Source organism: Acetobacter estunensis (assembly GCF_019083805.1).
Classification (GTDB): domain Bacteria; phylum Pseudomonadota; class Alphaproteobacteria; order Acetobacterales; family Acetobacteraceae; genus Acetobacter; species Acetobacter estunensis_A.
Genome location: NZ_JAHRDV010000001.1, coordinates 341532 through 456874, shown reverse-complemented (window position 1 = coordinate 456874; position 115343 = coordinate 341532). Strand labels below are relative to the sequence as shown.

Sequence of the window (115343 nt, the reverse complement as noted above, 5' to 3'; positions counted from 1 at the left end):
CCCATGCTCATGCCCGAAACGGTCCCTTCGGCCGAACTGACGGACCGGGTGCTTCCGTCACGGACTGCCTCCTCCAAATGAGAAAAATCGCCTTATAGTTTTCATATCCCGGATGCAGGACAGAGGTGGCGAAGCGCCTTCGGTCGTGTAATTGTGTCGCGGCTTGAACCGGACCAGACAGACCAGTGCGCTTCGCTCGGGGCACGGGAGCATGGTTGGGGATCGGCTTAGCGTGCAGTCCCAGGCACGCATCACGTGTTGAGAAAAAAGGGATCGAGAAGAATGTCCAACGACCGGATGAAAAGCCAGATGTCCACGAAAGCGGGGTTCATCGCCGCCCTCGACCAGAGCGGTGGATCCACTCCCGGCGCGCTCAAGGCCTATGGTATTCCCGAGACGGCCTATTCCAACGATGAGGAAATGTTCCGCCTCATCCATGAGATGCGCGTGCGCATTATTACGGCCCCCAGCTTTACGGGCGAGAAGGTCATCGGCGCGATTCTGTTCGAACGCACGATGGATGGAGAGGCCAACGGCAAACCCGTCCCCACCTATCTGTGGGAAGAGCGTGGCGTGGTGCCCTTCCTCAAGATCGACAAGGGCCTTGAGGACGAGGCGAAAGGCGTGCGCCTGATGAAGCCGATTCCGGGACTGGACACGCTGCTGGCCCGTGCGGTGAAGCTGGGCGTCTATGGTACGAAGGAACGCTCCGTCATCAACCTGCCGGATCGCGAGGGCATCGCCGCCGTTGTGAAACAGCAGTATGAACTCGCCCATCAGGTCGCTTCCCACGGACTTGTGCCCATCATCGAACCGGAAGTGCTGGTAAAAAGCCCGGACAAAAAGGGCGCCGAAGCCATCCTGCATGACGAACTCGTCAAGGCGACCAACGCCATGCCGGGCGATTACAAGATCATGCTCAAGGTCACGATTCCTGAGCAGGCCGATCTTTACGCCGATCTCGTGAAACACCCGCGTGTCGAGCGTGTTGTGGCTCTCTCAGGCGGTTATCCACTGGATGAGGCGTGTGAGCGCCTGAAGAAGAACCATGGCATGATCGCCAGCTTCTCACGTGCGCTGCTTGGCGGCCTTCAGCACGGCATGTCGGACGCGGAGTTCGATGCGACCCTCTCCAAGACCATCGACAAGATCTACGACGCTTCCGTCAACAAAATCTGAACGCAACGACAGCACACCGATCCATATCGACAAGATATGGATCGGTGTGTTTCCATATAGTGGTTATCGCAACGGGCAGGCGTCACACTCCCTCCACGCACAGAGTCGGCTGATCGTGTCGGCCCTACTCTCTGGAGGAACTGCATATGCTCAAGACATTCGATTACAAAATGCCCAAGACCTACACTGTCGGTCATTACCTGTCCGAACGTCTGGGTCAGATTGGTTTGAAAGATCATTTCGCTGTCGCGGGCGACTTTAACCTCGTCCTGCTTGACCAGCTTCTTGAAGAAGGCTCCACCAAGCAGCTTTATAGCTGCAACGAACTGAACTGCGGCTACACGGCTGAAGGCTATGCCCGTGCCAATGGCGCTGCGGCCATGATCGTGACGTTCAACGTCGGTGCGCTGTCGGCCATCAACGCCATCGGCTCCGCCTATGCCGAGAGCCTGCCGGTGATTTTCGTCTCCGGCGGTCCCAACACCAACGATCAGGGCTCCGGCCACATCCTGCACCACACGATCGGCAACTCGAACTACGGCTATCAGGCCGAGATGTTCCGCCACGTCACGTGCGCCACGGAAGTGATCCTGTCCGCAGAGAACGCTCCGGCCCAGATCGACAACGCCATCCGCACGGCGCTGCGCACCCGCAAGCCCTGCTACATCGAGATCCCCTGCAACCTTGCCGGCGCCGAGTGTGTGCGTCCCGGTCCTGTGGGCAGCCTTCTGGCTGAGACGACCCCCGACAAGGTCAGCCTCGATGCCGCTGTCAAAGCTGCATGCGACTTCATTGAGACCCGCAAAAACCTTGTCATTCTCGTTGGTAGCCGCGTGCGCACACTGGGTTCGCTGGAGCCGATCGTGGCTCTTGCTGATCGCATCGGTTGCGCCGTGACCGTGATGGGTGCCGCCAAGAGCTTCTTCCCCGAGACGCACAAGGCATTCCGCGGCGTTTACTGGGGCGAAGTCAGCTCTCCGGGCGCACAGGAACTGGTCGAGAAGGCCGATGGCGTGATCTGTCTTGCCCCGATCTTCAATGACTACGCAACGGTCGGCTGGCAGTCCAAGCCGCCTGCGTCACAGGCCCTGATCGCCGATCTGGCCGAGGTCACGGTCGATGGCAAAAGCTTCGCCGGGTTCCATCTTGGTGCGTTCCTCGCCGCGCTGTCCGAGAAGGCTCCGAGCCGTCCGGCCACGGTCGAAAACACGAAATACACGCCGGTTGCCATTCCCTCCTCCGCACCGGGCGTGCCGCTGACCAACGATGAAATGGCACGTCAGATCAATGCGCTGGTCGATGGCAAGACCACAATCACGGCCGAGACGGGCGACAGCTGGTTCAACGCCATCCGCATGCATCTGCCCGAAGGCGCGCGCGTCGAGACGGAAATGCAGTGGGGTTCCATCGGCTGGTCCGTGCCGGCGGCCTTGGGCAATGCCATTGGCTCACCGGATCGCCAGCACATCCTCATGGTGGGTGATGGCTCCTTCCAGCTGACGGCTCAGGAAGTCGGCCAGATGATCCGCTACGAAGTGCCGGTCATCGTGTTCCTTGTGAACAACCGTGGTTATGTCATCGAGATCAAGATTCACGACGGCAATTACAACTACATCAAGAACTGGGACTACGCTGGTCTCATCAAGGCGTTCAACGCCGAGGACGGTCAGGGTCTGGGCCTCCATGCTCGCACGGGTGCGGAACTGGCCGATGCCATCGAGAAGGCCAAGGCCAACAAGAAAGGCCCGACCTTCATCGAGTGTCATATCGCCACCGAGGACTGCACCGACACGCTCGTCCAGTGGGGCAAGAAAGTGGCCGCGGCCAACAGCCGCCCGCCGCAGAAGAACTGAGATTTCTCAGACTTCGTGTTTGCGCCCGCCCCGGCCATTGCCGGGGCGGTGTCGTATGAAATGATGTGTTTCACCCACATGTGTCCTTCAGGTCACATGAACATGATTCGTTCTATGATCAGGGACATGGCGGCCGATGCCAGCCGCGCCCATACTCGACAAGATATCGAGACGCGGGCAATTCCGGCGTCAGACGACGGCGATGGGTCCCTCCGAGGTCGACTCGCGCCCACAATGAGGAAATGTTCATGCGCGTAGGGTTGTTTGTTCCGTGTTACGTCGATGCGTTCCACCCCGAGGTCGGACAGGCGACGCTTGAGTTGCTGGAACGTTTCGGCTGCGACGTGGACTACCCGTTCGATCAGACCTGCTGCGGTCAGCCCATGACCAACACGGGCTGCCACAAGGAGTCGAAAGCGACGGAAGAGCTTTTCGTCCGCAACTTCAAGGATTTTGACTACATCGTCGGACCATCGGGAAGCTGCGTGAATCATGTCCGCAACAACTTCGATGCCGTGGAGCAGACGGACGAAGTCAAGCATGTGCGCGAACACACCTACGAACTGGTGGAGTTCCTGCATGACGTGCTGAAAGTGGACGCCTTTCCGTGGGCCGAGTTCCCGCACAAGGTCACACTGCACAACAACTGCAACGCCCTGCGCGGCCTCAATATCGCCAGCATGACCGAACTGCGTGAGAAGAAATTCTCCAAGCCGCGCGACCTGCTGTCCAAGGTAAAAGGACTGGAACTGGTGGACATTACGCGCCCAGATGAATGTTGCGGCTTCGGCGGCACATTCTCGGTGTTCGAGGAAGCCACCTCCGCCCGCATGGGGCAGGACAAGGCCCGCGATCAGGCCAAGTCGGGCGCGGAATACGTCACGTCTTCCGACAGTTCATGCATGATGCATCAGGAAGGCTGCGCACGGCGTCTCGGACTTCCGACAAAATACATCCACATTGCACAGATCCTGAATGGGGCACGGGCATGAGCATCGAGAATCAGGCGCCGCCCACGACGCCCGCCGGTCGCACCAGCGACGGCGCTCCGGCCAATCTCACCCACGGCGCGGGCGCATCCGTTACCATGCCACCGCGCGGTCCCGAGCCGCAGCCGCGTGGCGCGATCATTCGTGGCAATCACCCGATCGACCAGCAGGAAGCCGCCCGCCGCTTCATGGCAGCGCCCCAGCATCTGGCCATGCATGACCAGCGCTTGTGGGATCTGCGCCAGAAGCGCGACAAGCAGAAAGACACGATCGAGGAATGGGAAGACCTGCGTCAGCTCGCGTCCGATATAAAGACGCACACGCTCACGCATCTCGACACCTATCTCGAGCAGTTCGAGCGCAATGCAAAAGCCAATGGCGTGATCGTCCATTGGGCCAAGGATGCTGATGAGCATAACCGCATTGCCGTCGATATTCTGAAGTCCAAGAACGCCAAGCGCCTTATCAAGAGCAAATCCATGCTTACGGAGGAATGTGGCTTCCGTGAATATGCGGGCGATCAGGGTATCGAGGTCGTGGAAACCGACCTTGGTGAGCGCATCCAGCAGTTGGATGACGAAGCACCAAGCCACGTCGTCGTGCCAGCCGTTCACAAGCTGCGCACGGACGTCGCGGAAGTCTTCGCCCGCACTCTTGGCTCCGACCCCAACGATTCCGATGTCAGCTACCTGACGGAGCAGCAGCGTGAGCACACGCGCCCGCTCATCCTGACGGCGGATGCGGGCATGACCGGCTGCAACTTCGCCGTGGCTGAGACCGGCTCGGTTGTAGTCTGCACCAATGAGGGCAACGCGGATCTGTCGGCCAACACGACGGGACTGCACATCGTCTCGATGGGTATCGAGAAGATCATCCCCAATCTGAACTCGCTGGCCGTGTTCGTGCGGATGCTTTCGCGCAGTGCGCTCGGCTCACCCATTACACAGTACACCTCGCATTTCCGTGGTCCTCGTCGCGGGGCGGAAATGCACATCATCATCGTGGATAACGGACGCACTGACCGTCTGGGGCTAGAAAAGTTCTGGACCTCGCTCAAATGCATTCGTTGCGGCGCATGTATGAACACCTGCCCGGTGTTCCGCCGCTCGGGCGGTCTGAGCTACGGCGCGACCTATGCCGGGCCGATCGGACTGATTATCGATCCGACCTTCAATCGTCACAAATATTCGACACTTCCGTTCTCCTCCACGATGAATGGAAGCTGCACGAATGTTTGTCCGGTGAAGATCAACATCCATGAGCAGATTGCGGACTGGCGTCAGGTTCTGGCCGAAAATCACGAGATCCCGGCCTTCAAGAAATCCATGATGAAGGCGGCCGGTGCGCTGCTGGCGTCCCCGCGCCTCTATCGGGCGAGCCTGCCCATGGCCGACAGCGCGCTGCGTCATATTCCGCGCTTCATGCTCTACAACCGCATGAACACGTGGACGCGCGGACGCGAGATGCCGTCGGTGCCAAAAGAAACCTTCCACCAATGGTTCAAGCGAACCCGTGGCAAGGACGGAAAGAAGAAGTCATGAGCAGCACAGACAGCCGCGCGGCCATCTTCGCCGCCATCCGCGCCAACCGGCCCAATATTCAGCCGCCCCTGCCGGACGTACCGCTTTTTGACGCCAAGGCTCCCGCCGATCTGGCGGCAGCCTTCTCCGACATGCTGGGCAAGATGGGCGGCTCCGTGCTGGATCCGCAGGGGCAGGATCCGATCAACGCTCTGCGCGCCGCCGTTGCCAATAAGGGCATCATCGCTACAGCGGTGCCGGAACTACACGGCGATCCTTCGCTCCAGATCCGGCAGGTTTTGCCCGACATGGATCCACATTCTCTGGCGGATGTGGAGATTGGCGTTGTCCGCGCGGCGTTCGGCGTGGCGGAAACCGGCTCCGTCTGCCTGACGGACACGGAACTTCAGGTGAATACGCTGGGCTATCTGCCACAGCACCTGATCGTTCTGCTCGATCCCGCCCGCATCGTGCCGAATCTCCATCACGCGTATCGTCAACCGGAGTTCCGCGAACACAACTACGCTGTGTTCCAGACCGGCCCGTCTGCCACGGCGGATATTGAAGGTGTGCTGATTCACGGCGCACAGGGCGTGCGTTCATTGCGTGTGCTATTCTGCGCACCACAAGCAGGCTGAACGCCCTTTACCTTGCGCAAAAAAGGAGGCTTCGGCCTCCTTTTTTATGGCTCCACGCTCTTTGCAAACACGAAGTTTATGGCACAGACCTGATGCGGGATGGGATAAGAGAAAACGACATCAATACCCATCGCCACCAATAAACCCGGACCGTATCGCGGACCAGAACCCCGCGCGACACCGAGGCCTTCACGCTCCATAAACCCCCACATGGCATCCACTCAGCACGATGGATTATTGCCAACTGTGGAGAAATGCGACTGATGACAGGACGCCATGCACCATTCTGTTATGGGATGGCTCAGGACAACAGTTTTTATTCCTTCGATGCCCAAGCGGGACGCAATGCGGTCGTCCTCCTTGCAGGCCACCTCTCGGCCAGCACGATCACTCCGTTCTGCGAAGCATTCTCCGATGCCTCTTCCCTGTTTGCTCGGCATGACACCGACATCGTGCTGCTCGTTGGGAGCACAAGTCCGCATGTTCCGGAATTTCTTGCTCTAAGCTTCCTTGGTGTCACGACTGTTTTCTGTATGGAAGAGTTCTTCGCGCATTATGGTTTCTCCAATGATATGCCCGAATCTTTCGTGATGGACCGTGCAGGGAGAATCATCACCGCACTCGATATGACGTCCCCAGCAACATGCGTCACCCATGCTGAGAATGTATTGGCCGCGCTTATCAGTGAAGAGCGACGTGAAGTCGGACTCCCTGCCCCTCTTCTTCTGGTCCCGCATGTATTCGATACGGCTTTCTGCCGTGATCTGATCGATATTTTCGAACGCTCACCGCACACACAAGGCGGAATGGCCAGTACCGGAATGGATGGCAAACCGGTACATCGTATCGATGAGAACAAGAAGAAACGCACCGATTTCCTCGTGCCACCCGATAGCGATCTGGCGGGGCAAATCCTTGAACGTCTCGATGCCTCCTGTGTGCCGGAAATCAAAAAGGCCTTTCAGTTCGAGGCACAGCATGTCGATCGTCTCGTGTTGGCGCGTTATGACGCTCCCGGCGGCCATTTCCTCCGCCATCGTGACAATCTGGCGCCAGCGGTCATGTTCAGGAAGTTTGCCCTCTCATTGAATCTCAATACATCTGAATACGATGGAGGATCCCTGACATTCCCTGAATATAACGATCATTATTATAAACCACAGACCGGAGCAGCCATTATATTCTCGGCATCCCTTCTGCATGAAGCAACGCCGGTTACACGGGGGAGCCGTTACTGCCTTCTGACGTTCTTCCATTGAGTCATTCCATGGACAACGACAAGACGACAGTCATCGTGGCCACAAAAGACTCAAGATGTTTGTCCCATCGTATTTATGGGCTCAACTCCAGACCACCTTCCTCAAACGAAACCATTTCCTGAGCCGGCCCGCAGAGCGTATGCCCATCAAACCCCACACGCAGGCGGCTCTGCCCCCAGCCCACAACCGCCCGCGACGGTGAGACGCATCGACCGCGCCCGTAAACATCACCGGAAACCCAGTAAAGCGAAGCTCGCCATGTGGAATGCGGAGCCATCACGACAGTCTGGGAAAGATCGACGCGGGCCTTACGCTCTCCCTTGGCAAGCAAGCGCCCTTGCGCGTCCTCAAGACGGATGACGGGATAACGGAGCAAGGAACACGGTGCGTCTCCATGATTGGTAAAAACAAGCCATGTTCCACTGTGTGACATGCCGTCGAATTCCCCTTGTCCCCCATTGAGGTGCAGGGAAAGATCGGCCGGGCGGCAAGTCTTGTCCTGTGTTGCGGCCCAGACCGGCCGAACAAAAGCCACAGCCAGAAGTAAGCCTGTCAGGAGCTTTCCTCCCCGCATGTTGGCTGTCTCCTTGCTGTGCCTGTGCAGGAAACGGTTGAGCCGGCAGAGCAGTTGCATCGTGAGAAGCTTCCTGGCTCATGGCACGATCCAGCGATGCGTGAGACCGATGGCGTGCATGATGTCGCTGCTTTTCGTATGCGGCGCTGCGTCACATCCTTCGAAAAATTCATCGATGATCGGGTAATGGTCGTACTGGATATGAAACGGAGGAATATCTCCCGCCGCCATTAGCCCATTCCACCAGCGTTGGTTGGCAAGTGCCGCTTCAAAAGTGCTCGGAGGATAATCCTTAAGGGCACGAGCGACGTTTTCACATGGTCCATCGAAAGGAACATGCAGCCTTTCCAGATTAACCGCAGACTGAGCCTGACCAGGAGAGGGCGCCAGCCAGACCAGCGTGACCGTCAGCGCCATAAGACCCAATATTTTCGTTCGTCTCATCTTCTCCAAACAGATTGCACAATCCGGTAAATCCTTCGCGAAGATGAGAGCGCTGCCAACCCACCGTCCCACTTGGAAAAAAAACGGACCCGTCCTACGACGAAAGACCATCGGATGCGTTCTTTCTTCATGGAACGATGTTCCACCTCTTTTGCCCTTTCGTCCGGACCCCCGCATGTCGTCAGAACGCGTTCCCCGTGTAATCCTCCCTGCAACAGCGGAGACCACCGACTCCTCCATCGGCAGTATTGCCCGCCTTCTTCGCCTTACGCTTCTCGTTGCCATCACCATGCTGTCGATCTGGCTGATCGGCGATGTCATCATGGTCGTGTTTGCCGCCGCCCTGTTCGCCGTCATCCTGCATGGCATGGCACGGGCGGTTCACCGTCGCACCGGCATTTCCAACGGCATCGCGCTGGTCATCGTCTGCGTGCTTCTGGTCGCCATCGTGGTGGGCATCAGTTGGACGAGTGGATCGGACATCGTAGCGCAGGCCGCCCGCCTGAAGGATGCGCTGACGACACAGGTCATAGCCCTGCGCAACCAGCTCGAAGCATGGCCACAGGGGAAAATCCTGCTGGACTACCTGCCCGCTTCCCTCGGTGGAAATGGCGGCGGTTCGAGCAACAGCGGCGGGCTGATGTCACTGGGTTCACGCATTGCGGGGTCCATGACCGGATTCCTTGGTTCGGCCTTCGGCGTGCTGGGCACCATGGCCGTGGTACTGATCGCGGGGCTGTATTTTGCGGCTTCCCCGGCGCTTTACGCCAACGGCATGCTTCGCCTCGTCCCGCACAAATGGCGGGGCAAAGGGCGTGAAGTGATGCTGGTGGCCGCCGATACGCTCTGGGCATGGGTCGTGGGACAGGCTTTGGATATGGCCGTGGTCGGCATCCTCTCGGGCGTGGGCCTGTGGATCATCGGTGTGCCGCTCGCGCTTTCGCTCGGCTTCCTTGCCGCGCTCTGCAATTTCATTCCCTATATCGGCGCCATTCTCGGAGCCATTCCCGCATGTCTTCTGGCACTCTCACTAGGATTGCGCGAAACCGCGATGGTGGCGGCCCTCTACACAGTGGTGCAGTTCTTCGAGGGCAACGTCATGGCTCCCCTCATCCAGCGCAAGGCCGTGTCCATGCCGCCGGGTGTGACCGTCCTCTCCCAGACGTTCTTCGGCGGCATCTTCGGTGCGCCGGGGCTGATCCTTGCATCTCCGCTCACAGCCATGCTGCTTGCCGTGGGAGACCGCCTGACCCCGAAACTGGATGATGATGAACGTATCTAAATCGCGCACCCGCAAGCGGTGGGCCTGCCTGCTCGCTGCTCTGTCCGTTCTTTCCGGCTGTTCTTTTTACAATAAGGCCGAGAAGCGAATGTGTGCGCGCAGAACGCCAGATCCATATCTTTTGCGCCAGTCGGACATGGCCGATTTCATGGCGCAATGTGGCCTGACAAACTACGCTGACGCCAGTGGAAAGGTGCATCTGCACTATCTGCCGCCCCGAGGAGACGGCACAATTCCCGTCGAAGCCAATGCGGCCTTCGCCGTGAGCGAACCGGGCGGCGCGCATGGCCGCGTGTGGTATCTCTGCATGCCAGTGCCCAAACTTGTGTCAGCCTCCTCCCCAACCGGCACACCCACCATCACCACGACAGAAGCGGTCTGCCGCTATGCCGGATCGGGCATGAACCGCACGAGTCTTGTGCAGGATGCCGACGATGCGCGGACCCATGATCCGCGCAACTGGTGAAATGTGTCATCACCGAGCCCTCGCAACACTGGCAAAACCCGATCGTGAACGCTAAATGCTCCCCTATGAACGACCTCGACTATTCCCGCGCCTCGGCTGAGGCCGCCCCCACTCCGATCGTGATCGCTCCGCAGCCGGTGCTTCGCCAGACGGCACGGCTCGTAAAGCCCGAGGACATGAAGGCGCTTCAGGCCACCCTGCCCGGCATGTTCGCGGCCATGTATCAGGCGCCCGGCATCGGTCTGGCCGCGCCGCAGGTGGGCATCAGCCAGCGCTATGTTCTGGTCGATCTGGGTGAGGAAGAGGAGCGCCAGCCCATGGTGCTCATCAACCCCGAAATCCTCACGGAAAGCGAAGTGCTGACCCCGCGTGAGGAAGGTTGCCTGTCGCTGCCCAACCAGTATGCGGAAGTGGTGCGCCCCGAAGCCGTGCGCGTGCGCTACACCAGTGTAACGGGTGAAACCTGTGAACGGGAGGTCGATGGGCTACTCGCCACCTGCATCCAGCACGAGATCGACCATCTGGACGGCATTCTGTTCGTGGATCATCTCTCCACATTGCGGCGCAATATGATCATGCGCCGTCTTGCGAAAGAGCAGAAACTGAAACGGCATTAAGCCCGGTCTTTTCTGCCTGTCCGTATTCTGATCTGCCGGAGAGCCGGACCTATGCGCCTAGCCTTCATGGGGACGCCCGATTTCGCCGTGCCGGCCCTCTTCGCCCTGCACGAAGCGGGCCACGAGATTGTGGCTGTCTATACGCAACCGCCTCGTCCCGCCGGACGCGGCAAGGCCGTGCGCCCTTCCGCCGTCCAGCAGGCGGCCGAATCTCTGGGAATCGAGGTCCGCTGTCCCATCAAACTGCGCAACAACGCGCAAGAACAGGCGGCCTTCCGCGCACTCGATCTCGATGCGGCCGTAGTCGCGGCTTATGGGCTGATCCTGCCCGCCCCCATGCTGGAAGCCCCGCGCATGGGATGCCTGAACATTCACGCCAGCCTTCTTCCCCGCTGGCGTGGCGCGTCTCCTATCCAGAGCGCCATTCTGGCCGGTGATACGGAAAGCGGCGTAACCATCATGCAGATGGATGTGGGGCTGGACACCGGTGCGATGCTGGCATCCGTCAACATTCCCATCACGCCCGTCACCACGGCCAGCACCCTTCATGACGAACTTGCAGCTTTGGGTGCAAAAATGATCGTGGACGTGCTGGAACAGCGGCCGCCTGCGGTGCCGCAACCGGAAACCGGGGTCACCTATGCCGAACGCCTGACGAAAGAGGATGGCCACATCGACTGGAGCCAGCCAGCGAACCACATAGACCGGCAGGTCCGCGCGCTCACACCGTGGCCCGGCACCTTCACGACACTGGATGGCGTGACACTCAAGATTGGCGGCGTCGAGATCGTGGCCAGTGAACTCTCCGGCACGCCCGGACAGGTGCTGGACGATGCTTTGACCATTGCCTGTGGAAGCGGCTCAGCGCTGCGGATCACCCGACTCCAGCGTCCCGGACGCGGCATGATGGACACGAACGCTTTCCTGCGCGGTCAGCCCATTGCGCCGGGCACTCGTCTGGGATCATGAGCGAGGCTTATCCGTGGCATGCCGACAGCCACGCGGCCGAGGACCGGCAGCGTTGGGCGGTAAAGATCGAATATGACGGGCGCGGCCTGGTCGGCTGGCAACGCCAGAAAAACGGTCTCTCGGTTCAGGAACTGCTCGAAGACGCGGCCCAACGCCTTGCAGGTGGGCGGAAAGTGCCCAGTATCACGGCGGGACGCACGGATGCCCGCGTGCATGCTACCGGACAGGTCGCTCATCTCGATTTTCCGGCGGACATGCCGCTGAACGGGCGTTCTGTCCGCGACGGTCTAGGCTATCACCTCAAACCGCATCCCGTGGTGGTGCTTTCGGCCGCGCCCGTCGCCCCCACATGGAGCGCGCGTTTCTCCGCCGTGCGTCGCCGTTACCGCTATCGCATTCTGAATCGCGCCAGCCGCCCAGGTCTGGAGGCCGATCGGGTCTGGCATGTCCGGTATCCGCTGGATATCGCAGCCATGAACGAAGCGGCCCGCCTGCTGCTGGGACAGCACGATTTTTCAACCTTCCGCGCGGCCGCATGTCAGGCAAACAGCCCCATTCGCACACTGGACCGGCTGGAACTGGTGCGCGAGGGAGAACTGATCCATGTCGAGGTGGAAGCCCGCTCCTTCCTGCACCATCAGGTGCGCAACCTCGTGGGAACGCTTCAACTCGTGGGATGCGGCCGATGGACACCCGAACAGGTGCAAGCGGCCCTTGAAGCGCGAGACCGGCGCGCGGGAGGTCCCACGGCACCCGCCGAAGGGCTGTATCTTGTGGGAGTGGATTATGACCCCGATCCCTTCGAACGCCTCTGATCTGGAGGATCTCAACCCGTTCGCGCTCTTGCGCCAAAAGGCGGCTTGCGCCAAACCGAGCCTTTCCTTCCGAGCGACGGGAAATGCCCGCACTGACGGACCCGTCGCTCCTGATGCCGCCAACGGCAGGGGTCTGAAGATTCTCTCATGATTTCCACGATCATCGGTCGGTTCATCGTCCTGTGCGCCAAGCGCGCGTGGCTGGTTGTTGCCATTTTCATGACTCTGGCCGCCGCCGCCGTATGGGTAAGTTCGACGCATCTTGGCGTGACCACGGACACAGACAAGATGCTGTCCGACAAGCTGGCCTGGAAGCAGCGCTCCGACATGATGGGGCGGCTTTTTCCGCAGAAGGACAACCTTCTCGTGGCCGTGATCGAGGCGGACCTGCCTGAGGAAGGCCGCGCGACCGCCCGTGCTCTGGCGGCCAAGCTCTCAGCCGATCACGAACATTTCAACTACGTCCGCCTCCCCGATGATGACCCTTATCTCAACCGCAATGGATTGATGTTCCTCGATCCGAAGCTGCTGGCCAAGGTGCTCGATGACACGGTGGCCGCCCAGCCTTTCCTCGGCGCACTGGCGGCGGACCCATCCGCGCGCGGACTGTTCGATTCACTGGGATTGATTGCTCAGGGGATCCAGCACGGTCAGGCCAATCTGAGCGGTTTTCAGACAGCCCTGAACGGTTTTGCCGATAATCTGGAAGCAGCGGCCAACGGGCACCCGACACCTCTTTCATGGCAGCGGCTTCTGGCCGGCAGCCTGACGGACCTCGCCGGGCGCTACCAGTATGTCATGACGCAGCCCAAGCTGGATTACGGCTCTTTCCAGCCGGGTGGCGCGGCCACGAGCGCGATGCAGGCCGCGTCAAAAGATCTGGAATTCGTGAAATCCGGCAACGCGCACGTCTACCTGACGGGTGAAGTCAAGATCGCTGACGAAGAGTTCGCCACCGTTGCCGATGGCATGGTGACGGGCCTTCTGGGCTCTCTGGTTCTTGTGACGGTCTGGCTGACGCTGGCCGTCCACACGTGGCGCGTTATTATTCCCATCGTGATCACGCTCGTCACCGGCCTGCTGTTCACCACGGGCTTCGCCGCCATTGCGGTGGGTACGCTCAACCTCATCTCGGTTGCGTTTGCCATTCTGTTCGTTGGCATTGCCGTGGATTTCGCCATCCAGTTCTCGGTCCGCTTTCTCGGCCAGCATCCCACGCAAATCGGTGAGGCCGGACTGGAAGAGGCTCTCTTCCAGACGGGAGAAGAGACGGGCCATCAGATTCTGGTCGCGGCTCTCGCCACAGCCGCGGGCTTTCTGGCCTTCACGCCAACGGCCTTCCTCGGCGTGGCCGAACTGGGTGAAATCGCGGGCATTGGCATGATGGTGGCGTTCGTCTGCACCATTGCCCTGCTCCCTGCCCTGCTTCGGATTTTCCGCCCTGCGGTCGATCACCCTCGCACGGGCTATCTGTTCATGAAGCCAGTGGATCAGACCATTCGCCGTTGGCGCAAGCCGCTGCTCGGCCTGTTCGCACTGATCGCCATCGCAGGCATGGCTCTCATTCCCAGTCTGAAATTCGATGGAGATCCGCTGCACACCAAGGATCCCAAATCCGAAGGCATGCGGACGCTGCATCTGCTGATGGCTAATCCGGTCTCCTCGCCTTACAGCGCGGAATATCTGGCCCCCAATCTCGATGCGGCGAAAGTCATGGCGGACAAGGCCGCCAAGCTTCCGGGCGTGCATGACGCAATGTGGCTTGGCTCCTACGTGCCGACCGATCAGGACACCAAGCTCGCCCTGATTCAGGACGCCGCCCAGATCCTGCTGCCCACTCTCATCGTCCCGTCCGTAAAGCCCGCGCCTGACGCCGCTGCCATCAAGGCCTCGGCTTCGGCCACGGCGACGGCTCTGGGCAGTGTGCTCACAGGCCTGGATGCGAAAGATCCTCTGCGCCGTATTCAGGCGGCCCTGAGCCGTCTGGCCACCGCATCCGATGATGTGGTTCTGAATACGAATACGGCACTGGTCCGCTTCCTGCCGATGCAGCTCGACACCCTCAAGACAGTTCTTTCGGCCACACCTGTCTCCATCAAGGAAGTGCCCGACATCATCCGGCGCGACTATCTGCTTCCCGATGGGCGGGCGCTCGTGGAGATCCATCCCTCCGGACTGATGTCGAACAATGATGCGCTGCATCGGTTCGTAAAGACGGTCCAGCCGCTATCGCCCGATATGGCGGGTTCTGCGGTGGACATCGTGGAGAGCGGCCGGACCATCGTGCATGCTTTCACTACGGCGGCACTGTCAGCCATCGTGATGATCGCCATCATTCTCCTTGTGGCCCTGCGCAAGGTGCTGGACATGGGGCTGGTCCTCGCGCCGTTGCTGATGTCAGCGCTGATGACCGTGATCCTGATCGTGTGCGTGCCCGAGACATTGAACTTCGCCAACATCATTGCCCTGCCGCTGCTTCTGGGTGTGGGCGTCTCGTTCAACATCTATTTCGTGATGAACTGGCGGGCCGGTGTGAAATTCCCACTCGCTTCCCCCACCGCGCGGGCGGTTCTGTTCTCGGCCCTGACAACCGGCACGGCTTTTGGTTCGCTGGCTCTGTCGCACCACCCCGGAACCGCCAGCATGGGACGGCTGCTGCTGCTCTCGCTGGGCTGTACGCTGGTGGCTACACTGGTGTTCGTGCCCGCACTTTTGCCGAAACGTCCCATCGACGAGGCGTAGTTTCCCCCTTTTGGGCGAGCGATAGAAAACGCGGAAGCCAGATGGCTCCCGCGTTTTTCGTGTGTAGTTACGTTTCCGTGATACTCAACGTAACAGAAAGCGCTATGGAGTAACGAAACGTATCGTTTCGGAGACCTTCATGACGCCTCGAGCTTCCTTGGGCCTTTCTCTGACCTTGAAGGGAGTTCTGTTTATCGGCTTGTGTCTTGCTGCCACACCATTGGCCGAGGCGGCGACACAGACCTCGCTCTCCTCATTCGAACAGCAAGACAAGACGATCCCTGCCGTTGTGTAGGTCTATCGGGAGATCGGTCTCTCTGTCACCTGCTCATGGAGCCACTATAAGGCAAAACCTCTCGATAGTACGATGTGGAAAGACAAGGAAATGGGCTGGACTCCGCGCTTCCAGATGGATGCCTCGACCATGTTCCATATCCAGAACATCCGTCATCTCCTCGTCGCCCTGCACTTTTCCTTTGGCGATGGAAACGTCGAGGACCATGCCCATTTCTACGGTCCATAGTTTCCCGGTGGAGCCGCATCTTACACCACACAGTCAAAAAGACTAACCACCGATACACGGATCGAATTCGGCAAAGGCTTTCTTTTGACCGATCGATTCATGGTCACGCCCGCTATTCAGGGTGGCTATCACACATGGACCCGCGAAAAATTTGAGGCCTATCATCAGTTCATGGTCGGCGTGAAACTGCATTTGGATTACGCCGTGACAGATGATCTTGTGCTGAGAGGTCGTCTGGGGTGGGCGGAACTGCTTGGTTCGGAAATGCAAGCGCCCTACGCCACCTTTCATCAGGCTGATCGTCCTTTATGGGAAGGTGGTCTCGATCTGGATTACCGCCTGACACGCCAGATCCATTTGATCGGAGGCGCTCTCTATACCCACTCCTCTTTGGGCCGCAGTCGATTTAGTCCAAGAGATGGCGGTCGGAATTCGATGTACATAGCGAGCAGTTGGACAAACGGCCTCACGCTGCATCTTGGAGCGGTCTACGCGTTCTGATCCATGGGCAGGCCGTCTTCATTCCGGCGGCTGACCGTCTCGCCACCCGGGCATGACTTGAAGGCAGGCCACCTTGTTTGCCCGAAGCGGACCACGCGAAAGAATGAGAACCTGATCGCCTTTCATGCTCCCGGCCCGACTGTCCTGCGCAAGAGAACCTGCAGAATAACGCATGGGACAGATACCGACGAAGTTCAGTGAGGTGTGCGCGCATATCCTATGGAGAAACTCCCACTCCGCTTTTTTGAGCGAATTGAAAAACAACACCATAGCGCCGCCCGGTTTCAGGCGGCCTGCCGCCGTCTCCAGAACGGCACTCATATCCGTCACATAGGCCGCCGTGGTCTTGCCGCGTGTTCTGGCATTGGACACCACGATTTCTCGCTCCATCTCGGCTTCCAGCCCGAGCGTTGCGTTCCACAATTCCGAAAGCTCGAAATAGGGGATGCGATCCCCATGCGGTGGATCGGTGATCAAAAGATCGATACTGCTGTGCGGCAGAGCTTTCATCAGATCAAGCGCATCGGTCTGCCGGATGAGAGGCGCTTCCACGACCGGTTCCACCTTGTGCGGAAGCACCCGCAGCAACCGCGCGGCGCGGGAAGCAAAACAGTTCCAGACATTGATCTCGAAATGCCGCCGTGGCCGCCAGTAGCCCACAGTCCAGCTTCCCACCTCCAGCCGATCAGGGGTTTTGCCAGTCGTGCCCTTCCGCCCACTGATGGCGAACACCATACGCGACATCTGACCGATGGCGGCCGTCAGTGTCAGTTCGAACGCTTCGCGCAGCGGCGGAGCTATGTCAGCGACGGCTTCACGCAGCAGACGGATATTGTGAAGAGCACGTCCCGTGAACAGATCGGACCATTGCAGAGAAGAATGGGCGTTGATGCGGGCATTATCGAACATACGGAGCGTGCGCGCACCGGGATCGGTCACACCCTCATAGCGAACTGCCAGCAGAACATCCTCCGCCACGAGCACACGCTCAACCCGACGGACCGTGCTAGCGGGGCGCATCCATATGCGGGAAAGCATCCCGTCTTCCCACAACAGATGACTCACCGCGCCTTTCGGTGTCACGCCATAAGACGCCTCGATGACCGGGCGCAGACGCGCCTCCATCTGCGCCAGTTCCGCACGATAAGCCTCCCGCGCACAGGGGCTTACAAGAAACGATGAGAGTTTTACGGAAAACGGATTGAGATCACCGCCAACGAACCGTCGCCCCAGGGAGGTCGCCTCCCGCGCGGTCACACCCGAGCCGAGGAAGGGATCGCACACCACATCTCCCGGTTCGCTCAACAGTTCAATCAGGAAACGCACCGGTTCGGCGGGCTTTTTCCCCCAGTAACGATGGAAGCTGTAAAGGCCGCCATGCGGCTTCGGAGAAGTCAGTGCCGCGATACCCTGACGGACCATTTCGTCCTGTGCGGAGGTGTTCATGACGTCACATTCACAAAACAGAAACCTGTCATCGCGTTTTGTGTGCGGAACCGTGAGGGGCGGCCTCCCGTTTCATGTCCAATCGTGTCACAGTCATCGCTTATTCGGATCGTCGAGTCAGTCAGGAAGTCCATGCTGTTCAGATCACTCCCCGGCGCGTCCGTTGCGGGCCTGTGCGCCCTGTTTGCCTCGACCTTCATTGCCGTCACGACTGAAGTGGCGCCCGTTGGCCTTCTGATCGATGTAGCCCACACCTTTGGAATCAGTGAAGGCCATGCCGGTCTTGCCGTCAGCGCCTATGCCTTGCTGGTGGCGCTGGGAGCGGTGCCGCTGACCATCATCACCGCGCGTATGGACCGCAAGCTGCTGATGCTGCTGTCGCTTGCGGCCTATGTGCTGTCCAATCTCATCTCCGCCATGGCGCCAACCTTTGCCCTCGTGTGCTTCGGTCGCGCCATCGGCGGCGCGGCGCACGCGCTGCTCATGTCCATCGCCGCAGCGTATGCCGCCTATCTCGTCCCTGAAAAAATGACAGGCCGCGCCATCTCCTTTGTGTGGGGCGGCACATCGCTCGGCTCCGTGCTGGGTGTTCCGGGCGCCGCAGCCATCGGGCTGAGTCTGGGCTGGCGCGCGGCACTTTACGTGATGGCAGGGCTGGCGCTTCTGCTCACCCTCTTTATCGCACTCTATCTGCCTCGCGTGCAGGCTCCCGTCGGTGGCACACCTACCCTGCCCTCGCTCCGCTCCCGGCGTGCATTGCATATCCTCGGCGTGGTCGTGGCGGTCAACATCGTGCTCTTTTTCGCGCACAACCTGCTCTACACCTATGTCTCTCCGCTCCTGCTGCATCATGGTCTGCCAGAGAAATATCTGAGCATCGCTCTAGTCATCACCGGAGGCATGAGCATTGTAGGGCTATGGTGTGCCGGCCAGGTCGTCGATCACAAACCTTCTGCGGGACTGGTCGGGGGTGGACTGGCCATGCTGCTGGGCATGGGACTGCTGTATGGGCAGTTTCTCCCCGGCTGGCCCAGCGTTGGAGCGGTCGGTCTCTGGTGCGCGGGCTATGCCGGGATCATCCCCTTCCTGATGTCGGGTGCCATTCGTGCCCGCGCCACGAGCGCCGATGTGGCGGGAGCGGCCATCAATGGCGGCAGCAATGTGGGCATCCTGCTCGGTTCCGCCGTCGGGGGACAACTGCTCACGTCCTGCGGATTCAACGTGCTTGTGCCAGCAGCCGTATGCATCACACTTACAGGCGTTGTGCTGGCCATGTGCAGTCCGGCCGCATTTCCACGGACGCTCCACAAGGAAGACACCGCACATTCAGGCTGAACACCGCGCCTTGAAAACGCCCTGCTATTTCTTGTCTTCCAGCCCGGCCGGAGCAAGGCTGGCAAGCCCACGATCCACCCAGGACGTCGGACGGTTGGCAATTTCGCTCCGATCCTTGCGCATCATGGCAGCCCGCACGAGTGAGCCACCCAAATAACGCAAGGGCTCAGGTGGGAAGCGTCGGGCATGACGGTTTACGAGACCGTTCTCCGTCCATCGCTCACGCCGCCCAAGCGCAAGTCCGGCGAGAATACGCCCGCCAATCCGACTGGGACTGACACCGTTTCCACTCCAGCCGATGCCGTAAATGATATGCGGCGCATCCGGCATCGTCCCCAGCAACGGCAGGCTGTCATAAGTACGATCGATCGGACCGGACCACGTTCTGGCCAACGGCACATCTGCCAGCATGGGGTAGACCCTGCGGAAATCCGCCGTCGCCTCCCGAATGCCCACAGGATCGTGGAACACAGATTCAGACGGCTCTCCCGTGTAATAAAGCCGACCTCCGCCCTTCCCGAAGATGATGCGTCCGTCTCGCGTCGTACGGTAATACGTAACGGTCGCCTGTGAATCCGTGATGCTTTCCCCTCCGGTCCAGCCGATGTCCGCAAGACGATCAGGAATAGGCGGCGTCGCCACAATCGCGCTGCCAACGCAGACAAATTCACGCCGCAACTCCGGCACGCTGGCGGCCCATGCGTTTGTGGCAATCACCACACGATCCGCCGTGACGCTGCCGCGCTTTGTCCTGAGCACCGCCGGACGGGTTCGTTCCAGCGCCATGACCCGGGTGTGCTCATAAATCTCCACACCGAGCTTTTTAGCGATTCGAGTGAGGGCCACGCCCAGACGTCCCGGATGGACAGTTCCGTTGATCGTCTCGCACACCCCTGCGATGTGAGAGGAGGAACCGGTACGCTTAGCCAGTTCTTCGCGGGTAACAGCGCAAAAAATATCGCTTCGTCCAAGCCTTTCGGCCGCTTCCACCACAGGCAGCCAGCTTCCAACATGCGCTGGAGCAGTGGCGGTCCAGAGCCAGCCGGCACCGCGATATTCAGCATCAACCCCATGCGCGGCGAGATAGTCGCCCAATTCCCCCGCTGCCCGCGTCGTCTCGTCGGCAAGCCAGACGGCGTCGTCCGTGCCACAGACCCGCATGAGACTGGCGATCTTGGGCCACCATGACATCACGAAGCCACCGTTAAGGCCCGATGCCCCGCCCCCACATTCCTCGGCTTCGAGCAGCGTCACCCGTCGGGCCGATTCGAGCGTTTTCAGGGCAATGGCAGTCCAAAGCCCGACAAATCCGCCTCCGATGATGGCGATATCCGTCGAAACATCATGGTCGAGAGAACCGAACTGCGGCCGTTCGCCGTTAATATCAGTGAGCCATTGTGAGCGGTCAGACATGCACTACGGTCCTCGACAAGCAAAGCATGGACCAGCCAATGCTACGAACCGCTCTCTCCAGATCGGTAATAAATTTTCCTTATGGACATGTGCATCGGCATCTGGCGTTCATCCGCCGGAATGTTTTCCTGTCGGCTGCACTCTGGCCGCAAAGATACGGCCCTGCCGGTAAAACACCCAGACGCGGTGCGTCGCAAACCAGTCCGATCCCAGAAGCATATCCACGGGTTCGGCAATGGGTGCCACGGTCAGAACGGGATTGGTCTCGGTCTCACCGCCGATGGTCAGCGTATGGAAGCGGTGCCAGCGATAGACAGACTCGCGCCCGTCCACACCGGTTGAGGTGCCTCCCGGGTCCGTGGCGAGGTCCGATTCCGTCACACCGATTGCCTCGGCCGCCCGACGCGAGATGATGCGCGAGCGTGCCCCACTATCCAGCAACGCTACAAGTTCATGACCGTCCAGTTGCACATGAAGCAGGATACGATGCGCCTGCATTTCGCCACGTATTTCCTGCCAGCGCAGTCCTTTGACAGCCGGCGGCGCCAGATCGCAGGCGGCGCTTTCACGCGCCGAGGACATCCAGAAACCCAGCCGTCCATCCGGGGCATCGAACTCCAGGACGTCCTGCCCCACAACATCTCCCCCCAGAAGCCCCTCAATGGGCGGATGAATGTTTGGGCGGCTGGGCAAAATACCCAAGGGCATGGACAACGGGCCGAAACTCAGATCGCCCAGACGAAGCTGGGGGACGATCACATTGGGCACGATTCCGCCCGATCCCCCGGTGCCGCTGACATGCGTCTGGGCACCGGAATCGGCGGACAGTTGCAGAAACCGCGCGAACCACGGCGACAGCAGACTCCCTTGCGAACCTGTGTCCACAATGAAGCTGGCCGTGTGTCCATGAATGGTGCCGGGAGTGGACAGGAACCCCATATCGTTCCGAAGAGGCACGTCCGCGAGATGGGTCATGGCGCAGGACGGACGCGGCGCCGCCTGTGCAATGGATGCACCCAGCAGGACAGCGACACACGCTGCGCCCAACTTTGCCATAGAGAAAAAGGCGTGGCTGTGCCTGTCCCCTTTTTCAGCCAAGGTCACGGGCAAACCGATCCGTGGCCTCGATGAGAGCGGAGAGAATGCCCGGCTCCGACATGGCGTGTCCGGCATCGTCGATCAGCCGAAACTCGGCCTCCGGCCATGCCCGGTGCAGATCCCATGCCGTGCGAACAGGCGTGGCGATGTCGTAGCGTCCCTGCACGATGAATGCCGGAATATGGCGGATACGATCCACGTCGCGGATAAGCTGACCTTCCGCCAGCCAGCCGCCATGTACAAAATAGTGGTTTTCGATGCGCGAGAACGCCAGTGCATAGGTCGGGTCTTCATGCTGCTTTACCATTCCCGGCGAAGGAAGCAGCGTGAGCGTGGACCCTTCCCACACGGACCACGCAATGGCCGCGCGCTCACGTTCCGCCGCATCGTCGCCTGTCAGGCGACGATTATAGGCCGCCATGAGGTCACCGCGCTCTGCCTCGGGAATGGGAGCAAGAAATGCCTCCCACTTGTCGGGAAACAGCCACGCTCCACCGCCCTGATAGTACCACAGCAGCTCCTCGCGTCTCAGCGTGAAAATGCCGCGCAGAACCAGTCCCGCCGTCCGCTCGGGATGCGTCTCGGCATAAGCCAGCGCCAACGTGGATCCCCATGAGCCACCGAACACGACCCATCGGTCCACACCCACCATTTCACGCAACCGTTCGATGTCCGCCACGAGATGCCATGTCGTGTTGTTCTCAAGCGAAGCGTGGGGCAACGAGCGCCCGCAGCCACGCTGATCGAACAGCAGGATGTCATAGCGTGCCGGATCGAACATGCGGCGCTGCATGGGCGAGCAGCCGCCCCCCGGTCCTCCGTGCAGGAACACTACGGGCAGGCCGCCGGGTGTGCCGCATCGCTCCCAATAGACAAGGTGCCCGTCGTCCGTGTCGAGATGACCGTGGGCATAGGGTTCGATGGGTGGATAGAGCGTGCGGGCTGTCTCGGTCATGGTTTGTCTCCTGCTCCCTTTGTGGCCCGAGGATGCGCCTTTTGCCAGACTTCCAGAAGTCGGGCTTCGTCCGCCAGCGTATAGCGCTGGGTTGTGGAGAGGCTGGCATGGCCCAGAAGTTCCTGAATGGCCCGAAGATCCGCGCCACCTTCCATCATGTGGGTCGCGAAGGAATGACGCAGGGCATGCGGTGTCGCATGATCCGGCAACCCCTCTCCCTTGCGCCATGTCCGCATAGCGCGTTGGGCGATGGCCGCGTTCAACCGCCCACCCCGGATTCCCACAAAAAGCGGCTCGTCTTTTGCCGGTGATGGGTGAAAGCCACGCCAGCGCCGCAGCGCTTCCTCCACCCGCGGCACAAGAGGAGTCAGACGCTCCTTGCCGCCTTTGCCGCGAATAAGCAGTGCGCCACTCCCTAGTGCGATGTCCAGATCGCCCACGTCGAGTGAAAGCGCCTCGGAAATACGCAGGCCACAGCCATACAAAAGCAGGAACAGTGCCCGGTCACGTTCCTGCGCCATGGCGTCGCTCTCATGCGCGGCGACTTCCTCTCCCACCTCCATCGCCGCTTCCACGGGCAGCGGGCGGGGCAGCGGGCGTTTGGTGCGGGGCGTAGTCAGCAGGCTTGGAGCCGGGTTTTCGACGCCAAGATGACGGGCAAGAAAGCGGTAGAACGAGCGCAACGCCGAGACACGCCGCGCTCGCGTGCGAGCGGCCTTGTCGCGTGTGGTGGGACGGCCGCCGATCCGTGGTGCGAGAGCCTCGGTCTGCTCGTGAGCGAGCCATGCGCGCAAATCCGCAAGAGCGGTCGTGCGCAATGTGTCGAGGGATGGCTCGCCTCCATGATGGCGGGTGAGAAAAGCGAGGAAACGCGTCAGATCGCCTCGATAGGCGTCGATGGTGTGCAGCGACGCCCCTTTCTCGGCCACCATCCACGCCAGAAACTGACGCAACGCGTCCTCGGCCGTCACGTCGCGCGTCTCCCCGATGAAGCGAGACAGAACCGGACGATGGGGGTAGAGAGAGCCGTCATGGTGCAGAGCAGCTTACTGGAACCGATCGCCCCGCGAAAGCGCGTCTCCGTGCTGCTGCCTCTGCCTTTTCCCGGCCCGCTCGATTACGCCGTGCCAGAGGCTCTGGCCGAGCATCTTTCACCCGGAGACGTGGTGGCCGTGCCGCTGGGAGGGCGCCGGGAAACCGGCGTGGTGTGGGAGCCAACCCCTCTGCCCACCGACCTTGCCTTTCCAGTGTCACCGGAAGTGGCGGCGTCCCGCCTGCGCCCCATTCGTGAACGGCTGGACCTGCCGCCGCTGTCACGCGAATTGCGCCGCTTCATCGACTGGGTGGCGGCCTATACACTGGCACCTCCCGGCATGGTTCTGGCCATGTGCCTGCGCTCTCACCTTCGCAGCATACAAGGAAGCGCCCCCGCTGCAGGCTGGGTACGACAGGGCGATCTCCCCACAGGCCTGCGCCTGACCCCCGCGCGAAAAGCCGTGCTGGAAGCCCTACCCGCGGGTGCAGAGCCTCTCACCACGACAGAACTTGCAGAAAAGGCCGATGTCGGCGCGTCCGTGGTGCGCGGACTGGCAGATGCAGGTGTGCTGCGAAGTGTGGTGATGCCGCCGCCACCGCCTTTTGCGCTGCCCGATCCTCTGCACAGGCTTCCGGTTCTCGAAGACGCACAGGCGATTGCTGCAAGCGAATTGCGTAATCGCGTGCAGGAACGCGCCTTTTCCGTAACATTGCTCGAAGGTGTCACGGGTTCCGGCAAAACCGAGATCTATCTCGAAGCCGTGGCGGAATGTGTACAGATGGGCCGACAGGCGTTGGTCCTGCTTCCCGAAATCTCGTTATCCGCTCAATGGATGGACCGTTTCACCCGGCGCTTCGGTGTGCGACCGGCCGTGTGGCATTCCGAGATCGGACAAAAAGCGCGCCGCTTGACATGGGCCGCCTGCGAAGACGGCACGGCGAAGGTCGTGGTTGGCGCAAGATCGGCTCTGTTCCTGCCTTTTTCCGATCTGGGCCTCGTGATCGTGGACGAAGAGCACGAAGGCACGTTCAAGCAGGAAGACGGCGTCACCTACAACGCCCGCGACATGGCCATCGTACGGGCGCGTCTCGCGGGCAGTCCCGTCATTCTGGCCTCCGCCACGCCCAGTCTGGAAACGCTCAACAATGTAGAAACCGGGCGTTATCGCCATCTGGTGCTCGTAGCACGGCACGGGGGCGCCTCCATGCCGGACACGCGCGTGATCGACATGCGCGAAACACCGCCGCCCCGTGGACTGTTTCTCTCGCCCGTTCTCGTGGACGGCATCAAGGCGCGGCTGGAGCGTGGCGAACAGGCCATGCTGTTTCTCAACCGCCGTGGTTACGCGCCTCTGACCCTGTGCCGCACATGCGGACACCGAATGGAATGCCCGCACTGCACGTCATGGCTGGTGGAACATCGCCGCAAACATGTACTGGCCTGTCATTATTGCGAACATGTGGAACCCGTTCCACAGGCCTGCCCGAGTTGCGGTGAAACCGACAGCCTGACCGCCATCGGTCCCGGCATCGAACGGATCACCGAAGAAGCTCGCAGCGAATTTCCCGACGCCCGTATCCTCGTCATGGCCAGTGACACAATCAGTGGTCCGAGCGCCACGGCCGAAGCAGTGGAGAAAATCAGTCGTCGCGAGGTGGATCTCATCATCGGCACGCAGATTGTCGCCAAAGGCTGGCATTTCCCTCACCTCACATTGGTGGGGGTGGTCGATGCGGATCTTGGCCTTGGCGGCGCCGATCTGCGGGCGGGCGAACGGACGATGCAACTCCTGCATCAGGTGGCCGGACGCGCGGGACGCGCCGAAGCTCCGGGCGAGGTTTTGTTGCAGAGTTTCTCGCCACTGCATCCGGTCATGCAGGCGCTGGTATCAGGCGATTTCGCCGCGTTCATGACAGAGGAAGCCGAGCAGCGACGACCCGGATTCTGGCCGCCTTTTGGCCGACTGGCCGCACTGATCGTCAGTTCGGAATACGCGGACGCCGCCGATCACGCCGCCCGCGATCTTGGAGCCGCCGCCCCTCATGGAGAAGGCGTTGAAGTGCTTGGCCCCGTTCCTGCGCCACTGGCCGTTCTACGGGGACGACATCGACGCAGATTGCTGCTTCGCACGCATCGCAACATTGCCGTGCAACCGATCCTGCGCCGCTGGCTGGCTCAGGTGCCCCTGACAAGCAGCGTACGTGTGGATGTGGACGTGGACCCGGTTTCGTTCATGTGAGAGCATCAGCACCCGCAAGAATGAAATGTCCTTTTTCTTCGCCCAGCCGCTGCCGCAACCATCGCGCAGCCGGACCATGCGGCCGGGTCTTGCTCCACACAACGGCCAGAGGTGCTTGTCTGGGAGATGGGTCAAACAACAATTCCGGCGTGACAATACGGGGTGAAACCGTGGACGACGCCAACACATGGTCACAAACAAAGGCCCATCCCACTCCCGCCCCGACCAGTTCAAGAATGACCCAGTTGCTCTCCACCCACCAGACATCGGACGCCACACGTAATTGCTTGCGTTCACGCGTTCGGTCCCGGGTAGCCACGAGAATCTGACGGTAGCGTTTGAGGTCTTCCCACGCCACCGGCTTATCGGCGAGCGGATGGTCACGACCGCAGACCAGACGCAACAGCACATGCCCGATGCTGTGAAACGCAAGGGAGGTCGGCGGCACATCCTGCTGATACATCACCCCGATATCGGCAGCACCGCTCTGCACCAGCGTCCCCACGTCTTCCATCAGTGGCAACAGGATCTCCAGTTCCACATGTGGGAACCGCGCAGCAAATTCCGCGAAGACATGCGCCATCGCGCGCTCTGGATAAAGCTCGTCAATCGCCACGACGAGACGGTTTTCCACCCCTTCCTCGAGAGAACGCGCGACACCGATCATGTGGTCACGGCGCTCGAGCACCACGCGCGCTTCTTCCAGCAGGCGCTGCCCCTCCGCTGTCAGGACCGCTTCGCGTCCATCCCGTGAGAACAGTGTCAGTCCCAGATCGGCTTCAAGATTGCCGATCTGCGTACTGATTGCTGATTGAGCGCGACCAAGCTGCCGCCCGGCAGCCGAAAACGATCCTGCCTCCACGGCGGCCACGAAGGCCTGAAGCTGATCGAAAGACACCTCCACAGACCCATCTCCTTTTTAGATGGATGCCAACTTTATATTCGACAAAAGGGAGATAGGTTGCCGCGCATGTCAACCGAAACCCAATCCTCCCCCGCCATGCGGAACGGCCTCGACCGACTGCGTCAGGCACTTCTTTTCGAGTGCCTCGCGCTGGCTCTCGTCATCCCTTCCGGCAGCGTGCTGTTTGGCGTGCCTACCTCCCACATGGGAGCGATTGGCGTCGGAAGTGCCATCACCGCGACTATCTGGAATTATGTCTACAACGTGCTGTTCGATCGGTTCATGGGACGCCTGACCGGCTCTACCCACAAGACCATCGCCGTGCGCGTGCTCCACACAGTGCTGTTCGAGGCCGGACTTCAGGTCGTGCTTCTGCCCGCCATTGCGCTGTATCTCGGTGTCTCGCTCATGCAGGCTTTTTCCATGAGCATGAGCATCGCGCTGTTCTATCTGGTGTATGCGTTTTTCTTCAACATGGCGTACGACACGCTGTTTCCGGTCGGGGCAAACACGTCAAAGCGCACCCTCAAAACAGCCTCTCATCAGGAAGCCTGAATCACCTGCGGCTTTTACTGTTTTTCCCGATGTGCGATGTGTGGAGCCGAAACATTGTCCGACCACCCCGATCGGGCGCAATTGCAGTGAGCCCCACCCGATGAACACGCGCCTTCCGGCTCTTCTTGTCCTCCTTGCCGCTACCGGTTGTTCCTACACGATCGATCCGCTCAAGAACTACTGCGCGGAGCCGGACATCGCCGCCGCTATCGTGAAGACGGCCAATGCGCCCTCACCACTGCCAGACATCACCAATCCGCCCGCCTCAAGCGCTGCCACGACATTCACGAACGGGATCATACGGGACTCGCTGTTCGGCTCGCATTATCAGGTTCTCGCCTGTCAGGGCACACTGACCCGTGCCGATGGCACGCAGGAAAAAGGCATCGCCGTTGCCAGCCGCAAGGACGGCAATACGGGCTGGCGCGATCTGTGGCTTGACCCTGCCTCACCCGACTACATGCGCGCATGGCTGTCGGATGAACGCATGAGCGCCTTCAAAGAGCGACAGATCAGCGAAAAGATTGCCCGCACACCGACGCAGTGCAAACCCTACGCCGAAGACCTCTTTCACCAGACGCACACCACGGGACTGGAAGACGGCGCGCTGCGTTCCACCCTCTATAGCTGCCTCTCGGCACATCACTTCAAGCCCATGCTCACCCCGTCAGGTGTGGCGCGCGGCCAAGGTGCCCAGCCACTTCCCACTTTCTACATTCCCTATTACCTCAATCCCGAGATCGAACTGAGCGGCCTGCAATATTACTGATCGCTCTCATCTGAACTTCATGAAATTACGACGGCACGCATCCATCTGACATGAACGACGGATGCTTGCATCCCGTCGCCGTTCGGTCTCTGCTGCGGGCCTTCTCCTTCGTCCCTCCTTGCAGAAACGGAGACAGGCCATGCGCGCCGTCGGCTATCAGAAGTCGCTTCCCATCACGGACGAGAATGCGCTCGTCGATATCGATCTTCCCACGCCTCAGGCTACGGGGCGCGATCTGCTGGTCGAGATCAAAGCCGTGTCGGTCAATCCGATTGACACCAAGGTCCGCAAGCGGGCCGAACCTCCTCCGGGTGAATGGAAAATACTGGGCTGGGACGCCGCCGGCATCGTGCGACAGACCGGTCCCGGCGTGACACGGTTTCGCCCCGGTGACGAGGTCTGGTATTCCGGAGCCGTAACCCGTCCCGGCACCAACAGTCAGTTTCATCTGGTCGATGAACGCATCGTCGGCCACAAGCCGAAATCGCTGAACTGGGCACAAGCCGCCGCCATGCCGCTGACAACCATCACCGCATGGGAGATGTTGTTCGACCGGCTCGACATCAGCCGCCCCATTCCGGGCGTAGCCTCTGCCCTGCTCATCATCGGAGCAGGCGGAGGTGTCGGTTCGATGGCGGTCCAGCTTGCCAAACGACCCGGAAACGTCCTCGTCATCGGCACGGCATCACGTCCCGAAACGACGGAGTGGGCGCGCGCTCTTGGCGCGAATCATGTCATCGATCACGCAAGCCCGCTCGCCCCTCAGATTGAAGCTTTGGGACTTGGCGCTCCGGGCTTCGTATTTTCCACCACACGCACCGACCAGCATTTCCCCGATGTCGTGAAGCTGATCGCACCGCAAGGTCGTTTCGGGCTTATCGACGATCCGCCATCGCTCGATGTCATGACTTTCAAGGCCAAGAGCGTGTCCACCCATTGGGAGTTGATGTTCACCCGCACCACCTTCGGGACGAGCGACATGATCCGTCAGGCAGAGATATTGGAAGAGGCGTCAAATCTCGTGGATGCGGGCGTACTGCGCACCACCCTGACCGACGTGCTCGGCCCGATCAACGCCGCTAACCTGCGGCGTGCCCATGCCCTGCTGGAAAGCGGCACGGTCAAGGGCAAAATCGCTCTTGAAGGCTTCGGAATCTGAAACGGTAGGCCGGGATTGAAGCTCGGCCTTCAGGATTTAGGGCGTGGAAGACGACGGCTCAGGCGGCAAAGAACGCAACGCCGCGGCAATCTGATCGGACGCCTGCCCGAGCAATGTGCTCAGCGCCCCCACCAGCGCTTCCGTCCCCGTCGCCGCTGGAGCCGTCAGATGCAGCGACTGCGCGACCCGCGCCGTATCGCTGTCGGCGCGATGCACCACCACCTGCATATCCAGCACGGCTGGGCCACCAGCACCCTCACGCGAGAAACGGGTCACGACCAGTTCGACAAAAGCCTGGGGATCGCTGGCCGTCGCATCGTCCTGCACAAAGAATGTCGTGCCCGGCAGGCGCTGGCGCAGATCCGCCACCACTACATGCGGAATCTGGGCGGAAAGTGGCGCGCTCCATGCGTCCGTTGTCGCAACATCGAGCTTGTAACCGCTGTCATCCAGCACGATCCGATCGCGATCCAGCGTCTCGGGAATGGTCGGCTTGCGGACTTCCACCAAAGTCGGAACGGTCGTCGAAGTAAGACCATATCCCGTTGCGCCGCCAGCACGCGCAACTGATGGCTGCAACGAATACAGGCTTGGCGTTGAAGAACTGCACGCCGCCAGTGTCACACCTGTCACGCCCAGCAGGAGGGTTCCGAGAACGGCACGGCGCACGCGAACGGCAGAGGAAATCGGAAGAAAGTGAGCCATGGCTTAGCGTCCCGTAACGATCGACGAGGGATGATTGGTCAGGAAATCGGTCATGAAACGCAGCGAACGCGCCGTCTCTCCCAGTTGCACGACCATGGCTTGCAGGCTTCTGTGGAAGTCCGTGTCACCGCCATAGCTTCCCAGCAGCTTATTGGCGTTCTTCAGCGTCTGGTCGAGCTGATCGCTCATTTCCGGCAGACGCTTCATGAGTGGCTGCATGCCCTTGTCGGCGTTGTCGGCCAGACGATGCAGACTGCGCAGCGAATCACGCAACTGGACAAGAGCCTCCTTCACTTCCGAGCTGTTCACGCGCTGATCCGCGTGAGCGAGAAGGTTGTTGGCGTTGTCACCAATCTGCTCGAACGGCATGGCCGCCAGCTTATCGGACACGGTGGAGAGCGACTGCATGATGCCACTCATGCCACCCGCCTGACTCGGGATGACCAGCGCATCGCCTTCCATCCATGTCTTGGCAGGGGTCGCTTTCTTCACGAAGTCGAAGGAAATGTTGGTCTCGCCCGTCAGCATACTCAGGCTGCTGGCGGAAGCGCGCATTCCGTTGTCCACAAGCGCCTGCATGGTCTGCAACATGCCATCGTGACGGATCTGGGAGGGCGGCAGAATGCGCTCGGGCTGCACATCCATGGCAACGCGAACCCGTGCATGACCGGTTTTCTGATCAAGCTGCAATTTCACATCCGTCACCGAGCCGATCTGGATGCCAAACATGGTGACAGAACTTCCCGAGGTCAGACCGGCAACAGAAGACGAAAGATAGGTCACGACGGGCAGACGCTCATGATATCCGGCGTCATCCGCCGTATCCTTGTCATCGTAGAGCTGGAAAATCGTATTGGCGGGCGCTTCTTCTGCCTCTTCGACAGAGTTGGCGGAGCGATTGAGGGAGAACGCCACACCACCCGAGAACAGCGCCTGAATGGACTGCATCTGCACCTTCAGGCCGCCCGCTCCGAACCCGACTTTCACACCGGAGACATTCCAAAAGCGCGTGTTGGTGCGCAGATAATGATCGTATGGCTCGCGCACAAAGAACTGGATCAGCACGGGCCCCACGCCGCCGGGCGGCAGCGTATAACCAAGCACTTCTCCCACATCCACGTCACGGAAGAACACGGGCGCGCCCGGTCCGATGGAACCGATGGCCGGTGCCACGAGAGTATAGGTCCGGCCCGGCTGATCGGACTGGATGCCGGGGGGCGATTCAAGTCCCGTGAACACCGTAGTGCGCTGTCCACCCGGCGGCCCGGGATCGAAGGCGATATACGCACCTGAGAGCAGCGTCTCCAAACCTGTCACGCTCGCGCCATTGATGCGCGGACGCACCACCCAGAAGCGTGACTTGTCCGTCAGCAATCCGGACGCGCTGGCGGTCATCTGCACCCGCACATCAACGTGGTGCTTGTCCTTGGACAGCGTGATGGAGTCGACGGTGCCCAGTGTCACAGCCTTGTTCTTCACCTGTGTCTGACCGCTGGTCAGACCATCGGCGGTGTCGAAACTGATGAGAATCTCGGGGCCACGATCATACAGGCTGCGCCACAACAAAAAGACGGCAATCAGCACCGAGAGGATCGGGATGATCCAGATGATGGAGAAGCGGGTCTTGTTGACAGTCGCCACCGGCAGCGCGTCGTCATCGTCGTCCTGACCACGCGGGGGAGAAGAATTCTGATCCGAAGTCACGCTTGCACCGGCTCCATGTCGCCCCGTTCGAGGGCCTCGTCCTCGTGCGCAAGGCACGACTGACCCATTGTGTTGTCACTGCGCGGAGGGGCATCCGCCCGCAGTTTCCCATTACGCCCCGCCGCATCCCACATCAGACGGGGATCGAAGCAATGGGCAGCGAAAATGGTCAGCACCACAACCGCAGCAAACGACACCACGCCCGCATTGGCACGAATATTGGCAAGGGAACTGAACCGCACGACGGCCACGAGAATGGAAATCATGAACACGTCGATCATGGACCAACGACCGATAATATCGATCATCCGGAAAAGCTTGGAACGAAAGAGCAGTTTCTTTGCTGAGCGGCGTTTCGTTGTCCAGATCATGTAAGTCAGCCCCACGATCTTGGCGACCGGCACCGTCACACTTGCGAACAGAACCAGCAGGGACAGCGGGATCATCCCATCTTCCCACAACTCGATTGCGCCTTCGATAATGGTGTGGCCCGTTCCGTTTCCCACCTTGATGACGGTCATGACCGGAAAGAGATTGGCGGGAAAATAGAAAATAAAGGCTGAAAGAAGAAGGGCGACGGTCCGCGAGATACTGTTCACCTTGCGACGTCGCAGATCGTGGCCGCAACGTGGACACACCCCGACCGAATCCGTCTGGGGAACCGGCTGCGGGAAAACGCCGACAAGACCGCAGGAATGACACGACAACATGTTTTCATGGGGCGGCAGACCGTCGAGATCATGCACAGAAACCCGATCGACCTTCATCCGCCGTCCATCGGGAAGCTGCAATGTCCCCTCAACCCGGCGTCGCTGCCAGATCCACTCCTGATCCAACGTCTGGTCGGTTGCCGCCATGCTGATCATCAGCGCCGCGATGAGATAGCACGCCGTCCCAACCTCCACATGCGCCAGATCCACGAGCTTCGTGTAAGCCACGAAAATCCCGAGGATGTACACCTCCATCATCGACCATGGACGCAGCTTGTCGTACCAGGCCATCAGATTGGGCGCCCAGTCCGGCAGTTCTTCGAAGAACCCGGCGGTGAGGATCAATCCCATGATGGCGATGACGATGCCGGGTGCGAGAACGGTCACAATGCCCACAAGCATCCCGACCTCTCCCCATCCCTCGTGCAAAAGCTCCATCGGTCCGGTCAGCAGATTGACCGTACGCTCCCGACCATAGAGATCGAGCGTCATCAAGGATGAAGCCAGCGTGGCGAGATAGAGAGCGGCCGAGGTGATGCAAAACGCTAGCGGAGCGGCCAACGGGGCCGTTTTATTACGGCGCTCAAGCACTTGCCCGCACCTTACGCAGCGGGCGGCTGTTCCGGGCTGTACCCTGTCAAGTTCTTGAAACTCCCCACAACAGGGACACTCGACCAGACCGTCAACGACCGTCACATGCGATGCCTGACGCCTCGGCCTGCGGGCCAGTTGGATGGCGCCACGATACAGACGCAAAGGAAGAGACGACGGCATGATGTCATCTTACCGCGAAGCTCACATTCCCGAAAGGCGATGGAGATATTTCAGCCATGCCAAAGAGTGTCGGCTTGTGTCGACCTTTTGAAGGAGATTTGATTTTACAGGAAAACCGCGAGGTTAATGGTGCCGGTTAGAGGATTCGAACCCCTGGCCCCATCATTACGAAACTCGTGCTCTAAATACACACTGAAACGCACCGAACCGCATACAGTCGCAATATCAAATGGTTACGGTGGACAGTGAATGTCGCGGTTACGAACCCAGCCGCACAGAAACGCCCCGATTGCACTTTCAGATGAGTCCGGATTGAGTCCGGAAAATCCAATGACATGCTCCAAGATAAGCCCGGAGCATGGGAAAATTCAGGGAGTTACACTAATGTAGGTGTAACTGTGTAACTTGTGTAACACACATATATATTATATTGATTTTATTGTGTTTTTTGTCACCCACAGCGTTACACCTTGCGTTTTCGAAGGTGTAACAGGTGTAACGACGGCTTGCCGATGAAGCTCACAAAACGGGAAATAGACGCTCTCGCCTGCCCGCCAGGGAAGCGGGACGCCATGTTCATGGATGAGGAACTTCGAGGCTTCGGGATCCGAGTGACCGAGGCAGGGAGCAAGGTGTTCCTGTTTCAATATCGCTTTGCCGGTCGCGTGCGACGACTGGTTCTGGGGCCTTATGGCGACCTGACACCTGCTCAAGCTCGTAGACTGGCCGAGGAGGCTCGTGGACGAGTGCTGGCTGGCGGTGATCCGCTCGGGGAAAGAAAAGCCCGCGCGCTGGCCGCCCAGGCCGAAATGGTGCGACGTACGGCGGAAGCTGCTGCCGACGCCCTGACGCTGGATGTGCTGATCGATCGGTGGCAGACCGGCCCTCTGTCTGATCGAAGCCCCTCCTATCGTAAGGAAGCTCCTGCTCGCCTGCGCTCCGGCCTGTCTGTCCTATTGGAGCGTCCAGCCCGCTCCATCTCTACGACCGAGCTACAGGTGCAACTCGATGATCTGACTTCCCGCCATCCCGTGGCAGCACGACGGCTTCATGCGCTCGGACGCGCCATGTTCGGCTGGGCTGAAAAGCGCAATCTCGTTCCGACCAACCCCTTCACCTCGGTTACCATGGAGGGTCGCGATACCTCGCGAGATCGCGTGCTGACAGATGTCGAGCTTCGCGAGCTTTGGACCGCAGCCGGTCGGCTTGCTTATCCGTTCGGCCCCTTCATCCAGTTGCTTACCCTGACGCTACAACGGCGGGACGAGGTGGCCGGCATGAAATGGGCGGAGTTGGATGCGGAGATGACTCACTGGACGATTCCAGCTGAGAGAGCAAAAAATGGACGCGCGCATATCGTCCACCTTTCCGAGCCGACCCGACAGATCCTCACCAATCTGCCCAGGCAGCTGGATCCGGAGAGCAACGGCCCCTCGCCTTTCGTCTTCACCAGCAATGGTCGCACGCCCATCTCGGGGTTTTCCAAGACCAAAACCAAGCTGGAAGAGCTGATGACGGAAGCCGCTCGTTCACTCAGAAAAAATGCTTCGTCCTTGGCCACCACAGACTGGCGGCTCCATGATCTTCGGCGCACCGGCGTAACAGTCATGGCACGGCTCGGGATCGGGCATCATGTCGCCGATCGGGTGCTAAACCATGTCCAGGGAGCCATCAAAGGCGTCGCTGCCGTTTATCAGCGTCACGAGTTTCTGACGGAACGGGCAGTGGCGCTGGATACATGGGCTCGGCACGTGCTGAATGTGGCGGAAAAACATGGGAATGAGCCTTCGGATGGCAAAGTCGTTCCGCTGCGGCGCTGATTCGATTGATTACAAAAACTTAATCTAAAGCGGCAATGCGGCACCATGCGGCTTGATTCGTCGCCATGCGTTTCGGTGCATTTCTAACCAGAAACGCCCCGTTTCGCCCTCTCTTGTCATCATTCTGCGCCCATCGAATATCGCTTTCACCACCACACAAGGGAGCGATTTCGGTGAAGAACCCAAGCCTGCTTTCGGTCGATGAAACGGCGCGTCTTGCACGGGTTCATCCCCGCACAATGCGTCGTTACCTGGCGGACAATATCGGACCGGACATGACGCGCATTGGGGGCCGCGTGTTCATCCGCGAAGATCACTTCCGTGCTTGGCTTCGCCGTAGCGTCGTTCCGCAGACCGGAACCATCCACGCATGAACAGTCCATTTTCCTACTTGCGGAAGCGTAAGGCGACTGCGGCCCGAAAGCATCAAGCTGCTGCCGACAATAAAGGCTTCAGCAGTCGCTTCCTGCACCTGAACGAAAGACAGCCGTCCGCCGGTGCGCGGCTTGTCGCTGCCCATGAAGCCGCAAGACCGATCCGGGATCAGGCACGAGAAGCGCCAGCAATATCTACGGTCGTGACGAAAAATGATCATTCGCCAGGCCACCGGCTTGTCGCTGCTCATGTGCGCCAAGCTGAGGCAAAGGAATGCTCTGGACGCTCCCAGTTAGCCGCTGCCTCACCTGGCGAACGAATGCTCGCCTTGGCCAAGCGCCGCCACGGATCCTGAAATTCAGCACTTCGCCACTCTCACCGATGGGGTTTGTCCCTGCGCGGCAAAAACCCTCCTCATGGAGCCTCAATATGATCAAGATTTCCGGTCTTCCATCCCTGCTACGCGGGAAGCAAGATGAGTCGCAAACCGCTGAGCCGCGTCAGTTTGGCGAGGAGTTGCCCTCTATCGTCCCCATGAAGTCCGAGTTGCAGACTGGGACGGCTTCCGATCCGCTTACGGAAAAGCGGATCGCACTGAAGCACCTTCAGGACGCGCGTGCAGGGCTACTGGCGGACTACCATGCCAAGCAGGAAACTGCGGACAAGGCTGAGCGTATTGCCGCCGATCTCAAGGAACGTCGGGGAGCCCTCTCTGGCGTGAACGATGAGATCGATGCGTTCTACCAGCAGGAGATTGAAGCCAGCCTTACCACTGACGGGCATACGGCACTCTCTGAACTCCCGGAACATCTAGCAACTCGCAAGCGTGAATTGGATGGGCTAGAGCGCCAGATTATCGTGGCAGAAAGCTGTGCTGAGCGACGACGCGAAGAGGCTCGTGCTGTGCGTCATGAGTTGGAAGGATTGGCGCAAAGCCGAGAGGATGCACTTCAACGAGTGATGTCCTATGTCGCGGAAATTGAAGCTTCCCGCATCCGAAATATATTTGCACAGTACGTCGAAGCCGCGGTGTCTTTATTGGCTCTGACACGCCAGCAGTTCCACCAATGTGATTACGCTGCTTCCTCTATTTCAGAGAAGCCAGTCTACGCTGAGAAAAATCTAACCGTCTCGAATCACGTCTTGGCGGCTTCGCAGGGCTTCCAGCTCGATATGGGAATAATTGCGAGTCAGCATCTTGGCCGTTTGGCCGCCGATCAAGAGAAATGGCATCAGGTTATCAAGCGCCTGAGGGATGATGCTTGTGCGGATTGCAGCGATCTATGTCGGGATCTGCCGGACATCTCTTCTGCTGCCTGAACTCTCCCTACGAAGTCTTGGGAAATTCCCCCAGACCCGCATCTCGCCTATTTGTCCAATAGATTACGGCGTCATGAGTGTCTGGAACTGTTAAGTCAGATTGAGCGGATCTTGGGTGTGCGAGCAAAAACAGTTCAGCACCCAAGAGTTTCTGGACGCTTTGAACAGCTGACGCAGCAATCCTGATGCGCCTCAAATCTTTGATAGCGGAAAATGATGTGCAGATGGTGGCAGCGTTACCGCCAGAACACTTCACTGCGCGAGAGAAAATGGTTGATCCAACTCGACTTTGACCGCCCTTGTGAAAATCACGGAAGGGACGGCATGCAATGCCGCTCTGCCGGAAATCCTCACGTGATCGCGTTTAACGAACATCGAAATAAGCGATAACCAACATCGGTAAACGGACTGTGAGACGCACACACAATTAACCCTTCATTCACCATCACTCCGCACGATTGGTTTTGGAGGTGAAGATGAAAGACTCGAAAAAGGAAAATCTCTCGCCAGAAGATGAAGCCGGCCGTCTCGTCGGACTACATGGCTTGTCTGCCCGAAGTGTGGCTGCTGACCGGCTGGAGCGAGCACACCAGCTTGGCCTCACTGATGTCGTGGACCATTGGTACCGAGTGTATCGCCTATTGTCCGAGAGTGCGGGACGCCCTGCTAAAGCTCCCCCCCTCAGGAATTGGCCGTCGAAGCAAAATGCTGCCACGTCTACCTACAGGCAGCACCAAAGCGTCCAAGGTGACGTCGCACAACTGAGGCGTCTTTCGCGGATGAGCATCCAGTCTTGACGCGGCCGCACCGTTCTTCGCCTGGGCACATATCGGACAAGGTCTACCCAATGCGGCCGTTTGTTCGCTCTCGGTCGGAGTGCTCTCCGTATTTCTGCCTCGCGACCCCCGAGCATCAGGGGTGACACGGTTTTCGGGGTCACCCCTCACACTAGAGGAGCCTGCAGCAGGCGACCTCAATTGCGTGCTTGGAGCACTCCCCCCATAACTTCCGACAAAATGTTACGCTTGGCGCAAGTGGGTGTTACGGATCTAGCTGGCTCTGAAACAGCCATAAATGCGAGCTTGTGCGCGATATTCTCCCGTCATTGATACTGTTCGCAAGCGTTGCACTTTTTCGGAAATGGCGCCCTCTACTGTCTCCACCTAACTGGCTGACATTTCACAGAAATATCGCAAAGTGGTTACGCTTGACGACAGCAAGACAAATGTCTCTCGCGAGAAATTACATATAAAAATCAATGTCCTGGCTTGACCCGACATTTTGAGGCGTAATCGCTCCCTGAATCACCGCCTCTTCTCCAGCTTTCTGGCGTGGCTAAAGAGCCGACAGATCTATGTCTCAAGTGGATGGCGCAATTTGGCGCAACGTCGAAAACGACCCGTCCAGACCATGTCTCAAGTGGATGGCGCAAAATGGCGCAACGTCGAAAACGACCCGTCCAGATCATGTCTCAAGTGGATGGCGCAAAATGGCGCATCGGTTGAAACAGCCCCTCTCGGAGCATGTCTCAAGTGAATGGCGCACAGTGGTGCAAGTCTCCTCTGACGTCTCTCTCGGGACAGGTCTCAAGTGGGTTTTGACACGTCCCTCTCGTTCCACAATGTGAGCGATTTATTCGCCATCGTCCGGACCGAAAACGGTACGATTTTTGGAGACGATATTGCGACGTGAATAACCTCAGTCACCATCGTTGGATGACGTTTTTGTTCTATCTCCAGCAGCGGCAATGAGCCCAGCCTGTCCTGGTAAAATAGAACCGGTATGGAGCCACCGTCATGCGTCGCAGTCTTGCTCTCTTCAGTGCGGTCTCGGCCATGGTTTCAACGATACTGGCGATGCCAACTAGTGCGGCCGAAACCCCATTCAGTCGGCTCTATGTTTTCGGTGACAGCTATAGCGACAGTGGCGCCTCACGCACCGTTTCCAATGAAGCCGTTAATGCCAAGATTCCCCAGGCGGTGATGCTCCCTGCGGATGATAAAACGGGGCTCTATTGGAGAGGACGGTGGAGCAATGGCCCGACTGCGGTTGAGGACTTGGCCAACAAGATGGGGACTCCCATCGAGAATGTAGCGGTCGGTGGTGCACGATGTGGTAGCGGGAATTATTACACATGGCTGGACGGCTGGCGGGACACCGGTCTACGGGGGCAGGTGTTGTCATTCATTTACGCCAGACCCCGTCTTGATCCAGCCGCCCTGTACGTTCTCGGCGCCTCCGCCAACGATATCTTTCTCCACGAAGATATGGCTACGCCGCAGCCGCTCCCGGCAATCGCTGAGCAATGCGCCCAGGAGATGAAGGGAGCTATCGAACTTCTCCAGCAGCACGGGGCGCGGCATTTCCTGATCTTCGGTGCCTACAGTCTCGACCGCGTGCCGGCGGTTGCGAAAGACCCTCATGCTGCGGCGGAAGCGCGCGCTTTTCAGGCCGAATACGATCGGCGTGCGCAGACCGCTATCGAGCCGATCACAGCATCTGCGGGATCACGCATCATCTGGTTCTCATGGAGCAACGCGACCGAGAAGCTTCTCGCAAATACCCAGCCAGAACGTCTGTCAGATGTTGTCCATCCATGTCAGCCCACGCTTCCTGCACCCGGCAAGGTTTGCGGCGATCCAGACGCCCATCTCTGGTGGGACGAATATCATCCGACACGACGTGCTCATGCTCTCGTTGCGCAGCAGATACTGGATGTGGTGCGGGAGAGTGCTTCCGCGCACTGATCCACCTAGAGCCACTGATCTACCCCACCGTGCCGTGAGCATGTGCCGCGGTGATGCTGACTGAAGCTGAACGACCCGTCGCCACACTTGGCGGACGCGCCCGGAGGCGATGCTCCGTTGCGCGTGTGAGCAGGAGAATGAATCACTCGGCCATCGCGCGGTTCGTGTAGTGCCTATGCTCCAGAAGCTGACCTTCGTCCGGCTCGACATAAGGGGTAGTCTCACTTGTCGGCGGGAGAGCGGGAGGTTATGGCCCACGTGCCGTGGCAGGGAGAGGCGCGAGAACCAGTGCCACACAGAGCGCGACCATGACACGGAAAGAGGCGAGCATCGTCATTGCAGCCAGTATCGGAGCCCGTTTCATTCTCGCCTCATTTCGGTTTTCATTCTCAGCAACGAACTCTACGCTCGCGGGACGCACATCGCACCCATGCGTCCCGAACACAATGCTCGTCTGTTCGTAGCTTTGACCTTTGCCGCGTGAAGGCGATGCTCTCCATTGGTTGGTCATGGGGGGATAGCGTGCCGCGACTTGGCAAAGCGCGTCGCCATAATGGGATCCCTATATCGGCCAGCATCATCGCCTTGTTCGGGGAAACATCCGTCGATGTCATATTCGTCGAATACCGTTTCGGCGACGGCATGGAACGGTCCTTGGTGCTTTCATGATACGTGCTGCATTTTGTAATGTGACAAAATCCGATCACACGTTTCTACAAGCTGGGCGTGGTGAATCAGGAACACACCCGTTGTTGCAGAGGCTTCATATGCAGCTTTTGTGAAGGTCGAATTTGTGGCGACGATAGCAGCGGCTGATCCGGTGTGTGTGCGTGCCGTAAAGGCTTGCTGGACAGCGTCATTGCCGACTGATTTTGAATACAGCTTGCACTGTACGACAATCTTGCATCCTTCCTTTGTGGCGATGACATCTGCGCCTTGATCGCCGCTCTTTTGGGTGGCGTGTGCCTCCCATCCATCCGCCCGAAGAAGCAGGGCGCAGTATTGCTCGTAGTCGAATGGATCCATACGGGGATCGTATATGCTTGGATCGCTAACATAAGTGTCCTGCACTGCAGATATGGGCAGCGGCTCTCGTGCTAGCTGATTTATGAGGGTGACTGCACGACTTGCAATCGACTTCCAATATTTTGAAAGGCCTCGGTTATCCAGAATAGGCATAAGTCGCGTTGATGCGAAAAAAGCGACTTCCTTTGACCAAGCATCATAACTGATCGTACCATACCTATCAGGTAGTGTTTTCTGAGCGTATTGTATTTGAAGATTCTTCTTCTGTGAGTTGATTTCACTGGAAACAAAATTCCACGCCATTTTCGTGTTTTTTGTTTTGATCCAGAAGAATAGTCCTCCAATGCAGGCGCAGACAATAATAAAAATAAGCAATATAAAGCCGCCACCACTCGTGTCTGATGCCGATGTAGTAGAATTGTAGGTCGTCGACAAAGGAGAGGCTGCCCCGTCAATGGGCGAAGGCGCTGGGGGAAATGTCGATGCATTATCTGTAGCTGGGACTCCCGTGATCAAAAGAGCAGCGGCAGCGTTCGAAAGAAAGCCATCGGCCGGCGAGATATTGTGATCCTGCTCCCACGCAATGATAGCTTTGCGCGTTGCCTCCCCGTAGACGCCGTCTGCGACGGTTCCCGCAGGAAGATAGTGAAGATCAACAAGGCGTTGTTGGAGGAATATATGTTCGTCGATTGGCCTTTGCGCCTCTTCGAGAGCCCCACCGTGCAAGCGTTTTTGGTATTTTGCCGTAATTGAGTCTATTTTCTCGATATAGCAAGCCGGGTCTGCCGTAGGCTGGCTGACATTTACTTGCCCGACGTTATTCAGACAATCTGCGAATTCTTGGTCAGCAATCGCCTCACGCTTGAGGGATTTCCACCCTGATTTTCCTACAACTTGGCGTAGGGCGTAATAGGTCTGATCGAACATCAGTTCGTGCTTGGCTGCATCACTGTTCTGGCACAGCATGACGGCAATAGTGTCACTTTGACTGACACGCGAGCAGTCAAAATCGGGATGGTAAGAGACGATATGGGGTGCAGCCGTGTTGATGACTGCATTGGATGCGAGAGGCTGGGCCGCTGCTTTTTTAGGACTACTGGTGGAATGGCCAAATATTGCTACCGCAATGCCAAGCATTACCGCTCCGCCGAGAAGTGATCCCGCCTGTTTTTCCGCCTTCTTGCGTCGATAATAACGGCGGTTGTATGCGGCTTTTTTATAATCTCGCATCCAGAATGGTTTCGAACTTCTCTGGCCCACAATGGCCCCCTTTAATAAAAATCCCAAATCGTATCGGCGAGAGTGATCAACCGAGGTCCACCTTTATTGCTCAATTCTTTCCGCTTGCAGTTTCTTCAGCCGTACTCCGGCACCTCCGCCGTTCTCTGCGATGAACTCCACGCCTGCGGCTTCTAGGGCGACGCGGATGGCGTTCACAGTCCGAGGATAAAGCGCTTCGCCTCGCTCAAAGCGGGTGACAGTCGTCGGTGAAACGTCAGCCGCAGCCGCCAGCTCGCGTACTCCAAGCTGCAAGGCTGCACGTGCCATTCGGCATTGAGCGGCGTTCAAAGTGTTACCCTGTGACAAAGTTATTGACTTCTGCCCAAAGAGTGACACATTGAGCCTACCTTGTCACGTGGTGACAAGGCGGCCGGGCGTAGGAGGTGAGAGTCCTTTGCCCGACCTAACCACAACCGAAGCTGAGGTTCGGCAATGGCTGAGAATGCCCATAGCACACCCGCATCCGTGCGGGCAGCGGAGTCACGCGCCAATATCGCGGTGGCCCTCTTTGTCTCCTTCCTGATCGCCCTGTCTGTATTCGGGCTCGGCTCGCCCGATCCAGTCACGTCTGGCCGCGCCTATGCGGTGGAGGCTATCCGATGAATGGTGAAACCGGCACGGTCCCGGCTCACGAAAGCACGGCCGATCTCGCCCAGGCATTCCCTATCCGCACGCACGCGCTGAACGCGGCGGACCACGGGCTGATCCAACAGGCCCGCGACGTCACGGCCAAAGAACTGAGAGCACGGGCAACGGTGGATGACACTGAAGCGGATCCGCTCTTTGCCGAGACAACGGATGGCATACGCGCCATGGCGGATATCAAGCCGGCCACATGGGATGGCTGGTTCGCCCGGCAGGTCGCCTTTTCAGTATGGACCGGAGCGAGCAAGCCATGCGCGGATTCCGCATCTGAATGGGCCGAATTTGCCTCTGGCCGTGATGCCATGACCATGCTGGCCAATCCCCCGCCACTGGCGGATGCCGAGCTGATCGACATCTGCCAGCAGGCAGCGGAACTGCGACAGAAGGAAGACGATCACACCATCCCGGACGATGAAGCTGAGCGCTACGCGGACCGCTTCTGGGATGAGGTGAAGCGTATCCGTGCGCGACGGGCGATGACCATCGACGGCGCACGCGCCCTGGCACGGCTGATTGAAGACACGGACGGTAGTCTGCCGAAGAACCCTCGGCGCCTGTACATGTCCGAACTGGTGGAGACGCTGGTGCGCTCACTGGCTGAGAGCACGGAAGCTGCAGCACCGGATAACCAAGAAGTAAGCGAAGATTATCCACCAAGCCGTCTGGGACCTGCCGGTGCGTTTCACGCTTACGAACTGGCCTGCCGACGCCGCGCTGCTTTTGAGGACGTGGACGCCGCTCAGGGACGCGCACGGACAGCGAGCGGAATGGGCAAGATTGAAGCCAATCGACAAGCCGATGTCGCGGCCGACTTGGCGGCCGCTCTCATCAAGCTGGCTCCGTTTACAAGGTGCGAGACGCTTTCGGATGTAGGCGCCCAGGTTGGTATCGCTCTGGAATTACTCGACGAAGCAATCTCCTTGGAAGAGACGGATCCAGCGAGCATCCGAGCGGCCTATCTGGCGCTTGCAAGCACTCTCCCGACGCTTGTTCGGGTCGCAGGACGTGACCTGACACGGGCGATTGACCCCATTTTCTTCAGTGACGAGCAGGCAATGCGCGCTGGCGCACAGGCCCTGACAGGAGATCCGATGAGTTATCAACCAGAGAAACGATGGAGCGTCCGGCGCGACCAGCCTATACGCGAGATAGGCTCACCCGATGCGGTAACCATATGCGCTTACGCACGAGCTGGAGCGAAAGCCATAGCCGATACCAGCTTTATCGGGCTTTCCCATGCATATCATGAAGTATCCAAGGCCCTCGAACGTCTTCCTGCCTGCTCAGACCGGGAATTTAATGATCTTTTAGATCAGAAATATCTCCTTCTCGGTCGTCTTGGTGAAATATCGGGAAATACATCTGATGATCTCGTGGCAAAATCTCTAATCGTAATGGAGCGTCTACCTGAGTATCTACACGTATTTGAATCTGAAAAGACCAATCCAGATATTCAGATTGCTATCAGTCTAGCTCACGATGTGGTGAAATACCTTGGAGAACGGACAGCATGATCAACAGTATCAAGATGCCGTTTCGGGTCGCAGGACGTGACCTGACACGGGCGATTGACCCCATTTTCTTCAGTGACGAGCAGGCGATGCGCGCTGGCGCACGGGCTCTGACAGGAGAGTTGTCATGATGATCTTCACTTGCCCCATGGTGGGGACAGTACACCAGACGTTGCCTGTTCCCGGTTTGCATCCGATGCTGCTGGACGGCGCGGCTAGGTTTGGCCGCCGAACGCCGGAACCCCACGTCTGGCCGGCCGCGCCATCAACTCTTGCGCGTGGGGATGGCTGGCGTGGGGCTTCTATGGCGGATTCCGACAAAAAGAACTGGCTGGACAGTTTACAACCGGTTGACCGGCGCACTGCGGAACGTCTTTTGCAGGACATCGGCGAGAGTGCGTTTACACGCATAGCGCGGGCCTACGTCTCGGTCGGCGCAAAACGAGGTGCACCACCCAAAAAACTACATGAGGACTGGATCGCCGAAGGGTATCGCCTTTGGCTGCTTTCCGAAAATGCCTCTTTCAAAAAAATAGCTGAACAAGTCATTTCTGCTGACAAGGCAATTCATGAAAACGAACGTCAGGGCCGCATCAGAGCATTAGAAAGCGCTCTTAGGAAGACAGTCAGAAAGCGTGAAGCTGAGGCGGAATTGCTGACAGTTGCCGAACTGAAAGAGCGTCTTTCAATGCCTGATCTCCTGACGAAAATTGAACTTAGTTTGGCAATCCATGAAAACCATATCCGCCGTGATTGCAGCGCAAGAGACTTGTATTCATATATATCGAAGGAATTAAAAATAATTGATTCTCGCTTAAATTTCCAAAAAAGATGCAAAACAAATACATTTGGACTAATTGCCAAAACATTGGAAATATATGAAAACTCAATAGATGAATATCGAAGAAGAAAAGAGGCTAAGCGGAACGCAATACGTGATAATGCCTTTTTCGAAGCCTTCAGTGATATAATCCCGGAAGAGTTACCGGTGTCAGTCGCCTACCAATGGAAAAAAGACTGCACGAATTTTCTGCGTGCCGAAGTGCAGCGCTGGAGAGAGACAACAAAAAACGCCTGATTTTTTGCTGTTGTCTCTTGCATAAAAAACGCACCAATAGAGAGCCGCACATAGAGATGAACTAATTCGCCTCTAATCGCGGAGAAACGAAATGAATCCCGTTGCTTTCGTCCGCCCGAAGGTTGTTCGAGCGGCCCACACTCCCGTCCAGTCCGCGCTTCTGAACGAAAGAAGCGCCGCCAATTATCTCGGCCTGCACACGCGCACTTTGCAAAAGGGCCGACAGGATGGTTCTGGCCCTACATTTATCAAGCTTGGTCGACGTATCGCTTACAGGCAATGCGATCTTGATGCCTGGGTCGAAGCACACGCTGTCCGTTCCACGGCCGATGCCACGATGCGTCTGGGAGCAAAAGCATGAGCGCCGCAGAAACTTATGCATTTTTCGCGGACAAGGATGGTGCGCTCTATCGTTTTGCGGACTGGCGCGGCATGCCCTCACTTCTCGAAACCGTGTTGAGCCTCTTTGGTGAACAGTCCGAAGTGGGCAAACCCCTGACCGAGGAGCGCCAACGTGCGGGAAAGCGGCTGGGAGCCAGCCCACCCGTGCTGATCGGTCTCATGCGCTACACAGCCGGACAGCAAGCGATAGCGGATCTGCAAAAAGCTTTTGCGGCAGGCATTGCCTCTGGGACGTTTGGAGAGATGCCAGAGCTTTATCCGCTTTTTGTGGAATGGTGGTGGCGCGTGTGCGAGCAGGCAAGTTCCAAAGCCCTGCGGAACTGGCTGCACCGTCCCTTGATGGTCGAATTGTTGTGGAACGCTTCGTGGCGCGACATGGCCATCCGATCCATCCAGGAAGAATGTGCGGTCATTGATCGGACGGCTGGATGCATCCGCGTCCACAAGGAGGAATCTGCCTCTGATGCTGTAACAGCAATGCAGATCGAAAGCGCGGGGGCCGTAGCATGAGTGCGATCGAGACGCCGCAGGGCCTGCTGTGGGGTGGTTTCTCGCAGTTCGGCAACCACACGCCGCTCAATCACCTCCTGGACCTGATGCTGCGCTCTCGAGATTACCTCGGATCGGGGCATGATACCGCGGCCTTTGAGGCGATGATGGCTGCGGCACGCGCTTTCACCCCTGCTCCTGGAGTGAGCGAACTTGCAGGTCTCGCGCGGCGCGAAACCGCACTAAGGGAGTTCCTGACCGGTTATGATTCCGTGGTCGATTTCCTGAGCTGTGAAGTGCTGAAAGATCCATTGTGGTCCGTGGAAGGCGGCTTAATCCAGTTCCGCCGTGTGCTCCAGAGCGATGCGGGATCTGAGGCGACACTGGAATGGCTGGACACTCTTCCATGGTCCGAGATCCTGTCGGACGCCCGGCGCATGGATCATGCCGTGCAAGAGTTCTGTGCCGGTCGCGCTTTGCTGGATGAAAGCGGCGTGATCTTTGCCAAGGATACGGACTGTGCGCGGGCCTGACGCCAGAACCCTTTCGCACCTTCTGGCGGAGCGCATCGTCGCGCTCGCCCCCGAGTTGCTGCGTGCCGGCCATCGGGAAGGCTGCGAATGGCGCTGCGGATCCTTGGCAGGCGAGAAAGGTCAGTCTCTGGCCGTACGGCTGACCGGCCCACGCCGGGGAGTGTGGTGCGATTTCAGCGGCGGCCAAAAAGGAGATGCTCTGGATCTGGTGGCGGCCGTTCTGTTTGCAGGCAGCCGCCGTGACGCCATGGCCTGGGCGAAGAATTGGCTCGGCATAGGTGATGGCCCAGTGCCGCAACCGACGCGACAGCAGATTTCCGAAAAAACGAATAACCAGGAACTGGACCGCGATGAGCAAAGGCGGCGCGCCAAAGCCCGCGAGCTGTGGCACCAGACGCCAGCAGGCATCGCGGATACGCCGGTCGAGCTGTATCTGCGCGGTCGTGGCATCGATCTGCGCGAAATGGGACGCGCGCCGGGCTCGCTGCGATTCAATCCCGCCGTCTGGTGCGCTGAGGTCGAACGTCCGTTGCCAGCCATGCTGGCCGCCATCTGCGGTGCCAATGGCAAACAGGTAGCCGTCCACCGGACATGGCTGGTGCAGACAGCGTCGGGCATGTGGACCAAGGCGGATCTGCGGGCAAGCAAGAAAGTTCTGGGAAGTTTTGCAGGTGGTTCGATCCGCCTATGGCGCGGGGCGACCGGCAAGAGTCTGGGCATGGCCGAACCCGGAGAAAGCGTGATTGTGGCGGAAGGGATCGAAACCGGTCTGTCTGTTGCGCTCGCCTGTCCGGAATACCGCACCCTTTGCGCCGTGAGCCTCTCCAACATGGGCCGTCTCGAACTGCCTGAAGCCATCACGGACATCATCATCGCAGCGGACAATGACGCCGGCAACGAAAGTGCCCGGAAAGCCTTGGACGCTGCCTGTCAGAAATTCATCGAGCAGGGCCGCATTGTGCGTGTGGCCATGCCGGAAACGAAAGGCCGGGACTGGAACGATGTCATCCGGGAAGAAAATGGACCAAAAGACGGGGCGCGGACGTAATCGTGTGCGAGCGGCGCTCGAGGACGCCAAGGTCGTGAAACTGCCGGTATCATCGCAGCAAACTGAGTTCAGTAGACCGCCACCAGGCGTGTCACGTCGGTTTGTGATGCAGGCGGAAGGCCTGTTTCGGAATTCCGGCGATCCAGACAAGCCAAATACTTTTATCTGCGGACCAATCGAGTGCCTGGCCGAAACGCGGGATGCGGAAGGAAACGGTTGGGGCCTGCTGCTCGGCTGGACCGACCGTGACGGCGTGCGACATGAAGAGGCGTTTGCTCGCGCCCTGTTTTCCGGCGACTGCGGCGAGTTACGGAGCCGTCTCGCCAGTGGCGGTCTCACATTGGCCAGCGGACCAGCCGCCAAGAATGGCTTTTCCGAATGGCTGGCCACGATTTCAACCGATCAGCGGGCACGAAGCGTGAGCCGGATTGGCTGGCACACTTTCCGCGACGGTCCGGTCTACGTGCTGCCGACCGAAACCTTTGGCCATACGTATGAACGAGTGGTGTTGCAGCAGGAAACAGTCGAGCCGGATCTGTTCAACATGGCTGGCACGGTCGATGAGTGGCGTGAGCGCATCGGTTACCTGTGCCGTGGCAACTCGCGTCTCGTGCTGGCGGCCGCAACGGCATTCGCCTCACCTCTTCTCACTCTGCTCGGCGAGGATGGCGGCGGTTTCAACCTTCTGGGGGCATCGCGCCTGGGCAAATCGACCGCTTTGCGCGTCGCTGCCTCAGTTTGCGGCGGAACGCTGCAACTCGGCGCCGAAGGGTTCGTCCGCAGCTGGCGTGCCACGGGCAACGCTCTGGAAAGCGTGGCCCTCTCCGCGTGCGATGCTCTTTTGGTCTTGGATGAACTCGGGCAACTCGATCCAAAAGAGGCGGGCGACATCTCCTATATGCTGGCCAACGGCACCGGTAAGGCGCGGGCCAGCCGTACAGGCGGTGCCAGAGCCGTGGCGCGCTGGCGCGTGCTGTTCCTCTCCAGCGGCGAGCGCGGCTTAGCAGACATGAATGCGGAAGCTGGACGCGCAACCAAAGCAGGACAGGAAGTGCGCTTTGTGGACGTCCCCGCGGACGCTGGCGGCCCGTTCGGTCTGTTCGAGACTCTTCACCATGTCGATGCGGCCGGAGAACTGGCGGAATACCTGCGGGCAGAAACCGGCCGACTTTATGGCACGCCTTTTCGCGCCTTTCTGGCCGGACTGTCCGACCGGATCTCCGATGAAGGACTGCTCATGTTGCGCGAGGTCCTGCGAGCACGCATCGTCGAACTGACGGACTATTATCTTCAGAACTGGCCTGAAGCGTCCGGACAGGTCCGATCGGTCGCGCGACGGTTTGCCATGGTCGCGCTGGGTGGAGAACTAGCAACGGATTTCAAACTGACGGGCTGGGCCGAGGACACGGCGCGTGAGTTAGTACGCGTCTGCTTTAATGACTGGCTGAAGATGCGTGGCACTTCGGGACGGCGCGAGGATGAGCAGGCTGTCGAGCAGCTGCGCGACTTCATTTCCAAGAACGGCGAAGGCCGGTTTGAGCGATGGATTGAACCCAAGGCAGATGAATTGCCTCAGAGCGGTGAGCAGGCCGAGCCACCCGGCGAGCGATTCCGCACCCAGATGCGTGCCGGCTGGAAGCGCTGGGAAAAACTGGAAGACGGACGTGACGGTTGGATGTTCTACCTGACGCCAGCCGGCATGAAGGAAGCGCTCGTGGGCCTGAACCGGGGCGATGCCCAGCGTGTTCTGATCGAGCGTGGATTTCTAGTGCCAGGCAAGAGTGGCAAGGCCGCAACCGTCATACGACCGCCCGGATTGCCACCAACACGAGCCTACCAGGTAAAGCCATCCATCCTTGGTTCGGATGCTGGGGATGCGGCAGGATGAACCATTTTGCACGGTCACTTTCGCAGTGATGAGGGGCTTCGGTGCGGTTTTACACGTTTATGTGCGTCTTGATGGGTTTAACGATATATAAGTAGGTGTATATATAGAGTCATGGCGTCGACCCGAAAGCCGATTGAATTCGTAGGCACAGCTCTTGCAGATCTGCGGGAATTTCCTCCCGAAATCATGAGAGAAATGGGTTACGAATTAGCCTTGGTGCAAGAAGGATGTGACCCATCCGATTGGAAGCCAATGGCTATTGTCGGCCCAGGAGTGAAAGAGATTCGCGTCAGCGGTGAGGACGGTATCTATCGTTCTCTGTACGTGGCGAACTTCGGGGACAAGGTCTACGTTTTGCACTGTTTCCAGAAGAAAAGCCAAAAAACTCCCCAACGGGATATCGATTTGGCTTCAAAGCGATTGGGGACAGTCTGTAGCGGTCTTCGAAAAGCCACGAAGAAGGCGCCAGTGCAGAAAGGGAAGCAGGGATGACCAAACAAGCAGAGAAGTTCGCGGCTCCGCAGTGCTTCGATAGCGTGTGGGATGCAATCTGCGACACGACCGAAGAAGCTGAGAACATGAAGCTTCGCACTGAGGTCATGGCGGCATTAGAACGATTCGTGAAGGATAACGGCCTTACGCAGGTGCGTGCGGCGGCAGCTTTTGGCGTGACACAGCCGCGGGTGTCCGACCTCATGCGACGTAAGTTCGACCGGTTTTCTCTGGATAGCCTGCTCGCCATGGCGACGCGAGCAGGTTTACGGGCACACATTACCCTGCAGAAAGCGGCGGCCTAAAAATCCTTCGGAAACATGCGAAGACAAAACTGGGGGTCGGAACGATGTTCCGGCCCTTTTTTCGTCGTCAGCAATACTCCATGAGCATCCTTTCTTGTCATCAGGATGAGCGTCGGGGCGCGCGGGCAGCGCGGTGGCTTTCTTCCCGTTTTTTGCTCTGACCGCCTGAATTGCACCTCTATTCATGCGAAAAACGCATGCCTATCGCAGCGCAAAATGATCGGCCTGCCTGTGGATAATATACTTTGCTCATTGGAGCACAACGCGCAAAATGGCGGAAAACAGCCAATCAGTGCCGGGTGGTGTTACACATTTTTTGAAGGTGTAACAGGGCACCCAAAAAGGTGTAACACGTTTTTATACAATGAAATCCGTATCTTATTTGCACTTGTTACACCGTTACACCTGTTACACCGTTTTGAGAACAAGGGAGAGAAAGAGGACGGAAAGTGAGAGGGAGAAAATGCGGAATGTCATGCGATAGACGCATAGCTTGGCAGAATGGAAAACCATGCGTGATACGCATGGATGGAGACCACCCTATGCATTTTCTACGGGTCCTTCCTGGGAGGGTCGTGCTCCGGGGGTTATTCGCGCCCCGGTTAGAGGCACCCTTTGAGCAAAGAAAAAACCACTTGGTGTTGTTGTTGTTGTCGTCCGACTGACGGGTCTGATGAGTGATCCATGATCGATCGCGGCGACGTGCCGGCATGAAGCGATCCGAGAGAGCATCACAGAGGCGTCCAGGAAGAGCAAGCAGCAGGATCCGGGGCATGAAGAGAATCGCCCAGCAACTGGACACCTGCCCGCGCCGACGTGACCTGATGGCGCGATCAGTGGCCAATGAGTCCGGATTGAGTCCGGGGAGAAAGGCCCTCGCCTGCCCGCCTCAACATGAAAACAAATTGTCTTGGAAAACCGCGAGGCTAGTGGTGCCGGTTAGAGGATTCGAACCCCTGGCCCCATCATTACGAATGACGTGCTCTACCAACTGAGCTAAACCGGCCCGCCTTGCGGTGGCAGGCTTCTAGCGCAGGTATAAAACCCGCGCAAGCCTCTTCTTCGTCTCTTTTTCCCAAGCCAACCGAAATCCGCAAGACCGAGGAAATCACCCACAGAAGTTAACAACTCTCACAGAATATTCACAAGAATGTGAGGATAACGCCACGTGCCTGTTTTTCACGCCTCAATGGCGCACACAACATATAAAAAATTCCTTTTCTCAAAATAGCATTTCAAAAAACAACTCGAAGAAATCCTGTGTTTATTCACAGACCATAGATGATGCTCTGCCATGCATCCTCATGCTGGTCGTCCGTTCCATTCATCGGTATCGTGACGGCACTCACCGCTTCAAAGAAGGAGACGAGATATGGCTTGGAATACGCCGAAGATCACTGAGGTGCCCTTGGGTGCCGAGATCAACAGCTACGTCTGCGGTCAGAAGAAATAAGGATCCGCAGATCCGCTGAAAACGCCGCCCGCCTCGCGCTGGCGGCGTTTTGCGTTTATTGGGCTTGAGTCATGATTGATCTTGTCGTTCTGGGCGCCGCCGCTGGTGGAGGCTTCCCACAATGGAACTCCAACGCCCCGGGGTGCCAACGGGCACGCTCCGGCGACCCTCTCGCTCCTTCCCGCACACAGGCGTCCATTGCCCTCAGCGGCGATGGTGAACACTGGTTTGTGATCAATGCGTCTCCCGATCTGCGTCAACAGATCAACCAGACGCCCGTCCTGCATCCCAAGACGGACCTGCGCTCGACTCCCATCACCGGCGTTGTCCTCACGGGCGCGGAAGTGGACACCATCACGGGCCTTCTCACTCTTCGCGAACGGCAACCCTTCGAGATTCTCGCGACCCGGCAAGTGCTGGATCAACTGGATGCCAACCCGATTTTTGAGGCTCTGAATCGTGCGGTCGTCACACGCAGCGAAGTCAAGCTCGACGAGCCCCATACGCTCACCACACTGGAGAGCCGGCCAACCGGTCTGTCGATGAAGCTGTTCGCCGTGCCCGGAAAAGTGCCGCTTTATGCGGAAAAAGGGCCGGACCCCGCAGCGATTGTTGAAAACGGCGAAACGGTCGGTCTTGAGGTTACGGACGGTCGCGCACGGATCGTCTTCATTCCCGGCTGTGCCCGCATGACGGATCGCCTGCGTGACCGTCTGCGCGGCGCGGATCTTGTCCTGTTCGACGGCACGCTCTGGACGGACGATGAAATGCTTCGCGCCGGGCTGGGTGAGAAAACCGGCAAACGGATGGGCCATATGTCCGTCAATGACCCAGATGGCACCATTGCCGCGTTCCGCGATCTTGGCGTGAAGCGCAAGGTCTTTATCCACATCAACAATTCCAACCCCATCCTGCTGGAGGATTCGCCCGAACGGGCTGAAGCCGAAGCCGCTGGATGGGAAGTGTCCCATGACGGCATGAGGATCACATTATGAGTGACAAGCTTCTGACACCCGATGAACTCGAATCCGCATTGCGCGCCATCGGCGCCGAACGCTACCACAATCGTCACCCGTTCCACCGGGCGCTACATGACGGCAAGCTGAGCAAAGCTCAGGTGCAGGCCTGGGCGCTGAACCGCTACTACTATCAGGCCCGCATCCCCGCGAAGGACGCCACTCTTCTCGCCCGTCTGCCCACAGCCGAACTGCGGCGCGAATGGCGGCGGCGTATCGAGGATCATGACGGCGATGCTCCGGGTACAGGTGGCATCGCCCGCTGGCTGCATCTGACGGATGGGCTTGGGCTCGACCGGAATTATGTGGAATCGCTCGAAGGGCTGCTTCCCGGCACGCTTTTTGCCGTGGATGCTTATGTGCATTTCGTGGGTGAGAAATCGATTCTGGAAGCCATTGCCTCCTCGCTGACAGAACTGTTCTCCCCCACCATCATCTCCGAGCGCGTGGCGGGAATGCTCCGCAATTACAGCTTCATCACCGAGGATACGCTGGCCTATTTCACACCGCGTCTGACACAGGCTCCCCGCGATTCCGATTTTGCACTGGCCTATGTGAAAGAACACGCCAGTACAGTCGAGCAGCAGCAGGCCGTGCTCCGGGCACTGAAGTTCAAATGCGGCGTGCTCTGGTCGATGCTCGATGCGCTGGATTATGCCTATGTAACACCGGGCCGCATCCCACCTGGCTGTTTCCGCCCGGCATGACGGACGCTTCTCTCCTCACTGAAGAGCGGATTCCCACCTTTGTCCGCGGCACACGCCTGCAACATGACCGAGTGCGGGATCAGTGGGTGGTGCAGGCTCCAGAAAAAGCCTTTCTGGCCGATCCAATCGCGGCCGAGATATTGCGCCGGGTCGATGGGCACACCACGTTACGGGCCATCATCGACGATCTTGCCACTGCCTTTACCGCCCCACGCGACCTGATTGCGCGCGATGTGCAGGCAATGGTGCAGGATCTGGCCGAGCGGCAGGTGCTGACATGGAAGGCGTGACCCCTCCTCCCCCGATGAGCCTGTTGGCCGAGCTGACACATCGCTGCCCGCTTCAGTGTCCCTATTGCTCCAACCCGCTGGCGCTGGAACCAAAAGCCCACGAACTCTCTACCGAGGACTGGCAGCGCGTGCTGGACGAGGCTGCCGTTCTTGGCGTGCTTCAGGCCCATTTCTCGGGCGGCGAGCCGATGGCGCGCAAGGATCTGCCCGACCTCGTGCGACAGGCGTCACGCGCTGGTCTCTACACCAATCTCATCACCTCAGGTGTATTGCTGGATCGGGATTCCCTTGAAAGGCTGACGGATGCCGGGCTGGATCATGTCCAGCTCTCCTTTCAGGATGTTGATCCACAGCAGGCCGAAATCATAGGTGGGATGAAAGGTGCCCAAAGTCGCAAGATCGCGGCCGCGCGACTGATCGCCGAAGATGGCATGCCGCTGACCCTGAACTTCGTGATCCATCGCCTCAACGCCGAACGTGTGCCCGCCATGTTCGATCTGGCCGAGGAACTGGGAGCGCGCCGCGTGGAAATCGCGCACACGCAATATTATGGATGGGGCCTCAAAAACCGCTCCGCCCTTCTCCCCACACGTCAGCAACTCGAAGACACCGAACGCGCCGTCACGGCCGCTCGGACCCGGTTTGGCAACCGCATGGCTATCGACTTCGTGACACCGGATTATTACGCCGATGAGCCCAAACCCTGCATGGGCGGCTGGGGCCAACGCTTTCTCAACGTGACACCATCCGGCCGGGTATTGCCCTGTCATGCCGCCGAGACGATTCCGGATGTAACGTTTCCCACCGTTCACGACGCCTCACTAGGGGATATCTGGGAAAAATCCGAACTGTTCGGCCTATTCCGCGGCACAGATTGGATGCCTGAACCCTGCCGAGGTTGTGACCGACGCGAGATAGACTGGGGTGGTTGTCGCTGTCAGGCGCTGGCTCTGACCGGCCATGCCGAATCCGCCGATCCGGTCTGCCAGCGTTCCGCAGACCGTAAACTCGTGGATGCCGCCATTACAGAGGCGGCAACTGCGACGGAAACCTTTGTCTATCGGCGCTATGGCGACTGAGTGCTTTTTCCGTCGGAGATAGAACTGGAAAAGAAGAGAAGAAGCCTCTCTATTGGCCGCCAGCTTTGATCTTATGAGACTGGCGGCCTTAGAAAACCGTCACCGCACATTCCATGGCAACTCTACATTACGCTCTGAGCCGCGCTCTGCTTAGAGCGACAAGCGGCTCGGCTGGCTGAAATCAGCCAAGCCAAGCCGAGCCGCCTCCTATCAACCGGCGTTTTTTACCCAATCCGGATGATGCGGCACGTTAATGTCCCGCCCCGTGAGCATCATGTCCCAGTAAACGCGCGGGAAAACTTGCGTCTTGAGGAACCATGCAAAGCGGCTTGGCTTGCGTTGGTCATAGGGAAAGCTGGGGGCCGGCTTGCCACCATAAAGGAACTCCGCCAGCACGACCTTGCCGTAGCTCACCGTCAGCGGACAGGCACCGTAGCCATCGTAGCGCATCTGGAGAGGTTTACCTTCCAGCGAAGCCAGCACGTTCCCCACAACGACCGGCGTCTGAGCCCGGACGGCCGCTGCCGTCTTGGCATTGCTGGTGCCGATCACGTCACCAAGTCCGAACACCGTGTCGAATGTCTTATGCTGCAGAGTGGACGGATCGACATTCACCCACCCATTTTCATCCGCGAACGGGCTGGCCTTGATGAAATTCGGCGCACTCTGTGGAGGCGTCACATGAAGCATGTCGAAAGGATGCGTTTCGCGGGTTTTTGTCCCGTCGCCCGCCGTCACTTCAAATGTCGCCAGACGTGCCGGTCCGTCAACAGCCACGAGATTGTGCTTGTAGTTCAGATTTACGCCGTAATAATCGACGGCATACTGCAAGGACGGTCGGAAATACGCCACACCAAAGAGAGCGTCTCCAGCTAGGAAGAAATTGACTTCCGTGCGGTTGAGCGTGCCTTCTTTGCGCCAGTAATCCGAGGCCAGATAGACAATTTTCTGCGGAGCGCCGGCACACTTAATGGGCATGGGGGGCTGTGTGAACAGTGCTTTCCCGCCGTTAAGTGTCTGGATACAGGTCCATGTGTATTCCACATGCTGCATGGAATAATTGCTGCACACGCCGTTGGAACCAAGCGTCTCGCTCAGCCCCTCAATCTTGTCCCAGTCAAGCTGCAATCCAGGGCAAAGGATGAGACGCCGATACCCGATGCGCTGCCCATCATCGAGCGTCACGACATGTTCATCAGGCTGAAAGGATTGGGCGGAAGCACGAAGCCATGTCACGCCATTGGGGATCAATCCGCCTTCCTGACGCAGCGTCTCCCGTAGAGTCATCACGCCTGCCCCCACCAGCGTCCAGCCGGGTTGATAGGCATGTGTGGTGGACGGATCAATGACACCGACTGAAAGCGAAGGCCGCTCGCGGCGCAGACGGGCAGCTACGGCAATACCGGCCGCACCGCCACCCACGATCAAAATGGTGAATTGCTTGTCCGGCTGTTGCGCTGGCGTTGTTTCACTCATGTCGCGCCACTCCCTACTGTCTGAAAGACGATGTCATTCACATGAATGTCAGCCTGCGCTTCCTGAAAGTGGGGAGCAAGCACTCCATGGCTGTCGTTTGCGCATAACAGGATTCCATTCGTCAGGCTGGAATCCTTTGCTTTCGAAGCAAAGAACACCACTGGCGGACAGAGGTTCACTGGCAAAAAGAAATGGCACGCTCAAGCGAGCAAAGGCGCATGCGCCGCGCTACGCCGTCAGGCCTCGTCCTTGACCCAGACTTCGACCGGCCCCTGAAGCTTCATTGTCATGGGGCGCCCACGCCGATCGAGCGTCTTGCTGACAGCCACCCGCACCCAGCCTTCGCTGACGCAGTATTCTTCGATGTTGGTCTTTTCCACGCCCTTGAAACGCACACCTACACCACGCGCAAGAAGGGCTTCATTGAAAAATGGGCTTTCCGGATCAGCAGAAAGACGGTCGGGAAGGGAATCGCTCATAAGAAACACCTGAAAGCTGGCTTCGGATATAAAAAGGGCCGCCCGAAGGCGGCCCTATGGGCACGATCAGACGCCCCGCACAATCACACTGGCATTGGTTCCGCCAAATCCGAAACTGTTGGACAGCGCGATGTTCACCTTCCGCTCCTGTGCCTGATGCGGCACGCGGTCGATGATGCTCTCGCGGGAAGGATTGTCGAGGTTGAGCGTCGGCGGCACCACACCATCGCGGATCGCCAGCATGGAGAACATGGCTTCAACCGCGCCCGCCGCTCCAAGAAGGTGCCCGATGGCGGATTTGGTGGACGACATGGCAACCTTGCGACCGTCATCGCCGAACAGGCGCTCCACGGCAGAAAGTTCAAGATCGTCTGCCATAGTGGAGGTGCCGTGCGCGTTCACGTAGCCGATATCGCCCGGTGTGATTCCCGCACTGCGGACAGCCGCGAACATGGCCCGATAAGCACCATCATGGCCTTCGGCGGGTGCCGTAATGTGGTAAGCATCGCCCGACATTCCGTAACCGATGACCTCACCATAGATCTTGGCACCACGCTTCTTCGCGTGCTCGTATTCCTCAAGCACCACGATACCGGCCCCCTCGCCCATGACGAATCCATCACGGTCACGGTCCCAGGGACGCGACGCCTGCTTGGGTCGGTCATTGAAACCGGTTGACAGAGCGCGCGCCGAGCAGAATCCGGCAATGCCGAGTTTGCAGACCGTCGCCTCAGCTCCGCCGGCCACCATCACATCGGCATCGCCGAACATGATGGTACGAGCGGCGTCACCGATGGCATGCACACCTGTCGCACACGCCGTCACAGCCGAATGATTCGGCCCCTTGAAGCCGTAGCGAATGGAGACATTCCCCGAGACGAGATTGCCCAGCGCAGAAGGGATGAAGAAAGGAGAAAGACGCTTGGCCCGCCCCTCGTAAACCGTGATCGACGCATCGTAGATGGTCTGAAGACCACCGATCCCCGATCCGATCTGCACACCTGTCGCACACCGGTCTTCTTCAGACTCGGGCTTCCAGCCGGAATCTTCCACGGCTTCGATCGCCGCGATCATCCCAAGCTGGATGAACCGATCCATCTTCTTCTGGTCCTTGACAGGAATCCAGTCGGAGATGGTGAGCTTTCCCTCCGCTGTCGGCCCATCGGGAACCTCTCCACCGATATGGGCGGCAAGTTCGCTCGGATCGAAAGCCTGGATGCGATCAATGCCGCTTTCACCCGCGACAAGACGCTTCCAGACATTCTCGGTGCCGAGCCCGAGCGGGGTTACCATCCCCATGCCGGTGACGACAACGCGTCTCCGACCCAAATCAGATGCGGCCGACTGCAGCAAGCTCGCCTGCTCCTCAGTTCGTCAAAACAAAAAGACGGCGCCGCCCGAAAGCCGCGCTCGCCCGGACGCGAAAAAGACCTCAGGCGGCCTTCTGAGCTTCGATGTAGTCGATCGCGTCCTTGACGGTGGCGATCTTCTCAGCCGCGTCCTCGGGGATTTCGACGTTGAACGCCTCTTCGAACGCCATCACCAGCTCAACCGTGTCGAGGCTGTCAGCGCCCAGATCGTCGATGAACGACGCTTCCGGTGTCACCTTGCTCTCTTCCACACCGAGGTGCTCGACAACGATCTTCTTAACCTTATCAGCGATTTCGCTCATCTGTCTCTGCTTCCTGTCTGCCCAGGCACTACGGGCGAATGAGTTGCTCACGCCCTGTCCGGACATCCGCCAGACCAGGACATTCGTACAGGGCAACCGGGGTATGCCCGACGAGGCTGCCGGGGCGATTAGCACGGAAATCTTCCGCTCGCCAAGCGGATGCGTAAAACACCGATTGTTTCATCTGTGTCCACATCCCCAAAACTCGGCCGCCCCGTCTCTGCACCAATAAAAAACCAAATGGTTTTCCAACATGTTACGAGGAAAATCTCCTCAGATCATCGCCATGCCGCCGTTGACGTGCAAGGTGGCCCCCGTAACCCATGCCGCCTCGTCAGACGCCAGATAGACCACGGCTGATGCGACATCGTCCGGCGTGCCCATGCGACCGAGCGGGATGGACCCGACCAGTTTTTCCTTCTGGGCCTCCGGCAGCACATCGGTCATGGCCGTCGCGATAAAGCCGGGCGCCACGACATTGAGCGTCACGCCACGTGACCCCGCTTCCTGCGCCAGAGACTTGGTCATGCCCACCATACCGGCCTTGGCGGCCGAATAGTTCGCCTGCCCGGCGTTGCCCGTCGCCCCAACCACGGAGGCGATGTTGATGATACGGCCCGCACGCCTGCGAAGCATGCCCTTGAGTGCCGCACGACACAGACGGAAGGGGGAAGCCAAATCGACCTCCAGCACCTTGTTCCAGTCCTCGTCCTTCATGCGGATGGCCAGTGTGTCACGTGTGAGGCCCGCATTGTTGACGAGAATGTCCAACGGTGCACCCGCCATCTCTTCCGCACGCGCGACAAGCTGATCCGCCGCCGCTGGATCGGACAGATCGGCCGTCACGATATGGACACGCTCGCCACCCAGTTCCGCGGCCCTCTCGGCAAGAACGGCCTCCCGTGTGCCCGAGAGCACGACCGTCGCTCCCTGCTTGTGAAGAGTCCGGGCAATGGCCGCGCCGATTCCGCCGGAAGCGCCGGTGACAAGAGCGACCTTGCCGGTAAGATTGAACATGGAAATGTCCTGTGTGCTCATGGTTGAGGAAACTTCAGAAGCTCTGAAGAAAACTGTCGATGTCGGTCACACTGCCGACGGACTGTGTCTTGGCATCCGGGGCAATGCGCCGGATGAGGCCCGACAGCACCTTTCCCGCGCCAAGCTCCACGAAATGATCGATGCCCATGCCGACCATGGCGTCCACGCTCTCACGCCAGCGCACGGTGCCCGTCACCTGCTTCACCAGAAGGTCGCGGATCGTATCCGGCGATGTCACCTTTTCCGCCGTGACGTTGGCGACAATCGGCACGATGGGAGCACGGATATCCGCCTGCGCAAGCGCCTCCGCCATTTCCTCGGCGGCCGGACGCATGAGCGAACTGTGAAACGCCGCAGACACAGGCAACTTCACCGCACGCTTGATGCCTTTTTCCTTGGCAATAACGATAGCGCGGTCAATGGCTCCGATCTGACCCGACACCACGATCTGACCGCCTCCATTGTCATTGGCGATCTCGATGATTTCATGCCGCTCCGGTTCGCCCTCAACCTTCACAATGGCCGCTTCCGCACACACTTCACGGGCCTGCTCCGGCGTCACGCCGATCAGCGCCGCCATGCCACCTTCCCCGGCCGGGACGGCCCGTTGCATGGCCTGTCCACGCAGACGCAGCAGACGCGCTGCCTGGGCGATGCCGAAGGACCGGGCGGCCGCGAGTGCGGAATATTCACCCAGCGAATGCCCTGCCATGAGCGTGGCGCGCTGGCTAAAGTCTATTCCACCTTCACGTTCCAACACGCGCACGACCGCCATGGAAACTGCCATCAACGCCGGCTGGGCATTCTCCGTGCTGGTCAGGGATTCGGCCGGTCCTTCGAAAATGATTTTCGAGAGATGCTCGCCCAGCGCGTCATCGACTTCCTGAAAGACTTCGCGGGCAGAGGAAAAGGCGTCGGCAAGATCCTGTCCCATGCCGGGGGACTGACTTCCCTGTCCGGGGAAAACGAAGGCGTAAACAGGCATGGGCCTCTCCTCGACAGACATGACATCAGCACACGATGCGCGCGCATGAGCGGCCTGATGAAAGGAAATCACGGCAGAAAGTCAATGACAGGGCGACCTGCACGGACTCACACCCCGCGCTGACACAGCCTCCAGCGAGCGACGAGAAACACATCCCACAGCATGGCCGGAAACTCGCGCAACCAGACCCACGCCCGCCATGACCGCGAGCGTCCCAGACAGGCGGGAGCCGGAACGGCCTGCGTCTTCCATCCCAGCGCCCGCATCATTGCGGTGCAACGCATCATGTGGAAATCGCTGGTAACGAGCACCACCGGCCCTGCATAGCCTTTCTTCCAAAGCAGACGAGTGCAGGCGATGGTGGACTCGCAGGTATCGCGTGAACGCGCCTCCAGCAGGAGGGCATCTTTCGGTACACCCTGTTCGCGAAGGATATCTGCCATCACAGCCGCTTCCGTGCGTCCGGCACAGGGAACACCGCCTGTCAGGAGATAAACAGTGTCCGCCCGCTCACGACCGAATCGCAGAGCGGCATCCAGACGCGCACGCAGCACAGGACGGGGCGTGCCGTCCGGCTCGAGTGCCGCACCAAAGACGATGACGGGAAGCATGGGCGCGTTCAGCCGGTGGTCGGAGCCGACAATTCGAGCACTCCAAACGGTGCAAGAGCTGTCACGGTCTTGCGCCATACGTCTTCGAACTGGCGTGCCTCGACTCCGCGCGTGGCAAGTCTGGCGGCCAGATTCGCTACGGTATTGCGCCCATCTATAAGTGGGAAAATACCACGCGCCTGTGGCGGCAGTTGCACCACCACGGCCTGCCTCCCCTCTCCAATGGTGAGTTGATGCGTATCCGTCATGGCCATTGCCAGACGGACGCCGTCAACGCCCCGTAGATGGGGCACGATATCGGGCTGCATCGGATCGGGCGGCACGTTCATTGGGATCAACGAGGCAGAAGTTTGCCGCGCTGCCATTCCTCGGCGGCCTCGTCCGGTGACATATCCAGATGACGCACGGCTTCATCCAATGCACTGACGACCTTGTTGCCCAGCGTCAGCTCATCCAATTCATCGACCAGATCCTGATCTGCAGTCTCCCTGAACGCCTGACTTATGAGCAGTCGCGCTTCCAACTCGTTACCACCCGCCTTTTTCGGATCGTCCAACGGACGCAGGGGCAACGAATGGATCAGATGGCAGGGCGAGAACAGCGGAGCAATGACGGGTTCACCACTCTTTACGGCGGCCGCAATGGCTGAAAACGCCTGCTCGTCCGGCTGGGTCTCAATGGTGAACCCTGCTTCGGTCAGGCCATAAGCCGCCACCATCTGACGCACATGCGAAAGCAGGCTTTCGGGGGTGATGAGATGACGCGCCGCTCCGGACGCCGCCACATCGGCCACAGAGGTCAAACCGTTCAAAGGGCTATCCGCCCGTTCAGCCACAAAAAAAGCGAAGGCAGGGCGATAGAGGCACCCCAGAGGCTCCACGGCAGCCGAGAGAAATTTCTCATCCTCTCCCGGCAGCCAGACCGTGGCAAAAATATCGATCTCGCCCTGCCCCATCATCTGCGCCAGCGAGGGACCGTCACCCGTGAGATAATCCGGTTCAAGATCATAGGCTTCCAGAACGCGTGCAACCGCGGCGGCCACTGCGGCATGCAGGGGAGTGTTACGGTAGGCGAGCGTTGGTGTGGTGGTCATGATGAAACAGTTCTTTCCTTGGGGAATCCGGTCTTACCAGATTTTCACACGGTCATCCGGAGCAAGATAAAGCTTCTGGCCGGGCTGGACATTCCAAGCCCGATACCAGGCATCGATATTATGAGCAGGCAGATTAACCCGCGCGGCAGGCGCTGAATGCGGGTCGATGACGGCAAGCTGGCGCGCCCGTTCGTCGCGCACTTTCATCCGCCAGACCTGCGCCCAGCCGAGAAATACACGCTGCTCTCCGGTCAGGCCATCCAGAACGGGAGCCTCCTTGCCCTCGAGAGACGCCCGATAGGCATCGAGGCCAAGGGTCAGGCCACCCAGATCAGCGATATTCTCGCCCATGGTGAGTTTGCCATTGAGATGGACGCCCGGCAGCACCTGAAACGCATCGTACTGCGCTCCGAGACGCGCGCCACGCTGCTCGAACCGCTCGGCGTCCTCCTTCGTCCACCAGTCGCGCAGCCGGCCCTGCTCATCGAACTTACGTCCCTCATCGTCGAAACCATGCGTCATCTCATGGCCGATGACACCGCCAATGCCACCATAGTTAACGGCGGGATCGGCTTTGGGATCAAAGAACGGCGGCTGAAGGATGGAGGCCGGAAAGACCACCTCGTTGAAGACGGGATTGTTGTATGCGTTGACCGTCTGTGGAGTCATGTCCCACTCATCGCGGTCCACTGGCTTGCCGAGATGCGCGAGCCAGTAACGCCACTCGAACGCGACGGCACGCTCTGCGTTGCCATACGCATCCCCCGCCCGGATGGTGAGGCTCTCGTAATCCCGCCACTTTTTGGGATACCCCACCTGAATGTCGAAGTGATCCAGTTTGACCAGCGCCTGCTTCTTGGTCTCGGCGGCCATCCAGTCATTGTTCTGCAGACGGACGCGAAAAGCCGCTTTCAGACGCGCCGTAAGCTGCTCCATGGCGGCCTTGCTTTCGACTGGGAAAAAGCGCTCCACATAAATCCGGCCAATCGCCCAGCCCATCGCGTCATCTGTCGCGTCGGTCATCCGCTTCCAGCGTTCCGCCAATTGCGGCTGACCGGCAATGGTCTTGCGATTGAAGGCATAAGAGGCGTTCACAAAGGACGAGGACAGAACCGGCGCTGCATTGTTGGCCAGATGAAAAGCCAGCCACGCCTTGAGCACAGGCATTGACGCTGCTCCGAGCGCAGCGGCCTCACCCACAATCGCGGAAGGCTCCCCCACGACGATACGGGCCTTGTCCGCCTGTGGCGGCGTGATGCCCGCCCCTTTCAGCCACGCGATCCAGTCAAAACCCGGCGCTTCCGCGATCAATTCGGCCACGGTCCGAGGATTGTAGGTCTTCTCCGGATCGCGCATGTCGGCGCGCGCCCAATGCGCCTTTGCGATCTGACTTTCCAACGCCACGATATCGGCCGCACGACGGCTTGCCTCCGGCCATCCCACGAGAGAAAGCATTTTCGCGACATAGGCCTGATAGGCGGTTTTCTTCGCGGCAAACTCTGGCTTGAGATAATAATCCCGGTCGGGCATCCCCAACCCACCCTGATCCAGTGTCAGGGTAAATCGCGTCGGATCTTTCGCATCGGGCTGGATAGACAGCGCAAAGGCAGAATACTGGAAGGTGGTCTGCCCGCTGCCAATCACACGGGCCAGATCAGCCGGATTGGCTACGGTGCGAATGGCCGTAAGATCGGCCGTCAACGGCGACGCACTCAGCGTCTCGATGGTCTTTTCGTCCATCAGCGCGGCGTAATATGTTCCCAGCTTTTCCACTGTCGTGACCGGAATGGCGGCAGGACGCTGCGAAAGTTCCACAAGGATGTCGCGCACGCGCTGACGTGAAAGTTCGCGCAGTTGATCGAATGCCCCAAACGAGGTGCGGTCCGGCGGAATGACCAGAGAGCGGACGGCGCGACCGTTGGCATAATCGAAAAAATCATCGCCGGGCATGATGGTCGTCTCGCGACCGGCAAGGTCGAACCCCCATGGAGCGATGCTCGCCGTCGCTTCGGGAGCAGAGGCCGCAACGGCTCCGGAAACCGTGGTGAAGCTACCCGCCAGCATCAGAGCTGCGGCGAAAGACGGACGGACGATCTTGCTGGAACGCGACATACCGGATGCACTACCTGCCTTGCGGAAAGCGCGCACGGTCGGCCTTTCCTTGCGATGAATTGTTCGGCGCCATGGTAGGCCGGACAGCGAACACGGGTAAAGAACCGCGTCCTCAAGTTCCTGTAGAGGCTGCAATCTTTGCAAAACTGCGCTGACGCTGACGGATCAGGGCATAGACCCCACGGGCCGCCCAAGCATGCAGGCGGCTATGAGGCTTGAAGCCTATGGTTTTGAAAACCATGCCGGTCACACGGTCGATATGCTTCTGGCGATAGGACATGAGCGCACGCGACATGTAACCGGCAATGCACCGTTTGCGATCATACGGCACGCTCTCGGGTTCATTGGTCGTGTAGTAGGCGGACGCCAGTTCGTCGTCCTCGCTTTCCGTGATGCGCCCCAGAGCGATACGCGCGCGCGCCCATCCGCTCAATTTTTCCCGATCGAGATAACGCCGCATATGGTCATAGAAGAGCTTGAAATGGCGGTACTCATCCGCTGCGATCAGTTTGCATATCTGGCGCAGAAGCGGTTCGTCCGTGGCATCCGCAAGCGCGGAATAGAAAGACGATGTGCCGGTTTCCACCATGCAGCGAGCGATCAGTTCGCCCGTTCGTGAACCGCGTACGGAGGTCGTGGTGTCCAGATCGATGTGAAAGGTCGAACGATACCGTTCAAAAGCGGCAGGATAGTCCCATGACGGATCGGCCAGCATCGCCCAGCGACCAAGCGCGTCACCGTGCTGAACCTCTTCGATGGCCCAATTGTCCGCAGCGGCCCTGAAATCGGCATCGTCCGAGAAAACATGGTTAAGATAGACTGCGTAATCGACGCCGTTGCGTTCGACAACGGCGGCCGCCTTCACGACGGCAATAATATCGGGATCCACACGCGACGGCTCGAAACTGCCCCAGTCCAGTTGATCGATATGCCAGTGCTTCATGCCATCCCCGTTCCTGAACGCGCGTGGAGCGCCGCGCCTGCTTCGCCCTCGCCTGCCCTCAAAAACACCTGACGTCAAGAAAGGCTGCCTGTCGGCGGCGGCTTTATCCTGCGGCCGGAAACACCACTCCGCCACTCCGCATTGCCGCCACGCGACGGGCAGGAGGAGGCGTTGGAGCCGGACTGACCATACGTGAGGGTGCCGGCTGTCGTGGCGGATGATCGCTAAATGTCGCCATGAGAACGTCGGCGGTGACCGGCTTACCGAACAGCCACCCCTGCCCGCATTCGATGCCCAACTCCCGCGCCAGCGCAGATTCCGCTTCGGTTTCAATCATCTCCGCCACGGTCCGGCATCCCAGTTCGAACGCACAGCGTGCGATGGTGCGCACAAGGATACGATCACGCCCGCTTATCATGGCATTACGGAAAAACGGACCGTCGATCTTCACATAGCTTACAGGAAAACGCCGCAGATACTCGAAGCTCATGGCGCCTGCGCCGAAATCATCGAGGCAGATGCGATGACCGCGTTGGAAAAGATATTGCAACAGAGCACATGGCTGTTCGAATTCGGTGATTCCACGCGTTTCGGTGATTTCGATCAGAAGTCGGGAAGGCGCAACTTGTGTGTCGCTTCCTTCGAGCACCCCCCGCAGACGCTCGGCAAATTCCGCTGACTGCACCGACCGTCCCGAAACATTCAACGCCAGACGGACGCTGGCGGGCAGTTTCTGAAGCAGCTTGATCGTCTTCACGCAGTTCACGAGATCGAATGTGTTGATCATACCAACCTGTTCGGCGATCTGAATGAACTCGGATGTGTTGGAAATACCTCGTGCAACGCCCTGAGCGAACCGCGTAAGCACTTCGTAATGCTGAATGATCCCGGTCTTGAGCGTCAAGATCGGCTGAAGAACCTGAAAGAACGTCGCATCCTCAATGATGCTGCGACAGGACGCCACAAGTTCCCGGTCCTGACGGGCAGATGCCGCCAGACAGTCAGGCAGGTTCGTGACGGGTGCACAATCGGCGGAATGTCTCGCAAAGGTCGCAAGGGCGTGCTCAAGGGCCGCCTCCACTTCTTCCTGTTCCATCAGGGAGGCGTCAAGCGGCAGGGTCTGACTGCGTGGATGGGCCAACAAAACATCCGTGGCCTCGATAATTTTTTGCTCCACAACGGATGGGTCTTCGCCGGCCTTCTGGATGAAGGCAAAACTGTCTTCCCCCAGTCGCGTCACGGCGCCTCCCTCGCTGTTCAGACGAAGGATAGCTTCGGCCTCTGCGGCAAAAGCCATCCCCAACTTACTTGAGCGCAGTTTCGAGTCCTTCATCAGAGGCGGCAGCGCCAGCATGACCACCTCGAATCGGGGTTTTTCCTCTGCTGAAGGCACAAGCCTTCGCGCCAGATCGATGAAAGAGGTGCGGTCGAGAAACCCGTCACTACCAGCATCCGCGACAAATGTGCGATCGAGGATGGTCGCCGTGACCAGACGCTCCCCCTTCACGCCGGGCATCGGACTCATGCCCACAATAGCAGTGACAAGTTCGGGGGTGCCTGCATGCAGGAAACGCATCGCCAGCCGCCCGACCGGCTGCTCACGATCGAAGGCCTCCATGACACGGCGGAGAAAAATGCGATCCTGCGGCGCTATGAGATCGAACAGGGAGAGGCCACGCACTGCCGTCGGTGGGTGTCCGACCAGCTTCGCGATGGCTCCGCCCACATGACGAATGCGGAAAACCCGATCCACCTCGAACAACACGTCAGCCGCCGCAAACGCCAGCGCCGCCAGTTGTTCAAGCCGACGGTCCGCCGAAGCCCCGGCCTTATTCTCTTTGTGGGGGGCCATGGGTCTCCGCACATTTCCACTTTCGACGCCCCAGAGTGCGGGAAAGAGAATAAGGAGAACTTAAAATCGTCGCGAAATCGCAACTGCGTTGTAAAGCGTCGTCGTTCCATGCCAAGGAAAGGCTTCACTCCGCGCTTCGATCAGAGGATGGTTCCGCAACATGGCCGATGGCAGCCAGATTCACTCCGCCACCTCCACGCCCGTCTCGTCAGTGTTGCGCCACGACTGGACGCGCGCAGATGTTCAGGCTCTGCTTGACCTTCCCTTCCCGGAGCTTCTGTACCGGGCGCAGACACTGCACCGCATGTTTTTCGATCCCACCGAGATCCAGATTTCAACCCTGCTCTCGATCAAGACCGGCGGTTGCCCCGAAGACTGCGCCTATTGCCCGCAAAGCTCCCGTCATGAAGAGCGCGTGCAGGCCGAGAAGCTCATGGCCGTGGAGAAGGTTGTGGCGGAAGCCCGCCGTGCGAAAGAGGCGGGCGCCGCACGTTTCTGCATGGGAGCGGCATGGCGCTCACCCAAGGATCATGACCTTGAAACAGTGTGCTCCATGATCAAGGGCGTAAAGACTCTCGGACTGGAAACATGCGTGACTCTGGGAATGCTCGATGACGCGCAGGCGCATCGTCTGAAGGACGCCGGGCTGGATTATTACAACCACAACATCGACACGTCGCCCGAGTTCTACGGTGAGATCATTTCGACGCGCACCTATCAGGAGCGCCTCGATACATTGGCCAATGTCCGTGACGCCGGGATCAATGTCTGCTGCGGCGGTATCGTCGGCATGGGTGAAGGCGAATCGGACCGGGCTGGAATGATTGCGGCCTTGGCTTCCATGCCCAAGCACCCTGAAAGCGTGCCCATCAACCTGTTGGTGAAAGTCGCAGGAACGCCACTTGCCTCGGCTGAAGAGGTCGATCCACTCGATTTCGTGCGCATGATTGCCGTCGCTCGCGTGACAATGCCCGCAAGCCATGTGCGACTGGCGGCTGGCCGCGAAAACATGAGTGACGAGACTCAGGCGCTGTGTTTTCTGGCGGGAGCGAATTCGATTTTCTACGGTGAGCGTTTGCTGACCACGCCCAATCCCGCCGCAACGCGGGACCGGCAATTGCTGGACCGGCTTGGCCTGCGCACCACGGTGGCGACATCTGCTTGAGACGTCGGTTTTCAAGTTGCGAGGCCGTTCTGAGCATATCCACAGCGAGCAGGCCGACTCTTGAACCGGGCCAAAGACAGGGGTCAGCGACCGCTCCCTTTTTACGGGCTCCTGCAACTCTGCTGATGGGCACGAACGTCCGGTTGGGTAGCCAGAGTAACGCAGTCGAAAGATGATGGCGGTCGTCAAATCAGACGGTCTTGGGTTCATTCACAAAGAAGACATTGCACCCGCTCTAATACTTTTTTCAATGCGACATGACAGGAAGCCTCGCCCACAAGCAGGGCAACACCTCTATACACATCATCAAAGCCCATGGAGATCGCGTGATCGAGCCAGAAGGCCGCTTGTTCGAACTGTTTTCTTTCAAGATACAGGCGCCCAAGATTGAGACATCCCCAGCAATCTCCTACCTCAGCCGCCATCTGAAACAATCTGAATGCCATCGCAGTGTCTGGCGTGCCCTCCAGTCCTTCTTCATACAGAAGTCCCAGCATGTTCAAAGCTTTGGTCACACCAAGACGAGCCGCAGAAAAATAAAGTTCGGCCGCCCGATGGATATTTCGTTCAAGTGCTGATTGCTGCATGTACAGATCGGCAAGATTGAACATCGCCCATCCATAGCCCGCCCGAGCCGCCACCTGAAAACATTGCGCTGCCATGACAGGATTTCTGACCGTGCCCCACCCCATGGCAAATGCCCGACCAAGCATGTTGACGGCCCGCACATCTCCGCTGCGAGCCGCCGCCTCAAACATAATAAATGCTTGGCCAAGATTACCTTGATTCAAACTGATCTGTCCCAGAGCGAGAAAACTCTCCACCGAAAGGGACAGGCCAGAAACATCATCCTGAGTTTTCATCTGAAGCATCAAGCAATCAGAAAGTAACACCGATATTGCCCAGGAACGTGCGACCTGACGTCGGAACGGCACGTCCCGTCGAAAATGACGATCCGTAGTTCAGGTGATCAGTGATGTTGTTCGCATTAAAGGACACACGGTAGTGCTTCAGCTCCCACGCCACCATGCCATTAAGCGAAAAATTGTAGGGCATACGGGCTGTGTTGGTAATATCCGGTCCGGCCCAATACCCCGATGAATACTGCGCGCCTCCCGCAACCTTAAGCTGCCCCCAGCCAGGATTGAGAATACGACTGGAGAGATCGTACGATGTCCACACTGAGAAATTGTTGTGCGGCACTTGAGGAGCTTCATTCCCATTGGACGTCGTGCTTTGCGTGACCTTACCGTCCATGTAGGAATAGGATCCGTAAATATCCCAGTTCTTCGTGATCTTTCCCGTAAGGCTTAACTCCACGCCTCGGATGCGACGCCCGCTGCCCTGATCGGCAAATCCCGTAATCAGGTCGCCATTGTCATTGTAATAATGGGAATTGCTTTCATTGATTTGGAAGAATGCCAGTGTAGCACCCAAACGTTTGTCGAAAAAGTCCGCCTTGCTGCCAAATTCGAAGAGATCGCTGCGTTGCGGAGAAAAGTCCTTACCCGTTGCCGGTGTTTCCCCTGTGTTACCACTGAGCGTGACCATTGAAGCCACATCCGTACCAACCGGCTTATACGAACGCGCAAAAGTGAAATAGAACGACACCATTTCGAGCGGCGTATAAACAATACTTCCAGAGGGGCTCCAGCGATCAGATTTCTGGGTCGCGCGGTCTCCGCCTTTCTGGGCGACATAGCTGCTTCGGAACGTATCCCATCGAGCCGCGCCAAAAAGTGCCAACTGCTTGGTCAACTGGATATGATCGGAAAAGAACAGCCCCACATCCGTGGCATCCGCATTACGATATCCAGACCTGGGAAATGTCAGGCTGGTTCCTGAAGTGTGGTAATATGGGTCACGGATTGTCTGTGTGTTGGAGCGGCCGCTCCAGCTTCCGTAATAACGATCGTCATTGACATAATTCACATCCACACCGGCCTTGATGTCATGATGCACAAAGCCGGTCTTGAAACGAAACTGCCCCATCAGGACATTTTGAGCGCCCCATCCATGCTGGTCATAGGCCGCACCACCCCCTGCTCCATACGGCAAGGTGGGATTGCCCCCCGCGAGAAACTGAGACGCGCATGTTCCCGAGCACGGACCAGGGGTTGTGGCGGTGTACTGACGGTCATATTTGGTCCAGCGCGTGTCATTCGTCAGCGTGAACCAGCGTGTGATTTCGGACTTTAGAGCCGATGTCAGGGAATGTACGTCAGACTTGTCGCGGTCGAAATCGCGCACATAGCTGGTGTTTCGCGCAAGACCGTGACTGGTAATGGGACGATAGATGCCATCGCTCATCTGGATCATCGGCACGCCGTAATCCGGTGTGCTGTCACTGTTCAGCCATTGCCACGTCAGATGCCATGAGGTCTTGCTGCGCAGACCCACCCCGAAATCGACTGCCGTGCCATAACGGTTTGATGTCACATGATCCCGGTCCGCCACATCGGACCGATTGTACATGCCGTTGACACGCAAGGCCATGTTGTCATCGATCTGATAATTGATATCGCCCGCTCCCCGGAAAAGGGACGCGCTACCAAAAGCCTGATCGTAATTGTAGCTGTCACCCGCATGAGCATGCTTCATGCTCTGGTTGATCACACCGCCGACATTGCCCGCGCCAAAGTATTCGCCTGTCGCACCCTTGATGACTTGCACGCTGTCCATGTTGAACATGTCGCGTGTATAGGTACCGAAATCTTTCAGGCCATCCGTGTACATATCCTGTCGGGCCTGAAGACCGCGGATACGAAACTGATCGCCATTCAGGCCGCCATTCCCCTCTCCCGTAGAAAGCGTGATCCCGGGCACATTCGCAAGCGCCTGATCCAGCGTATAGGCTCGCTGCTCCTTGAGGATTTCCTTGGGAATGACCGTAATGGCCTGCGGCGTCTCGCGCACCGAGGTTGGCATACGTGAAATGCCCAGAACCTGACTATTGGTATTGCCCGCCGCCACACCGGGGTCTTCCGTACCACGCACTTTTACCGATGGCAGACGAATGGAAGAACTCTCCGTCTCCGAGTTGTTGGGAGCCGCTTCCTGCGCCTCGGCTTCGCCGCCGAGCACCCCCAACCCGGCCGACACACCAAAAATCATGGCCAGTGGCACATGGACGCTCCGCACCACCGACCTGTCAGACCTGCTCATTCCCGTCTCCTACTACGAAATCTTTCGTCTGCTTCGGCCGTTACACATCCGAAGCGAAACATGACGCTGCGCTACATGCTAACGAGAATGATTCGCAACAAATGAGTCGTGAACGCACTGTGTCAAAACATGATTGTGGCTTTTGAGTATCACCTCATAACTCCGCCCACTGGCGAAGAAGATTATGATAGGTCGAGGTCAGGCCAAGCACTCCCGGATGTTCATCCGGCAAGGCTGTGCGGGTGGCAATGATCGAACGGTCAAACTCGTAGAGCAGCGTTCGCTTTGTGTCGTCTCGCACCATCGACTGCGTCCAGAAGAAGGACGCCCAGCGACTGCCTCTCGTCACGGGCGTGACGCTATGCAGACTGCTTGAGGGATAAAGCACCATATCGCCCGCAGGCAGCTTGACGCTGTGTGCTCCATACGTGTCCTGCACAACCAGTTCTCCTCCGTCATAATCTCGCGGATCGGTTAGAAAGAGCGTGCAGGATACATCCGTGCGAATGCGAAATCCCGTGCCCGGCAAGGGACGGATCGCGTTGTCCACATGCGCGTGAAAGTGCATCCCCGCATCGTAACGATTGAAAAGCGGTGGAAACACACGCAGCGGAAGAGCCGCACTGTTAAAAATCGGATTGCGTCCCAATGCGCGCAAAACAAGCTCGGATAATTCCTGACCGGCCGAGGAATCTCCGGGAACCTGGAGGTTTTTTTTGGCTTTGGCTGACTGGTCTCCCGCCGTAACCCGACCGTCCACCCATTGAATGTCTTCCAATACATGAAGGCACCGCGCCAGTTCCTCGGCGTTGAGCACCTCCGGCACATGAATAAGCATGTGACACTCCCGTCCTGTCGATCCACCAACAAAACCAGTCACACTCCCCGCCACATGGCGCGTCAGTCATATTATGCAACCGATTATCAGTTGCACTCATAACCAAGCCCCGTCATAGAACCAACAGGAAGTTTCGCGATGTTACGGATGATGACTCCGAACATACGAACACCCGTAATCCAGTGGCGTTTTCTCCGCTCATCTTCCCCATGCAACGGCGGAAAAGGAGGAAACCCGTTCTCACTGAAAGGCTCCGCTGCGTCATGCCCGTCGATACGCCTGCTTCGGTTCCTCTCACTTTCTCTCCGTGGGACATGTTCCTCGGAGCGGGGCCTGTCGTCCGGGCCGTGATGATCCTTCTGGCTCTTGCCAGCATCGCCACGTGGACGATCTTCATCGCGAAATCCATCGAACTCAGACGGTTGCGCGCCAGACTGATGGCAGCCGACATTCTTCTGGACGATGCGCCCTCCCTTGATGGCGCGGAGGACCTGACACGCAAGTGCCGTGTCGCACACACTCTAGTTCTGGCAGCCGAAGACGAACGCACCCGTTCACACGACATTCCTGAGGACGGCGAAGGGCTGAAGGAGCGCATCGTTCTTCATCTGGAGCGTATCGAAGCCAGTGAAGCCCGGCGCCTCATGCGGGGTACGGGGTTGCTGGCAACCATCGGCGCAACCGCGCCGTTCGTGGGCCTGTTCGGCACGGTATGGGGCATCATGACCTCCTTCACCGGCATCGCGGCCACCAAAGCCACGAGCCTTGCCGTTGTGGCGCCCGGCATCGCCGAGGCCCTTCTGGCCACAGCGCTTGGACTGGTCGCGGCCATTCCTGCCGTGGTGATCTACAATCACCTCGGACGCCAATGCGCCGCCTGCCGTGAAGGCGTGGCCGACCTGACAGCCTCCGTGATGCGCCTCGTGTCCCGTGATCTCGGGCGTCTCCGCCCCACCCTCTCTCGCGCGCAGGTCATTCCTTTCGCCTCGCGCGAGCAGCGCATTCCGGCGGAATGAGAAACACGCCATGGCCATTCGCATCCGTCACAGTTCCGACGACCTGCACGAAGCGCACGAGATCAATGTCACCCCCTTCATCGACGTCATGCTGGTGCTGCTCATCATCTTCATGGTGACCGCGCCATTGACCACGGTGAACGTGCCGGTGGATCTACCCTCTTCCATCGAAAAACCCACACCACGACCCGATGACCCGCTGTTTCTCACCATCAAGGCCGATCATGGTCTGGCGCTGGGCGAAGAGGATATCGCACCCGACGCTCTGGCTGGCGCCATGGAGAAAGCCAGCAAGGGCAACAAGGACGAACGCATCTTTCTGCGGGCTGACAAGACCGTGGATTACGGCACTCTTATGGGCGTGATGGACAAACTGCGCGCAGCCGGTTTTCTCAAGGTCGCGCTGGTCAATCTTCAGGGGCAGGAGGAAGGAGCAGAGCAATGAGCAGCGCTGTTTTCCCGTCTTCCACCTCGTTCCGCGACCGGCGTCATCAGGCGCTGCAACACGAGCGGCAACGGGAACGACGCCTCTGGGGAACAGCGCTAACAGCAGTAGTGATTTTCATAACAGCCAGCGTGGCCCTGAGCACGCTCATTCCGCGCTCCCCACCCGCAGTCTCCCTGCCACCCCCAGCCGCCATTGCCATCGATCTTGCCCCTCTTCCAACAGCTACCCCCACGCCTCCGCAAGACGTGCCGAAAGGCCCAAAACAGACACAGGCCCAGCCGGACCCCACGCCGGAAGAGCCACCTAAAATAGCAGCACCGCCCTCTCCTACGCCGCATCCTCCTGTTCCCGTGCCGAAAACCGAGACGCGCAAGGTCGTGAAAAAGACCGTCGTCAAACCCGTTTCGCATAAGGAAAAACCACTTCCGCTCAAAGAAGCGTCAGCGGAACGCACCACAGCGCCTCCTTCCACCGAAGCTCCTCCTGCCGTTACACAGGCGTCCCCTTCACCGGGAGCGTCCTCTTCGCACGCATCGCGTGCTCCGGCTTCATGGCAGAGCGATCTCGTGGCGAGGCTGGAACGCTTCAAACGCTACCCAACGGAGGCGCAACGCCATCGGGAGGAAGGCACCCCGCTCCTGACCTTCACCATGAATCGCAAGGGACGTGTGCTGTCCGCTCGCCTCACAAAACCATCCGGTTATACCTTGCTCGATCAGGAAACACTGGCTCTTGTTCGGCGCGCCGAACCACTGCCCGAACCACCAGACAGTGTACCGGGAGACACGATCACCCTGACCGTTCCCATTGAATTCTACGTTGAGTAGGAAGGACGAATACACAGCATCCCACAACGAGAGGAATAGTCCGTGTTCTCTGACAATCTCATTTCATAAAAAATACCGCCCCAATGGGGCGGCACGCCATCTCTCACTCTGCAAAGTAAACGAGCAGAACAGGTCATTCCCCGTATTCAGAACTCTTCGTACACCGCCGGATCCTGATTGGCCGTACGACCACCGGGACGCGCCAAGGTGGCAATCGCCTTCATGTCCTCATCCGTAAGCGCAAAATCAAAGATCGACATATTCTCGATCTGATGTTTGCGGCTCGATGCCTTGGGCAACGGCACACACCCAAGCTGGTGATGCCAACGCAGGATCACCTGTGACACCGAACGCTCCACCCGTTTGGCAATTCCTTCCAAGACCGGATTGGTGAGAATATCGTTGCCGCGCCCAAGCGGGCTCCACGATTGCGTGACGATATTATGCTGCTTGTGCCACGCACGCGCCTCGTCCTGCGGAAAATAAGGATGCAGCTCAATCTGATTGATGCAAGGGAGAACGCCCGTTTCGTCCAAAAGACGTTGGAGATGCTCAGGCAGGAAATTGCACACCGCAATCGACTGCACATATCCGCGCTTCTTCGCCTCAATCAGTGCTTTCCAAGCCTCCACATATTTCCCAACCTTCGGATTGGGCCAGTGGATGAAATACACATCGTAATAATCAACGCCGGTCCGGTAGAGAGATTCCTCGATCGTGGCCAGAGCCTCATCATAGGCGTGGTGACGGCCGGGCAGCTTGGACGCGATACGGATGCTCTCTCGCTTGTGGCCGCTCTCACGCAGCGCCTTGCCAAGCGCGCCCTCATTTTCATAGTTGAAGGCGCTGTCGAGACCTGTATAGCCGACGTCGATAGCCCCCTTCATCGCCTCCACGCCCGAAGCGCCGTTGAGCTTGTAGGTGCCGAATACAATGGCTGGAATCTTCGTCCCGTCATTGAGCGTAATCTGCGGCATGGTCATGAAATGATCTCCTTGGTCTCGATGTCAGGGAGCAGTACGTCAGTATTCGGGCTTCTCACCCTTTACCGGCACCGAAGTGGGTTGCCCCACTTCCCCCGCATAGGTCAGCAGCAGCACTGTCTGCGTATCGCCCGACTGGCCCCGATGAATGTCATCCACGGATTCCGCAAACGCCTCTCCCTTGTGGAAAGTGTGCTGCTTACCGCTTTCACGATCCGTGATCGTCAACTGCCCTTCCAGCACATAGCCCGCATTGGGACAGGGATGTGTATGCCACGGCAACGCCGTATGCGCCGGAATGGTCAGACGGATCATCGTCAGCTGCGGCTGCCCTGATGAATACGGTTTGTACGCCACGCCGTTCCATGAATGATCGCTTTGCAGCAGGACGTCCTTATGCGCCGTAGCCACATTCTGGGCATGCAAAGTGCCTGCGGCGATCATCATGCCAACAACGGTGGCTGCAGATAGAAACCTCGCAGCATGCATCTTTTTCGCTCCTCTCCAGCGCTCCTGATCCCGTTCAATCCCGATCAGGAGCCATCACACTTCATTTTCCGGACTGTGTCTTTTCGGACGGCGCCGCAATACCAATCCGCGCAATCAGGTAAGGTGGATGGCGCAGGTCTTTTCCATCATGGAAACGGGGCAGACGCGACCATTGACCGGCCACGACATAAACAGCCCGATCATCGGCAAAGATACCGTCCGGCCAGACAAAGCGTGGGTCGGATGCGATAAGATCGAACGAACCATCCAGATTGCGACGAAAGACCGCGTCATGATCGGCGGCAGTCGTGTAAATCCGCCCCCACGCATCGCTCGCCAGTCCGTCCGCCGCTCCCTTCTCGCCCTCATCGCTCACAGCCGCTGCAAGTTCAGCATCGGATTTCGAAAAATCCGCCAAAAGGGCCGTCGGGAGACTGTAAAGACGACGGCTGGAAAGCGGTGCGTAATAAAGCCGATCCGACGCGCGAGAAAGCGTGATTCCGTCAGCACCTCCGCCGGGAAATGTCGGATGTTCACGGTCAACTTTCAGAACCCGACCGTCCAGAACAGTCTGATAACCAGGGTCCGGCTGCGTGGAGCGGTCATGCTCCAGCACACGACGCTGTCGCCCCGTCGCAATATCCACCACCACGAGTGCGGGATGACCATCGAAGGAACTGTCGGTCACATACACCGTGCCAGCCGCCCCATGAGTCAGATCAATGCGCAGATCGTTCATATGACTGCCGGGCAACAACGCCTCTTTCAGCACGACGGCCGCAATCTGCTTGCCCGAGCGCACATCGAAGCCGACAACTTTGGCTCCGCCCGGTGGGATTGGCTGCCCTTTTATCTTGCCGTCATCAATGCCCCATAGTCGTCCCTGCGTGTCGGTCGTCAGACCATGCACGGAAAGTAGTCGAGAAGAGGGCGGTGCATCTATTGGCGCGGCCGTTGCCGGAAACGGCACGAGGCGCCCATCTTTCCACTCCGCCAGAACTGGCCCCGCATGATCGCCATCGTGCTTGGGGAAGCTGAGAAACATCCGCCCGTCAATTATGGCAATTCCAGAAGGGTCGGGCGCCTGTAACACGCCAACGATCTCGACCTTTCCTTGCGTGCCAAACCCGGGATCATGATTGTCGGTGATTGGAGGAGGGGTGCGCGCCCAAGCTGTCCCGACCCCATGCATCAGCACTCCAAGAAGAATGGCCCCCGCCACCCTCTCCTTCCCGCATAGCCTGAACAGAACCCGCCCTCCCTGTGCCTGCTTGTGAGAGGACCGTCCCCGTCACGTGTGTCGTAATATGTATACGATAGAGCCTTGGCGCAGTTCCAAGGTGTTCACAGGACCGTCATCAGAATGACGGATGGTTCATCCTCGCATAGGCGAGGAACACCGTCCCGGCCTGATTGCAGGCGGAATCATCTGCGGTTCATCCCCGCGTGTGCGGGGAACACTCTTCCCAGAAGTACTGAAAAACAAACAACTATTTTGCTGTCAAAGATTCCACCGAGCAAACCACCGCTCAAGACGCTCTCGATAATCGCCTCAACCCAACCTCAAGGCAACCCATACAAACCGACAGAAACGGCCCGCTCACACGCCCATCGCATGCTTCACGAACGCCTTACGCAGACGCGGCATACGTTGCACGGCGGCAATCCCCACATCACGGGCCAGTCGCAGCACAGGATTGTCATTACTGAACAGCCGATCCAGCGCATCGGTCGCCACGAACATGAGCATGTTGGTGGGGCGGCACCGACGTTGATAGCGCGCCAGAACCGACGGCGCACCGGGATCCTCCCCCTTACGGTGCGTTTCGATCAACAGATCCGCCAGCGCGATCACATCGCGGAAACCCAAGTTGAGTCCTTGCCCGGCAATAGGGTGGATGCCATGCGCGGCATCACCCGCCAGCACCATCCGCGTGGCGGTGTAACGCTGGGCATATTGAGCGGAAAGCGGATAGACCCATCGGCGCCCGACAGGCTTCACGTCACCCAACCGGTCCCCGATGCGCCGCTTGAGTTCCCGCACGAAAAGCTCGTCGGGCAGCGCCGCCAGACGCTGGGCCATGGCGTCCTTTTCACTCCACACAATGGCTGACAGGTTCGGATGCTCCGCCGTGCCGGTCATGGGCAACTGGGCAAACGGACCACCCGGCAGGAAATGCTCCAGCGCACCATTGTCGTGCGGCAGTTCGTGCGCAATCGCACAAACGATTCCGCTCTGACCATAAGGCAGCTTCGTAATGGGGATACCTGCCTGCGAACGTGTCCGGCTGCCTCGACCATCGGCTGCCACAAGCAGGCGCGCCCTGATCTCCCGCCCGTCCTTTGCGCGCACCACCACACCCGCATTGCTTCGCGTGATGACAACTTCCGCAGGCGCCAGCAGTGTGACCGAAGGCGCATCGTGCAATGTCGCGTTCAGAGCCACGCGGAGCGCCCGGGCCTCGGCCATCCAGCCGAACGGCTGGCTCGAGTCCTCACGAGTGAACTCCAGTGAAAGCGGTGACGGCGGCTCGCCGGGACGCCCATCGGTCACAAGAATGTCCTCAATGGGGCATGGAATCTGCGGCAGTCGCTCCCACACACTCGCCTCTTCGAGAAGGTTCTTGGAGCCTGCCGCAATCGCATAGGCCCGCCCGTCAAAATCGGGATCTTCCATGGGCGGAAGTGCCGCGCGATCCACTACGGCCACGGGTACGCCTTCACGCGCCAGACGACAGGCCAGCGTGGCACCGACCGGACCCGCACCGATGATGCAGATATCGACTTCGGTGACAGTGTGTGCGGACATGCTCATGCCGGCGACCTCTTCGCAAAAATTGGCTCTTTTCCGCCATTGAGCACAGAACAGAACCACGCCCGACGGCAAGCGATGAAACTCTTTGCATGCTTTGTGAGTTCATACCATCCCGAAGCGCGTGACAGGGAGCGCCCGATATGCTTTTGTGCGAAAGCCATTACGGTATCGTTGTGAAATTCGGGATGAACAAAGAGGAACTGGGATGAAGCTCGTCACGGCTATTATCAAGCCCTTCAAACTCGACGACGTCCGCGACGCGCTCTCGCCGCTCGGGATTCAGGGGCTGACCGTGTCCGAGGTCAAAGGCTTCGGGCGCCAGAAAGGACAGACCGAGATCTATCGCGGCGCGGAGTATCACGTCAGCTTCCTGCCCAAGATCAAGATCGAGGTCGCCACGTCCGATGCGCTGGTCGATCAGGTGGTGGAGGCCATTCTCCAGTCCGCCCATACCGGCAAGATCGGTGACGGCAAGATCTTCGTAAGTGACCTCAGTCGCGTCATCCGCATCCGCACCCGTGAAAGCGGTGACGAGGCGCTCTGAGCGGCATCACCCCACCCTTCACCTCTCTCTTCCCGCTCTTGTGAAACACGCGCCCTCCTTCCACACACAGGAGGGCGCGTTTCCTCTTTTATTCCGGGCCTCCCGCGCCCATTATCTCCGGTATGACCCAGAGCTTTTCCGTCTCCGACGCCGCCGCACGGCGCATTGCCGAAATCATCGCCTCCAAGGGAGAGGTCAGCCCACCGCCTGCGCTGCGTGTGGCAGTGTCCGCGGGTGGCTGCAATGGCTTCCAGTATGAATTCCGGCTCGACCCCGAAATCGCCCCCGACGATCTCGTAGTGGAAGCCCACGGTATTCGTGTCGCGGTGGATCCCGCCAGCCTCGACCTGATGGACGGCGGGGAACTCGACTATGTGGACAAGCTCATGGGCGCGCATTTCACCGTGAACAACCCCAACGCCGCCTCGGGCTGCGGGTGCGGCACCAGCTTCTCCATATCCGGCTGAACGGCGATGAAAATCGCGACGTGGAACGTCAACTCCATTCGCCAGCGGCAGAATCTCGTGCTGGACTGGCTCAAGCGCAATGAGCCCGATCTCCTGCTTCTTCAGGAGATCAAATGCGAAGCGCATCAGTTCCCGACCGAAGCGTTTGAGGCCATCGGCTACACGACGCATGTGGTCGGCCAGAAGTCGTATAACGGCGTCGCCACCCTCTCGCGCACCCCTGTCGAGGTTCTTGCCCGCAAGCTCCCCGGCCTGAGTGAGGAGGAACCACCCGCACGGTTCATCGAAATCCGTAATGGCTCCCTGACCGTGGGCAACCTCTATTTGCCCAACGGCAACTCCGGCGGCCCCGCAGGCTTTGCGCGCAAGATGGAGTTCTTCGACGCCCTTGCCCGCCACGCCGAAGCCATGCTGGCCGAAGGAACCGACTTCATCCTCGCGGGCGATTACAACGTCTGTCCCACGGACAAGGATCTCGCAACCGGCGCACTGCCCCCCACTGATGCCCTCGTCCACCCGGAAAGCCGCGCGGCCTTCCGGCGCCTTCTCTGGCTGGGTTTGACGGACGCCGTCCGCGCCCTGCATCCGCAAGAGACGATCTACACCTTCTGGGATTATCAGGCGGGCGCCTTCCGCCGCGATATGGGCCTGCGCATCGACCATATGCTGCTCTCACCCCGTATCGCCGAACGGCTTCTCACCGCCGAGGTGGACCGTGATGAGCGCGGCATGGAGCAGCCCTCCGACCATGTGCCGGTCGTCATCACCCTTTCCTGATCCATTTTCCTGACACGGAGCTTCCCCATGCCCATCACCGGCCTTAACGACCCGTCCCTTTTCCGCGAACAGGCACTTGTCGCTGGTGAATGGATCAACTCGTCATCGGGCAAGACGATGAGTGTGACCAACCCGGCCACCGGCGAGACCATCGGCACCATTCCGGCCTGCACCGCTGAAGAGACGCAGCGCGCCATCGAGGCCGCCGATCGCGCCCAGAAAGAGTGGAAGACCCGCGCCCCTGAGGCTCGCGCCGACATCCTCATGAAGTGGCACGACCTCATCATGGCCAACGCGGATGATCTCGCCCGCATCATGACCGTCGAACAGGGCAAGGTGCTGGCTGAGGCCAAGGGCGAAGTGAAATACGGCGCCTCCTTCCTCAAGTGGTTCGCCGAGGAAGCCCGTCGGATCAACGGCGCGGTCATCACGCCCAACCAGCCCGATCGCCGCGTGCTCACCCTCAAGCAGCCCGTTGGCACCACGGCGGCCATCACCCCGTGGAACTTCCCCAACGCCATGATCACCCGCAAATGCGGGCCTGCTTTCGCAGCCGGGTGCAGCATGGTGCTCAAGCCGTCCGAACTGACGCCCTATTCCGCCCTTGCGCTGGCCGTTCTGGCCGAGCGCGCCGGACTGCCTGCGGGCTTGATGTCATTGGTGACAGGTGAAGCCAAGGAAATCGGTCCCGTGCTGACAGGCAGCGACACCGTGCGCAAGCTGTCCTTCACCGGCTCCACGCAGGTCGGAGCACTGCTCATGCGACAGTCTGCCGACACCATCAAGCGTCTGAGCCTTGAACTCGGCGGCAACGCGCCCTTCCTCGTGTTCGATGATGCCGATCTCGACGCCGCCGTGGCGGGCGCCATCGCCGCCAAGTTCCGCAATGCCGGACAGACCTGCGTGTGCGCCAACCGTATCCTTGTGCAGGCGGGCATCCATGATCGCTTCGTAGCGCGCATCCGCGAGGAAGTGGCCAAATTCAAGGTCGGTAACGGCCTGGAAGACGGCAACACCATGGGGCCGCTGATCAACGAGGCTGCCGTGAAAAAGGTGCGCGATCATGTGGAGGACGCGCTCTCCAAAGGCGCGTCCTATGTCAGCGCTCCGCTGGAGACCAATGGCTGCTTTGCCACGCCCGTCGTGCTGGAAGGCGTTACGACCGCCATGCGGATTTTCCGTGAAGAAACATTCGGCCCCGTCATGCCAATCTTCAAGTTCACGGACGAAGCCGAGGCCGTGCGGATGGCTAACGACACTGAGTTCGGTCTGGCCGCTTATTTCTACACCGAGGACATGAGCCGTGCATGGCGCGTGGGCGAGGCGCTGGAATACGGCATGGTCGGCGTGAACACCGGCTCCGTGTCGATGGAGTGCGCGCCGTTTGGTGGCATGAAGCAGTCCGGGCTTGGCCGTGAAGGCGGCGCGGAAGGGATCGAAGAGTTCCTTGAGACCAAGGCGCTGCATATGGCGGGGCTGAAGTTCTGAGGGGACGGCTTGCGTCTCGGGGCTTTGCCCCGAACCCCACGAGGAGGCGCAGCCTCCTCGACCTCGGTTTGTTTTTGATTACCGAAGCGCAGGAAACGCACGTCGGACCACAGACCAGCGTGTATTTCCAAACAGGCTCTTAGCGGCTAGATTTCTTCACATTATAGCTCTAAAATTAACGGTTCGCCGGATGAGAAGAAACTATCCTATTTACTTAAATTTTTTAGCGTGTGTTTTTATATTGTCTTGGACAATTTTTAATTTCATATCATTCATAACGGCAGGTATTTTTATTCAATCTGAACAAATAAGCAATTACTCAAAAACAACAGCAATAATTCTTGGTTTATACACAGGATTATACTGCCTAAATTGCTTCACGCTGGAAAAAGACAACGTAAAAATTAACATCACATCACTTCTCACCATATCAACTTTAATGTTTTCATCAGCGAGTTTTTCTCAAGATATAACAACAAAACAAAGCATTATTGGTTTTATATTTATTGCGATAGGAAATGCAGCTATATTTATTATTTTTATTTATTTAATAAAAATAATCTTCAAAGACTACTAGTTAAACGCTGTCAGTTAGATTCCATCAAATGGCCACCAGAAGCAGACATTCCGCTCTCCCCTCAATCCAGACATAAAAAAAGCGGGGCAAAAGCCCCGCTTTTTCACACCGCAATCTTCGGAAACCAAGGCTCGTCCTTGGCCCGCTTCGCCTCAAACGCCTCAATCGCCCCTTCCCGCTTAAGCGTCTGGCCAATATCGTCCAGCCCCTCCAGCAACAGATGCTTGCGCAGCGGGTCGATCTCGAAGGGAATCTCTTCTCCATCCGGACGCACCACAACCTGACTTTCCAAATTGACAGTAATGCGACTGTTCGCTCCCTGCGTCGCATCCTTCATCAGTTCATCGCAGACCTCACGCGGCAGACGGATCGGCAGGATGCCGTTCTTGAAGCTGTTGTTGAAGAAAATGTCGGCGAATGTCGGCGCAATCACACAGCGAATACCAAAATCCAGCAACGCCCAAGGCGCGTGCTCACGCGATGAACCGCAGCCGAAGTTCTCATGCGTGATGAGGATCTGTGCCTTGCGATACGGCTCCTTGTTCAGCACGAAGTCCAGGTTCTCAGAACCATCCGGACGGTAACGCATCCCGTCAAAGGCATGGACACCCAGTCCCGTGCGCTTCGTCGTCTTGAGAAAACGCGCGGGAATGATCTTGTCCGTGTCGATATTAGCCTCAGGCAGAGGCGCTGCGATGGCCGTGAGGGTCGTAAACTTTTCCATCGTGGTCGGTCCTTCTGCCGGGATCAGGCGTTCAGTTCGCGGGCGTCGGTCAGCACACCCGTCACAGCGGCGGCGGCGGCCATCGCAGGTGAGAGCAGGTGCGTGCGTCCACCCGGTCCTTGCCGTCCCTCAAAATTGCGGTTGGATGTGGACGCACAGCGCTGACCCGGCGTCAGCTTGTCCGGATTCATGCCCAGACACATGGAGCAGCCAGCCTCACGCCATTCAAAGCCTGCATCGAGGAAGATGCGGTCCAGCCCTTCCTCTTCCGCCTGTGCCTTTACCAGCCCTGAACCCGGCACGATCATCGCCCGCACACCGTCTGCCACCTTGCGACCCGCAGCGATGGATGCAGCAGCGCGCAGATCTTCGATGCGGCTGTTGGTGCAGGAACCGATGAACACTACATCGACCGGCGTGCCCGCGATCTTCGCGCCCGCCTTGAGGTCCATATAGTCCAGCATCCGCTGCAACTGCGCGCGCTTGGCCTCATCCGGCTCATCGGCAGGATCGGGGATCGTGGCATTGATCGACAGCACCGTCTCGGGGCTGGTGCCCCATGTCAGACAAGGCTCGATCTCCTCGGCCCGCAGAGTGACTTCGGTGTCGTACACTGCTCCCTCATCGGCCACCAGCGTCTTCCAATACGCCACAGCAGCGTCGAAATCCGCACCTTTGGGCGCGAACCGGCGTCCCCTCACATACTCAAACGTCGTCTCGTCCGGTGCAATCAGGCCCGCGCGCGCACCGGCCTCAATGGCCATGTTACACACGGTCATGCGCCCGGCCATGTCCAGCCCACGAATGGCCGAACCTGTGAACTCGATCACATGCCCCGTGCCACCCGCCGTGCCGATCTTGCCGATGATGGCCAGTACCACATCCTTGGCCGTCACGCCCGGAGCAAGAGTGCCGTCTACGGCGATCTTCATGTTCTTGGCGGGCTTTTGCAGGATGGTCTGCGTCGCCATCACATGCTCGACCTCGGACGTACCGATACCGAATGCCAGAGCACCCATCGCGCCATGGGTGGAGGTGTGGGAGTCACCGCACACAATGGTCATGCCCGGCAGCGAGATGCCCTGCTCGGGGCCGACCACATGCACGATGCCCTGATTGGCCGAAAGCAGCGGAAAATACGGAACACCGAATTCCTTGACGTTGCGCTCCAGCGTCTCGATCTGATTGCGGCTGTCTGCTTCCTCGATCGGCTTAGTCCGATCGGACGTCGGCACGTTATGGTCCACAACCGCAATAGTGTTTTCCGGATGCCGCAGCTTTCGCCCGGCCAGACGTAGCCCCTCGAAAGCCTGAGGGCTCGTCACCTCATGCACAAGATGCCGGTCGATATAGAGGATCGCCGTGCCGTCCTCGAGGGTATCGACAACGTGGTTGGCCCAGATCTTGTCGAAGAGCGTGCGCGGCGACATGGCGGTTCCTGAACTTCCTGTAATCAATGACACGAGCTTTGCCTGCCTGAAGAGCGGGGCGTCAAGTACGCCGAAGCCCTATGTGCAGGCAAAATCCCTGTCCGGTCACGTAGGAATGAACGACCCGCTTCGCCAGTGGCGAGCAGGCTCCCTTCCCCGCAAAAGAAAAAGGCCGGTGCCCCTGCGGAGCACCGGCCTTCCCAAGCGCGAAGCTTACGCGCTGGCCTTGGCGGCCGGTCCCGTGTCACGGGCGCGCTCGGCAATACGCGCGGACTTGCCGCGACGGCCACGCAGATAATACAGCTTCGCACGACGCACCTTGCCGCGACGCACAACCTTGATCTCCGCGATCGTGGGCGCATAGAGCGGGAACACACGCTCCACACCTTCGCCGTTCGAAATCTTGCGCACTGTGAAATTGCTGTTCAGGCCCTTGTTGGAACGGGCGATCACAACGCCTTCATAGGCCTGAAGACGCTCACGCTCGCCTTCCTTCACGCGGACGGACACGCGCACCGTGTCGCCGGCCTGGAACTCGGGAACCGCGCGGGCGGCGGACAGGCGCGCGATCTCGGCGGCCTCATACTGCTGGATGATGTTCATGACGAATGTCCTTCGTGAACGGATGGTCTTGATGCGTGAGACAGATGAGCTGTCCACAGATCGGGCCTGCGCTCGCGCGTAGCCTTCTCGGATTGTTCGCGCCGCCAGCGGGCGATGGCGGCATGGTTGCCGGACAGGAGAATGTCCGGCACGGCCCGGCCCTTCCACTTGGCCGGGCGGGTATAGAGAGGATATTCAAGCAGACCGTCGGAAAAGCTTTCTTCGACACCGCTCTCCGCCGATCCCATGACGCCCGGCAGAAGCCGCACGCAGGCATCGAGCAGCACCAGTGCCGCCGTTTCGCCACCCGAGAGAACGTAATCGCCGATCGAGACCTGCTCGATCGACCGTTCCTCAAGCACCCGCTCATCCACACCTTCATAGCGTCCGCACAGGAGGGCTACCCCCGGTCCGGATACATAACGGCGGATATCCGCCTGTGAGAGCGGACGACCGCGCGGCGTCAGATAGACACACGGCGCACCATCATGGCGAGACACCGACTCAAGCGCCGCCTCCACCACATCCGGCCGCATCACCATGCCCGCCCCGCCTCCAAACGGCGTGTCGTCCACAGCGTTGTGCCGCCCCAACCCGAACGCGCGCAGATCGCGCACGTCGCAGTTCCACGTTCCGTTTTCCAGCGCCCGACCGGCCAGAGACTGACCGAGCGGACCGGGAAACATGTCCGGAAACAGGGTGAGGATGGAAGCCGTCCAGCTCATGCCACATCGTCCGAGGCAACCCGCTCCCGCTTGGGAACCTGCGCCTCCTCACCGATCACTTCCACGGGCCGCACAATGCTTACGCGCCCAGAAGTCAGATCGACCTCCGGCACGCAGGCTTTCGTGAACGGCACGATCAGACCCGTGTCGAGCTCAAGGCTCACACCCGCACCATAATCGTGGACCGTGACAATCCGCCCCAGAGGCTGCCCATCTTCCACAGCCGCCAGACCAAGTAGGTCGCTGTGATAGAACTCTTCATCCTCTGGCTCGGGAAGCTGATCGCGCGTGACATAGAGCTTCCGATTGACCAGTACCTGCGCCGCCGTCCGATCGGCAAGCGGCTGTCCCTGCGCATCACGCAGTTCCGCCACATCGCCCGAACGCCAACTGAGCGTCCACTTGCCGCCCCGATCGTCCGTCAGCACGCCATAGGAGGCGAGAGCCGCTGCATCGGTCGCGAGGCTGTGCACATGCACAAGCCCGCGCACACCGTGCGGCCTCCCCACAACTCCGATCTGGATGCGTCCGTCCGTCATGGTTGGAAAGCGTCTTTCGATCTACTCTGTCCTCAGGCCGCTGCAGCCGCCGCAGCGTCAGCCGCCGCCTTCGCGCGTTCCTGCGCCTTCTTCTTCGGTGCGGACTTCTTGGGCTGCTCGTTCCATGTCGGCTTCGCGATCACACCAGCCTGACCGAGGAAACGGGCCACGCGGTCCGTCGGCAGGGCACCCTGCGACAGCCAATGCTTGATGCGCTCTTCCGTCAGCTTCACGCGGTCAGCATGATCGGACGGCAGCATCGGGTTGTAAGCACCCACGCGCTCAATGAAGCGACCATCGCGCGGCGAACGGCTGTCAGCCACAACAATGTGGTAGTAAGGACGCTTCTTCGCACCGGCGCGGGCGAGACGGATCTTGAGGCTCATTCAGACTACTCCGGATAGTGCCAGAAAAGAAAAGGAACGGGTCGGGGATGGATCAGCCGAAAGGCGGCCGACCTCCGGGACCACCCGGACGGCCACCCGGCCCTCCCGGCATCCCGCCCCCGGACATGAGCGCGGAAGCCTGCCGCATCAGGCCCTTGAGCCCGAGCTTGTTGACCCGCTTCATCATGGTGGACATGTCATCGAACTGCTTGAGCAGCTTGTTGACTTCCTGAACTGTTGTGCCGGACCCAGCAGCGATACGCTTCTTGCGCGACGCCTTGATGATGCCCGGCGTTTTGCGCTCAGCCTTCGTCATGGACGAAATCATGGCCTGATGGCGCTTGAATACGGTGGTGTCGAGGTTCTTCTCCGCCACCATGTCCTTGAGCTTGCCCATACCGGGCAGCATCCCCAGAATACCCGAGATCGAGCCCATCTTCTGGATCTGCTTGAGCTGCGCGACATAGTCGTCCAGATCGAACTTGCCGGCCATCATCTTCTTGGCCAGCCGCTCGCCTTCTTCCTGATCGAGCGTATCGGCGGCTTTCTCGACCAGCCCGGCAATGTCGCCCAGACCGAGAATGCGTCCGGCAACGCGCTCGGGATGGAACTCCTCCAGCGCGTCGAGCTTCTCGCCCGAACCCGTCAGCTTGATCGGCGCGCCCGTGATCGCGCGCATGGACAGCGCCGCACCACCGCGCGCGTCACCGTCCATACGGGTCATGACCACACCGGACACGCCCACAGCCTCATTGAAAGACTTGGCTGTGTTGACCGCGTCCTGACCGGTCATCGCATCGACGACCAGAAGCGTTTCCGCAGGGTGCGTCACGTCACGGATCTGACGCACCTCATTCATCAACGCTTCGTCGATGGAGAGCCGTCCGGCAGTGTCGAGGATGACGACGTCATACCCCTCACGACGCCCCGTCTCCATCGCCCGCTGCGCGATTTCCACCGGCGTCTGGCCAGCAATGATGGGCAGCGATGCGACACCCGCGCGCTCGGCCAACTGCTGCAACTGGAGCTGAGCCGCCGGACGCTGCGTATCGAGCGATGCCAGCAGCACCCTCTTACGCTCGCGCGTCGCCAGACGCAGGGCGATCTTGCCCGATGTCGTCGTCTTGCCCGAACCCTGAAGACCGACCATCAGGATCGGCACAGGCGGCGTTGCGTTCAGGTTGAGGGGAACAGCGCCTGCACCACCGAGCGCGTCGATCAGCGCGTCGTTGACGATCTTGGCAACGGCCTGACCGGGAGAAACGCTTTCCAGCACTTCTGCGCCGACCGAGCGTTCCTTGACCTTATTGACGAAGTCCTTGACGACTGGAAGCGCCACATCCGCTTCCAGCATGGCTAGCCGGACTTCACGCATGGCCTCGGCAACGTCGGCCTCGCTCAGCGTGCCGCGCTTGCCAAGATCACCGATGACCCCGGAGAACCTGTCTGACAGAGACTCGAACAAGAGGCGTTTCCCCAAAACAATACGCGCCACTGCGCGAACACTCGCGATGTGGCGGGACTCATGTATGGCGATCTGTCTACGCCCCGGCCATTCGCCCTGTCAAACGGAATCAAACGGCCTCTTCAGGGAAAGACAGGTGGATGCATCCACCGGCTCGCTTCACACGGACAGCAGCACCCGCCTGCACGCGTCCTTCAGACTTGCGACGAACAGTCCGACAACCCATCCTGCCATGTCATCCCTGAAATATATATGGAGAACACCCAATGGCTGGCACTCCCACCTCATGGCATGCCGCGCCACTCACATGGGGACACGGACCTCGCCTACTGGAAATGTTTCTCGAACCGACCTGCCCGTTCTCCGTGAAGGCGTTCAACAAGCTTGATGCCCTTCTGGAACAGGCCGGAGAGGACCGGATTACCGTGAAACTGCGCATGCAATCACAGCCATGGCACCTTTTCTCCGGCGTTGTCGTGCGCTGCATCCTCGCAGCCTCCACGCTGCCGGAAGGGAAGGATGCGGCACGTCGCGCAATGCAGGCTGTGGCCGATCACCGCGAGGAGTTTGAGTTCGCACATCATTGCGAAGGCCCGAACCGACACGCCACCCCCGATGACATCATCGAACGGCTGGAACGCTATAGCGGTCTCACCCTCAAACCAGCTTTCGCAATCCCGGACCTGGATCGCGAAATCAAGTGGCACTGCAAATACTCGCGTCAGAACGGCATCCACGCCTCTCCCACCTTCATGATCGACGGACTGGTGCAACCCGATATGAACAGCGGCGATCCGGTCGAAACATGGGTGGCGCGCCTTTTGCCTTCCCGAGACTAACCTCAGTTTCTCCGGGGAGGCCGTGACGCCCAGATGGCCGCCAGAGCCGAACCGGAGATGTTGTGCCAGATAGAGAACACTGCGCCCGGCAGGGCCGCGAGTGGGGAAAAATAAAGCCGCCCCAACGTCGCGGCGAGGCCCGAATTCTGCATGCCGACCTCCAGCGCCAGTGTCCGGCACACGGATTCATCGAAGCCCAGTAATCGTCCGCCCCAATAGCCGCCAAGCAGGCCGACAGCGTTGTGAAGGATGACGCCCACCAGCACGAGCGGCCCGACCGCTCCCAAAGCGGGTGCCGCCGCTGCGACAATGCTGGAAATGATGGTCAGGATCGCCACCATGGCCACAAGTGGCAGCACCGGCTCCATCCGACGCACGGCGCGATGACAGAAGGTGTTGACCAGCACGCCTCCCACAACCGGAACGGCCACAAGTGTCAGAATGCTACGGAACAGCCCCCAACTGTCCACGGCCACATCCGCCGCCACATACAACCTCGTAAGCAGAGGTGTAGCCACAATCCCCACCAGCGTGGAGAGAGTGCTGATACTGACCGAGAGCGCCACATCTCCACGCAACAGATAAATCATCACGTTGGAAGCGGTGCCACTGGCGACACATCCCACCAGAACCATGCCGGTCGTCAGATCGTTGGGCATGGCAAGCGCCTTCGCAATTCCCCACGCCGCCAGCGGCATCACAAGATAATGCAGCGCCACACCCGCGAGCACCGGATAGGGCTTGCGGGCGATACGCCTGAAGTCCGCCACAGTGAGCGTCACGCCCATGGTGAACATAATGAACGCCAGCAGCGGCGTAATGACTGGGGTAATGACCAAAAAGGGGCCGGGCCGTAGCACGGCCATCAGTGAAACAAGCACAGCCCACACCGGGAACAGCCGTGTCAGCATGCGCGCACATCTTCCGCCTTTTTACCCATCCGATCCCCCCTTTTCGCGACATCTGCGCGCCTTATGAAAGGAAGAGGCAATACAGATCAATCATGACGGCGTGTGTGGCTGGAGTTTCACCCCACGCCACCCTCCGCTACACTGAATCCATGATCCTTTTTGAAGCAGACCCCTTCTCATGAGCCGTGTCTCCATCGAACTCGTCCCGCGCGATGCGGACACCATCCAACGCGAAGTGGCCGAACTTCGCGCATGTCTCCCTTTTGTGGACACCATCAACATTCCCGACATCCAGCGCTTTTCGCTGCGAAGCTGGGAGGCCGCCACACTCGTGCGCCCGAACTTTCGGTCCGTGATCCCGCATGTCCGCGCCATCGACATCGACCCGAACGGCCCGCTGCCAGGTCTCGATGTGCCGGACCTGACGGAGATCCTCGTGGTAAAAGGCGATCCACCGGCAGATCTGAGCCGTCGCGTGTTTCCCAACACCTCCGACGCCGTCATTCGCCGTTACCGACGTGAAGCGCCGCACCTCAAGGTTTACGCTGCCTTCGACCCTTACCGCCGCGCGCCCTACAAGGAACTGGAAGATGTGGCCCGCAAGCGCGAAGCCGGAGCCTGTGGTTTTTTCACACAACCTCTCTTCGACATGAAAATGCTCGATCTCTGCCGCGATTGGCTGCACGATCAGCAAGTTTTCTGGGGCTTCTCACCTGTGATCGGCCCCAAGTCACGCTCCTATTGGGAGACGACCAACCACATTGTCTTTCCGCGTGATTTTGAGCCCACGATGGAAGCCAATCTCACCTTTGCCGAACAGGCCATTCGTGAAGTGCGCGACGACGGAGATTCGGTCTATCTCATGCCGCTGCGCGTAAAACTCGCAAACTACCTCCGGCCGCTTGAAGGCGTTCTGCAGGGCTGAACCCTTTCCACACGATGGAGCCGACCATGACCGCAGCCTCTCACAAGGTCCGCATCCACTATTGCACCCAGTGCAACTGGCTCCTCCGTTCCGCGTGGATGGCGCAGGAACTGCTCCAGACGTTCGGCACCGAACTGACGGAAGTGGCCCTGTGTCCAGACACGGGTGGCCGGTTTGAGATCAGCGTGGACGATGTCATCGTGTGGGAACGCAAGCGCGACAACGGCTTTCCCGGCCCCAAGGAACTCAAGCAGCGCGTGCGGGACGTCATCGCCCCCGAACGTGATCTGGGGCACGTGGACCGCTAAAGCAGCCCACGGTGTTCCAGTCCGGGCAGCGAACGAGCCGCCCGGTCATTTTTCAGGAAAGCAGCGAGAAATTGCTGGCTGTCAGGGTGTTCGTGTCATGCACGTCCGCCACAGTCAGTGTCGTGTTGCTGTTAAGATGCAGCGCGAGACCGGCTGAAGAGACGGTGGCATGGTCGAGCACATCGGCAAGACCACTCTGCGTCAAACCAAAACCGGTCAGATCGATCGTGTTGTGCTTTGCCGCTGTAAAGTCAGTGATGACATCGCGCGCGCCAGCAGCCGTCTTCATAATGTCAAACGTATTGCCGCCCCCTGTGCCGCCCGTCATATTCATGCTGCTATTGGCAACAAAAAGATCGGAACCAGAACCACCGACGGCCGTAAAGGCGCCATGGACATTGCTGTCCGCGCTAATGAAAGTCATCTTGCCCGCACCTGTTTCGGTTGCGTGCTGATTACCCGTACCTCCCGTAATGCTCGATCCACTGTCGCCCCATGTATTGACTTCAAGGTCGGCATTCCAGTCACGACTGCCCATGGTGATGTCGACCGACTGAGCATGGATCTGATTAGTGCCGATCAGGGAATCCGTAACGACAAACTGTCCATATCCCGCATTCGCGTAAGCGCCGGTCGCATCATCCTGCGCCGTGTTGACGGATGAGTTCTCGAGGATGCCCACGGATACACCCGTGCCATCGGTGATCAGCTTATCGTCAATCATCTTGCCGACAGTGCTGTCGCGCCCGAGTTCCACGGAAGAGGTATCAATCTCACCCGCAACCGTCTTGATACCGGCCGTGATCGTTCCCTGCAGAAACTTGTCGATATGGGAGTCCGAGCCTGTTGTAATGGAACCACCCGTGCATCCATCAAACGTGGACTTCGCACCCGCAATGATGTTGAGGTTACGGCCATCGACGAATGTGGAATACGCCCCCACCTGTATCAGTGAGGTTGCGCCCGGGATATTGGATAGATCAAGAAACGTATTTCCGGCTACGCTGGCGCCATTTATACTGCCGTTCTGCAAGTCCTTGATCGTGTTGTCGCCAGCGTTCAGTGTGACAGAACTTTCGGCAGCAGTATCGGTGAACGCCACTGTAGTGCCGTAACCGTTTACCGTGACATCAGCCTTCCCTGTCATCACGAGATTATTGTCATACCAGGCCGTCACATCACCAGCGGAAGAAGCCGTATTACCCACGACATATGTCTGACCTGATACCAGTGTAGCAGACGTATCAGCATCTGTGAGGTTGATATGTGTGGTCGAAACCATTGTTCTCTCCTGAAATTCATTAGAACTTCAGCAATTCCCGATCAGGGTTTCCTGAAATCCGAAGAGAACCTAAATGTTGACCTGATTTCTCCCTAAGTAAGTTTTCCGTTAATAAAATAAATTAATGAATTAATAACCAAAGAATTATTATTTATATGATTAAAGAATGAAATATATACAACACACAACCAAAAGATGCCATAAAAGTGATCTAATTCTAGAGCAAGCTGAATGCTGACGGCGGGACTTTCCCCGCCGCACGATACATTTTTCTTTACTTCTCCACGTTCTGCAGAACCTCGAACCCTTCAAACACAGGCGGCCCCATGGTCAGCGGCTTTCCCTGCCCGGCATTCGCGTGCGCCTGTCGAAACTGCTCCGACTGCGTCCAACCCACAAAAGCCTCGTGAGACTCCCAAACCGTGTGAGAAGCATAAAGCACATGATCTTCCCGCACCGGACCGCGTAGAAACTGAAAACTCACAAAGCCGGGAACCGTCTTGAGAAAAACCTCCCTGTCGAGCCAACGCTTCTGGAACGCCTCCTCATTTTCAGGGCTGACACGGAAACGATTCATCGCAATGTACATCAAAGCACTCCTTGAAAAGATCGCTGCAAAACCCAGCATGCCACATTGAAAGCCTGCACGCGGCTCTCTGCTGCATTGATCTTTCTTCACTGTGTAGTCTCTGTCGATATTTTCGCGAGAAAAAGGGGAACAGACATGTGTGGACGCTTCGCCAACGATCTGACAGTCGATCTCATGCGGACCGTGTTCGGAATCACAGGCACTGTGCCGAACTGGCCCCCATCATGGAACATCGCCCCATCCCAGCAGGCTCCTGTCGTCCGCCTGAAACCGGAAACCGAAGAACGTCATCTCGATCTACTCCGCTGGGGCTTCATTCCGCACTGGGCCAAGGATGCCGGACGGCAACCCATCAACGCACGCGCTGAAACCGCCGCCACTTCTTCCCTCTTTCGTTCGGCCTTTGAAAATCGCCGGGCACTTGTGCCGGCAACCGCCTATTACGAGTGGCAGAAAGGTTCATCGCCTCGTCAGCCATGGGCGTTCCGACGCAAGAACGGGCAACCACTGGCTATCGCCGGATTGTGGGAGAACTGGCAACACGATGGAGAGTGGGTGCGCACATTCGTCATCCTTACCACACGCGCCAACGCTCTCATGAATCCGATCCATGATCGGATGCCTGTGACAATTGAAGAGGACGACTGGTCAACATGGCTGGGTGGTGCGGCAGACAGCGCCCGCTCTCTCCTCCACCCCACTCCTGACGATGCTCTGGAATGTTATCCTGTCAGTCGGAACGTCAACACACCTGCAAACAACAGCGCCTCTCTGCTCGCCCCCATCTGACTTCGCGACCGCTCGGCCAGAATCACTTTTCCGTGATGCTTGATACTCACTGCCTTCGGATCGTTCCTTTCACAAGAACGACCTTATTCGAAAACAGACTGCCGAAAACGGCATCAAGCAGCACGAGGATGGCAAAACGATGGCACCTGCGGCGCTGACCCTCTCCCGCCCATTACATTTACTGTCCGTAGCCTCGGAAATGTTCCCGTTCGTGAAGACAGGTGGACTTGGAGATGTCACGGCGTCGCTTCCGTCAGCCCTCACGCCTTATGATGTGCAAACCCGCACACTCCTGCCGGGCTATCCTTCCGTTCTAGCGGCGATGGAGAAAGTGGCCTGCCGTTCTGTTGAGTTCGGTCTCATTCTGGGCCACGCCGCACATCTCAAGATCGGACAAGTTGGAGGGCAGGAGTTACTGGTTCTCGATATTCCCGCTCTCTATGATCGTCCCGGAAATCCCTACGTGACATCAGAAGGCTGCGACTGGCCTGACAACGGCCTACGTTTTGCGGCTCTGGCCCGTGCTGCCGCCACTATCGGTCAGGGCGGACTTGAAGGTTACCATCCCGACATCGTGCAACTGCATGACTGGCAGGCCGGCCTCACGGCGGCCTATCTGCACTATGACGGTGAAGCTCCCCTCCACGCCAATGGCATGAGCCGGCGCCCCCGTATCGTCCAGACGATCCATAATCTCGCCTTTCATGGCAGCTTTCCCCTCACCGATCTGCCCATTTTGGAATTGCCAGCCCAAGCGGCTTTCATCGACGGCTGCGAGTTTCACGGCCGCATCAGCTTCCTCAAGGCCGGTCTGTTTTTCAGTGACTGGATCACCACAGTCTCGCCCACCTATGCACAGGAAATCCAAGGTAGCGAATGGGGAATGGGCTTCGACGGTCTGCTGCGTACACGCACCTCCGACCTCACCGGCATTCTCAATGGCGTGGATATCAACGTATGGAATCCCGCCCATGACCCTGCCGTGCGCTTTCCTTACGTCGTAGGCGACACCATCGGGCGACTGTCCAACAAACTCGCCTTCCAGGCGGAATTCGGCCTGCCGCAGGACCGCAATGCCTTTCTCATAGGCATCGTCAGTCGTCTGACACGGCAAAAAGGCGTCGATCTCCTGCCAGAGATCATGGAGCGGCTGCTTGTCTCCAACACCCAAGTAATCGTCGTGGGCGAAGGGGAACGCCCTCTTCACCGCGCTTTTTCCGCTTTGCAAAGAAGATTCCCCCGCAGTTTCGCCTGCCATATCGGCTACAGCGAAGAACTCGGTCACCGCCTGCCCTCCGCTGTCGATGCTCTACTTGTCCCATCACGCTTCGAGCCTTGCGGCCTGACTCAGCTTTGCGCTCTGCGTTACGGAGCCGTTCCTATCGTCTCGCGCGTGGGAGGATTGGCCGACACAGTAGTTGACGCCAACGATGCGGCCATCGGACGCGGCGTTGGCACAGGTTTTCTGTTTTCACTCATCGACGGTGCGACACTCGCAGTCACGGTTGAGCGGGCACGTCGTCTTTTCCGAGAGAACCGCAAAGCATGGTCACAGCTTCAGAAGAACGGGGCCGCCACAGATGTCTCATGGCATGAAAAATCCATCCAATATGTCAGACTCTTTGCGAAACTCGCGGGAGTTGAAATCGTTGAACCGAAAGAACCCAATATCGTGCGGCTTTCCTCCGCGCACGCGTCGGACAATATGCGAGGACATGCTTTCAGCGGCAAACGGCATATCGCTCGAAAACCCCCCATTCCCCCTTCCACACACCGCAACAGCGCCTGAATTTTCAAAGCCATAAATCACACGAGATCATCACACAGCAAAGGAGCCTGAGGGATGCCAACGAGACAGGATCGAAATGGCGCCCTCTATCATGTTCCCGAAAACACCGATGATCTTCTGGCCGGACGTTGTGGCGATCCTTTTTCTATCCTCGGTCGACACAATGCAGGCTCGCTCGATATCGTGCGTGTCTTCTACCCACATGCCGCCAAAGTCCGACTGCTCGTCGAGCGTCCCCGCTCGCCCCCCATCGAGCGCGCCATGCGTCCGGTGGACGATACCGGCATGTTCATCGGCACCATCCGCAAAGGAGCGTCTTATCGTCTGCGCGTAATCTGGGCAGATGCCACAGAGGAGGTCAGCGATCCCTATTCATTCGGCCCTATCCTGCCGGAAGAGGAATTGCATGCCTTTGCCGAAGGCCGTCATTTTCACGTTCATCACCTTTTGGGCGCACATCTCGTGACACTACACGGCGTAACGGGTGTGCGCTTTGCTGTCTGGGCACCTAACGCCCGTCGCGTGTCCGTAATCGGAGACTTCAACATCTGGGACGGTCGCCGTCATCCCATGCGACTGCGTCATAGAGCTGGCGTGTGGGAACTCTTCATCCCCGGTCTTACAGCTGGAGAGCGCTATAAATTCGAGATCATGGCGCAGGACGGCACGCTTCTTCCACAAAAGGCCGATCCCTTTGCACGTCGGACCGAACTGCCTCCCGCCACAGCCTCCGTCGTGGCACGAAATGATCCATTTCCCTGGACAGATGATGCATGGATGGCAACCCGCTCCGCACGCCACGCGCCGCAGGCACCGCTCTCCATCTATGAAGTTCACACTCTTTCATGGCGTCGCCCCAACGGAGATCCGGACCGCATCGCCACATGGCGGGATCTGACACGCGATCTCATTCCCTATGTGGCGGAAAACGGCTTTACGCACATAGAGCTTCTTCCCATCATGGAATATCCCTTCGGTGGATCATGGGGTTATCAAACGCTCGCGTTGTTTGCTCCCACCGCCCGCCACGGCAGTCCGGAAGATTTCGCTGCGTTTGTAAACGCCTGCCACGAGGCCGGGATCGGTATCATTCTGGATTGGGTGCCTGCTCACTTTCCCAATGATCTGCACGGTCTGGCCTGTTTCGATGGAACTGCCCTCTTTGAACACGCAGATCCACGTGAGGGGATGCATCGTGACTGGAACACGCTGATTTACAATTATGGACGGCACGAGGTGCGTGCCTTCCTCATTTCCAGCGCCTTGATGTGGTGTGAGCATTTTCACGTCGACGGTCTTCGCGTGGATGCGGTCGCCTCCATGCTGTATCGCGACTACAGCCGCCAGAGCGGAGACTGGCTTCCCAACATCCACGGAGGACGCGAAAACCTCGAGGCCGTGTCGTTCCTGCGGGAACTGACCGATACGCTGCAACGCCATGCGCCCGATGTTCAGATCGTCGCTGAAGAATCCACGGCATGGCCCGGTGTCACGCACCCGACGGTCGATGGAGGTCTTGGGTTTTCCTTCAAATGGAACATGGGATGGATGCATGATACTCTGCATTTCATGCAGCGCGACCCATTATGGCGCGGCCACCATCTTTCCGAAATTCTTTTCGGCACACATTATGCATTTTCCGAACGCTTCGCTCTCCCTCTCTCTCATGACGAAGTAACGCACGGCAAAGGCTCGCTGCTTGCCCGCATGCCGGGCGATAGCTGGCAGCAACATGCCAATCTGCGAGCCTATTTTGCTTTCATGTGGACCCATCCGGGCAAGAAACTCCTGTTCATGGGAGGAGAAATCGCACAAATACAGGAATGGAACCATGATGGAGAACTTGACTGGCGCTCACTGTCCGAGCCGTCCAAACTCGGCATGCAGAGGCTAGTTCGCGATCTCAATCACATCCTCCAATCCTACCCTGCCCTGCATGAACTCGACATCGATCCGGCGGGTTTTTCTTGGCTGATCAATGATGACGATGCCAACGTGGTGTTTGCATGGGCGCGTTTCGCGCTCTCTGCCCCTCCCGTTGTCGTGGTGTGGAATGCAACACCCGTTATCCGCCATGCTTACCGCGTGGGCGTGCCAAATGCTGGAGACTGGCACGAGATCATCAATACGGATGCCAGTGTTTATGGCGGCAGTAATGTCGGCAATGGCGGCCGTGTAACCGCGCAGGCAGTCGCCGCCCATGGCTGCGACTGGTCGGTCGAACTGATACTGCCGCCGCTGGCCACTCTCATCCTCTCTCCAGCCCTTGAGGAAGCAGGATGAACGCCGCTTCCGACACTCTCGAATCCGGCGCTCCCTACCCTCTGGGCGCCACCTACGATGGTTGCGGCGTCAATTTTGCCGTCTTTTCCGCCAATGCCACCCGCATCGAACTGTGTCTGTTCGATCGCAAAGGTCGTCGTGAAGTCGCGCGACATCGGCTTCCTGAATACACCGATGAAGTTTGGCATGGTTATCTTCCCGGTGCTTCACCCGGCCTCCTCTACGGATATCGCGCTTTCGGACCGCACGATCCGCATGAAGGTCATCGTTTCAATCCCCACAAACTTCTGGTTGATCCCTATGCCCGTGAACTGACAGGCGATCTCCGCTGGACCGATGCCTTGTTCGGCTACAGGCTCAACTCACCACGGGCGGATCTCTCCTTCGATCGGCGGGACAGCGCCAGCGCCATGCCGAAATGCCGTGTGATTGCCCCTCATGTGCATTGGCCTGACGATCATCGGCCCAGCATTCCACCGGAAGACGTGATCGTGATGGAGGCCCATCTCAAGGGTTTGTCCATGCGTCATCCCGATGTGCCCCAAGCGATACGCGGAACCTTTCAAGCGTTAAGTCATCCCCGCATCGTAGAGCATCTGCAAAAACTCGGCACCACAACACTCGAACTTCTGCCGGTGCAGGCATTCGTCACCGATCGTTTCCTGATCGAACGCGGTGTCACCAATTACTGGGGCTACAACACGCTCGCGTTCTTCGCCCCGCACCCCGCTTATATGGGACGTGGCGAAATCGAGGATTTCCGCGCCGCCATCCGCGCTTTGCATGCCGCCGGCATCGAAGTGGTGATGGACGTCGTGTACAACCACACCTGCGAAGGAAACGAGCTTGGTCCCACCTTGTGTTATCGCGGACTCGACAACGCCAGCTATTACCGCCTCGTGCCCGATGATGAGCGTCATTACATCAACGACACCGGCTGCGGAAACACGCTCAATCTTTCTCATTCTCGCGTGCTCCAGATGGTGCTTGATTCCCTGCGTCATTGGGCCAGCGCGTTCAATATCGACGGTTTCCGCTTCGATCTCGCAACCATTCTTGGTCGCGAGAACTACGGTTATGACCAGAACTCGGGATTTCTCGACGCCCTCATGCAGGATCCAATTCTGCGCACGCGCAAACTGATCGCCGAGCCATGGGATCCGGGACCGGGTGGATATCAGGTGGGTAACTTCCCGCCCGGATTTCACGAATGGAACGACCGTTTTCGTGACACCACACGCCGTTTCTGGCGGCAGGATGAATGTCAGCAGGGGGATATGGCAGCCCGTCTCTCCGGCTCAGGCGACATTTTCGACCATCGCGGACGGCGCCCATGGACCAGCGTCAATTTCGTGACGGCTCATGACGGCTTCACCCTGATGGACACCGTCAGTTACGAAACACGGCACAATGACGCCAACAAGGAAAACAATCACGACGGCGCACAGGACAACCACAGCCGCAACTGGGGCGTGGAAGGACCGACCGATGATGCGACCATAGTGGAAAAACGCGATCATATTCGTCGCGCCATGATGGCGACACTTCTTCTGGCCCATGGAACACCCATGATTCTCGCAGGCGACGAATTCGGGCAAACCCAGAACGGAAACAATAATGCTTATTGTCAGGACAATGATTTGTCCTGGCTGGACTGGTCACTGACACAAACGCCTCGCGGTCAGGACATGCAGGATTTTACAGCACGACTGATCCTCCTGCGGCGTGAACATCCTTCCCTGCGCGCACAACGCTACATGCATGGCCGTCATGCTCCCCTACCGGATATCTCCGACATCGCGTGGTTCAATGCCGCGGGACAGCCCATGTCGGTCGATAACTGGAATGAAAGAGGACAACCTCTTCTTGGTCTGCGACGTGCCATTGAAGATGGTGAATCCTTCGACATCACCTACATGATCCTTAATCCTAGCGATGCAGAAGCACCCTGTGCCCTACCGCCCCCTACTGGCACATGGCGTCTGCTTCTCGACAGCGCACGACTGCACCATACGGAACCGGAAAGCCTCACCGCCGGGTTGCATAGTGTGATCGTCGCCGCACATTCGGTCCTCCTTCTGCAACTCGATCCCGCCACCATGGCCACAAAGTCCACAAACGGCTGAAAGGAGGCAGGCCATGTCCCAGAGTGATCGTTACCTCCGCAAGCAAGGTGCGGTGCTCCTTTCACCGCACCGCACGCGCTTTCACCTTTGGGCGCCTTCCTGCTCCTCCGTCCAACTTGAAGCGGAAGATCATCCACCCGTCCCAATGACAGCGGACGACCACGGAGGGTTCGTATGCGAAACACCCACGGGAGCTGGCCTACGTTATCGCTATCGCGTGGCCCCCGATCTGCTGGTCCCCGATCCAGCCTCCACCCGTCAGCCCGAAGACGTGCATGGCCCCAGTGAGGTGACCGATCCCGAAAGCTATCGTTGGCAGAACCCACGTTGGCAAGGGAGACCTTGGGAAAAAGCCGTTATCTACGAAGTGCATATTGGACTTGCGGGCGGCTATACAAAGCTGGCTGCCGATCTTCCACGCATCGCCGCATTTGGCATTACTGCCATCGAACTCATGCCGATTGCGGAATTTCCCGGCGGTCGCAACTGGGGATATGACGGCGTTCTGCCTTTTGCACCCGAAAGCGCTTACGGCACACCAGATGAACTCAAGGCGCTGATCGACCGCGCCCATACACTCGGTCTCATGATTTTTCTCGATGTTGTCTATAATCACTTCGGACCGGATGGAAACTTCATCGAACAGTATGCGCGCCCCTTTTTCCTCCAGGATCGCCGCACCCCATGGGGTCATGCCATCGACTTCACCCAACGAGCAGTACGTGATTTCTTCATCGACAATGCACTCTACTGGCTCATGGAGTTCCGCTTCGACGGTCTGCGGCTGGACGCCGTGCAGGCCATTACAGAACAGGACTGGCTTACGGAGTTACATGAAACTGTCAGACAAACCGTGGAGCCGGACCGCCACGTTCATTTGATCCTTGAGAACGAAAACAACGACGCCCGTCTGCTGCGCGAGGGCTTTACCGCCCAGTGGAACGATGACGGACACAATGCCCTGCACGTCATCCTCACTGGTGAAACAGACGGCTATTATGGGAATTTCGCATCCAACCCCACAATGGACCTTGCGTGCGTTCTCAAAGAGGGATTTCGGTTTCAGGGGGACAAATCGCCTGTCACGGGCAAACCGCGGGGTTCTCCATCTTCGGATCTGGCGGCTGAGAAATTCATCCTTTTTCTGCAAAACCACGACCAGACCGGCAACCGCGCCATGGGAGAACGACTGACAGTTCTTGCGCAGCCGCACATGCTGGAAACAGCCTACGCACTTCTTCTACTCTCCCCTCAGATCCCCATGATCTTTTTTGGAGACGAGTGGGGAACACGCACGCCGTTCTTCTTTTTCACCAGCCACAACCCGGAACTGGCCCGGATCGTGCGCGATGGACGGCGACAGGAATTCGCCTCTTTCAGCCATTTTCATGACCCCCATCGTCGCGAACTTATCCCGGACCCGAACGATCCGCGGACTTTCGAACATTCACGTCCTGACCGTCGAGAAATGGAACAGCCGGAACATAAGGAATGGCTGGACCGCACACGTGAACTCCTGCGTCTGCGGCACCAATATATCGTGCCGCGCCTGAAGAATGCCCGTGGACTGGACGTTACGCATCTCACGAAGCAAGGCTGTGCGCTGTTCGCCCGGTGGTCGATGGAAGACGGTTCCATTCTGAACATCGCGTTCAATCTGAGCACAATGCTCACTCAACTCCCTTCCGCTCCCCACGGAACCTTTCTCTACGGACTGCGCACGACATTCTCATCCCCGGACTTGCCGCCTGCAAGCCTTCTCGCATGGCTGGAGGGAGACAATCATGTCTGACCAGACCTTGACCCGGCAGGCCACGCGTCTGGGGTTGCAAGTGAATTGGATGGACGCTCAAGGACACAGGCGCCGGGTCTCTGTGGATACTCTGCGCCGTCTTGTACCCTTGCTTGAATCCAAAGCGGGTTCCGGAACACCGTCCCTGCTTGTCACCGAAACAGGTGCTTCCACATCGATCCCCATCAATGGCACAAAGAATACGGACGCCGCGCCTGCTTTCGCGGTCGCTCTTGAAGACGGTCGCCGGATCGAGGGGCGGCTCCGTCGTGCCCGTAACGGCAAGTTCCATCTGCCGCGTATAATAGACGCGGGATATCACACACTGACAGTGGCGAACCGGGAGTTCACCCTCGCAGTAGCACCCCGGCAGGCTCCTCCCATCGTAGGACGCGGCTGGGGCCTTGCCGTTCAGGTCTACAGCCTCAGGAGTCAGGGCGATGGCGGTATCGGCCATCTTGGCGCTGTCGCTGACCTCGCGAAACGCACGGGAACAGCGGAGGCCGACGCACTTCTGCTCAGCCCCACCCATGCCATGTTCGCCAGCAATCCCGCGCAGTACAGCCCCTATTCTCCATCCAGCCGGCAATTTTTCAACGTGTTACTGGCCGATCCAAGTTGCACCTTCGACACCGCCACACTACAAGCCGCCCGCAAACACGCACGCCTGAATCTCGAAGAACTGCATCAACTTGAAACAGCCTCCCTCATCGACTGGCCACGCGCTGGACATCTACGCCTGAAGCTTCTCCGTGCACTCTATGATCTTCATATTGCTCCTGCTCCACCCGCCGATTTTACCGAGTTCATCCACACCGGCGGAATTGAACTTCAACGACACGCCATTTTTGAAACGCTGCACACGCAGAGCACCCAACGCGGACCACGGGGTGGAGACTGGCGGCTCTGGCCCCTCTCCGTTCGCAATCCTACCTCCCCCGAAACGGCCCATTTCGCCCATGAGATGATGAGGGAGATCGACTTTCATCGGTTTCTACAATGGATCGCTTCCCGCAGTCTGCTCGCAGCACAGGATAACGCCCACAAGAGCGGAATGCGGATCGGGCTGATCGCCGATCTCGCCGTAGGCGTCGATCCGGCCGGCAGCGAGTGCTGGGCGCATCAGGGCGAACACCTCACCGAAATCTCGATCGGCGCACCTCCCGATGCCCTCAGCCGCGCCGGACAAAACTGGGGACTGACCACCTTCTCCCCCCATGGTCTGCATGCCAATGGCTATCAGGGCTTTATCGCCATGCTGCGCGCCAATCTCGCCCATGTGGGCGGTCTGCGCATCGATCATGTCATGGGGCTACGGCGGCTCTGGATCATCCCCAAGGGGGAAGGTCCGGAAGAAGGCGCCTATCTCACCTATCCCAGTGCCGATCTCATGAGGCTGGCCACACTGGAAGCCTCTCGCGCCAACGCTGTCCTCATCGGGGAAGCTCTGGGCACTGTCGAACCCGCATTCCGCAAGGACATGATCCGCCATGGCCTGACAGGCATGAACGTCCTTCCATTTCAACGTGATTCAGAGGGTGCCTTTCTCCCTTGCAGGCAATGGTCCCGAACGGCCGTGGCGATGACGACAACCCATGACTTACCCCCATTGGCCCGCTGGTGGCAGGGACTTGATCTTGCCACGACTGACGTCTCCTCCCAGATACAACGCGGTGCCGAAAGGACCGCCTTATGGACGGCCGTGGCGGGTCGAACGGTGCCCGAACCTCCTTCCAGTCCGACAGGAGCTGCCACTTTCGTGGATCGTGCCGTCAGTTTCGTAGCGGACACACCCTGCCCACTCGCTATCGTGCCACTGGAAGACCTCGCGGGGTTAAACGAACAACCCAACGTGCCTGGCACCACCACCAGCCACCCCAACTGGCGTCAACGCTATCCAGTCCCGGCTCGCACGCTTCTGGCACGACGCGGCACGAAGAAGCGTCTGACCCTTCTGAAAACATCTCGTCCTCGTTCTTAACTATTGCGAGAAGCGCTATGCCCTGCCTGCGACCAGCTTTGCGCGCCACCATCCGCCTTCAGTTCCGGCAGGGCTTGACGCTGGATCACGCGGTCGAACTGGTGCCTTACTTCGCACGGTTGGGCATCAGCCATATCTATGCTTCACCTCTCCTGACGGCCACACCGGGCTCGCCCCATGGATACGACGTTCTCGACTGCCATCATATTGATCCGACACTAGGTGGTGAGGCCGCCCTGCGACGCCTTGCCCACACGCTGCACGAACACGATATGGGCCTGATCCTCGATATTGTGCCCAACCACATGGCCGTGGGAGGTGCCGGAAACATCTGGTGGGAAAATCTTCTGGCATGGGGTCAGAACAGCCCCTACGCCGAGTTTTTCGATATCGCCTGGGACGATCCCGACCCTCAACTTGCAGGACGTGTGCTCCTTCCCTTTCTCGATCGTCCTTTCGAGGCGGCGCTGGTCTCAGGCGCTCTGAACCTGAAGCATGATCGCGAAAGTGGACTCTTCTTCATCCACCATCACGACCACCGCTTCCCCATTTCTCCTGCTCATTACAGCAGCCTGCTCAAAGGCATGGATCTCCCCCACGCCCTGTCCGCTGCCCTGACGGTCATGGCGGAACGCAGCACGCCGGACAGGGACTGTGCCCAGACACTCAAGGCGCTTTCCCTATGGCTGAACACAGCAATCGGTGCCGATGTACTGTCCGCCCTGACCATGCGCTTCAATCCCGCCCATCAGCCGGGACGCGAGCAATTGCGCCATCTGATCGACCGCCAGAACTGGGTCTGCGCATGGTGGCGCACAGCGTCCGAACTTCTCAACTGGCGACGTTTCTTCGACAACACATCCCTAGGCGCCATCTGCGTCGAACGTGAGAAAGTCTTCACCGACACCCACCATTATGTGCTGTCGCTCCTCGATGAAGGAATCATCGATGGGCTGCGGATCGACCATATTGATGGCCTTGCCGCTCCCGCCGCCTATTGCCGACGGTTACGTCAGAGGATGTTCCCCTCGGAACAGTCTTCGAGTGGACCTGTATCGATCCATGTGGAAAAAATCCTCGCTCCCGGTGAAAACCTGCCCGCCGAGTGGGACGTGGACGGTACGACGGGTTACGATTTCATGGAACAGGTTTCTCTTCTTTTGCACGATGCCAACGGAAAAGACGTGCTGGATGCCCTGTGGCAGGATACGCGCAGTGACGTGCCGAATACCATGGAGGAAACAGAACGACAGGCTCGTGACGAGATTCTGCACGTTTTATTCCCCGCCGAATGTGAGCGGCTCACCCGTCTGTTGCATGCGTCCTTCGCGTCACTTTCCTGCGAAACGACACCCTCCGCCATCAAGACTGTTCTGACAGTCCTCCTGCGTCACTTTCCGCGCTATCGCTGTTATTATGCCGACGATCTCCCCATGGATCACACCGCCGACCGGGCGGCTTTGTCACAGGCTGTAATCGCAGCGCGCAAGGAGATCCCTTCCTTCCACCATCTTCTTCTTCAACGCATGAGCGCGTTGCTCACTACACCTGTTGAAACCGGTCCCTCCCCCGCAGTGCGCCGCATTCAACGCGCCTTCGAGCATCTCACAGCCCCGCTCACCGCAAAATCTCTTGAAGACACAGCATTCTATCGGAATGTGCGTCTGCCCTCACGCAACGAAGTCGGCAGTGCGCCCGACACACTGGCGCTGCCGGTCGCCGCTTTTCATGAAGCCTGCCAAAAGCGACATGCGACCCATCCCCACTCCCTGCTCGCCACCGCGACACATGATCACAAGCGCGGCGAAGACAGTCGGATGCGGATTGCCATTCTTAGCGAAATGCCCGAACAGTGGCACGCACTCGTTACATCCTGGCTGGAGAAGCACACATCAAACCACGCCCCCGATCGTGTCGATGCACTCATGCTCTACCAAAGCCTCCTTGGTGCATGGCCTGTTCAGGATTACCCCAATGAAGAGTTCGGCCCCCGCATGGCGGATTGGTTGACCAAGGCGCTCCGCGAAGGAAAGCGTCATACAAGCTGGCTCGACCCCAATGAGTCGTATGAAAGCGCGTGCCAGGACTACCTTGCTCACTTGTTGGACACATCCAGCTCATTGGATTTCCAACGCGACATGACCCGGTTCGTCCGACAGATCGCGCCAGCGGCCGCCCTGAACAGCCTGTCCCAAACTCTGCTGCGCCTTACTGCTCCCGGCGTGCCGGATCTTTATCAAGGCTGCGAGTTATGGGATTTCAGTCTGGTCGATCCCGACAACCGGCGACCTGTCGATTTCAAAAGCCGGTCGGAACTGCTCCAAGCCGCTTCCGACATCGACCACGCCGCCGCCACATGGCCCGATGGCGCGATCAAACTCCAGCTCATTGCACGGCTGCTCACCTTTCGTGCTCAGCACCCTAACCTGTTTCGGGACGGCTCCTATCACCCTATCTCCCTGAACACGCAGCATATCGTCGCTTTCCTGCGCACTCTCGGAAACCAGCGGCTACTGGTAATGGCACCTCGTCACACTCATACTCTCGCCCCTGACCCGGCCACTCTTGCTCTCACTCAACCGCCCGCCCCCTTCACCCTGCCCGTGAAATGTCACGGACAATGGCGCAGCCTCCTGCGGGAACGCTCGCTCGACATCGGGTCGCATCCCATCTGGCCGTTCGAAACTGGCATGGTGCCACTGGATTGTCTTGTTTGGGAGACATGAACAGACATTCCCTTCAGGGCTGGACCGTCAGCCCCGAAGGTTGTTTGTTACCGTGCGAGCGTTATCGCAAAACTGAGAAACGAGGACCGTTCCACTCATGGCAAAGATCAGCCCATTGGCCGGAAAACGCCTGCCAGCATCCGATCTTCCCGACATTCCGGCCGTGATCGCCGCCTATTACGAACGCAAGCCCAATCCCTCCATCCCCACGCAGCGTGTGTCGTTTGGCACCTCCGGTCATCGTGGCGCACCGCTGAACACCAGCTTCAACGAGAACCATATCCTCGCCATTTGTGAAGGCATTGCCCGCTATCGAAAGGCACAGGGCATCGACGGCCCTCTTTTCATGGGCATCGACACCCACGCCGTCTCCGCCCCCGCCCAGCGCACGGCCATCGAAGTGCTAGCGGCCCACGGCATTGCCGTCCACATCGCTCATGACGATGGCTACACTCCCACGCCTGTCATCTCCCATGCGATCCTGACCTATAATCGCGGACGCAAAAGCGGTCTGGCCGACGGCATCGTGGTCACGCCCTCGCACAACCCGCCCACGGATGGCGGCTTCAAATACAACCCCCCGCATGGTGGTCCGGCCGATTCCGACATCACCAAAGCCATCCAGGACATGGCAAACGGTTTCCTCGCCAATGGCCTCAAAGAGGTGAAGCGCCTGACATTCGAGCGCGCCATCAACGAGCCGTGCATCACACGCCATGACTTCGTGACGCCCTATGTGGAAGATCTGGGCTCTGTCATCGACATGGCCGCCATCCGTGACGCGGGCGTGAAGATCGGCATAGATCCGCTCGGTGGAGCGGCTGTGCGTTACTGGCAGCCAATCATCGCGCGTTACGGCCTCAACGCCACGGTCGTGAGCGAAGAAGTCGATCCACAGTTCGGCTTCATGACCGCCGACTGGGACGGTCAGATCCGCATGGACTGCTCCTCTCCCTACGCCATGGCCCGACTGATCGAAATGGGAAAAACTTTCGACGTCGCTTTCGCCAACGACACGGATGCGGATCGGCATGGCATCGTGGCCCAACCTGACGGGCTGATGAACCCGAACCACTATCTGGCCGTCGCCATTTCCTATCTTTACCGCAACCGCCCACAGTGGAGCGCTGACACCGGCATTGGCAAAACGCTGGTCAGCAGCGGATTGATCGACCGTGTGGCGGCTGAGCTTGGGCGTAAGTTGGTGGAAGTGCCCGTAGGCTTCAAGTGGTTCGTCCCCGGGCTGCTGGACGGAAGCCTCGGCTTCGGGGGAGAAGAAAGTGCCGGAGCCTCCTTCCTCCGCCGTGACGGCACGGTCTGGACGACCGATAAGGATGGAATCATCCTTGGCCTTCTTGCTGCCGAGATCACGGCGAAAACCGGCAAGAACCCAAGCGCGCATTATCACGACATCGCAAAGCGGCTGGGCACGGCATATTACGCACGCATCGATGCTGCCGCCACACCGGAGCAGAAGGCACGGCTGGCCAACCTCTCACCCGAACAATATCCGGGCGACACACTGGCGGGCGAGACCATCACAGCCAAACTGACCAAGGCGCCGGGAAACAACGCCTCCATCGGCGGACTGAAGGTCACGACGAAGGACGGCTGGTTCGCCGCCCGTCCCTCCGGCACAGAAGATGTTTACAAGATTTACGCTGAAAGTTTCAAAAGCCCGGAGCATCTCAAGGAAATCCAGAACGAAGCACAGGATGTCATTTCCAAGGTTCTGTCCGCCGGTTCCTGAAGCAACACTTTACCCGGTGAGGCTATAACACCTCACCGGGAACATCCGATTTCTCAAAATTACGTATTGCCTCTACCTCGCTCCCCTGCATCCATTGTCGAAATATGGGCGAGCTATCCAACATCGCCTGCTGATAACTGATGTTGAAGAAAGCGGACTCTCTTTGCATGTACCAGAACCCTGTCTTCCGCCTGATGGGCGGCCTCGTTCTGGTCAATCTCACATGCTGGGCTGTAGCCCTTCTCGTGAGTGCCACACATCCTGCGATGCTGGCTCCAGCATTTCTCGCATGGACCTTTGGACTGCGTCACGCAATGGACGCGGATCATATCGCTGCCATCGACACCGTCACGCGCAAACTCATGGCACAGGGACGAAAGCCCTATAGCACAGGACTGTTTTTCTCACTCGGTCACTCAAGCGTCGTCATTCTTGCCACCTGTGCGCTCATCCTGTTGCCCGTATCGGACTGGCTGGAACGTTGGCACCTGACCGGAAATCTGATCGGAACCTCCGTCTCCGTTTCCTTCCTTCTCCTCATGGGCATACTCAACGCAGCACTTGTGCGATCCCTGATCCGCGCGCCCAGCACCTCCGCCCAAACCCAGCCTTTCGGGCCTGTTTCATGGCTTCTGCGTCCCCTGATGAAGATTATCGGCAAGGAATGGCAGATGTTCCCACTGGGGTTTCTCTTCGGACTGGGCTTCGACACCGCTACAGAAGTCGGTCTGCTTGGGCTGACGACCACACAGGCGCGAACCGATCTGCCACCCGCAACGATTTTGCTCTTTCCCCTCCTGTTCACAGCCGGAATGATGCTGGTGGACAGTCTCGATACCGTGCTGATGGTGGAAGCGTGGAGATGGAGCGCGCCTTCCTCTCAGCGCCGCAAACACTATCTTCTGGCGATTGCCTCTGTATCCGCTGCAACGGCTTTTGGCGTCGCCATCATTGAGAGCATCCCTCTTGTGAACCGTGTCATGAATCTACCCCTTCCCTTGACCGGCCTGACGGATTTTCTGAGCGATCATTTCCAGATTCTGGGCACAGGTATTCTGGCGACATTCCTGCTGATATGGAGCTACGTTTCTCTGACCGGATGGAAAAAACCATCCAGAAGGCAAGAAAACTCCTAAAGAGACGTCACAGCACCATCAGATAGCAATGTGCGAGCGTACTTCTTCAGCTACCAGTTCCGCCACCTGCCCGCTGAGCACGACTTTGCCACGGTCCAGAACCGCCACCGTATCGGCCAACTCGAACGCAAAATCGAAATACTGCTCCACCAGCACAATCGCCATATCGCCCCGATCGCGCAGCATGCCAATGATCGTGCCTATATCCTTGATGATGCTCGGCTGGATGCCTTCTGTCGGTTCATCCAGAACCAGCAGCCTTGGGCGGATCACGAGAGCGCGAGCAATCGCAAGCTGCTGCTGCTGCCCCCCCGAGAGGTCCCCGCCCCTACGATCGAGCATTTTTGCCAACACGGGAAAAAGGTCGAAAATCTCATCCGGCACCTTGCGCTGCCCCCGCGACAGCAGACCAAAGCCGGTTTCGAGATTTTCGCGCACAGTGAGAAGCGGAAAGATGTCGCGTCCCTGCGGCACTGTCGCAATGCCCCGGCTTGCGCGGTCATACGCCGCCAGTTTTGTAATATCTTCGCCTTCCCACTCGATGCGCCCAGAACTGACAGCGTGCATGCCCGTCACCGCCCGTATCAGGCTGGTCTTGCCCACGCCATTGCGTCCGAGAATGCAGGTCACGGCCCCTTCACGTGCCTCCAGCGAGACACCGCGCAGAGCAATCGCCGCACCATAATGCAGATGAACGTCCTCAACTCTGAGCATGAGAGCCGTCTCCTTTCGTAATCCCGGCACGGCACTTAGCGGCCAAGATAGACCTCGATCACGCGCGGATCGGCGCTCACCTCATCCAGCGGGCCTTCCGCCAGAACGGAACCTTCGTGCAGCACCGTCACTGTGACGCCAAGCGCCCGCACGAAATCCATGTCATGCTCAACCACCACCACGCTTCGCGTGCGGTTGATCTCGCGCAGCAGATCCGCCGTCGCCATCGTCTCGGCATCCGTCATCCCCGCCACCGGCTCATCCACCAGCAACAGATCAGGCTCCTGCCCCATCAGCATGCCGATTTCCAGCCACTGTTTCTGGCCGTGGCTCATGCCGCCAGCCTGACGGTCGGCGTATTTTTCAAGCCGCGTCAGTTTCAAAAGATGCGCGATCCTTTCACGCTCCCTTGCCGTCGGTCGCGCCATGAGAACAGAGAACGGAGAACGGATGCCCTTGAGAGACAGCATCAGGTTTTCCGTCACCGTCAGCGCCTCGAACACGGTCGGTTTCTGGAACTTCCGTCCAATACCCAGACGGGCAATGGTCGGCTCATCCAGCTTTGTCAGATCGCGTCCCTTGAAACGCACGATGCCAGTGTCCGGGCGCGTCTTGCCCGTGATGATGTCCATCATCGTCGTCTTGCCCGCGCCGTTCGGCCCCACAATGGCCCGCATTTCCCCCGGTTTCAGCGCCAGGCTCAGATTGTTGATGGCACGGAACCCATCGAAGGTGACGCTGACATCGCGCACGTCCAGAAGAAGAGAGTCCGTCATGCCTCGTCTCCCTGCGTGTCCGACACTTCCGGCGTCACCTCTTCCGGTGCAGCCTTTTTCATGGGACGCCACAATCCCATCAGCCCGTTCGGGAGGAACAGTGTCGTCACGAGGAACAGCAGCCCAAGGCCATAAAGCCAGAACTCCGGCAGCCATGCCGTGAACAGTGTCTTGCCCAGATTGACCAGCACCGCGCCCAGCACCGCGCCCGCAAGCGTGCCACGACCGCCGACGGCCACCCAGATCACAGATTCAATCGAATTGGCAGGTGCAAATTCACCCGGATTGATGATGCCGACCTGCGTGACATAAAGCGCACCGCCGACCGCCGCGATCATGGCGGAAAACACCCACACCAGAAGTTTCACCTGATCGGGGCGATAGCCCAGAAAGCGCGTGCGGCTTTCAGCATCCCTTACCGCCACCAGCAGATTACCAAAACGCCCTCCCACCACAAAGCGCGAGACCAGAAGCGCCAGCGCCAGCATCACGCCCGTGACGACCAGCAACACCGCACGGGTCGTGGGGGCATGCAAATCGGCACCCAGAATGTCCTTGAAATCCGTCAGACCGTTGTTACCGCCAAAACCGAGCCCGTTCTGAAAAAATCCAAGCATTAGCGCATAAGTCAGCGCCTGCGTGATGATCGAGAGATACACTCCCGACACACGCGAACGGAACGCCAGCCAACCAAACACTCCCGCCAGTGCGGCCGGAATCACCAGAACCAGCAGCATCGCCCATGCGAAATGATCCGTGCCCCACCAGTACCACGGCAGGCTTTTCCATGAGAGGAAGATCATGAAATCTGGCAGGTTCGAATTGCCATACACACCCCGCGCGCCGATCTCACGCATGAGATACATGCCCATCGCGTAACCACCCAGCGCGAAGAAGGCGGCATGACCAAGCGTCAGGATACCTGCAAACCCCCACACCAGATCGACGGAAAGCGCCAGCATGGCATAGGCCAAATATTTCCCCGCCAGCGACACAACAAAGGCCGAGACATGCAGCGGGCTGCTTTCGGGCAGCATACTCGCACCTGCCAGCACTATTGCCACCACCACGACCACAGCCGCCATACGGACCGCGCCCGGAAAAGACCGCGCGCCCGGCTTCGAGAGCAGGCTCATGATTCAACTCCCCGTCCGCGCACGGGAAACATGCCGCGCGGATGACGCTGGATGTAGAGAATGACCAGCACGAGAATGGCGATCTTGGCCGATACGGCCCCAATAGTCGGCTCCAGAATCTTGCCGCCCATACCAAGCGCCATAGCCGCCGCCAGCGTGCCCCACAGGTTACCCACGCCACCGAACACCACCACCATGAAACTGTCGATGATGTAAGACTGTCCAAGATTGGGGCTGACATTGTCGATCTGGCTAACCGCCACGCCGGCAAGTCCAGCTAATCCCGCACCCAATCCGAAAGCCAGCGCATCGACCCGAGGTGTGCGGATGCCCATGAGCGCGGCCATGCGCCGGTTCTGCGTCACCGCCCGCATCTGGAGACCCAGCGGCGTCCGGCGCAGCACCAGCATGAGGCCGCCCAGCACCAATCCGGAAAAAATGAAGATCGCAAGCCGATTGAGCGTGATGTCCATGCCTCCCAGCGCGAACGACCCCGATAGCCATGAGGGTGTCTCGACCGCAAGATTGGTTGGCCCGAAAATGGAGCGCACGGCCTGCTGCAGAATGAGGGAAAGCCCCCAGGTCGCCAGCAAGGTTTCCAGCGGGCGACCATAGAGAAAGCGGATCAGTCCCCGCTCGATCACTACACCAATCGTGCCACACACGAGAAAAGCCACTGGAATGGCGAGAAGAATGGCCACAGGCTCCAACATGGGCGCCGTTGCGCGAATACCCTGCTGAACCATCCACGTCGTATAGGCCCCGATCATCATCATCTCGCCATGGGCCATATTGATCACGCCCATCACACCGAAAGTGATGGCCAGACCCGTGGCTGCCAGCAACAGAACGGAGCCATAACTCAGACCATAGAACGCATTCTGGAACACGCTCCACATACGCAGATGCCAATCAATGGCGGATACCCCTTCGGATGCCGCCTTGCGCACATCCGGCGCTTCCACGGATGATGCTGCGACCGAAGCCAGAATGCTCCGCGCCTCCAATCCGCCCACGCCGGCCAGTGTATGCACCGCCTCCAGACGCTGGCCCTGAGCATCCTCCCCTGCGGGCTGCCCAAGAATTGTCGCCGCACGCGCTTCCTCAAGCTTCACACGCACGCCGGAATCCTTTTCCACCGACAACGCATGATCGATCGCTGGAAGCAGAGCCGGATCGTGCCGTCCATACAACGCGGTGGCGGCCTTCAGGCGCACATCCCGCTGCGGCGCAACCAACTCCATCTCCGCCTGCGCACCGGCCAGTGCCTTACGCACACGATTGTTTAGCCGCACGGGATGCAGGTCAGGTGGTGTCGCGCTGGCAGGCTGGCCTGTGCGGGCCTCCACATAATTCTCGCCCTGACGGATGAACAGACCACCCTGAGAGGACGCAAAAAGCTGGTGTCCTTCCAGCGCATGCAGAACCGCTGCCGCTTGCGGGTTGCCGGAAGCGGCAAGCGTGGCGATGGCCCCGGCCACATCTTCGAAATGCCCGCTGGCAAGCGCATCGAACTCATCTGCGCGCGCAAGAGGCGAGAAAACGATGGCGGCTCCCATTACGAGAGCCGCCATCACACCGGAAAGCCATCCGGCCTTACGCATGCTTCTTGCCAATGCAGGTCTTTGTCACGGTGTTGTAGTTGCCGCACGCAATCGGCTGGCTCCAGTCTCCGATCAGATCCTTGGTTTCCGGCACCCATGGCGACCACGCCTGCCCCGGCACGAGCGAGGGCGTCTTCCACACCACCGAGAACTGTTCATCATCCTGAATCTCACCGATATAGACAGGCTTCGTCAGATGATGGTCGGGCAGCATCTCGGCCACGCCACCCGTCAGATTGGGCTGACGGATGCCGATCATGGTGTCGATCACCTTGTCATGGTCGGTCGTGCCGGCCTTGGTGACAGCCTGAACCCACATGTTGAAGCCGATATAATGCGCTTCCATCGGATCGTTGGTGGTGCGCTTGGGATTTTTCGTGAACTCATGCCACTGTTTGATGAACGCCTTGTTCGCGGGCGTATCGATGCTCTCGAAATAATTCCACGCCGCGAGCTGACCCACCAGCGGTTTGGTGTCCATGCCCGCCAGCTCTTCCTCACCCACGCTGAAGGCCATCACCGGAATGTCGGTGGAGGAAATGCCCTGATTGCCGAGTTCCTTGTAAAACGGCACGTTGGCATCGCCATTGATGGTAGAGACCACCGCCGTCTTCTTGCCCGCCGAGCCAAAAGCTTTGATCTGGGACACGATGGTCTGCCAGTCGGACTGTCCGAACGGCGTGTAGTTGACCATAATGTCCTCGTCCGCGATCCCCTTTGACTTGAGATAATTCGCGAGAATTTGGTTGGTCGTGCGCGGATAGACATAATCCGTACCCACCAACGCGAACCGTTTCGCGCCACCGCCGTCTTCGCTCAGAAGATAGTCCACGGCGGGAATAGCCTGCTGGTTGGGAGCAGCACCGGTATAGAAGATATTGCGACTGCACTCCTGCGCTTCGTACTGCACCGGATAGAACAGAATGCCGTTGAGTTCCTCGAACACCGGCAGCACCGATTTGCGCGACACGCTGGTCCAGCACCCGAACACAGCCGACACCTTGTCCACCGAGAGAAGCTGGCGCGCCTTCTCGGCAAACAGCGGCCAGTTGGACGCTGGATCCACCACGACTGCCTCCAGAGGACGACCGAGCAGTCCGCCCTTGCGGTTCTGCTCGGCAATCAGCATCAGCATGACATCCTTAAGAGTAGTCTCGCTGATGGCCATCGTGCCCGAAAGCGAATGCAGGATGCCCACCTTAATCGGCTCGCCCTTGGGCGCCGCCGCGTAGGACCGCTCACTGCTCCATGCGGCACCCACGGCCGCCACCGAAGAAGCGAGAGCCAGACGTCCGAACGCGCGACGGGAAAGATTCGGCAGGGTGACGGGCATGATGAACGGTCCTTTTGCTGCTGCCCCTATTCTCGGCCGAAGAGAAAACATCTTCCCATACGCAATCCTGCGTATGGGCCGGAGTTCTTTTCGGTTACGATACTGTCTGCAGCCATCCGGACAGCCGAAAACGTGACCTTGCCG

Annotated in this window: 109 protein-coding genes and 1 tRNA gene (2 of these 110 cut by a window edge); 61 read left to right on the top strand and 49 right to left on the bottom strand. The window is 58.9% G+C overall.

Annotation, left to right across the window (positions count from 1 at the left end):
* From KUA11_RS02275 to KUA11_RS02245, 7 genes are all read left to right on the top strand, one after another.
* On the top strand, nt 1-81 hold the end of the coding sequence (locus KUA11_RS02275) for an amino acid permease (protein ID WP_217408738.1). It extends 1374 nt beyond the left edge of the window; only the last 81 of its 1455 coding nucleotides appear in the window; its start codon lies off the left edge, out of view; the stop codon is at nt 79-81.
* A gap of 201 nt (nt 82-282) precedes the next feature.
* On the top strand, nt 283-1179 hold the full coding sequence (locus tag KUA11_RS02270) for a fructose bisphosphate aldolase (RefSeq protein ID WP_217408739.1): 897 nt from the start codon (nt 283-285) through the stop codon (nt 1177-1179).
* A gap of 170 nt (nt 1180-1349) precedes the next feature.
* Entirely contained in the window at nt 1350-3032 is a 1683-nt protein-coding gene (locus KUA11_RS02265; RefSeq protein WP_217408876.1) for an alpha-keto acid decarboxylase family protein, read from the top strand.
* Between the two features lie 248 nt (nt 3033-3280).
* A complete protein-coding gene (locus tag KUA11_RS02260; RefSeq protein ID WP_166317382.1) occupies nt 3281-4024 on the top strand; it encodes a (Fe-S)-binding protein in 744 nt (247 codons plus the stop codon).
* Nucleotides 4025-4119: 95 nt separating this feature from the next.
* The gene (locus KUA11_RS02255; protein ID WP_254454607.1) at nt 4120-5562 is read left to right on the top strand and encodes a lactate utilization protein B; all 1443 of its coding nucleotides are present in this window, start codon (nt 4120-4122) and stop codon (nt 5560-5562) included.
* Complete coding sequence (locus KUA11_RS02250) at nt 5559-6179, top strand: LutC/YkgG family protein (RefSeq protein ID WP_217408740.1); 621 nt, start codon at nt 5559-5561, stop codon at nt 6177-6179. The genes KUA11_RS02255 and KUA11_RS02250 overlap by 4 nt, the downstream gene beginning before the upstream one ends.
* A 263-nt stretch (nt 6180-6442) precedes the next feature.
* Nucleotides 6443-7438 (top strand): 2OG-Fe(II) oxygenase, encoded by a 996-nt coding sequence (locus KUA11_RS02245; protein WP_217408741.1) that lies wholly within the window; start codon nt 6443-6445, stop codon nt 7436-7438.
* 73 nt (nt 7439-7511) lie between these two features.
* Here the strand turns inward: KUA11_RS02245 and KUA11_RS02240 are convergent, their stop codons facing one another.
* Both KUA11_RS02240 and KUA11_RS02235 read right to left on the bottom strand, forming a co-directional pair.
* On the bottom strand, nt 7512-8072 hold the full coding sequence (locus KUA11_RS02240; RefSeq protein ID WP_217408742.1) for a DUF4232 domain-containing protein: 561 nt from the start codon (nt 8070-8072) through the stop codon (nt 7512-7514).
* Between the two features lie 18 nt (nt 8073-8090).
* Entirely contained in the window at nt 8091-8567 is a 477-nt protein-coding gene (locus KUA11_RS02235; RefSeq protein WP_254454584.1) for a hypothetical protein, read from the bottom strand.
* A 64-nt stretch (nt 8568-8631) separates the two neighbouring features.
* On the opposite strand from KUA11_RS02235, the gene KUA11_RS02230 reads away from it, so the two are divergent.
* From KUA11_RS02230 to KUA11_RS02195, 8 genes are all read left to right on the top strand, one after another.
* Complete coding sequence (locus KUA11_RS02230) at nt 8632-9738, top strand: AI-2E family transporter (protein ID WP_217408743.1); 1107 nt, start codon at nt 8632-8634, stop codon at nt 9736-9738.
* 121 nt (nt 9739-9859) lie between these two features.
* The gene (locus tag KUA11_RS02225) at nt 9860-10204 is read left to right on the top strand and encodes a hypothetical protein (protein WP_217408744.1); all 345 of its coding nucleotides are present in this window, start codon (nt 9860-9862) and stop codon (nt 10202-10204) included.
* Between the two features lie 65 nt (nt 10205-10269).
* Nucleotides 10270-10821 carry a peptide deformylase gene (def, locus tag KUA11_RS02220; protein WP_166317362.1) on the top strand — a complete coding sequence of 184 codons (552 nt, stop codon included), beginning with the start codon at nt 10270-10272 and terminating at the stop codon, nt 10819-10821.
* A 51-nt stretch (nt 10822-10872) separates the two neighbouring features.
* On the top strand, nt 10873-11790 hold the full coding sequence (fmt, locus tag KUA11_RS02215) for a methionyl-tRNA formyltransferase (RefSeq protein ID WP_217408745.1): 918 nt from the start codon (nt 10873-10875) through the stop codon (nt 11788-11790).
* Entirely contained in the window at nt 11787-12605 is an 819-nt protein-coding gene (gene truA / locus KUA11_RS02210) for a tRNA pseudouridine(38-40) synthase TruA (RefSeq protein ID WP_217408746.1), read from the top strand. The genes fmt and truA overlap by 4 nt, the downstream gene beginning before the upstream one ends.
* 147 nt (nt 12606-12752) lie before the next feature.
* Entirely contained in the window at nt 12753-15347 is a 2595-nt protein-coding gene (locus KUA11_RS02205; RefSeq protein ID WP_217408747.1) for an MMPL family transporter, read from the top strand.
* 385 nt (nt 15348-15732) lie between these two features.
* The gene (locus KUA11_RS02200) at nt 15733-15870 is read left to right on the top strand and encodes a hypothetical protein (RefSeq protein WP_217408748.1); all 138 of its coding nucleotides are present in this window, start codon (nt 15733-15735) and stop codon (nt 15868-15870) included.
* A gap of 99 nt (nt 15871-15969) precedes the next feature.
* Nucleotides 15970-16371 (top strand): hypothetical protein, encoded by a 402-nt coding sequence (locus tag KUA11_RS02195; protein ID WP_217408749.1) that lies wholly within the window; start codon nt 15970-15972, stop codon nt 16369-16371.
* A gap of 18 nt (nt 16372-16389) precedes the next feature.
* Here KUA11_RS02195 and KUA11_RS02190 read toward each other — a convergent pair whose 3' ends face one another.
* On the bottom strand, nt 16390-17817 hold the full coding sequence (locus KUA11_RS02190; protein WP_217408750.1) for a DNA methyltransferase: 1428 nt from the start codon (nt 17815-17817) through the stop codon (nt 16390-16392).
* Between the two features lie 132 nt (nt 17818-17949).
* On the opposite strand from KUA11_RS02190, the gene KUA11_RS02185 reads away from it, so the two are divergent.
* Complete coding sequence (locus KUA11_RS02185; protein ID WP_217408751.1) at nt 17950-19152, top strand: MFS transporter; 1203 nt, start codon at nt 17950-17952, stop codon at nt 19150-19152.
* A gap of 24 nt (nt 19153-19176) precedes the next feature.
* On the opposite strand, the gene KUA11_RS02180 is transcribed toward KUA11_RS02185, so the two are convergent.
* The 4 genes from KUA11_RS02180 to KUA11_RS02165 form a co-directional block, all read right to left on the bottom strand.
* Nucleotides 19177-20565, bottom strand: a complete 1389-nt coding sequence (locus KUA11_RS02180) for an NAD(P)/FAD-dependent oxidoreductase (RefSeq protein ID WP_217408752.1) — start codon at nt 20563-20565, stop codon at nt 19177-19179.
* A 108-nt stretch (nt 20566-20673) separates the two neighbouring features.
* A complete protein-coding gene (locus tag KUA11_RS02175) occupies nt 20674-21669 on the bottom strand; it encodes a retropepsin-like aspartic protease (RefSeq protein WP_368040897.1) in 996 nt (331 codons plus the stop codon).
* Nucleotides 21656-22618 (bottom strand): prolyl aminopeptidase, encoded by a 963-nt coding sequence (gene pip / locus KUA11_RS02170; RefSeq protein WP_217408753.1) that lies wholly within the window; start codon nt 22616-22618, stop codon nt 21656-21658. The genes KUA11_RS02175 and pip overlap by 14 nt, the downstream gene beginning before the upstream one ends.
* Nucleotides 22615-23589 carry a tyrosine recombinase XerC gene (locus tag KUA11_RS02165; protein WP_217408754.1) on the bottom strand — a complete coding sequence of 325 codons (975 nt, stop codon included), beginning with the start codon at nt 23587-23589 and terminating at the stop codon, nt 22615-22617. Before KUA11_RS02165 ends, pip begins: the two co-directional genes overlap by 4 nt.
* Before the next feature lie 60 nt (nt 23590-23649).
* Here KUA11_RS02165 and KUA11_RS02160 point away from each other — a divergent pair, with 60 nt between their 5' ends.
* Complete coding sequence (locus KUA11_RS02160; RefSeq protein ID WP_217408755.1) at nt 23650-25893, top strand: primosomal protein N'; 2244 nt, start codon at nt 23650-23652, stop codon at nt 25891-25893.
* Here the strand turns inward: KUA11_RS02160 and KUA11_RS02155 are convergent.
* Nucleotides 25886-26797, bottom strand: coding sequence for a LysR family transcriptional regulator (locus tag KUA11_RS02155; RefSeq protein ID WP_217408756.1), 912 nt, complete (start codon nt 26795-26797; stop codon nt 25886-25888). The two genes, KUA11_RS02160 and KUA11_RS02155, sit on opposite strands and share 8 nt — an antisense overlap.
* 66 nt (nt 26798-26863) lie before the next feature.
* Here KUA11_RS02155 and KUA11_RS02150 point away from each other — a divergent pair, with 66 nt between their 5' ends.
* From KUA11_RS02150 to KUA11_RS02140, 3 genes are all read left to right on the top strand, one after another.
* Complete coding sequence (locus tag KUA11_RS02150) at nt 26864-27352, top strand: PACE efflux transporter (protein ID WP_254454585.1); 489 nt, start codon at nt 26864-26866, stop codon at nt 27350-27352.
* A 100-nt stretch (nt 27353-27452) separates the two neighbouring features.
* Nucleotides 27453-28121: a hypothetical protein gene (locus KUA11_RS02145; RefSeq protein ID WP_217408757.1), complete on the top strand. Its 669-nt coding sequence runs from the start codon at nt 27453-27455 to the stop codon at nt 28119-28121.
* 139 nt (nt 28122-28260) lie between these two features.
* On the top strand, nt 28261-29280 hold the full coding sequence (locus tag KUA11_RS02140) for a zinc-binding alcohol dehydrogenase family protein (RefSeq protein ID WP_217408758.1): 1020 nt from the start codon (nt 28261-28263) through the stop codon (nt 29278-29280).
* A gap of 36 nt (nt 29281-29316) precedes the next feature.
* Here the strand turns inward: KUA11_RS02140 and KUA11_RS02135 are convergent, their stop codons facing one another.
* The 3 genes from KUA11_RS02135 to KUA11_RS02125 are packed head-to-tail and all read right to left on the bottom strand — an operon-like array spanning nt 29317 to nt 33173.
* The gene (locus tag KUA11_RS02135; RefSeq protein WP_217408759.1) at nt 29317-29985 is read right to left on the bottom strand and encodes a PqiC family protein; all 669 of its coding nucleotides are present in this window, start codon (nt 29983-29985) and stop codon (nt 29317-29319) included.
* Between the two features lie 3 nt (nt 29986-29988).
* A complete protein-coding gene (locus KUA11_RS02130; protein ID WP_217408760.1) occupies nt 29989-31689 on the bottom strand; it encodes a PqiB family protein in 1701 nt (566 codons plus the stop codon).
* Complete coding sequence (locus KUA11_RS02125; protein WP_217408761.1) at nt 31686-33173, bottom strand: paraquat-inducible protein A; 1488 nt, start codon at nt 33171-33173, stop codon at nt 31686-31688. Before KUA11_RS02125 ends, KUA11_RS02130 begins: the two co-directional genes overlap by 4 nt.
* Before the next feature lie 512 nt (nt 33174-33685).
* On the opposite strand from KUA11_RS02125, the gene KUA11_RS02120 reads away from it, so the two are divergent.
* From KUA11_RS02120 to KUA11_RS02105, 4 genes are all read left to right on the top strand, one after another.
* On the top strand, nt 33686-34993 hold the full coding sequence (locus KUA11_RS02120) for a tyrosine-type recombinase/integrase (protein WP_217408762.1): 1308 nt from the start codon (nt 33686-33688) through the stop codon (nt 34991-34993).
* A 173-nt stretch (nt 34994-35166) separates the two neighbouring features.
* The gene (locus KUA11_RS17700; protein WP_217408763.1) at nt 35167-35367 is read left to right on the top strand and encodes a helix-turn-helix domain-containing protein; all 201 of its coding nucleotides are present in this window, start codon (nt 35167-35169) and stop codon (nt 35365-35367) included.
* Nucleotides 35368-35797: 430 nt separating this feature from the next.
* Nucleotides 35798-36688: a hypothetical protein gene (locus KUA11_RS02110; RefSeq protein WP_217408764.1), complete on the top strand. Its 891-nt coding sequence runs from the start codon at nt 35798-35800 to the stop codon at nt 36686-36688.
* A gap of 1796 nt (nt 36689-38484) precedes the next feature.
* Nucleotides 38485-39435, top strand: a complete 951-nt coding sequence (locus tag KUA11_RS02105; RefSeq protein ID WP_217408765.1) for an SGNH/GDSL hydrolase family protein — start codon at nt 38485-38487, stop codon at nt 39433-39435.
* Between the two features lie 5 nt (nt 39436-39440).
* On the opposite strand, the gene KUA11_RS17810 is transcribed toward KUA11_RS02105, so the two are convergent.
* The 3 genes from KUA11_RS17810 to KUA11_RS02090 all read right to left on the bottom strand — a co-directional run bounded on the left by KUA11_RS17810 (nt 39441) and on the right by KUA11_RS02090 (nt 42009).
* Entirely contained in the window at nt 39441-39581 is a 141-nt protein-coding gene (locus KUA11_RS17810; protein WP_217408766.1) for a DUF3761 domain-containing protein, read from the bottom strand.
* A gap of 517 nt (nt 39582-40098) precedes the next feature.
* A complete protein-coding gene (locus tag KUA11_RS02095; protein ID WP_217408767.1) occupies nt 40099-41691 on the bottom strand; it encodes a restriction endonuclease in 1593 nt (530 codons plus the stop codon).
* Nucleotides 41692-41784: 93 nt separating this feature from the next.
* Nucleotides 41785-42009: a helix-turn-helix domain-containing protein gene (locus KUA11_RS02090; RefSeq protein ID WP_217408768.1), complete on the bottom strand. Its 225-nt coding sequence runs from the start codon at nt 42007-42009 to the stop codon at nt 41785-41787.
* Nucleotides 42010-42174: 165 nt separating this feature from the next.
* On the opposite strand from KUA11_RS02090, the gene KUA11_RS02085 reads away from it, so the two are divergent.
* The 11 genes from KUA11_RS02085 (at nt 42175) to KUA11_RS02040 (ending at nt 50133) form a co-directional block, all read left to right on the top strand.
* On the top strand, nt 42175-42345 hold the full coding sequence (locus KUA11_RS02085) for a hypothetical protein (protein WP_217408769.1): 171 nt from the start codon (nt 42175-42177) through the stop codon (nt 42343-42345).
* Complete coding sequence (locus tag KUA11_RS02080) at nt 42342-43901, top strand: hypothetical protein (protein WP_217408770.1); 1560 nt, start codon at nt 42342-42344, stop codon at nt 43899-43901. Before KUA11_RS02085 ends, KUA11_RS02080 begins: the two co-directional genes overlap by 4 nt.
* Nucleotides 43898-44029: a hypothetical protein gene (locus KUA11_RS17695; protein ID WP_264806307.1), complete on the top strand. Its 132-nt coding sequence runs from the start codon at nt 43898-43900 to the stop codon at nt 44027-44029. Before KUA11_RS02080 ends, KUA11_RS17695 begins: the two co-directional genes overlap by 4 nt.
* Nucleotides 44030-44932: 903 nt before the next feature.
* Nucleotides 44933-45001 carry a hypothetical protein gene (locus KUA11_RS17805; protein WP_368040904.1) on the top strand — a complete coding sequence of 23 codons (69 nt, stop codon included), beginning with the start codon at nt 44933-44935 and terminating at the stop codon, nt 44999-45001.
* A 66-nt stretch (nt 45002-45067) separates the two neighbouring features.
* Nucleotides 45068-45337, top strand: a complete 270-nt coding sequence (locus tag KUA11_RS02070) for a helix-turn-helix transcriptional regulator (RefSeq protein WP_217408771.1) — start codon at nt 45068-45070, stop codon at nt 45335-45337.
* Nucleotides 45334-45888, top strand: coding sequence for a hypothetical protein (locus tag KUA11_RS02065; RefSeq protein ID WP_217408772.1), 555 nt, complete (start codon nt 45334-45336; stop codon nt 45886-45888). Before KUA11_RS02070 ends, KUA11_RS02065 begins: the two co-directional genes overlap by 4 nt.
* Nucleotides 45885-46400, top strand: a complete 516-nt coding sequence (locus KUA11_RS02060; protein WP_217408773.1) for a hypothetical protein — start codon at nt 45885-45887, stop codon at nt 46398-46400. Before KUA11_RS02065 ends, KUA11_RS02060 begins: the two co-directional genes overlap by 4 nt.
* Complete coding sequence (locus KUA11_RS02055; RefSeq protein ID WP_217408774.1) at nt 46387-47448, top strand: DUF7146 domain-containing protein; 1062 nt, start codon at nt 46387-46389, stop codon at nt 47446-47448. The genes KUA11_RS02060 and KUA11_RS02055 overlap by 14 nt, the downstream gene beginning before the upstream one ends.
* On the top strand, nt 47402-49336 hold the full coding sequence (locus tag KUA11_RS02050; RefSeq protein WP_217408775.1) for a DUF927 domain-containing protein: 1935 nt from the start codon (nt 47402-47404) through the stop codon (nt 49334-49336). The genes KUA11_RS02055 and KUA11_RS02050 overlap by 47 nt, the downstream gene beginning before the upstream one ends.
* A 111-nt stretch (nt 49337-49447) precedes the next feature.
* Nucleotides 49448-49828 (top strand): type II toxin-antitoxin system RelE/ParE family toxin, encoded by a 381-nt coding sequence (locus KUA11_RS02045; RefSeq protein ID WP_217408776.1) that lies wholly within the window; start codon nt 49448-49450, stop codon nt 49826-49828.
* Complete coding sequence (locus KUA11_RS02040) at nt 49825-50133, top strand: helix-turn-helix domain-containing protein (RefSeq protein WP_217408777.1); 309 nt, start codon at nt 49825-49827, stop codon at nt 50131-50133. Before KUA11_RS02045 ends, KUA11_RS02040 begins: the two co-directional genes overlap by 4 nt.
* 930 nt (nt 50134-51063) lie before the next feature.
* On the opposite strand, the gene KUA11_RS02035 is transcribed toward KUA11_RS02040, so the two are convergent.
* A tRNA-Thr gene (locus tag KUA11_RS02035) sits at nt 51064-51139 on the bottom strand.
* A 366-nt stretch (nt 51140-51505) separates the two neighbouring features.
* On the opposite strand from KUA11_RS02035, the gene pqqA reads away from it, so the two are divergent.
* From pqqA to pqqE, 5 genes are all read left to right on the top strand, one after another.
* Nucleotides 51506-51586: a pyrroloquinoline quinone precursor peptide PqqA gene (pqqA, locus tag KUA11_RS02030; RefSeq protein ID WP_010666882.1), complete on the top strand. Its 81-nt coding sequence runs from the start codon at nt 51506-51508 to the stop codon at nt 51584-51586.
* Nucleotides 51587-51657: 71 nt separating this feature from the next.
* Complete coding sequence (gene pqqB / locus KUA11_RS02025; protein WP_217408778.1) at nt 51658-52581, top strand: pyrroloquinoline quinone biosynthesis protein PqqB; 924 nt, start codon at nt 51658-51660, stop codon at nt 52579-52581.
* On the top strand, nt 52578-53309 hold the full coding sequence (gene pqqC / locus KUA11_RS02020) for a pyrroloquinoline-quinone synthase PqqC (protein ID WP_217408779.1): 732 nt from the start codon (nt 52578-52580) through the stop codon (nt 53307-53309). Before pqqB ends, pqqC begins: the two co-directional genes overlap by 4 nt.
* Complete coding sequence (pqqD, locus tag KUA11_RS02015; RefSeq protein ID WP_217408780.1) at nt 53306-53599, top strand: pyrroloquinoline quinone biosynthesis peptide chaperone PqqD; 294 nt, start codon at nt 53306-53308, stop codon at nt 53597-53599. The genes pqqC and pqqD overlap by 4 nt, the downstream gene beginning before the upstream one ends.
* Entirely contained in the window at nt 53587-54678 is a 1092-nt protein-coding gene (pqqE, locus tag KUA11_RS02010) for a pyrroloquinoline quinone biosynthesis protein PqqE (protein ID WP_254454589.1), read from the top strand. Before pqqD ends, pqqE begins: the two co-directional genes overlap by 13 nt.
* A 210-nt stretch (nt 54679-54888) precedes the next feature.
* Here the strand turns inward: pqqE and KUA11_RS02005 are convergent, their stop codons facing one another.
* The 12 genes from KUA11_RS02005 to KUA11_RS01950 all read right to left on the bottom strand — a co-directional run bounded on the left by KUA11_RS02005 (nt 54889) and on the right by KUA11_RS01950 (nt 66939).
* Complete coding sequence (locus KUA11_RS02005; RefSeq protein ID WP_166316865.1) at nt 54889-56154, bottom strand: NAD(P)/FAD-dependent oxidoreductase; 1266 nt, start codon at nt 56152-56154, stop codon at nt 54889-54891.
* A 236-nt stretch (nt 56155-56390) separates the two neighbouring features.
* Entirely contained in the window at nt 56391-56633 is a 243-nt protein-coding gene (locus KUA11_RS02000; protein ID WP_217408781.1) for a DUF3297 family protein, read from the bottom strand.
* A gap of 66 nt (nt 56634-56699) precedes the next feature.
* Entirely contained in the window at nt 56700-57986 is a 1287-nt protein-coding gene (fabF, locus tag KUA11_RS01995) for a beta-ketoacyl-ACP synthase II (RefSeq protein WP_217408782.1), read from the bottom strand.
* 79 nt (nt 57987-58065) lie between these two features.
* A complete protein-coding gene (locus tag KUA11_RS01990; RefSeq protein ID WP_166316854.1) occupies nt 58066-58305 on the bottom strand; it encodes an acyl carrier protein in 240 nt (79 codons plus the stop codon).
* 273 nt (nt 58306-58578) lie between these two features.
* Complete coding sequence (fabG, locus tag KUA11_RS01985; protein WP_217408783.1) at nt 58579-59322, bottom strand: 3-oxoacyl-[acyl-carrier-protein] reductase; 744 nt, start codon at nt 59320-59322, stop codon at nt 58579-58581.
* Nucleotides 59323-59356: 34 nt separating this feature from the next.
* A complete protein-coding gene (fabD, locus tag KUA11_RS01980) occupies nt 59357-60328 on the bottom strand; it encodes an ACP S-malonyltransferase (RefSeq protein ID WP_217408784.1) in 972 nt (323 codons plus the stop codon).
* 107 nt (nt 60329-60435) lie between these two features.
* Nucleotides 60436-60939, bottom strand: coding sequence for a YdcF family protein (locus KUA11_RS01975; RefSeq protein WP_217408785.1), 504 nt, complete (start codon nt 60937-60939; stop codon nt 60436-60438).
* An 8-nt stretch (nt 60940-60947) separates the two neighbouring features.
* On the bottom strand, nt 60948-61268 hold the full coding sequence (locus tag KUA11_RS01970) for a hypothetical protein (protein ID WP_254454590.1): 321 nt from the start codon (nt 61266-61268) through the stop codon (nt 60948-60950).
* 5 nt (nt 61269-61273) lie between these two features.
* A complete protein-coding gene (locus KUA11_RS01965; protein ID WP_166316845.1) occupies nt 61274-62032 on the bottom strand; it encodes a glycine betaine ABC transporter substrate-binding protein in 759 nt (252 codons plus the stop codon).
* A 33-nt stretch (nt 62033-62065) separates the two neighbouring features.
* Complete coding sequence (locus tag KUA11_RS01960; protein ID WP_217408883.1) at nt 62066-64144, bottom strand: M13 family metallopeptidase; 2079 nt, start codon at nt 64142-64144, stop codon at nt 62066-62068.
* A gap of 112 nt (nt 64145-64256) precedes the next feature.
* Nucleotides 64257-65087: a ferritin-like domain-containing protein gene (locus tag KUA11_RS01955; protein ID WP_217408786.1), complete on the bottom strand. Its 831-nt coding sequence runs from the start codon at nt 65085-65087 to the stop codon at nt 64257-64259.
* A 103-nt stretch (nt 65088-65190) separates the two neighbouring features.
* On the bottom strand, nt 65191-66939 hold the full coding sequence (locus KUA11_RS01950) for an EAL domain-containing protein (protein WP_217408787.1): 1749 nt from the start codon (nt 66937-66939) through the stop codon (nt 65191-65193).
* A 160-nt stretch (nt 66940-67099) separates the two neighbouring features.
* On the opposite strand from KUA11_RS01950, the gene bioB reads away from it, so the two are divergent.
* Nucleotides 67100-68104 carry a biotin synthase BioB gene (gene bioB, locus KUA11_RS01945; protein WP_217408788.1) on the top strand — a complete coding sequence of 335 codons (1005 nt, stop codon included), beginning with the start codon at nt 67100-67102 and terminating at the stop codon, nt 68102-68104.
* Between the two features lie 206 nt (nt 68105-68310).
* Here the strand turns inward: bioB and KUA11_RS01940 are convergent, their stop codons facing one another.
* The 3 genes from KUA11_RS01940 to KUA11_RS01930 all read right to left on the bottom strand — a co-directional run bounded on the left by KUA11_RS01940 (nt 68311) and on the right by KUA11_RS01930 (nt 72107).
* Entirely contained in the window at nt 68311-68967 is a 657-nt protein-coding gene (locus tag KUA11_RS01940; RefSeq protein WP_254454591.1) for a tetratricopeptide repeat protein, read from the bottom strand.
* Between the two features lie 16 nt (nt 68968-68983).
* On the bottom strand, nt 68984-71269 hold the full coding sequence (locus KUA11_RS01935; protein WP_217408790.1) for a TonB-dependent receptor: 2286 nt from the start codon (nt 71267-71269) through the stop codon (nt 68984-68986).
* Between the two features lie 154 nt (nt 71270-71423).
* Nucleotides 71424-72107 (bottom strand): Fe2+-dependent dioxygenase, encoded by a 684-nt coding sequence (locus tag KUA11_RS01930; protein WP_217408791.1) that lies wholly within the window; start codon nt 72105-72107, stop codon nt 71424-71426.
* Nucleotides 72108-72370: 263 nt separating this feature from the next.
* On the opposite strand from KUA11_RS01930, the gene exbB reads away from it, so the two are divergent.
* From exbB to KUA11_RS01915, 3 genes are read left to right on the top strand one after another with little or no spacing between them, the layout of a single operon-like run.
* A complete protein-coding gene (gene exbB / locus KUA11_RS01925) occupies nt 72371-73123 on the top strand; it encodes a tonB-system energizer ExbB (protein WP_217408792.1) in 753 nt (250 codons plus the stop codon).
* 10 nt (nt 73124-73133) lie between these two features.
* On the top strand, nt 73134-73568 hold the full coding sequence (gene exbD / locus KUA11_RS01920) for a TonB system transport protein ExbD (RefSeq protein WP_217408793.1): 435 nt from the start codon (nt 73134-73136) through the stop codon (nt 73566-73568).
* On the top strand, nt 73565-74398 hold the full coding sequence (locus tag KUA11_RS01915) for an energy transducer TonB (RefSeq protein WP_217408794.1): 834 nt from the start codon (nt 73565-73567) through the stop codon (nt 74396-74398). Before exbD ends, KUA11_RS01915 begins: the two co-directional genes overlap by 4 nt.
* A 146-nt stretch (nt 74399-74544) precedes the next feature.
* Here the strand turns inward: KUA11_RS01915 and KUA11_RS01910 are convergent, their stop codons facing one another.
* The 4 genes from KUA11_RS01910 to KUA11_RS01895 form a co-directional block, all read right to left on the bottom strand.
* Nucleotides 74545-75381, bottom strand: a complete 837-nt coding sequence (locus tag KUA11_RS01910) for an aldo/keto reductase (RefSeq protein WP_217408795.1) — start codon at nt 75379-75381, stop codon at nt 74545-74547.
* 39 nt (nt 75382-75420) lie between these two features.
* A complete protein-coding gene (locus KUA11_RS01905) occupies nt 75421-75828 on the bottom strand; it encodes a cupin domain-containing protein (RefSeq protein ID WP_408744130.1) in 408 nt (135 codons plus the stop codon).
* Between the two features lie 103 nt (nt 75829-75931).
* Nucleotides 75932-77092 (bottom strand): L-dopachrome tautomerase-related protein, encoded by a 1161-nt coding sequence (locus KUA11_RS01900; RefSeq protein ID WP_368040899.1) that lies wholly within the window; start codon nt 77090-77092, stop codon nt 75932-75934.
* 378 nt (nt 77093-77470) lie between these two features.
* Complete coding sequence (locus KUA11_RS01895; protein WP_408744126.1) at nt 77471-78685, bottom strand: UbiH/UbiF/VisC/COQ6 family ubiquinone biosynthesis hydroxylase; 1215 nt, start codon at nt 78683-78685, stop codon at nt 77471-77473.
* 205 nt (nt 78686-78890) lie between these two features.
* Here KUA11_RS01895 and KUA11_RS01890 point away from each other — a divergent pair, with 205 nt between their 5' ends.
* From KUA11_RS01890 to KUA11_RS01875, 4 genes are all read left to right on the top strand, one after another.
* The gene (locus tag KUA11_RS01890) at nt 78891-79229 is read left to right on the top strand and encodes a P-II family nitrogen regulator (protein WP_217408797.1); all 339 of its coding nucleotides are present in this window, start codon (nt 78891-78893) and stop codon (nt 79227-79229) included.
* Between the two features lie 122 nt (nt 79230-79351).
* Nucleotides 79352-79696 (top strand): HesB/IscA family protein, encoded by a 345-nt coding sequence (locus tag KUA11_RS01885; RefSeq protein ID WP_217408798.1) that lies wholly within the window; start codon nt 79352-79354, stop codon nt 79694-79696.
* Nucleotides 79697-79702: 6 nt separating this feature from the next.
* Nucleotides 79703-80473 (top strand): exodeoxyribonuclease III, encoded by a 771-nt coding sequence (locus KUA11_RS01880; protein ID WP_217408799.1) that lies wholly within the window; start codon nt 79703-79705, stop codon nt 80471-80473.
* A 27-nt stretch (nt 80474-80500) separates the two neighbouring features.
* Complete coding sequence (locus KUA11_RS01875) at nt 80501-81961, top strand: NAD-dependent succinate-semialdehyde dehydrogenase (RefSeq protein WP_217408800.1); 1461 nt, start codon at nt 80501-80503, stop codon at nt 81959-81961.
* Nucleotides 81962-82641: 680 nt separating this feature from the next.
* Here the strand turns inward: KUA11_RS01875 and leuD are convergent.
* The 7 genes from leuD to ffh form a co-directional block, all read right to left on the bottom strand.
* Entirely contained in the window at nt 82642-83262 is a 621-nt protein-coding gene (leuD, locus tag KUA11_RS01870) for a 3-isopropylmalate dehydratase small subunit (RefSeq protein ID WP_217408801.1), read from the bottom strand.
* Nucleotides 83263-83285: 23 nt separating this feature from the next.
* On the bottom strand, nt 83286-84692 hold the full coding sequence (gene leuC, locus KUA11_RS01865; protein WP_217408802.1) for a 3-isopropylmalate dehydratase large subunit: 1407 nt from the start codon (nt 84690-84692) through the stop codon (nt 83286-83288).
* 213 nt (nt 84693-84905) lie between these two features.
* A complete protein-coding gene (gene rplS / locus KUA11_RS01860) occupies nt 84906-85295 on the bottom strand; it encodes a 50S ribosomal protein L19 (protein WP_166313426.1) in 390 nt (129 codons plus the stop codon).
* On the bottom strand, nt 85292-86020 hold the full coding sequence (gene trmD / locus KUA11_RS01855) for a tRNA (guanosine(37)-N1)-methyltransferase TrmD (RefSeq protein WP_217408803.1): 729 nt from the start codon (nt 86018-86020) through the stop codon (nt 85292-85294). Before trmD ends, rplS begins: the two co-directional genes overlap by 4 nt.
* Nucleotides 86017-86559, bottom strand: coding sequence for a ribosome maturation factor RimM (rimM, locus tag KUA11_RS01850; RefSeq protein WP_217408804.1), 543 nt, complete (start codon nt 86557-86559; stop codon nt 86017-86019). Before rimM ends, trmD begins: the two co-directional genes overlap by 4 nt.
* A 32-nt stretch (nt 86560-86591) precedes the next feature.
* Complete coding sequence (gene rpsP, locus KUA11_RS01845) at nt 86592-86945, bottom strand: 30S ribosomal protein S16 (RefSeq protein ID WP_217408805.1); 354 nt, start codon at nt 86943-86945, stop codon at nt 86592-86594.
* Between the two features lie 52 nt (nt 86946-86997).
* A complete protein-coding gene (ffh, locus tag KUA11_RS01840; protein WP_217408806.1) occupies nt 86998-88410 on the bottom strand; it encodes a signal recognition particle protein in 1413 nt (470 codons plus the stop codon).
* 266 nt (nt 88411-88676) lie between these two features.
* On the opposite strand from ffh, the gene KUA11_RS01835 reads away from it, so the two are divergent.
* Complete coding sequence (locus tag KUA11_RS01835; RefSeq protein WP_217408807.1) at nt 88677-89249, top strand: DsbA family protein; 573 nt, start codon at nt 88677-88679, stop codon at nt 89247-89249.
* 2 nt (nt 89250-89251) lie between these two features.
* On the opposite strand, the gene panS is transcribed toward KUA11_RS01835, so the two are convergent.
* Nucleotides 89252-90160 (bottom strand): ketopantoate/pantoate/pantothenate transporter PanS, encoded by a 909-nt coding sequence (panS, locus tag KUA11_RS01830; protein ID WP_217408808.1) that lies wholly within the window; start codon nt 90158-90160, stop codon nt 89252-89254.
* Between the two features lie 178 nt (nt 90161-90338).
* Between panS and KUA11_RS01825 the strand changes: the two genes are divergently transcribed.
* The gene (locus tag KUA11_RS01825) at nt 90339-91085 is read left to right on the top strand and encodes a methylenetetrahydrofolate reductase (protein WP_217408809.1); all 747 of its coding nucleotides are present in this window, start codon (nt 90339-90341) and stop codon (nt 91083-91085) included.
* 26 nt (nt 91086-91111) lie between these two features.
* Nucleotides 91112-91393 (top strand): Rdx family protein, encoded by a 282-nt coding sequence (locus tag KUA11_RS01820; RefSeq protein ID WP_217408810.1) that lies wholly within the window; start codon nt 91112-91114, stop codon nt 91391-91393.
* Between the two features lie 52 nt (nt 91394-91445).
* Here KUA11_RS01820 and KUA11_RS01815 read toward each other — a convergent pair whose 3' ends face one another.
* Both KUA11_RS01815 and hmuQ read right to left on the bottom strand, forming a co-directional pair.
* Nucleotides 91446-92675 carry an autotransporter outer membrane beta-barrel domain-containing protein gene (locus KUA11_RS01815; protein WP_217408811.1) on the bottom strand — a complete coding sequence of 410 codons (1230 nt, stop codon included), beginning with the start codon at nt 92673-92675 and terminating at the stop codon, nt 91446-91448.
* A gap of 274 nt (nt 92676-92949) precedes the next feature.
* Nucleotides 92950-93264, bottom strand: a complete 315-nt coding sequence (gene hmuQ / locus KUA11_RS01810; protein ID WP_166313417.1) for a heme-degrading protein HmuQ — start codon at nt 93262-93264, stop codon at nt 92950-92952.
* 135 nt (nt 93265-93399) lie between these two features.
* Between hmuQ and KUA11_RS01805 the strand changes: the two genes are divergently transcribed.
* The 9 genes from KUA11_RS01805 (at nt 93400) to KUA11_RS01765 (ending at nt 109636) form a co-directional block, all read left to right on the top strand.
* Nucleotides 93400-94053: an SOS response-associated peptidase gene (locus KUA11_RS01805; protein ID WP_217408812.1), complete on the top strand. Its 654-nt coding sequence runs from the start codon at nt 93400-93402 to the stop codon at nt 94051-94053.
* Nucleotides 94054-94192: 139 nt separating this feature from the next.
* Nucleotides 94193-95842 carry a glycogen synthase GlgA gene (glgA, locus tag KUA11_RS01800; RefSeq protein ID WP_217408813.1) on the top strand — a complete coding sequence of 550 codons (1650 nt, stop codon included), beginning with the start codon at nt 94193-94195 and terminating at the stop codon, nt 95840-95842.
* Between the two features lie 54 nt (nt 95843-95896).
* A complete protein-coding gene (gene glgB, locus KUA11_RS01795; protein ID WP_217408814.1) occupies nt 95897-98125 on the top strand; it encodes a 1,4-alpha-glucan branching protein GlgB in 2229 nt (742 codons plus the stop codon).
* Nucleotides 98122-100251 (top strand): glycogen debranching protein GlgX, encoded by a 2130-nt coding sequence (glgX, locus tag KUA11_RS01790; protein WP_217408815.1) that lies wholly within the window; start codon nt 98122-98124, stop codon nt 100249-100251. The genes glgB and glgX overlap by 4 nt, the downstream gene beginning before the upstream one ends.
* A 13-nt stretch (nt 100252-100264) precedes the next feature.
* A complete protein-coding gene (treZ, locus tag KUA11_RS01785) occupies nt 100265-102043 on the top strand; it encodes a malto-oligosyltrehalose trehalohydrolase (protein WP_217408816.1) in 1779 nt (592 codons plus the stop codon).
* Nucleotides 102036-104024 (top strand): 4-alpha-glucanotransferase, encoded by a 1989-nt coding sequence (malQ, locus tag KUA11_RS01780; protein ID WP_217408817.1) that lies wholly within the window; start codon nt 102036-102038, stop codon nt 104022-104024. The genes treZ and malQ overlap by 8 nt, the downstream gene beginning before the upstream one ends.
* A 17-nt stretch (nt 104025-104041) precedes the next feature.
* The gene (gene treY, locus KUA11_RS01775; RefSeq protein ID WP_217408818.1) at nt 104042-106750 is read left to right on the top strand and encodes a malto-oligosyltrehalose synthase; all 2709 of its coding nucleotides are present in this window, start codon (nt 104042-104044) and stop codon (nt 106748-106750) included.
* 97 nt (nt 106751-106847) lie between these two features.
* Entirely contained in the window at nt 106848-108500 is a 1653-nt protein-coding gene (gene pgm / locus KUA11_RS01770) for a phosphoglucomutase (alpha-D-glucose-1,6-bisphosphate-dependent) (protein WP_217408819.1), read from the top strand.
* A gap of 167 nt (nt 108501-108667) precedes the next feature.
* The gene (locus KUA11_RS01765; RefSeq protein WP_217408820.1) at nt 108668-109636 is read left to right on the top strand and encodes a HoxN/HupN/NixA family nickel/cobalt transporter; all 969 of its coding nucleotides are present in this window, start codon (nt 108668-108670) and stop codon (nt 109634-109636) included.
* A gap of 18 nt (nt 109637-109654) precedes the next feature.
* Here the strand turns inward: KUA11_RS01765 and urtE are convergent, their stop codons facing one another.
* From urtE to urtA, 5 genes are read right to left on the bottom strand one after another with little or no spacing between them, the layout of a single operon-like run.
* The gene (gene urtE, locus KUA11_RS01760; RefSeq protein ID WP_217408821.1) at nt 109655-110350 is read right to left on the bottom strand and encodes an urea ABC transporter ATP-binding subunit UrtE; all 696 of its coding nucleotides are present in this window, start codon (nt 110348-110350) and stop codon (nt 109655-109657) included.
* Between the two features lie 35 nt (nt 110351-110385).
* Nucleotides 110386-111126, bottom strand: coding sequence for an urea ABC transporter ATP-binding protein UrtD (urtD, locus tag KUA11_RS01755; protein WP_217408822.1), 741 nt, complete (start codon nt 111124-111126; stop codon nt 110386-110388).
* Complete coding sequence (gene urtC / locus KUA11_RS01750; protein WP_217408823.1) at nt 111123-112262, bottom strand: urea ABC transporter permease subunit UrtC; 1140 nt, start codon at nt 112260-112262, stop codon at nt 111123-111125. Before urtC ends, urtD begins: the two co-directional genes overlap by 4 nt.
* The gene (urtB, locus tag KUA11_RS01745) at nt 112259-113836 is read right to left on the bottom strand and encodes an urea ABC transporter permease subunit UrtB (RefSeq protein WP_408744131.1); all 1578 of its coding nucleotides are present in this window, start codon (nt 113834-113836) and stop codon (nt 112259-112261) included. Before urtB ends, urtC begins: the two co-directional genes overlap by 4 nt.
* A gap of 22 nt (nt 113837-113858) precedes the next feature.
* Entirely contained in the window at nt 113859-115199 is a 1341-nt protein-coding gene (urtA, locus tag KUA11_RS01740; RefSeq protein ID WP_217408825.1) for an urea ABC transporter substrate-binding protein, read from the bottom strand.
* A gap of 138 nt (nt 115200-115337) precedes the next feature.
* Here urtA and KUA11_RS01735 point away from each other — a divergent pair, with 138 nt between their 5' ends.
* Nucleotides 115338-115343, top strand: partial view of a hybrid sensor histidine kinase/response regulator gene (locus KUA11_RS01735; RefSeq protein WP_217408886.1) — the start only. It continues 3309 nt past the right edge of the window; 6 of the gene's 3315 nt are visible here — the first part of the coding sequence; it begins with the start codon at nt 115338-115340; the stop codon falls past the right edge of the window.

Excerpts from the sequence above, each read along its gene's own strand:
- KUA11_RS02230 (WP_217408743.1), top strand. The coding sequence starts at position 8,632 with ATGTCGTCAGAACGCGTTCCCCGTGTAATCCTCCCTGCAACAGCGGAG.
- KUA11_RS01960 (WP_217408883.1), bottom strand. The coding sequence starts at position 64,144 with ATGTCGCGTTCCAGCAAGATCGTCCGTCCGTCTTTCGCCGCAGCTCTG.
- treZ (WP_217408816.1), top strand. The coding sequence starts at position 100,265 with ATGTCCCAGAGTGATCGTTACCTCCGCAAGCAAGGTGCGGTGCTCCTT.
- glgB (WP_217408814.1), top strand. The coding sequence starts at position 95,897 with ATGCCAACGAGACAGGATCGAAATGGCGCCCTCTATCATGTTCCCGAA.
- KUA11_RS02050 (WP_217408775.1), top strand. The coding sequence starts at position 47,402 with ATGTCATCCGGGAAGAAAATGGACCAAAAGACGGGGCGCGGACGTAAT.
- KUA11_RS02250 (WP_217408740.1), top strand. The coding sequence starts at position 5,559 with ATGAGCAGCACAGACAGCCGCGCGGCCATCTTCGCCGCCATCCGCGCC.
- KUA11_RS01990 (WP_166316854.1), bottom strand. The coding sequence starts at position 58,305 with ATGAGCGAAATCGCTGATAAGGTTAAGAAGATCGTTGTCGAGCACCTC.
- exbB (WP_217408792.1), top strand. The coding sequence starts at position 72,371 with ATGCCCGTCGATACGCCTGCTTCGGTTCCTCTCACTTTCTCTCCGTGG.
- KUA11_RS02085 (WP_217408769.1), top strand. The coding sequence starts at position 42,175 with ATGGCTGAGAATGCCCATAGCACACCCGCATCCGTGCGGGCAGCGGAG.
- KUA11_RS01910 (WP_217408795.1), bottom strand. The coding sequence starts at position 75,381 with ATGACCATGCCGCAGATTACGCTCAATGACGGGACGAAGATTCCAGCC.
- KUA11_RS01805 (WP_217408812.1), top strand. The coding sequence starts at position 93,400 with ATGTGTGGACGCTTCGCCAACGATCTGACAGTCGATCTCATGCGGACC.
- urtA (WP_217408825.1), bottom strand. The coding sequence starts at position 115,199 with ATGCCCGTCACCCTGCCGAATCTTTCCCGTCGCGCGTTCGGACGTCTG.
- pqqA (WP_010666882.1), top strand. The coding sequence starts at position 51,506 with ATGGCTTGGAATACGCCGAAGATCACTGAGGTGCCCTTGGGTGCCGAG.
- urtB (WP_408744131.1), bottom strand. The coding sequence starts at position 113,836 with ATGGCGGCTCTCGTAATGGGAGCCGCCATCGTTTTCTCGCCTCTTGCG.
- pqqC (WP_217408779.1), top strand. The coding sequence starts at position 52,578 with ATGAGTGACAAGCTTCTGACACCCGATGAACTCGAATCCGCATTGCGC.
- bioB (WP_217408788.1), top strand. The coding sequence starts at position 67,100 with ATGGCCGATGGCAGCCAGATTCACTCCGCCACCTCCACGCCCGTCTCG.
- KUA11_RS01820 (WP_217408810.1), top strand. The coding sequence starts at position 91,112 with ATGACCGCAGCCTCTCACAAGGTCCGCATCCACTATTGCACCCAGTGC.
- KUA11_RS01825 (WP_217408809.1), top strand. The coding sequence starts at position 90,339 with ATGAGCCGTGTCTCCATCGAACTCGTCCCGCGCGATGCGGACACCATC.
- treY (WP_217408818.1), top strand. The coding sequence starts at position 104,042 with ATGCCCTGCCTGCGACCAGCTTTGCGCGCCACCATCCGCCTTCAGTTC.
- KUA11_RS02150 (WP_254454585.1), top strand. The coding sequence starts at position 26,864 with ATGTCAACCGAAACCCAATCCTCCCCCGCCATGCGGAACGGCCTCGAC.
- KUA11_RS02045 (WP_217408776.1), top strand. The coding sequence starts at position 49,448 with ATGGCGTCGACCCGAAAGCCGATTGAATTCGTAGGCACAGCTCTTGCA.
- KUA11_RS01965 (WP_166316845.1), bottom strand. The coding sequence starts at position 62,032 with ATGACCACCACACCAACGCTCGCCTACCGTAACACTCCCCTGCATGCC.
- urtC (WP_217408823.1), bottom strand. The coding sequence starts at position 112,262 with ATGAGCCTGCTCTCGAAGCCGGGCGCGCGGTCTTTTCCGGGCGCGGTC.
- KUA11_RS02190 (WP_217408750.1), bottom strand. The coding sequence starts at position 17,817 with ATGAACACCTCCGCACAGGACGAAATGGTCCGTCAGGGTATCGCGGCA.
- KUA11_RS02070 (WP_217408771.1), top strand. The coding sequence starts at position 45,068 with ATGAATCCCGTTGCTTTCGTCCGCCCGAAGGTTGTTCGAGCGGCCCAC.
- pqqB (WP_217408778.1), top strand. The coding sequence starts at position 51,658 with ATGATTGATCTTGTCGTTCTGGGCGCCGCCGCTGGTGGAGGCTTCCCA.
- KUA11_RS01875 (WP_217408800.1), top strand. The coding sequence starts at position 80,501 with ATGCCCATCACCGGCCTTAACGACCCGTCCCTTTTCCGCGAACAGGCA.
- trmD (WP_217408803.1), bottom strand. The coding sequence starts at position 86,020 with ATGAGCTGGACGGCTTCCATCCTCACCCTGTTTCCGGACATGTTTCCC.
- KUA11_RS01765 (WP_217408820.1), top strand. The coding sequence starts at position 108,668 with ATGTACCAGAACCCTGTCTTCCGCCTGATGGGCGGCCTCGTTCTGGTC.
- KUA11_RS02200 (WP_217408748.1), top strand. The coding sequence starts at position 15,733 with ATGGGCTGGACTCCGCGCTTCCAGATGGATGCCTCGACCATGTTCCAT.
- KUA11_RS02080 (WP_217408770.1), top strand. The coding sequence starts at position 42,342 with ATGAATGGTGAAACCGGCACGGTCCCGGCTCACGAAAGCACGGCCGAT.
- KUA11_RS02140 (WP_217408758.1), top strand. The coding sequence starts at position 28,261 with ATGCGCGCCGTCGGCTATCAGAAGTCGCTTCCCATCACGGACGAGAAT.
- rpsP (WP_217408805.1), bottom strand. The coding sequence starts at position 86,945 with ATGAGCCTCAAGATCCGTCTCGCCCGCGCCGGTGCGAAGAAGCGTCCT.
- KUA11_RS02160 (WP_217408755.1), top strand. The coding sequence starts at position 23,650 with ATGGTGCAGAGCAGCTTACTGGAACCGATCGCCCCGCGAAAGCGCGTC.
- KUA11_RS01940 (WP_254454591.1), bottom strand. The coding sequence starts at position 68,967 with ATGAAAACTCAGGATGATGTTTCTGGCCTGTCCCTTTCGGTGGAGAGT.
- KUA11_RS02185 (WP_217408751.1), top strand. The coding sequence starts at position 17,950 with ATGCTGTTCAGATCACTCCCCGGCGCGTCCGTTGCGGGCCTGTGCGCC.
- leuC (WP_217408802.1), bottom strand. The coding sequence starts at position 84,692 with ATGTCGCCGCGCACGCTCTTCGACAAGATCTGGGCCAACCACGTTGTC.
- KUA11_RS01895 (WP_408744126.1), bottom strand. The coding sequence starts at position 78,685 with ATGAGCATGTCCGCACACACTGTCACCGAAGTCGATATCTGCATCATC.
- KUA11_RS02125 (WP_217408761.1), bottom strand. The coding sequence starts at position 33,173 with ATGCCGTCGTCTCTTCCTTTGCGTCTGTATCGTGGCGCCATCCAACTG.
- panS (WP_217408808.1), bottom strand. The coding sequence starts at position 90,160 with ATGCTGACACGGCTGTTCCCGGTGTGGGCTGTGCTTGTTTCACTGATG.
- pqqE (WP_254454589.1), top strand. The coding sequence starts at position 53,587 with ATGGAAGGCGTGACCCCTCCTCCCCCGATGAGCCTGTTGGCCGAGCTG.
- fmt (WP_217408745.1), top strand. The coding sequence starts at position 10,873 with ATGCGCCTAGCCTTCATGGGGACGCCCGATTTCGCCGTGCCGGCCCTC.
- exbD (WP_217408793.1), top strand. The coding sequence starts at position 73,134 with ATGGCCATTCGCATCCGTCACAGTTCCGACGACCTGCACGAAGCGCAC.
- KUA11_RS01885 (WP_217408798.1), top strand. The coding sequence starts at position 79,352 with ATGACCCAGAGCTTTTCCGTCTCCGACGCCGCCGCACGGCGCATTGCC.
- KUA11_RS02095 (WP_217408767.1), bottom strand. The coding sequence starts at position 41,691 with ATGCGAGATTATAAAAAAGCCGCATACAACCGCCGTTATTATCGACGC.
- hmuQ (WP_166313417.1), bottom strand. The coding sequence starts at position 93,264 with ATGTACATTGCGATGAATCGTTTCCGTGTCAGCCCTGAAAATGAGGAG.
- KUA11_RS01935 (WP_217408790.1), bottom strand. The coding sequence starts at position 71,269 with ATGAGCAGGTCTGACAGGTCGGTGGTGCGGAGCGTCCATGTGCCACTG.
- leuD (WP_217408801.1), bottom strand. The coding sequence starts at position 83,262 with ATGGAAAAGTTTACGACCCTCACGGCCATCGCAGCGCCTCTGCCTGAG.
- KUA11_RS01905 (WP_408744130.1), bottom strand. The coding sequence starts at position 75,828 with ATGATGATCGCCGCAGGCACTTTGCATGCCCAGAATGTGGCTACGGCG.
- KUA11_RS01835 (WP_217408807.1), top strand. The coding sequence starts at position 88,677 with ATGGCTGGCACTCCCACCTCATGGCATGCCGCGCCACTCACATGGGGA.
- KUA11_RS01950 (WP_217408787.1), bottom strand. The coding sequence starts at position 66,939 with ATGGCCCCCCACAAAGAGAATAAGGCCGGGGCTTCGGCGGACCGTCGG.
- KUA11_RS02135 (WP_217408759.1), bottom strand. The coding sequence starts at position 29,985 with ATGGCTCACTTTCTTCCGATTTCCTCTGCCGTTCGCGTGCGCCGTGCC.
- KUA11_RS17695 (WP_264806307.1), top strand. The coding sequence starts at position 43,898 with ATGATCAACAGTATCAAGATGCCGTTTCGGGTCGCAGGACGTGACCTG.
- KUA11_RS02270 (WP_217408739.1), top strand. The coding sequence starts at position 283 with ATGTCCAACGACCGGATGAAAAGCCAGATGTCCACGAAAGCGGGGTTC.
- KUA11_RS01815 (WP_217408811.1), bottom strand. The coding sequence starts at position 92,675 with ATGGTTTCGACCACACATATCAACCTCACAGATGCTGATACGTCTGCT.
- glgX (WP_217408815.1), top strand. The coding sequence starts at position 98,122 with ATGAACGCCGCTTCCGACACTCTCGAATCCGGCGCTCCCTACCCTCTG.
- urtD (WP_217408822.1), bottom strand. The coding sequence starts at position 111,126 with ATGACGGACTCTCTTCTTCTGGACGTGCGCGATGTCAGCGTCACCTTC.
- KUA11_RS01915 (WP_217408794.1), top strand. The coding sequence starts at position 73,565 with ATGAGCAGCGCTGTTTTCCCGTCTTCCACCTCGTTCCGCGACCGGCGT.
- KUA11_RS02060 (WP_217408773.1), top strand. The coding sequence starts at position 45,885 with ATGAGTGCGATCGAGACGCCGCAGGGCCTGCTGTGGGGTGGTTTCTCG.
- KUA11_RS01890 (WP_217408797.1), top strand. The coding sequence starts at position 78,891 with ATGAAGCTCGTCACGGCTATTATCAAGCCCTTCAAACTCGACGACGTC.
- fabG (WP_217408783.1), bottom strand. The coding sequence starts at position 59,322 with ATGTTCAATCTTACCGGCAAGGTCGCTCTTGTCACCGGCGCTTCCGGC.
- KUA11_RS02000 (WP_217408781.1), bottom strand. The coding sequence starts at position 56,633 with ATGAGCGATTCCCTTCCCGACCGTCTTTCTGCTGATCCGGAAAGCCCA.
- KUA11_RS01970 (WP_254454590.1), bottom strand. The coding sequence starts at position 61,268 with ATGAACGTGCCGCCCGATCCGATGCAGCCCGATATCGTGCCCCATCTA.
- urtE (WP_217408821.1), bottom strand. The coding sequence starts at position 110,350 with ATGCTCAGAGTTGAGGACGTTCATCTGCATTATGGTGCGGCGATTGCT.
- KUA11_RS02110 (WP_217408764.1), top strand. The coding sequence starts at position 35,798 with ATGATCAAGATTTCCGGTCTTCCATCCCTGCTACGCGGGAAGCAAGAT.
- KUA11_RS02090 (WP_217408768.1), bottom strand. The coding sequence starts at position 42,009 with ATGGCACGTGCAGCCTTGCAGCTTGGAGTACGCGAGCTGGCGGCTGCG.
- KUA11_RS02245 (WP_217408741.1), top strand. The coding sequence starts at position 6,443 with ATGACAGGACGCCATGCACCATTCTGTTATGGGATGGCTCAGGACAAC.
- KUA11_RS01880 (WP_217408799.1), top strand. The coding sequence starts at position 79,703 with ATGAAAATCGCGACGTGGAACGTCAACTCCATTCGCCAGCGGCAGAAT.
- KUA11_RS02195 (WP_217408749.1), top strand. The coding sequence starts at position 15,970 with ATGGTCACGCCCGCTATTCAGGGTGGCTATCACACATGGACCCGCGAA.
- truA (WP_217408746.1), top strand. The coding sequence starts at position 11,787 with ATGAGCGAGGCTTATCCGTGGCATGCCGACAGCCACGCGGCCGAGGAC.
- KUA11_RS02005 (WP_166316865.1), bottom strand. The coding sequence starts at position 56,154 with ATGAGTGAAACAACGCCAGCGCAACAGCCGGACAAGCAATTCACCATT.
- KUA11_RS01930 (WP_217408791.1), bottom strand. The coding sequence starts at position 72,107 with ATGCTTATTCATGTGCCGGAGGTGCTCAACGCCGAGGAACTGGCGCGG.
- def (WP_166317362.1), top strand. The coding sequence starts at position 10,270 with ATGAACGACCTCGACTATTCCCGCGCCTCGGCTGAGGCCGCCCCCACT.
- pqqD (WP_217408780.1), top strand. The coding sequence starts at position 53,306 with ATGACGGACGCTTCTCTCCTCACTGAAGAGCGGATTCCCACCTTTGTC.
- KUA11_RS01955 (WP_217408786.1), bottom strand. The coding sequence starts at position 65,087 with ATGAAGCACTGGCATATCGATCAACTGGACTGGGGCAGTTTCGAGCCG.
- KUA11_RS02180 (WP_217408752.1), bottom strand. The coding sequence starts at position 20,565 with ATGTCTGACCGCTCACAATGGCTCACTGATATTAACGGCGAACGGCCG.
- KUA11_RS02235 (WP_254454584.1), bottom strand. The coding sequence starts at position 8,567 with ATGGTCTTTCGTCGTAGGACGGGTCCGTTTTTTTTCCAAGTGGGACGG.
- KUA11_RS02265 (WP_217408876.1), top strand. The coding sequence starts at position 1,350 with ATGCCCAAGACCTACACTGTCGGTCATTACCTGTCCGAACGTCTGGGT.
- glgA (WP_217408813.1), top strand. The coding sequence starts at position 94,193 with ATGGCACCTGCGGCGCTGACCCTCTCCCGCCCATTACATTTACTGTCC.
- KUA11_RS02120 (WP_217408762.1), top strand. The coding sequence starts at position 33,686 with ATGAAGCTCACAAAACGGGAAATAGACGCTCTCGCCTGCCCGCCAGGG.
- KUA11_RS02145 (WP_217408757.1), top strand. The coding sequence starts at position 27,453 with ATGAACACGCGCCTTCCGGCTCTTCTTGTCCTCCTTGCCGCTACCGGT.
- rimM (WP_217408804.1), bottom strand. The coding sequence starts at position 86,559 with ATGACGGACGGACGCATCCAGATCGGAGTTGTGGGGAGGCCGCACGGT.
- rplS (WP_166313426.1), bottom strand. The coding sequence starts at position 85,295 with ATGAACATCATCCAGCAGTATGAGGCCGCCGAGATCGCGCGCCTGTCC.
- KUA11_RS02065 (WP_217408772.1), top strand. The coding sequence starts at position 45,334 with ATGAGCGCCGCAGAAACTTATGCATTTTTCGCGGACAAGGATGGTGCG.
- KUA11_RS02205 (WP_217408747.1), top strand. The coding sequence starts at position 12,753 with ATGATTTCCACGATCATCGGTCGGTTCATCGTCCTGTGCGCCAAGCGC.
- KUA11_RS02105 (WP_217408765.1), top strand. The coding sequence starts at position 38,485 with ATGCGTCGCAGTCTTGCTCTCTTCAGTGCGGTCTCGGCCATGGTTTCA.
- malQ (WP_217408817.1), top strand. The coding sequence starts at position 102,036 with ATGTCTGACCAGACCTTGACCCGGCAGGCCACGCGTCTGGGGTTGCAA.
- pip (WP_217408753.1), bottom strand. The coding sequence starts at position 22,618 with ATGACCGAGACAGCCCGCACGCTCTATCCACCCATCGAACCCTATGCC.
- fabD (WP_217408784.1), bottom strand. The coding sequence starts at position 60,328 with ATGCCTGTTTACGCCTTCGTTTTCCCCGGACAGGGAAGTCAGTCCCCC.
- KUA11_RS02255 (WP_254454607.1), top strand. The coding sequence starts at position 4,120 with ATGCCACCGCGCGGTCCCGAGCCGCAGCCGCGTGGCGCGATCATTCGT.
- pgm (WP_217408819.1), top strand. The coding sequence starts at position 106,848 with ATGGCAAAGATCAGCCCATTGGCCGGAAAACGCCTGCCAGCATCCGAT.
- KUA11_RS02040 (WP_217408777.1), top strand. The coding sequence starts at position 49,825 with ATGACCAAACAAGCAGAGAAGTTCGCGGCTCCGCAGTGCTTCGATAGC.
- KUA11_RS01975 (WP_217408785.1), bottom strand. The coding sequence starts at position 60,939 with ATGCTTCCCGTCATCGTCTTTGGTGCGGCACTCGAGCCGGACGGCACG.
- KUA11_RS02260 (WP_166317382.1), top strand. The coding sequence starts at position 3,281 with ATGCGCGTAGGGTTGTTTGTTCCGTGTTACGTCGATGCGTTCCACCCC.
- KUA11_RS02240 (WP_217408742.1), bottom strand. The coding sequence starts at position 8,072 with ATGCAACTGCTCTGCCGGCTCAACCGTTTCCTGCACAGGCACAGCAAG.